Here is a 90,802-nt window from a genome sequence, read left to right on the forward strand (position 1 = left end):
CTACACCGTGCTCAGCGAGGGCGACGACCAGCAGGACCCGATCGCCGACGCCGCCCGTGGCGTGCTCGACGGTCACTTCGTGCTGTCGCGCCGGCTGGCCGAGGAGGGCCATTACCCGGCCATCGACATCGAGGCTTCGATCAGCCGGGTGATGCCGCAGGTCACCAGCCCCGAGCACCTGCGCGATGCCCAGCGTTTCAAGCAGCTGTGGTCGCGTTATCAACAGAGCCGCGACCTGATCAGCGTCGGCGCCTACGTGGCCGGCGGCGATGCCGAGACTGACCTGGCGATCCAGCGCTTCCCGATCATGCGCCAGTTCCTCCGCCAGGCCTTGGACGAGAGCCAGAACCTCGACGACAGCCGCCTGTTGCTGGACGCGGTCGTCAGCGGCAAGGCCGGCTGATGCCCGGCGATTTCCGTAGGGGCCGGCCATGAACCGCCGCGCCGAACGTCTCGCCCCGGTGGTGGACATGGCCCTCAAGGCCGAACGCGAATCCGCGCGCCAGCTCGGGCTGGTGCAGAACCAGCTGCTGCAGGCGCAGCGCAAGCTCGCCGAGCTCGAACGCTATCGCCTGGACTACCAGCAGCAGTGGATTCGCAACGGCCAGCAGGGCGTCACCGGACAGTGGCTGATCAACTACCAGCGCTTCCTCTCGCAGCTGGAAACCGCCGTCGAGCAGCAGAACCGCGCCGTGGAATGGCACCAGGGCAGCGTCGATAAAGCCCGTGCCGCCTGGCAGGAGAAGTACGCCCGCCTGGAAGGCCTGCGCAAGCTGGTGGAACGCTATCGCGAGGAGGCGCGCGCCGCCGCCGACAAGTACGAGCAGAAGCAGCTCGACGAATTCGCCCAGCGTCTGAGGCCTTCGCCGGACTGACTCCGGGTGCGTGCTAGTCTCCAGCCAGCCCATTCGAATGGAATGCCTGCTCCATGCCCGTCCCGCCGTTCCCGCCCGACTTTTCTCGCTACCTGTGCCTGTGGAACCTCACCGCCGAGGGCGAGCCTATCGTCACCCACAGCAGCCACCTGCTGCCGGTTCGCTGGCAGGGCCAGGCGGCGATGATCAAGGTCGCACTGGAGGCGGAAGAACAGGCCGGCTCGCGGGTGATGCGCTGGTGGGGCGGGGAGGGTGCGGCGCGGGTTTATGCCCACGACGGCGACGTGATCCTGCTGGAGCGTGCCGAGGGCACGCGCTCGCTGATGCACATGGCGCTGCACGGCGAGGACGATGAGGCCAGCCGCATCGCCTGCGACGTGGTGCGGTGCCTGCATCGGCCGCGCGGCAAACCGGTGCCGGAGCTGATCGGCCTGCGCGAGTGGTTCCGCGATCTGGCACCCGCCGCCAAACGCTACGGTGGCCTGTTCCCGCGCTGCCTGGTCACCGCCGAGGCGCTGCTGGCCAGCGAACACGACATGACGGTGCTGCATGGCGACGTCCATCACGACAACATCCTCGACTTCGGCCCGCGCGGCTGGCTGGTGATCGACCCCAAGCGCCTCTACGGCGAGCGCCTGTTCGACTACGCCAACCTGCTGTGCAACCCGGACCTGCCGACCTCCCGCGAACGCGGGCGCTTCCTCCGCCAACTGGATGTGATCGTCGAGCATGCTCGCGTGGATCGGCGCCGATTGCTGGAGTGGGTGTTGGCGTTCGCCGGGCTGTCCGCCGCCTGGTTCCTTGACGATGACATGAGCGCCGACAGCGACCTGGCGGTGGCGCACCTGGCGGCGGCGGAGCTGGAGCGCATGCCATGCTGCGCCTGAATCGTGCCTTCCTCAGCGCGCACCCGCGCTTGATCGCCGCCTTTGCCGGCGGCCTGCTGGTGACGCTGGCCTGCTATCGCCTCGAACCGATGATCCGGGTGCTGGTGGGCTGGAACTGCATGGCCTGGCTGTACGTCCTGCTGATCGGCTGGCTGGCCTGGCGCGCCGACCCGCAGGAGGTGCGGCGCCTGGCCGAGATCGAGGACGAGAATGCCGAGGCGGTGCTGGTGCTGATCAGCGTCGCCGCGCTGGCCAGCCTGGTGGCCATCGTCTTCGAGCTGGCCGCTGCCGGTCATGCCGCGGGGGGGGAGAAGCTCGGGCGCTACGCCTTCACCGCCAGCACGGTGCTGGGCTCCTGGTTCCTCATCGGCATGGTGTTCACCATGCACTATGCGCGGATGTTCTACTCCGCCGAGGGCGGTGAGCCGGTGCTGCGTTTTCCGGACGGGGAGAGGAGCCCGGACTACTGGGACTTCCTCTACTTCTCCTTCACCCTGAGCGTGGCGGTGCAGACCTCCGACGTGTCGGTCGCTTCGCGGGCCATGCGCAAGGTGGTGCTGGCGCACTCGGTGATCGGCTTCCTGTTCAACACCGCGATCCTTGGGTTGGCGATCAACCTGGGGGCGGGGCTGATCGGGTAGGGCGCCTCAGAACAGCGGCTTCGACGCCTTGAACATCACCGCCGTATCGCAATAGGTGTTGTGCCCCGAGTACGCGCTGCAATCGCTGCCGGTCAGGCTGCTGCCGCTGTAGGAGAAATTCAGGTCGACGCCCAGCCAGGGCCGGCTGAGGTTCACCGACCAGTCGCCGAAGCCGCTGACGCTGCCGCCACCACTCAGGCTGGCCGGTTCGGCGAGGTTGTAGGTGGAATACTTGAACGACACATCGAAGCCCACGTCCTGCTCCAGCCCCAGGTCGGTGAATAGCGTGGCGGTGCTGCGGCCGTTCTGGTTGCTGTAGGCCGCGCCGAGGCGGCTGCCGAAAACCGAGAGACCGCCGTACAGTGCCTGGCGGTCATAGTCCGGTTGCTCGGGGCGGGCGTAGCGCAGGGTGCCCAGTTCGTAACCCAGCTTGCCGTCGCCCAGCGGATGCTTGAAGCCTGCGTAGCTGTCGATCTCCAGCGGCTTGTCCTGCTCGAGATTCGAGGTCCAGCTGCCGACGTACCAGCCACTGGTGTGGCCGACGTCCACGCCACCCTGGGCGCCGGTCGCCTGGCCGGGCTGGATCAGCCCCTGAGCCAGGCTGCGGGTGGGTGAGTTGGCGAATTTAAGTTCGAATTCGCCCAGCTCGCGCTGCATCACCTGGGCATGCGCGACCGGTATCGTGCAGACAGCGCAGGCCACGATGAGTATGGACTTGTACATGCTCCCCTCCATTGCCTGGGACGGCCCGACGTAGACGCATCGCCAACGGACCGAACGTCAGAAGGGTAACGGCATTTGCCACGCCCGTGGGGACCGGCGGTCCATCTCGCAGGAATTCGACAGCGCCGGATGATGGCGATCCAGTGGCTGCCAAGGTTGCCGCTGTCATGACTTGCTGCTACATCTTCAAACTCGTGCGTGCCATCGACCGATAAGGAGAGTCCTATGGCCATCACTTCCGTTCCCTCCGCTGACGGCCAGGAACTGACCATCGTGGTCCAGGGCCGTTTCGACTTCGGCGCGCACCAGGAATTCCGCAACGCCTACGAGCGCGTCGACACCACGCCCAAGCGCTATGTGGTCGACCTCAAGGGCGCCACCTACCTGGACAGCTCGGCACTGGGCATGCTGCTCCTGCTGCGCGACCACGCCGGCGGCGAGAACGCGCAGATCAGCCTAGAGCACTGCAACGCTGACGTGCGCAAGATCCTCGCCATTTCCAACTTCGAGCAGCTGTTCAAGATCAGCTGAACTCGACTGTCCTTCCTCCGAGAGCGGCCATGGCGGATTTCCTCACGGTCCTGATCGCCGACGACAACGCCGCCGACCGCCTGCTGCTGTCCACCATCGTCAGCCGCCAGGGGCACCGGGTGATCACCGCGTCCAATGGCCTGGAAGCCCTGGCGCTGTTCGCCCAGGAGCGTCCGCAGCTGGTGCTGATGGATGCGCTGATGCCGGTGATGGACGGCTTCGAGGCGGCGCGGCGGATTCGTCGGCAGGCCGGCGAGGAGCTGGTGCCGATCATCTTCCTCACCTCGCTGAGCGAAACCGAGGCGCTGGTGCAGAGCCTGGAGGCGGGCGGCGATGACTTCCTTTCCAAGCCCTACAACCGGGTCATCCTGGAGGCCAAGATCCGCGCCATGGGCCGCCTGCACCACCTGCAGCGGACGGTGCTGGAGCAGCGCGACCTGATCGCCCGGCACAACGAGCACCTGCTCAACGAGCAGCGGGTGGCCAAGGCGGTGTTCGACAAGGTGGCGCACTCGGGCTGTCTGAACGCGGCGAACATCCGCTACCTGCAATCGCCCTTCGCGCTGTTCAACGGCGACCTGCTGCTGGCTGCGTTCAAGCCCTCCGGCGGCATGCACGTGCTGCTCGGCGACTTCACCGGCCATGGCTTGCCGGCGGCCATCGGCGCCATGCCGCTGGCCGAAGTGTTCTACGGCATGACTGCCAAGGGCTACCCGATGGCGGACATCCTTCGCGAGATGAACGCCAAGCTCAAACGCATCCTGCCGCTGGGCGTGTTCTGCTGCGCGGCCATGCTCAACCTGAGCTTCCAGCGCGGCCTGGTGGAGGTGTGGAACGGCGGGCTGCCCAATGGCTACCTGCTGCGCCACGACAAGCGCGAAGCGCTGCCGCTGGTGTCGCGCCACCTGCCGCTGGGCATCCTCGATGCGGCCTCGTTCGACGAGCACTACGAGGTCTATGCCATGGAGGAGGGCGACCGCGTGTTCCTCTTCTCCGATGGAGTGACCGAGGCGCGCAACACCGCCGGCGAGATGTTCGGCGAGCAGCGCCTGCGCGAGGTCTACGAGGGCGAGCCGGAGCCGTCGCGCCTGTTCGATGTCATCCAGTCAGCGCTGGCGCGTTTCCGTGGCGAGGCGCAGGACGACGTCAGCATGCTGGAAGTCGTGCTGGTGCCGGAACATTCGCTGCAGCGGCCGCCACTGGCCTTCTCTGATAACGGCCTGAGCAGCCCGCTGGACTGGTCCGCCAGCTTCGAATTCCGCGCGCCGACCCTGCGGCATTTCAATCCGCTGCCGTTCCTGCTGCAGTTGCTGATGGAAGTGCATGACCTGCGGCCCAAGGGCGGCGCGCTCTACACGGTACTCGCCGAGCTGTATTCCAACGCCCTGGAGCACGGCGTGATGGGCCTGGACTCCTCGCTCAAGTGCGATGCCGCCGGCTTCGCCCGCTACTACCAGCAGCGCAGCCAGCGCCTGGAGGCGCTGCGCGACGGCTTCGTGCGCTTCCACCTCGACCTCGCGCCCCACGGCGAGGGCGGGCGCCTGCTGGTGCGGGTGGAGGACAGTGGTGACGGCTTCGACGTCGGCGCGGTGCTGGCTTCCCAGCGCGCCGCCGGCAGTCTCTGTGGCCGCGGGCTGACGCTGGTGCGGCAGCTGGCCGACCGCTGCCAGTGGTCGGCGGATGGCAAATCGGTGTCCGTGGAGTTCTTCTGGTCGGCTCAGGCATAATCCGGCCTTCGCTTGCCATCCAGCCCCCTGGCGAGCAGTCCTACCGGGAGTGCCGAATGTCCGTGCCGCATCTCGATGACGCCGTGCAGCGCAACCTGCTGGAGATCATGGAAGACGAGTACCCGTTGCTGGTGGAAACCTTCCTGGGCGACTCCGAGGAGCGCCTGAACAGCATTCGCGCGGCCTTCACCGCCGCCGACGGCACCGCGTTGCGCCACGCCGCGCACAGCTTCAAGGGCAGTTGCGGAAACATGGGCGCCGCCGTGCTGAGCGGCTTGTGCAAGCAGCTCGAAGAGGCCGCCCGACACAACGACCTGGCCGCCGCACAGGGGCTGATCGCGAAGGTCGAGCACGAATTCTCCATCGTCCGCACGCTGTTGCTGCCCGGTCGCGCCTGACCTTTCCCCGCCAAACGGGATTAAGAAGCGAATTGGCCCGCCCCTTGCTATCTCCGTGATGGATATTCACATCAACGGAGAACTCCGATGGCTGTCGCCCCGGATATTTTATTGACGCCTACGCCTGATCCCAGGCCCAAGGCGGCGCTCTCCAAGCCTGCGCAGAATTCGCCCGACACCGCCAACGACAAGGGTTCCAGCTTTGCCGACGTCTATGCGCAGGAGCGGCGTCCGGCGGCCGGCGAACGCCCGGACAAGGCGACCAAGCCCAAGACCGATAAGGCCAAGGACGCGTCCGACAAGGACACCCAGGCCAGCGATTCCAAGGACGCCGCTGCCGCCGACAAGCCAGCGGTTGCCGAAGACGGCAAGGCCTTGCCGGCCGACGGCGACGCCAAGGTGGCCGAAGGCGAGGAGAAACCCGAGGCCACCCTCGACCCGCTGCTGATGCTGGGCATGACCGGGCAGTTGCCGGCCCCGGCCAGCGAGGCGCCGCCCCTGGTAATCAGCAGCGGCGTGGGCGAGAAGACCGTGGCCAGCACCGACGGCGATCTGGAAAAGCTCAATGTGCTGCCGGGCGTGACCATGGCCCTCGGCCAGGGCGCCCAGGACCAGGCGCAGCAAGTCCAGCAGACGCAGGTGGCGGGGGAGGTAGCGGCCAAGGCCGGCGACAAGCCGGTGGAGGGCAATGCCAAGGCCGACCTGTCGGCGATGCTCTCGGCCCTGAACCCGGATGCGGCAGCCAAGACCGCCGAGGGCAAGCTGGCCGAAGGCGCCGTGCAGGCCAGCACGGACCTGGGCCAGCAGTTGCCGGAGCTGCAGGTCGAGGCCAAGCCCGAGGCGCCGCGCAACGAGTCTTTCGCCGCGCGGCTGGAGTCGCTGACCCAGGCGCTCAATACGCCGCAGGCCATGACCAGCCGCCCGGTGAACCCGCTGGTGCCGGGGCAGCCGGTGTCGGTGCAGCAGAACGGCTGGACCGACCAGGTGGTGGACCGGGTGATGTGGATGTCGTCGCAGAACCTCAAGTCCGCCGAGATCCAGATGGATCCGGCCGAGCTCGGGCGCCTGGAAGTGCGCATCCACATGAGCGCCGACCAGACCCAGGTGAACTTCGTCAGCGCCAACGCCAACGTGCGCGAAGCGCTGGACAGCCAGCAGCACCGCTTGCGCGAGATGTTCAGCCAGCAGGGCATGGGTCAGCTCGACGTCAACGTCTCCGACCAGTCCGCCCGGGGCTGGCAGCAGCAACAGGGCGGCGACGAGCGGGGTGGTTCGCGGCGTGTCGCCGGTGCCGATGGCGACGACGAGCCGATGATCAGCGGCGTGTCCGAGATCCGCCCGCAGGTGGCGGCGCAGGGCAGGGGGCTGGTGGATTACTACGCGTGATATTGGACGGGCGCTCGCGGCGGATGCTTGCAACCCTGTCGAGGAGCGCGGGGATATTGTAGGAGCGAGCTTGCTCGCGAACCGCCCAGCACCGACGCAGCTGGGTAAATCTGTTCGCGAGCAAGCTCGCTCCTACAGGCAACGCCCCGCCATGCAGGCGGGGCCTGCTCGTTGCCTGCGAATCGTCGCCAATTTTCCTACCCAATCCCCGCGCCTCGGAAATTTCTCTCCGCGCCCCGTGACATCCTCCGTCTAGCCTGTAATATCCGCGGCGGCGCCAGTCTGACAGACCCAAGCTGGCACAGCCCTTGCTCTTACACCGGTATCTGCGCATCGCGCCGGAAAAGTGACGGATATTTGGCATGGCCAAGAAAGATCAGACGCCTCCCTTCCCAGATGGACAGGCCCCCGGCAAGGGCAAGCTGAAGCTCATCATTCTCATCGCCCTGGCATTCCTGCTGGCGGTGGGGCTGTCGGTCGGCGGCACCTGGTTCTTCCTCAGCAAGCAGGCCAAGCCCGCCGCCGAGGCCGAGGCGAAGTCCGAGGAAGGCGCAGCGCCAGGCAAGAAGCAGGCGATCTACGAAATCCTCGCGCCGTCCTTCGTCGTCAACTTCAATCAGAACGGCCGCCAGCGTTACCTTCAGGTGGCGGTGGCGCTCATGGGCCGCGACCAGGCGCAGATGGATGCGCTGCGCGAGCAGATGCCGCTGGTGCGCAACCAGCTGGTGATGCTGTTCTCCAGCCAGAATTTCGATTCGCTGGTGACCCCGGTGGGCAAGGAGATGCTGCGCCAGCAGGCGACCTCCAGCCTCCAGGAACTGGCGAAGAAGGCCACCGGTCAGTTGACCGTGGAGCAAGTGCTTTTCACCAACTTCGTATTGCAGTAGGTACCCGCCATGGCCATGCAGGATCTACTTTCCCAGGACGAGATCGACGCGCTGCTGCACGGCGTCGACGACGGCCTCGTGGAAACCGAGTCCGACGTCGAGCCGGGGGCGATCAAGTCCTACGACCTGACCAGCCAGGACCGCATCGTCCGGGGCCGCATGCCGACCCTGGAGATGATCAACGAGCGCTTCGCCCGTTACACCCGCATCAGCATGTTCAACCTGCTGCGCCGCTCGGCGGATGTCGCCGTGGGCGGCGTGCAGGTGATGAAGTTCGGCGAGTACGTGCATTCGCTGTACGTGCCCACCAGCCTCAACCTGGTGAAGATGAAGCCGCTGCGCGGCACCGGCCTGTTCATCCTCGACGCCAAGCTGGTGTTCAAGCTGGTGGATAACTTCTTCGGCGGCGACGGTCGTCACGCCAAGATCGAGGGCCGCGAGTTCACCCCCACCGAACTGCGGGTGGTGCGCATGGTCATCGAGCAGGCCTTCGTCGACCTCGCCGAAGCCTGGCACGCGGTGATGCCGATCACCTTCGAGTACGTGAACTCCGAGGTGAACCCGGCGATGGCCAACATCGTCAGCCCCAGCGAAGTGGTGGTGGTCTCCACCTTCCACATCGAGCTGGACGGCGGCGGCGGCGACCTGCACATCACCCTGCCGTATTCGATGATCGAGCCAATCCGCGAGATGCTCGATGCCGGCTTCCAGTCCGACGTGGACGACCAGGACGAGCGCTGGATCAACGCCCTGCGCGAAGACATCCTCGACGTCCACGTACCGGTCGGCGCCACCGTCGTGCGCCGCCAGCTCAAGCTGCGGGACATCCTGCACATGCAGCCGGGCGACGTGATCCCGGTGGAGCTGCCCGAACACATGATCATGCGCGCCAACGGCGTGCCTTCCTTCAAGGTCAAGCTGGGTTCGCACAAGGGCAACCTGGCCTTGCAGATTCTCGATCCGCTCGAGCGCCCGCGCTGAGCGAATCCCAAGGGGACCCACCATGGCAGACGAAGACAACGTGACTCCCGAAGAACAGGCCCTGGCCGATGAATGGGCCGCTGCGCTCTCCGAGTCGGGCGACGCCAACCAGGACGACATCGACGCGCTGATGGCTCAGGGCGGCGCCACTCCGGTGGCCCCGGCCGCGCCGCGCGCGCCGATGGAAGAGTTCGGCATGGCGCCCAAGGCGCCGACCATCGCCGGCCTGGAAGGGCCGAACCTGGACGTGATCCTGGATATCCCGGTGACCATTTCCATGGAGGTCGGCAACACCGACATCAGCATCCGCAACCTGCTGCAGCTCAACCAGGGGTCGGTGATCGAGCTCGATCGCCTGGCCGGCGAGCCGCTGGACGTGCTGGTCAACGGCACCCTGATCGCCCACGGCGAGGTGGTGGTGGTGAACGAGAAGTTCGGCATCCGCCTCACCGACGTGATCAGTCCCAGCGAACGCATCAAGAAGCTGCGCTGACATGGCCCGCCTGTCCGCGCTCCTCAGCGCCCTGCCTCTGGCGGGGCTGTCCATGCTGGCGTTCGGCGAGGACGCCAGGGTGCCGGTGTCGACGCCGGCCATCGTCCATGCCAGCTCCGCCCCGAGCCTGATCACCGGCAGCGCCGGCGCGCAGTTGCTGCAACTGCTGCTGGGGCTGGTGCTGGTGGTCGGCCTGATCTTCCTGCTCGCCTGGCTGGTGCGCCGCGTGCAGCAGGTCGGCCCGCGCAGCAACCAGGCGATCCGCCTGGTGTCCAGCCAGGCCCTCGGCCCGCGTGATCGGCTGGTGCTGGTGCAGGTGGGCGAGGAGCAGATCCTGCTCGGCCTGACCCCGGGCCGCATCACCCCGCTGCACGTCATGCGCCAGCCGGTGCATGCCGCCGAATCGGAGCCGGCGCAGCCGGAATTCGCCCAGCGCCTGCTGGAGTTGCTGAACAAGGACAAGGGCCGCCCGCAGTGACCCGTTCGCCGAACCTTTCCGCTCTGCACGGCGCGATCAAGCGCAGCGCGCCGTGGCTCCTGGCTCTGCTGGCGCTGGCCGTGCCGCAGGCCTTCGCCGCCGATCCGACGCAGATCTCGGCGATCACCGTGACCACCAACGCGCAGGGGCAGCAGGAGTACTCGGTCAGCCTGCAGATCCTGCTGATCATGACCGCGCTGAGCTTCATCCCGGCGTTCGTCATGCTGATGACCAGCTTCACCCGGATCATCATCGTCTTCTCCATCCTGCGCCAGGCGCTGGGCCTGCAGAGCACGCCGTCGAACCAGGTGCTGATCGGCCTTGCGCTGTTCCTGACGATGTTCGTGATGGCGCCGGTGTTCGACAAGATCAACAACACCGCGCTGCAGCCCTACCTCAACGAGCAGATTCCCGCGCAGGAGGCGCTCAGCCGCGCCGAGGTGCCGCTCAAGGCCTTCATGCTGGCGCAGACCCGGCAGTCGGACCTGGAGCTGTTCGTGCGCCTGTCCAAGCGCACCGACATCCAGAGCGCCGACGCCACGCCCCTGACCATCCTGGTCCCGGCGTTCGTCACCTCGGAGTTGAAGACTGCGTTCCAGATCGGCTTCATGATCTTCATCCCGTTCCTGATCATCGACCTGGTGGTCTCCAGTGTGCTGATGGCGATGGGCATGATGATGCTGTCGCCGCTGATCATCTCGTTGCCGTTCAAGATCATGCTGTTCGTGCTGGTGGATGGCTGGGCGCTGATCATCGGCACGCTCGCCGGCAGTTTCGGGACGGTGTAGCGATGCTCTCTGCTCTTGTAGGAGCGAGCTTGCTCGCGAACCGGAATGGCACAAAAGCGTCGCGAGCAAGTTCGCTCCTACAGGCTGCTGCGAAAGAGGACCGACCATGACCCCCGAAGTCGCCGTAGACCTGTTTCGCGAAGCGCTCTGGCTGACGGCGATGATCGTCGCCATCCTGATCCTGCCCAGCCTGCTGGTGGGCCTGGTGGTGGCGATGTTCCAGGCCGCCACCCAGATCAACGAGCAGACTCTGAGCTTCCTGCCGCGCCTGCTGGTGGTGCTGCTCACCCTGATCGTGCTGGGGCCCTGGCTGATACGGCAGCTGATGGAGTACACCCAGACGCTGATCAGCAGCATCCCGACGCTGATCGGCTGATGCTGGAGCTCACCAACGCGCAGATCGGCGGCTGGGTCGGGGCCTTCCTGTTCCCGCTGTTCCGCATCGCCGCGCTGCTGATGGTGATGCCGATCTTCGGCACCCAGCTGGTGCCCACCCGCGTGCGCCTCTACCTGGCCATGGCCATCGCCGTGGTGCTGGTGCCGAACCTGCCGCCCATGCCGCAGGTGGACGCGCTGAGCGCGAAGGCCATGTTGCTGATCGGCGAACAGATCCTCATCGGCGCCATGCTCGGCTTCACCCTGCAGCTGATGTTTCACGCCTTCGTCATCGCCGGGCAGATCATCTCCATGCAGATGGGCCTCGGCTTCGCCTCCATGGTCGACCCCACCAACGGTATCTCGGTGCCGGTGCTGGGGCAGTTCTTCACGATGCTGGCGACCCTGCTGTTCCTCGCCATGAACGGCCACCTGGTGGTGTTCGAGGTGCTGGCCGAAAGCTTCGTCACCCTGCCGGTGGGCGAGGGGCTGTCGGGCAACCACCTGATCACCGTCGCCGGCAAGCTCGGCTGGGTGATCGGCGCCGGTCTGCTGCTGGCGCTGCCGGCGGTCACCGCGCTGCTGGTGGTCAACCTGGCCTTCGGCGCCATGACCCGCGCCGCGCCGCAGCTGAACATCTTCTCCATCGGCTTCCCGCTGACCCTGATCATGGGCTTCATCATCGTCTGGATCGGCAGTGCCGACATTCTGTCGCAGTACCAGTCCCTCGCCAGCGAGGGCCTGCAACTGCTCCGTGAACTGGTTCGAGCGAGGTAGCCAGCGATGGCGGAAAGCGAGAGCGGTCAGGACAAGACAGAGGAACCCACAGAGAAACGGCGCCGGGAGGCGCGCGAGAAAGGCCAGCTGCCGCGTTCGCGGGAGCTGAACACCCTCGCCGTGCTCGTCGCCGGCGCCGGCGGCCTGCTGATCTACGGCGCGGGGCTGGCGGACGCGCTGATGCGGCTGATGCGCGGCAGCTTCGAGCTGTCCCGCGAGACGGTGATGAACAGCGACAACATGCTCCGGCTGTTGGCCAGTGCCGCGCAGATCGCCGGCGAAGGCCTCTGGCCGATCCTCGCGCTGCTGCTGGTGGCGGCGCTGGTCGGGCCGGTGGCGCTCGGCGGCTGGCTGTTCTCCAGCGAAGCGCTGGCGCCCAAGTTCAGTCGCCTGAACCCGCTGGAAGGGCTCAAGCGGATGTTCTCGATGAAGTCCCTGCTGGAGCTGTTCAAGGCGCTGATCAAGTTCACCGTGGTGCTCGCCGTGGCGATCCTGGTGTTGCAGTCGGACAAGGACGACCTGCTGGCGATGGCCCACGAGCCCACCGAACAGGCGCTGGTGCATTGCGCCAGGGTGGTCGGCTGGAGCGCCTTCTGGCTGGCCTGCAGCCTGCTGCTGATCGCCGCCGTGGACGTGCCCTACCAGCTCTGGGACAACCGCCAGAAGCTGATGATGACCAAGCAGGAAGTGCGCGACGAGTACAAGGACTCCGAGGGCAAGCCGGAGGTCAAGGCCAAGGTCCGCCAGATGCAGCGCGAGATGGCGCAGCGGCGGATGATGCAGGCGGTGCCGGACGCCGACGTGGTGATCACCAACCCGACGCACTTCGCCGTCGCCCTCAAGTACGACCCGGGCGCAACAGGCGCGCCCAAGCTGCTGGCCAAGGGCAACGACTTCATGGCGCTGAAGATCCGCGAGGTGGCCCAGGAGCACAAGGTCACGGTGCTGGAGTCGCCGGCGCTGGCGCGGGCGGTGTACTACTCCACCGAACTGGACCACGAGATTCCCGCCGGCCTCTACCTCGCCGTCGCCCAGGTGCTGGCCTACGTCTACCAGCTCAAGCAGTTCCGCGCCGGCAAGGGCAAGCGCCCGGGGCCGATGCCGGACCTGCCGATTCCGCCGGATCTGCGGAGGGACGAGTGAGGTCGCGATCAGGGGCAGACTTTGGGTGCAACACCTTCCTAAAGAAAATCAGTTGTTGCACCCCGAGCCCACTGCTGCCTGACTTACTGTGGCACAGGGCAGCTCTGGGCGGCGGTCTGCAATGCCTTGGCATAGTCTACATAAGTCTCAGGATCGTACGGTCTGGCAGTTAATTTGAATCCGGACTTTCCGTCGTAGCCAATTGACTGATCAACTTCCACAGCCCATGTGCGGTGAGTATCTTTTACCAAGAGGTAGAATGAGTGATACCTAAGGTTGCTGGACTCATCTAATCCAGAGAAGAGGTAATTAAGTCCTTTGTACCAGTCGGTTTTTTTTATCGTGGCCCTGAGAATCTCCATTGCCAGCACTTGATCAGCTTCGCTTAGTGCGTACATTTTTCCGAATTTTAATCCTCCCGAATTCTCCATTTCCGTTGTTGGGACGGGCAGTGGTTGGCGACTTATAAGTCGGCGATATTTGCAGTCGAATACCCATTTCCCACTTTTCACATAATCGTCGGCATATATCACTACGCCGTTTCCTAAGTCACTATTATATGTACTTGTCATTAGTTTTATTCCGTAGTTTGCCGTAGTCAGCAGCAAGGGGATGATGATAAGGGCAATCCAGAATCCCCTACTTCGGTAAAAATTCAAAGTGGCCTCCCGGTACTCCAATCGGGGTTTCACCTGAGATCACTGGATTAATAGCCCCCATGGTTTGATAGGTGAAATGGAAATCCTTGTCAGATTCTCTTCGTTCTTCGGCCAGATCAGCCCATTTTTGACACCACTCTTCTCCCGGCGCCGCGTTATTGCTGATCCCGCATAACTTACCCAATTGCCGCTCCTCAAATGTGCCCCACGTGTTCTTATAATCCGATCGGCGAACGTAGGCGCGTACCTTGACCTGCAAATGATTGGCCAGCAGTTGCGCCAAGCTTTCGTTGGTCTGTGGGAAGAATTGGATGCCTTCTTCGATGGGGTAGTCCGGGCGATTGCCCATCCCAGTGCGGCAGGCATAACTGTCGATCCGAGCCGTAGGGGAAAACGCCTGTGGCGAAACCTCGCTGTAGTTCAATACGTCCAGGGACATCTGGTAATCCCCGGCGATCTGATAACCAAACGCAATGCGCTGTGGCACGCCATGGCTGAAGAACGAGAGTTGCTCGATGGGGGATTGGGCCCGGTCCTTGCCACTGTTCAGGTAGTCGATTAACTCCCGGGCATTGGTGACGATTACCACCTGTGCTCCATAGCCTTCGGCAGAGCTGCGTGCCGCGCTGAGCATGGCGTCGTTGTAGGACGGCGTGAACAGCACCAGCGTCCGTGCCAGGGCGGGCTTGCTGCGTTTGAATTCACCTAACTCACGCACGGCCTGGCCGACGAACATCATCTTGTTGCCCGAGCGACTGTCATGCTGGCTGCCGGCAACGGCGATCAATTCGGGAGTCAGTGGCCCTTTGTCGTTGGATTTCGATTTGTCTTCCGAGGCGAGGGACTGAGAATGAGAAATTCCTGTATGGGAACTGGGCGATGGCACCAGGGGCTGGCTTGAATGGTTGGCTGCTCTCATCGGCTCCGCGGGCTTGCTCGATGACAAAGGCCCAAGAGGAGCGATAATTCGATTGGTCCCGTATGGGCAGCCGCAATTGACAATATTCCTGTCGACCGCTATTGGCGTGCCTTCCCAGGTGTAATCGGGATCTCCTTCAACGACGGTCCCTGCTTTTCCACACTTGGGACATACCCCAGTCTTGTCCCCGCGCAGAATAAAACCCCTGCCATCGCAAATGGCGAAATGAGGGATGTAGCTGATAAGCAGCGCGCCAGTGGTTGTTCTGTCTCCACCAAGTGCTTGGCCTTTGCCGTTGATATCGGGGCGGTACATGGTCATCGTTCGGCCTCAATCATCGGGAGGAAGTCGCTTTCGAGGGTCGAGTTCTTCAGGATATTGATGTGCCCGATGTTTTGTCGGCTGTTTATGATTTCGTCGCCGTTATCCAGTCGGCTACCGACCAAGGCAAGATTGGAAAAGGCTTTTCCTGCTCCCGTCTTGATGTAGGCAATTGATCCGTCCGGATATTCGACAGGGTCTCCAATCTGGGCGATTGCGAGCTCTTCACCTGACTCTATGGTGACGGTGAGGCCCGATGTTCCTTTCTTGATTACGCCGCCTTGTTTGCTCTGACTTCCTTCCGAAGCGAGCAGTCGAATGGCTATCACAGGCTTTTCTAGTTGTTCAGCTTGGTTTCGGCGGATGATGTCTACCGCTGCGGCATCGAAAGAATTTATTTGCTCCTCGGAGAAATGAGGCTTGTTCAATTCTTGCAGGTGCTCTGGCGAAATTTCGTTGTTATAAAATGGGGTCGAGGTATTTTTGAGAGTCATGTGCTGGCTTCCTTGATTCTATGATGTGGCGTCCTATTCCCTGATGCAGGGAAAGTACTTTGCCGCATAATTGACTCTAATCAGGAGTTTGTTGGCATGTATGTAGGAATTGGCTGCTTGGCAGGTGCGCTGATTCGGTGCAGGAGAGCGAAGGGAGTTTGCGGGAGGTGGGAAGGGCTATCAGCTACTTATTTTTGGAAGTGCCTACTCTGACGAGGAGAGGGCGCCTTCCATTAATACAAGGGCGTATAACGCTCCGCGTTATACGCCGATCGGCCTTGGTTGCAGATCGCTCCGTGCGCGGCTTGGGCGTCGCTGGCAGGTGTGGCGAATCGGCGTACAACCGCGAACGGTTGTACGCCCTACGGGTCGCTCTGGAACGGGTATTTCCACCCCTTCGAAAAAGTTGGAACGCTTCCTGCTAAAGCTCCTGCAAACGCTCTTTCGGGCGTCAAAAGTTTGATAGGGCGGGCGCAAGATCCGTCGCAGGGCAGGGGAGTCAAGGGTGGACCGCACGCAACTGATCAGCAACGTTCGCAGCAATCTGGCGGGCCTGGGCCGGGGCAATCTCGGGGTGCCGCTGCTGCTGCTGGCCATGCTGGGCATGATGACCCTGCCGATCCCGCCGTTCCTGTTGGACGTGCTGTTCACCTTCAACATCGCCCTGTCCATCGTGGTCCTGCTGGTCTGCGTGTACGCGCTGCGTCCGCTGGACTTCGCCGTGTTCCCGACCATCCTGCTGGTGGCAACCCTGTTGCGCCTGGCGCTGAACGTGGCCTCCACCCGCGTGGTACTGCTCCATGGCCATGACGGCCACGCCGCCGCGGGTAAGGTGATCCAGGCCTTCGGCGAGGTGGTGATCGGCGGCAACTACGTGGTCGGCATCGTGGTCTTCGCGATCCTCATGATCATCAACTTCGTGGTGGTCACCAAGGGCGCCGGGCGTATCTCCGAAGTGAGCGCGCGCTTCACCCTCGACGCCATGCCCGGCAAGCAGATGGCCATCGACGCCGACCTCAACGCCGGCCTGATCGAGCAGGCGGAAGCCAAGAAGCGCCGCGCCGAGGTGGCCCAGGAGGCCGACTTCTACGGCTCCATGGACGGTGCCAGCAAGTTCGTTCGCGGTGACGCCGTCGCCGGCCTGTTGATCCTCTTCATCAACCTCATCGGTGGCGTCGCCATCGGCATGCTCCAGCACTCGATGAGCTTCGGCGATGCCGGCAAGGTCTACGCCCTGCTGACCATCGGTGACGGATTGGTGGCACAGCTGCCGTCGCTGCTGCTGTCCACCGCCGCGGCGATCATGGTGACCCGCGTGTCCAGCGCCGAGGACATGGGCCAGCAGGTGAACCGCCAGATGTTCGCCTCGCCCAAGGCACTGGCCATCTCCGCCGCGATCCTGATCGCCATGGGCCTGGTGCCGGGCATGCCGCACATTTCCTTCGTCGGCCTGGGCGGCCTGGCCGCCGGCGGCGCGTACCTGATCTGGCAGCGCCAGCGCCAGGCGGCGCAGCAGGCCGAGCAGGAAACCCAGCGCCAGCAGGAGCTGCTGCCGGCCCAGCGCGCCCAGGAAACCAAGGAACTGGGCTGGGACGACGTGACCCCGGTGGACATGGTCGGCCTGGAAGTCGGCTATCGCCTGATCCCGCTGGTGGATCGCAACCAGGGTGGCCAGCTGCTGGCGCGGATCAAGGGCGTACGCAAGAAGCTGTCCCAGGACCTGGGCTTCCTGATGCCGTCGGTGCATATTCGCGACAACCTCGACCTGCTGCCCAACGCCTATCGTTTGACGCTGATGGGCGTCAGCGTGGCGGAAGCCGAGATCTACCCGGACCGCGAGCTGGCGATCAACCCAGGCCAGGTGTTCGGCACCCTGAACGGCATCGCCGGCAAGGACCCGGCCTTCGGGCTGGAGGCGGTGTGGATCGAGCCGTCCCAGCGCGACCAGGCGCAGTCCCTGGGCTACACCGTGGTCGATGCCAGCACCGTGGTCGCCACCCACCTGAACCAGGTGCTGCACAAGCACGCCCATGAGCTGCTCGGTCACGAGGAAGTCCAGCAACTGATGCAGCTGCTGGCCAAGACTTCGCCGAAGCTGGCGGAAGAGCTGGTGCCGGGGATGATCTCCCTGTCGACCCTGCTCAAGGTCCTGCAGGCATTGCTGCAGGAACAGGTGCCGGTGCGCGACATCCGCACCATCGCCGAGGCCATCGCCAACGTCGCCGCCAAGAGTCAAGATCCCGCCGCCATGGTGGCGGCAGTTCGCGTCGCGCTGTCCCGCGCAATCGTGCAAACCATTGTGGGACTAGAGCCGGAGCTGCCTGTGATCACTCTGGAACCCAGGTTGGAACAGATATTGCTGAACAGTCTGCAGAAGGCCGGACAGGGCTCCGAAGACGGCATGTTGCTGGAGCCCGGAATGGCGGAAAAGCTGCAACGCTCGATGGTCGAGGCGGCGCAGCGCCAGGAAATGCTCGGCAAGCCGGCGATCCTGCTGGTGGCCGGTCCCGTCCGCGCGATGATGTCCCGATTCGCGCGGATGGCGGTCCCCACCATGCACGTGCTGGCTTACCAGGAAATCCCGGACAACAAACAAGTGACGATCGTCGCCACCGTTGGGCAGAACTGATTGAGGTCGCAGGCCATGCAGGTAAAACGCTTCTTCGCCGCCGATATGCGTCAGGCCATGAAACTGGTCCGTGACGAGCTGGGCCCGGACGCCGCGATCATCGGCAACCGCCGTGTCGCTGGCGGCGTGGAACTGACCGCGGCCCTGGACTACCAGGCCCCGGCAGCGGCCAGCAAGCCGAACCCGGCGCTGGAAGCCGAGCTGCGCAAGACCCAGGCGCGCATCGCCCAGGCCAAGGCCGAGCTGAGCGAGCCGACCCGCATGAGCGAGGCCGTGCGCAAGGACCGTCAAATGTACGGCGTCGAGACGCCGCGCCGCAGCGCCGCCGAGACCCTGGCCGAAGCCATGGCCGCACCAGTTGCGCCGGCCGCCGCCAACGTCGGCCAGCAGGCGCTGGAGGCCATGCGCTTCGAGCTCAACGGCCTGCGTGAACTGATCGAAGTGCAGCTGGGCTCGATTGCCTGGAACCAGCTGCAGAACCAGCGTCCGAAGCAGGCCAACCTGTGGCGCCGCCTGCAGCGCATGGGCCTGCCGGCAGACCTGTCGCGCAGTCTGCTGGAGAAGGTGGCTTCCATCGCCGAGCCGAAGCAGGCCTGGCGCATGCTGCTGGCGCACCTGGCGCGCTCCATCAACACCCCGGAAATCGACCTGCTGGAGCAGGGCGGGGTGGTCGCGCTGGTCGGTCCGGCCGGCATGGGCAAGACCACCACCCTGGCCAAGCTGGCGGCCCGCTATGTGCTGAAGTACGGCGCGCAGAGCATCGCACTGGTGTCCATGGACAGCTTCCGCATTGGTGCCCAGGAGCAGATCAAGACCCTCGGCCGCATCCTCAATGTGCCGGTGACCCTGGTCGATCCGGGCCAGTCGCTGATCCAGGCCATGGCGCCGCTGGCGCGCAAGCGCCTGGTGCTGATCGATACCGCCGGCCTGCCCGCCAATGATCCGGCGCTGCGCATGCAGCTCGAAGCCCTGGCGGCACAGAGCCTGAACGTGAAGAACTATCTGGTGCTGGCCGCGACCAGCCAGGCCCAGGTGCTCAAGGCCGCCTGGCAGAACTATCGTGTATGCGGTCTGGCCGGGTGCATCCTGACCAAGCTGGACGAAGCCGGCAGCCTCGGCGAGGCGCTCGCTCTGGCAATTGGCCAGCGTCTCCCGGTAGCCTATCTGGCGGACGGTCCGAAGATTCCGGATGATCTGCAGATTGCGCGCAGCCATCAGCTGGTCAGCCGCGCGGTGAGCCTGCAGGCGCCGGAAGAGCCGAGCGAGGACGCCATGGCCGACCTGTTCGCCGGCCTGTACCAGCAGCCGGTGCGTCGCGCCAGCTGAACGAATTGAACGGCCCCGTGGTGGGGCGAGGGGTGGCCAGGTGGGCTGCCCGGCGAGGCGGATGCTCTGGCAGACGATCCGCGAACGCCGGAAGCGGTAGAGCACCGCAGCCGGCAAGGCCGCAGCGCCAGGGGGCGCGGCGGCTGAATGACGAGACAAGGTATTGATATGGGCATGCATCCTGTACAGGTAATCGCAGTCACCGGTGGCAAGGGTGGTGTCGGCAAGACCAACGTGTCGGTGAACCTGTCGCTGGCGCTGGCCGACCTCGGCCGCCGCGTCATGCTGCTGGACGCCGACCTGGGCCTGGCCAACGTCGACGTGCTGCTGGGCCTGACGCCCAAGCGCACGCTGGCCGACGTCATCGAAGGCGAGTGCGACCTGCGCGACGTGATCCTCCAGGGTCCCGGCGGCGTTCGCATCGTTCCGGCGGCTTCCGGCACGCAGAGCATGGTGCACCTCACGCCCATGCAGCACGCCGGTCTGATCCAGGCCTTCAGCGACATCAGCGACAACATCGACGTGCTGGTGGTGGACACCGCCGCCGGCATCGGCGACTCGGTGGTGAGCTTCGTCCGCGCCGCCCAGGAAGTGCTGCTGGTCGTCTGCGACGAACCCACCTCGATCACCGACGCCTACGCTTTGATCAAGCTGCTCAACCGCGACTACGGCATGACCCGCTTCCGCGTACTGGCGAACATGGCCCACAGCCCCCAGGAGGGCCGCAACCTGTTCGCCAAGCTGACCAAGGTCACCGACCGCTTCCTCGATGTGGCGCTGCAGTACGTGGGCGCCATTCCGTACGACGAATCGGTGCGCAAGGCGGTGCAGAAGCAGCGTTCGGTGTATGAGGCGTTCCCGCGCAGCAAGGCCTCCCTGGCGTTCCGTGCGGTAGCGCAGAAAGTCGACAGCTGGCCGCTGCCGGCCAACCCGCGTGGGCACCTGGAGTTCTTCGTCGAGCGCCTGGTGCAGCACCCGACCACGGGTTCGGCCGTATGATGACGGCCTCTGGAGCGCGTATGTACAGCAAGGCGCAGGCGCAGAACTCCCAGGACCAACTGATCCAGCGCTACGCGCCGCTGGTCAAACGCATTGCCTACCACCTGCTGGGCCGCCTGCCGGCCAGCGTGCAGGTGGAGGACCTGATGCAGGCCGGCATGATCGGCCTGCTGGAGGCGGCGAAGAAATACGACGCCGGCAAGGGCGCGAGCTTCGAGACCTACGCCGGCATCCGCATCCGCGGCGCCATGCTCGACGAAGTGCGCAAGGGCGACTGGGCCCCGCGCTCGGTGCACCGCAACACCCGCATGGTCAGCGATGCGATCCGCACCGTCGAGGCTCGAACCGGACGTGACGCTAAAGATCAGGAAGTTGCTGCCGAACTCAATATGAGTCTCGAAGAGTATTACGGCATCCTCAGCGACACCCAGGGCAGCCGCCTGTACAGCTTCGACGATCTGCTGCAGGACGGCGAGCAGGGCGGTGGCCTGGCCGAAGACGCTTCGCACCAGGGCAACGAGCCCTCCCACGGCCTGGAAGACGAACGCTTCCAGGCGGCGCTGGCCGACGCCATCACCAAGCTGCCCGAACGCGAGCGGCTGGTGCTGGCCCTGTACTACGACGAGGAGCTCAACCTCAAGGAGATCGGCGAAGTGCTGGGGGTCAGCGAGTCCCGGGTCAGCCAGCTGCACAGCCAATGCGCCGCGCGCTTGCGGGCACGTCTGGCGGAGTGGCGCGCGCACTGAGGTTCGGGTAGTTTCGCGTCGGCTTTTTCGTAGGCTTCAGATTTAGATTTCAGAATTCTTTCGGGCGACGTCCCTTTGACGCCGCCCAAACGGGATGAGCGCACGCCGCTCGATGAATTGACGGCACGCCCGCCAGGACGTGCCTGGTATCGATGGAGGTCGGTTTGGACAAGAATATGAAAATTCTCATCGTGGACGACTTTTCCACGATGAGGCGCATCATCAAGAACCTCCTGCGGGACCTGGGGTTCACCAACACCGCAGAAGCCGACGACGGCACCACTGCGCTGCCGATGCTGCACAGCGGCAACTTCGACTTCCTTGTCACCGACTGGAACATGCCCGGCATGACCGGCATCGACCTGCTGCGCGCGGTCCGCGCCGACGAACGTCTGAAGCACCTGCCGGTACTGATGGTCACCGCCGAGGCCAAGCGCGACCAGATCATCGAAGCGGCCCAGGCCGGGGTCAACGGCTATGTGGTCAAGCCTTTCACCGCTCAGGTGCTGAAAGAAAAGATCGAGAAGATTTTCGAGCGGGTCGGCAGCTGAGGCTGATCAAGAGGGCGTCATGGATTTCAACGAATCCGCGGGTGACTTCGAGTCGACCCTGAAAAAACATGCGCGCGAATTGGTCGACTGCCTTGAACGCGGCGAAGTCCAGACCGCCGTGCAGCTGATCTCCGAGCTCAACCAGACGCGCGATCGCGGGCTCTACCAGGAAGTCGGCAAGCTCACCCGCGAGCTGCACAACGCCATCGTCAACTTCCAGATCGACCCCAGTTCCCGCCACGCCGAGGAAATGTCGCAGATCGCCGACGCCACCGATCGTCTCTCCTATGTGGTGAAGATGACCGAGAAGGCGGCCAACCGCACCATGGACCTGGTGGAAGAGTGCACCCCGGTGGTCATGCACATCGAGACCCAGGCCAAGGAGCTGCAGGAAGACTGGGGGCGTTTCATGCGCCGCGAGCTGGGGCCCGATGCCTTCCGTGAGCTGGCCAAGCGCGTGGAGCAGTTCCTCTACATCAGCGCCCAGGACAGCCGGAAGCTTTCCGCGCACCTCAACGACATCCTCCTGGCGCAGGACTTCCAGGACCTCACCGGGCAGGTGATCAAGCGCGTCACCAAGCTGGTCACCGAGGTCGAGTCGAACCTGGTCAAGCTGGTCTGGATGGCCGGTCAGGTGGACCGCTACGCGGGCATCGAGCATGACTACCAGGGCATGACCGAGGCGGTTGAAAAAGAAAGATCGTCCAAGGGTGAAGGTCCGCAAATCGCTGCCGATACAAGAAAAGACGTCGTGTCCGGTCAGGACGATGTCGACGACCTGTTGTCCAGCCTTGGTTTTTAAGCGTCGCCTGACGCTGTAGAGGGAGCACCCGAATGAGCTTCGACGCCGATGACGAAATCCTCCAGGACTTCCTGGTGGAGGCCGGCGAGATTCTCGAGCTACTGTCCGAGCAACTGGTCGAGCTGGAAAGCCGCCCGGAAGACATGGACCTGCTCAATGCCATCTTCCGCGGGTTCCACACCGTCAAGGGTGGGGCGGGCTTCCTCCAGCTGAACGCGCTGGTGGAGTGCTGCCACATCGCCGAGAACGTGTTCGACATGCTGCGCAAGGGCGAACGCCGCGTAGATGCCGAGCTGATGGACGTGATGCTGCAGGCGCTGGATACCGTCAACGTCATGTTCCAGCAGGTGCGTGACGCGGAAGAGCCGACTCCGGCGACGCCCGAGCTGCTGGCCGCGCTGTCGCGGTTGGCCGACCCGAACGCCGCCCCGGCCGAAGCTCCCGCTCCGGCAGTTGCCGAGCCCTTGGCGGAGGTGGCTCCGGCTGCTCCCGAGACCTACGGCGACATCACCGACGCCGAGTTCGAGCAACTGATGGATGCCCTGGAGCCGGCCGCCGATGCGCCGGCCGCAGCGGTCGGCAGCGGTGGCGACGACATCACCGACGACGAATTCGAGGCGCTGCTCGACCAGCTGCACGGCAAGGGCCAGTTCGGCGGCGCCCAGTCGCCCGCCAGCGCCGCGCCCGCCGTGAGCGAAGCCGCCCCGGCCGCCAGCGCGGGTGACGACATCACCGACGACGAATTCGAAGCGCTGCTCGACCAGTTGCATGGCAAGGGCCAGTTCACTGGCGCGAAGGATGAGTCGGCCGCCGCGCCTGTCGAGAAAGCCACCCCGGTCGAGACAGCCGCGCCGAGCGAGAGGGCCAGCGAGGCTTCCGCAGCCGGCGACGACAACATCACCGACGACGAATTCGAGAAGCTGCTCGACGAGCTGCACGGCAAGGGCCAGTTCACCGGCGCGAAGGAAGAACCGGTCGCCGCCGCCAAGCCGGCCGCCAAGCCGGCCGCCGCGCCGCAGCCGGCCAAGCCCGCTGCCGCACCGGCGAAGGCCACGGCCGCCAAGCCGGCCGAGGCACCGCGTGCGGCTGCTGCCGCCGAGAAGCCGACGAGCGAAGCGGAAACCACGGTGCGCGTGGACACCGCGCGCCTCGACGAAATCATGAACATGGTCGGCGAGCTGGTGCTGGTGCGTAACCGCCTGGTGCGCCTGGGCGCCAACAGCGGCGACGAGGCGATGGCCAAGGCCGTGTCGAACCTCGACGTGGTCACCGCCGACCTGCAGTCGGCGGTCATGAAGACCCGCATGCAGCCGATCAAGAAAGTCTTCGGCCGCTTCCCGCGGCAGGTCCGCGACCTGGCGCGCAACCTGAAGAAAGAGATCAACCTCGAGCTGATCGGCGAAGAGACCGACCTGGACAAGAACCTGGTCGAGGCCCTGGCCGACCCGCTGGTGCACCTGGTGCGCAACGCGGTGGACCACGGCATCGAAGGTCCGGACGAGCGCGAGGCCGCCGGCAAGGCGCGTTCGGGCAAGGTGGTGCTGTCCGCCGAGCAGGAAGGTGACCACATCCTGCTGTCGATCTCCGACGACGGCAAAGGCATGGACCCGGACGTGCTGCGCGCCAAGGCCGTGGAGAAGGGCCTGCTGGACAAGGACGCGGCTGACCGCCTGTCCGAGTCCGAGTGCTACAACCTGATCTTCGCCCCGGGCTTCTCGACCAAGACCGAGATTTCCGACGTCTCCGGCCGCGGTGTCGGCATGGACGTGGTGAAGACCAAGATTTCCCAGCTCAACGGCATCATCAACATCTACTCCGCCAAGGGGCAGGGCTCGAAGATCGTCATCAAGGTCCCGCTGACCCTGGCGATCATGCCGACCCTGATGGTGATGCTGGGCAACCAGGCCTTCGCCTTCCCGCTGGTGAACGTCAACGAGATCTTCCACCTCGACCTGTCGAACACCAACGTGGTCGACGGCCAGGAAGTGGTGATCGTCCGCGACAAGGCGCTGCCGCTGTTCTACCTCAAGCGCTGGCTGGTGCCGGGCGCCGAGTATGAGGAGCAGGGCGAGGGCCACGTGGTGATCCTCTCCGTGGGCACCCAGCGCATCGGCTTCGTGGTCGACCAACTGGTGGGCCAGGAAGAGGTGGTGATCAAACCGCTGGGCAAGATGCTGCAGGGCACGCCGGGCATGGCCGGGGCGACCATCACCGGTGACGGGCGCATCGCCCTGATCCTCGATGTGCCGAGCATGCTCAAGCGCTACGCGCGGCGTATCTGATTCTTGCGCGCGCGGGGACGCCCGCGCGCGCGGCAAGGCTTTATTCAGGAGTGTCTATGGCTGTCAAAGTCCTGGTGGTGGACGATTCGGGATTCTTCCGCCGCCGTGTCTCGGAGATTCTCTCCGCCGATCCGCAGATCCAGGTGGTCGGCACGGCCACCAACGGCCGCGAGGCGATCGATCAGGCGCTGGCGCTCAAGCCCGACGTGATCACCATGGACTACGAGATGCCGTTGATGGACGGCATCACCGCTGTGCGGACCATCATGCAGCGTTGTCCGACCCCGGTGCTGATGTTCTCCTCGCTGACCCACGAGGGCGCGCGGGTGACCCTGGACGCGCTGGATGCCGGCGCGGTCGACTACCTGCCGAAGAACTTCGAGGACATCTCGCGCAACCCGGACAAGGTCCGCCAGCTGCTGTGCGAGAAGGTCCACACCATCGCCAAGAGCAACCGTCGCTTCGCGGCCTATTCCTCGTATTCCGCCAGCGCCTCGGCGCCGGCTTCGACGCCGGCCGGCAGCACCGCGCGCCATGCCGCTCCCGCGTCTTCGGCTGGCGGCCATGCGCCCGCAGCTCCGGCGCCGGTGACTTCCGCCGCCCCAAAGCGTAAGCCCTACCGGTTGGTGGCCATCGGTACTTCCACCGGTGGGCCGGTGGCGCTGCAGCGGGTCCTGACCCAGCTGCCCGCCAACTTCCCCGCGCCGCTGGTGCTGATCCAGCACATGCCGGCGGCCTTCACCAAGGCCTTCGCCGAGCGCCTGGACAAGCTGTGCAAGATCACTGTCAAGGAAGCCGAGGACGGCGACCTGCTGCGCCCCGGCGTGGCACTGCTGGCCCCCGGCGGCAAGCAGATGATGGTCGATGGCCGTGGCGCCGTGCGCATCCTGCCCGGCGATGAGCGGCTGAACTACAAGCCCTGCGTCGACGTGACCTTCGGTTCCGCGTCAAAAGCCTACGGCGACAAGGTGCTGGCGGTGGTCCTCACCGGCATGGGCGCTGATGGCCGCGAAGGCGCGCGGATGCTCAAGCAGGGCGGCAGCCAGGTGTGGGCGCAGGATGAAGCCAGCTGCGTGATCTACGGCATGCCCATGGCGATCGCCAAGGCGGGCCTGGCCGACGCGGTGTACAGCCTGGACGACATCGGCCGCCACCTCACCGAGGCCTGCGGCTGATGGATGTGCTCAGCATTGTCGGCCTGATCCTCGCGCTGGTCGCCATCATCGGTGGCAACTTCCTCGAGGGCGGGCATGTCGGTGCGCTGGCCAACGGCCCGGCGGCCCTGATCGTGATGGGCGGCACCCTGGCCGCAGCCCTGCTGCAGACCCCGGTGGCGGTGCTCAAGCGCTCGGTGCAGATGCTGCGCTGGATCATGCTGCCGCCCAGGGTGGACCTGGTCGGCGGCATCGACCATGTCGTCGGCTGGAGCATGACCGCGCGCAAGGAAGGCCTGCTGGGCCTGGAAAGCGTCGCCGACGCCGAGTCCGACCCCTATGCGCGCAAGGGCCTGCAACTGCTGGTGGACGGCGCCGAGCCGGAAGCCATCCGCAGCATCCTCGAAGTCGACCTGTTCAACCAGGAAACCCGCGACCTGGCGGCGGCCAAGGTGTTCGAGGCCATGGGCGGCTACTCGCCGACCATCGGCATCATCGGCGCGGTGATGGGCCTGATCCACGTGATGGGCAACCTCGCCGACCCCAGCCAGCTGGGCAGCGGCATCGCCGTGGCCTTCGTCGCCACCATCTATGGCGTGGGCCTGGCCAACCTGTTGCTGCTGCCGGTGGGCAACAAGCTGAAAAGCATCGTGCACCGTCAGTCCTGCTACCGCGAGATGCTGATGGAGGGCCTGCTGTCCATCGCCGAGGGTGAAAACCCGCGCTCCATCGAACTGAAGCTGCAAGGCTTCGTCGGCTGAAGGGGAGCGCGCAGATGCCTCGCCGCAGACGTCACGAGGAACACGAGAATCACGAACGCTGGCTGGTGTCCTACGCGGACTTCATCACCCTGCTGTTCGCCTTCTTCGTGGTGATGTACTCGATCTCGTCGATCAACCAGGGCAAGTACAAGATCCTTTCGGAAACCCTGACCGGCGTATTCAACCAGCCGGACCGCGCGGTCCGCCCGATTCCCATCGGCGAAGAGCGACCGCGCACCCAGCAGCCGGACCAGTCGCTGAACGAGCCGATGGACGAGGGCCAGGCCCAGGGCAGCCCGGATACCCTGGAGCAGATCGCCGGCAGCATGCGCGACGCGTTCGGCGAGCTGATCAAGAGCGACCAGGTGAGCGTGCGCGGCAACGAGTTCTGGATCGAGATCACCCTCAATTCCAGCCTGCTGTTCCCCAGCGGCGATGCGATTCCCAATGACACCGCCTTCACCATCGTCGAGAAGGTCGCCAGGATTCTGGCGCCTTACCGCAACCCGGTGCATGTCGAAGGCTTCACCGACAACGTGCCGATCCACAACGCCCAGTACCCGACCAACTGGGAGCTGTCGACGGCCCGCGCCGCGAGCATCGTGCGCATGCTCGCCCAGGACGGGCTGGATGCCGGCCGTTTGGCCGCGGTGGGCTATGGTGAATTCCAACCGGTAGCGGACAATGCGACGGCCGAAGGGCGCGCCCGCAACCGCCGGGTGGTGCTGGTGATCTCCCGCAACCTCGAAGTACGTCGCGCCGTCAGCGGCGTGGGCAGCGGCAAGGCGCAGCCGGACCCGGCGTTGCGACATGCTGGCACGCAACCTGCACCAGTGGTTGCCAGCGAGGCGCCCGGCAGTGGCGCCGTCAAATCTTCGTCAGGGGAGCAGTAGGGGCTGATGACGCTTTTGGCGCGGCCGCGACGCGGCCACATTTTGCGCAGGGCAAGGCGCGAGGAGAGTGGTTTGGTGACTCCAAATGAGCGACGAGCAACGCGGCACTGCGCAAAATGCGGCCCGTCCCGTTGGGTTGCGCGTCAAATCACGCCATGCGTCGTTGCGGAACTTGCCAAGGGAGCGGCCATTGCCTGCGTCCCGCGCCTAGCCTGGCGTGATTTGGCGCGGCAACGCGGCTCGCGCCAAAAGCGTCATCAGCCCCTGATGAGAACCCTGAACCGATCCTGTGCCAGCGGGGAGTCAGCACTATGAAAGTCTGGGCGGTAGCCAACCAGAAAGGTGGCGTCGGCAAGACCACATCCTCCATCGCCCTGGCGGGGCTGTTGGCCGACGCCGGCAAGCGCGTGCTGATCGTCGACCTCGACCCGCACGGCTCGATGACCAGTTACTTCGGCCACGATCCGGACACCCTGGAGCACAGCGTGTTCGACCTGTTCCTGCACCAGGGCAACGTGCCCGAAGGGCTGCCGGAGTCGCTGCTGCTGCCCACCAGCCACGAGAACGTGCGCCTGCTGCCGTCGAGCACCGCGCTGGCCACCCTGGAGCGCCAGTCGCCGGGGCAGAACGGCCTGGGCCTGGTGATCGCCAAGAGCCTGGCGCAACTGTGGAACGAATTCGATTACGCGATCATCGACAGCCCGCCGCTGCTGGGCGTGCTGATGGTCAACGCGATGGCGGCCAGCCAGCACCTGGTGATCCCGGTGCAGACCGAGTTCCTTGCGCTCAAGGGCCTGGAGCGCATGGTCAACACCCTGAAGATGGTCAACCGCTCGCGCAAGCAGGCGCTGCCGTTCACCATCGTGCCGACCCTGTTCGACCGTCGCACCCAGGCTTCGCTCGGCGCGCTGCGGGTGCTGCGCGACACCTATCCCGACACGCTCTGGCAGGCCTTCGTCCCGGTGGACACCAAGCTGCGCGATGCCAGCCGCCATGGCCTCGTGCCGTCGCGCAACGACGCCAACAGCCGGGGCGTGATCGCCTACCGCGCGCTGCTCAAGCATCTGCTGGCGCAGGTGCCGGCGGCGCAGGTGGCCTGAGCATGGCGAGCATGAATTTCCGACGAGAGCGTTCAAGTCTCGTCACCCTGCGGCCGATAGGCTGGAAAGTCCCTTTGCGCGGTCATCAACCATGAGTCGTTCCGCTACCGCCACGCGTCCCCAGCTTGCGCTGCAGTCCTACCTGGATGCGCTGCTGCAGGATGCTTTCGAAGAGTTCGCAGGCGACACCGCTCCGGCGCCCGTCGCCGTGCCCGAAGCTCCGGCGCCGGTCGCCCTGGCCAGCGTCGAGGTCGTCGAGCCCGTCGAGCCGGTCGTCGTCGAGGCCCAGCCGGCCCTGGTGGAGCCGCAGCGCGACAGCGTCAGCCTGGACGAATTCGAAGCCGCGGTGTTCGAGGAACAGGTGCGCGACGCCCGCCTGAGCTTCGTCCGCGAGCCCGTTGCCCCGATGGTCGAGCCCGAGCCCGAACTGACGGTGGCGCCGCCCGACGAGGTGCTGCCGTCGCTGCAGAGCGCGCAGGTCATCGAGCTGCGCCAGCCGGGCAGCGCCGAGCTGCCGGCCGCGCCGCTGGCGCTGCTGGACGACGGTCGCCCGGTGTGGGCCGCCGAACCCTTCGAGTGCCTGCTGTTCGACGTCGCCGGGCTGACCCTGGCGGTGCCGCTGGTCTGCCTGGGCTCGATCTACCCGCTGGCGGGGCACGAGCTGACCCCGCTGTTCGGCCAGCCGGACTGGTTCCTCGGCATTCTGCCGGGCAACCAGGGTGGCAACCTGAAGGTGCTGGACACCGCGCGCTGGGTGATGCCCGAGCGCTACCGCGATGACTATCGCGAAGGCTTGCAGTACGTGATTTCCGTGCAGGGCTACGAGTGGGGGCTGGCGGTGCACCAGGTCAGCCGCTCGATCCGCCTGGACCCGTCCGAGGTGAAGTGGCGCACCCAGCGCCAGCAGCGCCCGTGGCTGGCCGGCACGGTGATCGAACAGATGTGCGCGCTGCTGGATGTCTCGGCACTGGCCGAGCTGATCGCCAGCGGCGCAACGCGGCGCCCTCAGCACTGAGCGTGCGCTGATCCATTTAACGCCAACCCATTTAATGAAAGCCACCACGCCGCTGCCGGCGTGGTTCGACGAAGAGGCGAGGGGATATGAAGAAAACGTCAGCGCAAGGTGCCGAAGATCCGATTCTGCAGTGGGTCACCTTCCGCCTGGACAACGAGACCTACGGCATCAACGTGATGCAGGTCCAGGAAGTGCTGCGCTACACCGAGATCGCGCCGGTGCCCGGTGCCCCGAGCTACGTGCTGGGCATCATCAACCTGCGCGGCAACGTGGTGACCGTGATCGACACCCGCCAGCGCTTCGGCCTGGATCCGGCGCCGGTCTCCGACAACACCCGCATCGTCATCATCGAAGCCGACAAGCAGGTGGTGGGCATCCTGGTCGACAGCGTCGCCGAGGTGGTCTACCTGCGCCAGTCCGAGATCGAGACCGCGCCGAACGTCGGCAACGAGGAATCGGCCAAGTTCATCCAGGGCGTGTGCAACAAGAACGGCGAGCTGCTGATCCTGGTCGAGCTGGACAAGATGATGACCGAGGAAGAGTGGTCGGAGCTGGAGAGCATCTGAAGTGCTGTTGATCGCACTGGTGATCCTGGCGGTGGCCTGTGTGGGCCTTGCGGGGGCTTGCGTGTGGCTGGCCGGGCGTCAGCGCGCCCAGCAGGCGCAGGCGGCGGCTCAGGCCCTGCAGGTCGACGCGCTCGAACAGCGCCTGAAGGAGCTGGGCAAGCGCATCGAGTCCTACCAGCTGATCAATGTCCGCATGGGCGAGGAATTGCGCGACCTGGGCAAGCAGCTTGCGCCGCTGCCCGAGCGCGTGACGCGCATGGAGCAGCGCGATCCCGCCAGCCTGTCCTACAGCCAGGCTGCGCGCCTTGTGGGCATGGGCGCCTCGGCGGCCGACCTGACCCAGAGCTGCGGCCTGTCCCAGGCCGAGGCCGAGCTGGTCGCGCGCCTGCACCAGGGCAAAGAGCGCGAGTAGGCTTGCGACCTTCGCGAGCGCGCGTGCGACTCAGCCGGACGCGCCGCTCGACAAAGGCTCCAGGCCGGTGCAACTTGAGCACCCTTTGTCCGCGCCGATACCGATGAATCCTGCGTGCCGCCTCGCCCTGGGGGGGCTGAGCCTGTGTGGTGTGCGCATGTCGTTGATCTGCTCAGGGTAAGGCACTGACCCGCATGCACCGCCCGCACGTTGATTCGCGCCTTCCCGGCATCGCCTGTCTACTGGTCACCGCCAGCGGCTGGGCCATCAACTGGCCCGCCATGAAGCTGCTCCTGCAGGTCTGGCCACCGCTGTTCTCCCGCGGGCTGGCGGGGGTGATCGCCGCCGTCGTCCTGGCCGTCATCGCTGCGCTGCAAGGACAGCGGCTGATCCCGGAGCGCCAGGCGTGGCCCCGGCTCACGGCGGCCGCCTTCACCAATGTCTTCGCCTGGATGGGCTTTTCCACGCTGGCCATGAAGTGGATCAACGTCAGCGAAGGCGTGCTGCTGGTGTATACGATGCCGATCTGGGTCACGCTGCTGGCCTGGCCGCTGCGCGGCATACGCCCCACGGCGAGCGGCTTTGCCGCGCTGCTGCTGGGGTTGGCCGGCGTCACGGTGCTGTTGAGCGCCCACGGGCTCTCAATCGCCCCGGGGCAAGCGCTCGGTGTCGGCTTTGCGCTGGCCGCCGCGGTGCTGTTCGCGCTGGGTACGGTGCTCAATGGCGGGCCATTCCCGCTGGCGCCGATCGTCTCGACGGCGTGGCAGGTCGGGTTGGGCTGCCTGCCGATGCTGGTGTTCGGCATCGCCTTCGAGCAGCCACGACTGGACGCCCTGGGGCCCGGGCCGCTCGCCTGCATGGTCTACATGACGTTCGTCCCCATGGGCGTCTGCTATCTGACCTGGTTCGCGGCGCTACAGCGCCTTCCCGCGTCCGTGGCGGCAACCGGCATGCTGCTGGTACCCCTGCTGGGCGTGCTGTCCGCCGCCGTCATGCTGGGCGATCCCATCGGCACGCGGGAAATCCTCGCCATGGTCCTGACCCTGGGCGGCGTGGCCTTGGTGTTGAAGCGGCGCTGAGATGACAGTGACCTTGCGCTCAGGGGCGACTCATTTCCGGTAACCCTTTGCTTCGATCAGCACCCGGTCGGAGCGGCAGGCCTTGCGGTCGTCCTGGCGAGCCGGGGCGAAGGTGTCGCCAATCAGGGTGTTGACCGAGTGGGACTCCTTGAGGTCCTTCGGCAGGGCGATGCGTATCTCTTCCAGGTAGTCCCCGCTACAGATCAGCAGGAAGTTGTTGGCGGCCTTCTCGTTGCCGAACTCGCGGTTGACCTCGGCATAGAACCTTTCCTGCGAGATGGCTCCGCCGGCCTGGTCGCGAACGTACTGTCCGGCGGGGGAGTCGTTGAAGGATTTCACCAGGTCGACCGCGAAGCGGAAGTACGCGTCGTCCGCCATCGCCGTCTGGCAGGCGCCATGCTTTTTCCACTCGTAGTGACCGAACTGCGTGCCGTAGTAGAAATTGGGCATCCAGGGGCTGATGTAGTCGACGGTGTTTGCGCTCAGCTTCAGGTCCGGTGCGTTGGCGCAATTGCCGTAGTCCTTGCCGCACTGCGACTTGTTCGGCCATAACCCGTGCAGCGTGAAGTTGGATACGACCAGTTGGCCGCTCTGCATCGCCTTGCACTCGGGCTTGTCGGCGCCGCCGCGATGATGCAGGCAGAACCCGGGCTGCCAGGTGAGGGCGAGAACGTAGCTGTCGTAGGTGTCGGGAATCCGGCACGCCGACGCATTCCCCTCGGCGATCTCCAGCCCCTCGACCGTGCCGCAGGCGGCCGAGACCCAGCGCAGATCGCCCTGGACCTGCAGCCTGACCCACTGGTAGTCGGCCTTGTTGACTTCGTTGATCCTGAAGACCTCGCCGGGCTGGACCTGCAACGAGTCTGGATTGGTCTGCTTCTTGAACGACTGGTAGGCCTCGCACTGCGTCGAGACCGTGAATGTGCCTTGGCTCGCCTCCACCGCGAGAGCCTTGGCACCCAGGCTCAACAGAAATGCGACGAACAGCGCTGCGGTGATGTGCTTCATATCCTCTTCCACGCTCCGGGAGTGATTGGAATGCCACTTGCCGGGTGCACAGTATTCGATTGGAAGGGGAATGCCACTCCTGGCACGCGGTGATGCGCAGCAGCCCCCAGCTCCGAGCCGTTGCCGCCGGTTGCCAGCGGCATGCCGGAAAACAGTGAGCCCCGGGAGGGGCTTCACATTCGGGTGCGGGATCGCGCAAGCATCTTTTCGCCGGGCCCGATCTGGAAATGGACGGTGCTCTTTCGCAATTCACAGGAAGAGCTGCGTTGAGTTGGAATTTCCAAGGAGGGTTCAGACAAAGCCAAGGAGGCGCATGTAGTCCATTTGCTACGCGCGTTTCGGACTTGTCTGATAAGAAAGCCTTCAGAACGCCATTAGATTGGTCCCGTCGAAACTTCCGAGAGGGCCACCGATATGGCCGCCATTTCGCGACGGGCCATGGTGCTGTGTGCGCATCCGGGCCGTCTGCTGGACTACAGCGTGCTGCTCAATCGCCTGGAGTTCTATCACCTGAGCCTGTGCCAGGACCTCGATGAGGTGCGCAAGGCGCTGTCCAGCCAGCTGCGCTACAGCCTGTTCATCCTTGACGACTTCGTGCCCGGCCCCAGCGAGCTGATGAGTTTGAGAACCCTCAGCCAGAGCAACGCTTTCCGCCAGTTCGCGCTGGCCGGGAATTACAGCGCCGAGCAGAAGACCGGCCTGTACCAGTGGGCCTGGCGCAATCGCGTGCCGTTGCTGCAGGTGCTGGACAAGCCGCTTTCGCTGGCGCAGTTGCGCGAAGTCACCAGCAGCATGGTGCTTTACCACAGCGAGGATGAGCAGCCGATTCGCGCGTCCGTGGGCGAGATCCGTGATTACCAGACGCCGGCCGAGGAGCGTTGCGGCTCCGGGTGCCGCTGAGCGGAATCAGTCGGCGCGGCCGTCGGGACCTTCCAGCAGTGGCAGTGCTTCGTCCGCAGGCGCCGCCCCATTCAGTGGGCTCTTGCCCTTCAGGTACCAGGCGAACGCGATGATCTCGGCGATGGTGCGGTAGAGTGCCTCGGGAATCGCCTCGCCCAATTCCAGCCGCGCCAGCAGGCGCACCAGGTCGGCGTTTTCGTAGATCGGCACTTCATGGTGGCGGGCGATGGCGAGGATGGTCTCGGCCAACTCGTCGTCACCCTTGGCGGTGAGGGTCGGGGCCGTTTGCCCGTCGTAGTTGAGGGCGATGACCTGGCGCGGGGTCTTCTTCGGCTTGCTCATGCGGTTTCATCCACCCAGCGCTGTTCCACGGTGGTGCGCTTGCCCTGGGGCGGCTTGCCCTGGCTGCAGGACAGTTCGCCAACGGTGAGGCCGGCGTCGTTCAGGCGCTGGCGCAGGGTGCCCAGTTCTCGGTCGATCAGGCTGGCGGTGCTGGCCCGCTCGGCCCACAGCTGGCTGGCGATGCTGCCGTGGGCGAGGGTGGCCTGGACCTGCAGCGGGCCGAGCGGGTCGAGGTCGAAAGCCAGCTCCACACGCCAGAGCGTGTCGCGCTGCTGTTCGCGCTCGCTGCCCTGGCGCTCTTCCTGCTGGATGCGCACCTGCAGCGGCACCAGGTGGTGCTGCTGGCGCAGGGGGATTTCCATCTGCCAGGTATTGAGCAGGGTGCCGTCGGGCAGCACCTCGTTCTGCGACAGGCTGGACAGCTGGTGGGTCTGCAGGCGCGCCACGGCGGCGGCGGCCAGCTTGAGCAGGGACTCCAGGTCGCCTTCCTCTTCCAGTTGGTGCGCCAGGCGGCTGGGCAGTGGGAAGGTGACCGGTGGCGGGGTGCGCCCGCCAGTCTGGCCGAGCACGCCCAGGGCATTGCGCACGAAGGCCGGTAGCGATTGCGCGAGATTGCTGGCGCCGGCCAGGGCGTTGCCCGGCAGGTTGCCCAGCACCGAGGCGGCGGTGCCGTTCTGTGCCGGCAGGAGCTGGGCGATCAGGCGCAGCAGATTGGCCTTGAGGTCCTGCGGCAGGCCTTCGGAGCCGCGCAGCAGCTGGGCTTCGAGGAATACGCCGCTCTGCTGGATGGCCTGGGCCACGCCCTTGGCGTTGCCGAGCTGGCGGGCGTCGGGGAGGGCGGTGAGCAGCTTGTCCACCGCCTCGCGCAGTTCGGGGCTGAGCGACTGGCCGCGCCCGGTGCCCTGGAGGGCGTGGAACAGGCCTTCCAGCGAGCCTTGGCGAGTCTGCTGGCTGGTCAGTTGCTGGCTGAGGTCGAGCTGGTCCAGACGGCTGGTCAGCGGCAGGAACTGCAGCCCCTGCTGGTCCTGTACCCGCGCACTGAGCAGGCTGCCCAGCGGCAGCGGGCGGGGCGATTCGAGGCTGAGCTGGCGTCCCGCCAGCGGCGTGTTCAGCAGGCTGACCAGCACCTTGTAGATGGCCTGATCCGCCTTGCCCTGGGCGATCAACTGGCTGGCTTCGACCTTGCCCTGCAGCAGGGTGCCCACCGGCAGCAGGTCGAGGTCCAGGCTTTCCAGCGGCGCCTGGCCGGTCATGGCCTGGTTACCCGTGACCTGGGTCAGCAGGGTGGCGGCGAGGTTGGTCTGGGACAGCGCCGACAGTTGCAGCGTGCTGCCCTGGGGCAGGGCCTGTGGGCTCTCCGCACTGACCAGGGTCTGCTGTCCGCTGGCCAGCGTCAGGCGCAGCAGGAGCTGGAAGCTGACCTGGGTGTCGCGCACCGCGACCACCTCGGCCTGGGCCTTTTCACCCGGCGGCAGCAGGTCGCCCAGGCTCTGCGCGAGCTTGAGGGTCAGTTCCGCAGCATTTGGGGCACTGCGCGAGGGGGGCGTGGGCGGGAGCGGGCGGGAGGCGCCAATTTCGCTCGGCATCGGGAACCTGGCTGGGCATGCGGGACGGGTTGACGCCCAGTGTATCGGCGCGTGCTGCGGGCACTTTAGACCGTCCGGCGGCCAGGTGAGGGCCGGGTGCGCTGTTTTGACGTTACACCCTGTCGAAAAACCTGACGTCGGGCGTAGGAACGCCTGTGTATAATGCGCCGCCCGTGGCCGCGCTTGGCGCGCCCGGGCGGTATGGCCGCTTTTTTGCACCACTGACTGTTTTCTGCCCGACGGTTGCCGATGCCCTTGACCCATCCACTTCTCGAAACCGTGGCGCTCGCCTGCGAGCGGGACTGGCGCATGCTGTTCGAGCGTCTCGATTTGCGACTGGGCGCTGGCGAAATGCTACAGATCGTCGGCCCCAACGGTAGCGGCAAGACCAGCCTGCTGCGCCTGCTCAGTGGTCTGATGCAGCCCACCGCCGGCGACGTGCTGCTCAACGGCAAGCCGCTGACCGAGCAACGCGGCGAACTGGCCCGCCTGCTGCTGTGGATCGGCCACGCCGCCGGCATCAAGGGCCTGCTGACCGCCGAAGAGAACCTTGCCTGGCTCTGTGCCCTGCACCAGCCGGCCAGCCACGAGGCCATCTGGCAGGCTCTGGCCGCCGTCGGCCTGCGCGGCTTCGAGGACGTTCCCTGTCACACCCTGTCCGCCGGCCAGCAGCGCCGCGTGGCCCTGGCGCGCCTGTATCTGGACGCGCCGCCGTTGTGGATCCTCGACGAGCCCTTCACCGCCCTCGACAAGCAGGGCGTGGCGCAGCTCGAAGAACACCTGGCCGGCCATTGCGAGCGCGGCGGTCTGGTCGTGCTGACCACCCACCACACCCTCGAGCGGATGCCCGCCGGCTACCGGGCGCTCGACCTGGGCCAGCATGCGCGGGAGGTGGCGGCGCGATGAGCAACGTCTTTACCCTGCTGCTCGCCCGCGAGACCCGCCTGCTGTTCCGCCGTCCGGCGGAGTTGGCTAATCCTTTGGTCTTCTTTGCCATCGTAATTGCGCTGTTCCCATTGGCGGTCGGCCCCGAATCGGAGATGCTCAAGAACCTCTCGCCGGGTCTGGTCTGGGTGGCGGCGCTGCTGGCGGTGCTGCTGTCGCTGGACGGTCTGTTCCGCAGCGATTTCGAGGATGGTTCCCTGGAGCAGTGGGTCCTTTCGCCGCACCCCCTGCCACTTCTGGTACTGGCCAAGGTGCTGGCACACTGGCTGATTTCCGGGCTGGCGCTTGTGCTGCTGTCCCCGCTGTTCGCCCTCATGCTGGGGCTGCCGGCGCGCTGCCTGCCGGACCTGCTGTTGTCGCTGCTGCTGGGTACGCCGGTATTGAGCCTGCTGGGTGCCGTGGGCGCGGCGCTGACGGTGGGGCTCAAGCGCGGCGGCCTGCTGCTGGCGCTGCTGATCCTGCCGTTGTACATACCGGTACTGATCCTTGGCAGCGGCGCGCTGCAGGCGTCCCTGCAAGGGCTGCCGACCGCCGGGCACCTGCTGTGGTTGGCCAGCCTGACGGCGTTAGCATTGACGCTGACGCCCTTTGCCATCGCCGCCGGGCTGAAGATCAGCGTCGGCGAATGAACGATCGCCGGCCTGGGAAGCGGGACCGGCGACAGACGAGAGCTTTGCATTACAGAGCCTGATGATGAACTGGACTTGGTTTCACAAGCTTGGGTCGCCCAAGTGGTTCTACGAGATCAGCGGACGCTGGCTGCCCTGGTTCGCCGTCGCCGCGATCCTGCTGATGAGCGTCGGCATCGTCTGGGGCCTGGCCTTCGCACCGCCGGACTACCAGCAGGGCAACAGCTTCCGCATCATCTATATCCATGTGCCGGCGGCCTTCCTCGCCCAGTCCTGCTACGTCATGCTGGCGGTGGCCGGCGCCATCGGCCTGATCTGGAAGATGAAGATCGCCGACGTCGCCGTGCAGTGCGCCGCGCCCATCGGCGCCTGGATGACCTTCGTCGCGCTGGTCACCGGCGCCATCTGGGGCAAGCCGACCTGGGGCGCCTGGTGGGTGTGGGATGCGCGCCTGACCTCGATGCTGATCCTGCTGTTCCTCTATTTCGGCGTCATCGCCCTCGGCCAGGCGATCACCAACCGCGACAGCGCGGCCAAGGCCTGCGCGGTACTGGCCATCGTCGGCGTGGTGAACATCCCGATCATCAAGTACTCGGTGGACTGGTGGAACACCCTGCACCAGCCGGCCACCTTCACCCTCACCGAGAAGCCGCCGATGCCGCCGGAGATGTGGATTCCGCTGCTGCTGATGGTCGCCGGGTTCTACTGTTTCTTCGCCGTGGTGCTGCTGATGCGCATGCGTCTGGAAGTGCTCAAGCGCGAGGCCCGCGCCAGCTGGGTCAAGGCTGAAGTGGAGCGCGCGCTATGAGTTTCCAGTCCTTCGGTGATTTCCTCGCCATGGGGCAGCATGGCCCTTATGTGTGGTCGGCCTACGCCATCAGCCTGGTGGTGCTGGCGATCAATGTCGCCTCGCCCGTGCTGGCGCGCCGTCGTTACCTGCAAGAAGAGGCGCGTCGTCTGCGCCGGGAGGCCAACAAGTGAATCCGGTTCGCAAGAAGCGCCTGTACATCGTCCTCGCCATCGTCGCCGGCGTGGGCGTGGCCGTCACCCTCGCGCTGTCGGCCCTGCAGCAGAACATCAACCTGTTCTACACCCCGACCCAGATCGCCAACGGCGAAGCCCCGCATGACACCCGCATCCGCGCTGGCGGCATGGTGGAGAAGGGCTCGCTCAAGCGTTCGGCGGACTCGCTGGATGTAGAGTTCGTGGTCACCGACTTCGCCAAGGAAGTCACGGTGAAGTACCGCGGCATCCTCCCGGACCTGTTCCGCGAAGGGCAGGGCATCGTCGCGCTGGGCAAGATCGACGAGAGCGGTGTGCTGACCGCCGACGAAGTGCTGGCCAAGCACGACGAGAAATACATGCCGCCGGAAGTCACCAAGGCGCTCAAGGACAGCGGCAAGCTGGAGCACTACGAAGCCAGCCAGGGCGCCAACGGCGCGACGCAGCAGGGGAGCAACTGATATGGTTCCCGAACTCGGCCACTTCTCGCTGATTCTGGCGCTGTGCATGGCGCTGGTGATGTCCTTCTTCCCGCTGATCGGCGCCTGGCGCGGCGATCGCCAGTGGATGAGCCTGGCGCGCCCGGCCGCCTGGGGGCAGTTCGCCTTCCTGGCGTTCTCCTTCGGTTGCCTGACCTGGGCCTTCCTCCACGACGATTTCTCCGTGGCCTACGTCGCCAGCAACTCCAACAGCGCGTTGCCCTGGTACTACAAGTTCAGCGCCGTATGGGGTGCCCACGAAGGCTCGCTGCTGCTCTGGGCGCTGATCCTCGGCGGCTGGACCTTCGCCGTGTCGATCTTCTCCCGCCAGTTGCCGGAAGTGATGCTGGCCCGGGTGCTGGCGGTGATGGGGATGATCAGCACCGGCTTCCTGCTGTTCCTGATCATCACCTCCAACCCCTTCAGCCGCCTGCTGCCGCAGATGCCGTCCGACGGCAACGACCTCAACCCGTTGCTGCAGGACCCCGGCCTGATCATTCACCCGCCGATGCTCTACATGGGCTATGTGGGCTTCTCGGTGGCCTTCGCCTTCGCCATCGCCGCACTGCTCGGCGGCCGCCTCGACGCGGCCTGGGCGCGCTGGTCGCGGCCCTGGACCCTGGTGGCCTGGACCTTCCTCGGCATCGGCATCGTGCTCGGCTCCTGGTGGGCCTACTACGAGCTGGGCTGGGGCGGCTGGTGGTTCTGGGACCCGGTGGAAAACGCCTCCTTCATGCCCTGGCTGGTGGGCACCGCGCTGATCCACTCGCTGGCGGTGACCGAGAAGCGCGGCGTGTTCAAGAGCTGGACCGTGCTGCTGGCCATCGCGGCCTTCTCCCTCAGCCTGCTGGGTACCTTCCTGGTCCGCTCCGGCGTGCTGACCTCGGTGCACGCCTTCGCCTCGGACCCCGAGCGCGGCGTATTCATCCTCGCCTTCCTGCTGGTGGTGGTCGGCGGCTCGCTGACCCTGTTCGCCCTGCGCGCGCCGGTGGTCAAGAGCCAGGTCGGCTTCGCCCTGTGGTCCCGCGAGACCCTGCTGCTGCTCAACAACCTGGTGCTGGTGGTGACCGCCTCGATGATCCTGCTGGGCACCCTCTATCCGCTGGTGCTCGACGCCATCAGCGGCGCCAAGCTGTCGGTCGGCCCGCCTTACTTCAACGCGCTGTTCGTGCCGCTGATGGCGATCCTGATGCTGGCCCTGGCGGTCGGCGTGCTGGTGCGCTGGAAGGACACCCCGACCCGCTGGCTGCGCGGCATGCTGACGCCGGTGCTGATCGGCACCCTGGTGCTGGGCGCGCTGGGCAGCTTCCTCTACGGCGAGCTGCACTGGGAAGTGCTGGGCGTGTTCCTGCTGGCCGCCTGGGTGGTGCTGGCCGGCGTGCGCGACTTCTTCGACAAGGTCCGCCACAAGGGCTTGATCGTCGGTGCAGCGGGCCTGAACCGCAGCTACTGGGGCATGCAGCTGGCGCACTTCGGTATCGCCGTCTGCGCCATCGGCGTGGTCCTCACCAGCCAGTTCAGCGCCCAGCGCGACCTGCGCATGGCGCCGGGCGAGTCGGTGGAGCTGGCCGGCTATCAGTTCCGCTTCGAGGGCACCCACCACTTCGAAGGCCCGAACTTCACCTCCGACAAGGGCACCATCGTCGTGACCCGCAACGGTTCGGAAGTGGCCACGCTGCACCCGGAGAAGCGCCTGTACAGCGTGCAGAACTCGATGATGACCGAGGCCGGCATCCACGGCAGCCTGACCCGCGACCTCTACGTCGCCCTGGGCGAGCCGCTGGATAACGGCGCCTGGGCAGTGCGGGTGCACATCAAGCCGTTCGTGCGCTTCATCTGGCTGGGCGGCCTGATGATGGCCCTGGGCGGCGTACTGGCGGCGCTCGATCGCCGTTACCGCCTGAAAGTGAAAACGCGTGTACGCGAGGCCCTGGGCCTTGCCGGACAGGGAGCCTGAGTGTGAAGCGTGCGATCCTGCTGTTGCCCCTGGCGATCTTCCTGGTCGTCGCGGTATTCCTCTTCCGTGGCCTGTGGCTGGACCCCAGCGAGCTGCCCTCGGCGCTGATCGGCAAGCCGTTCCCGGCGTTCTCCCTGCCCAGCGTCACCGAGCCGGGCAAGACCTACACCGAGGCCGATCTCAAGGGCAAGCCGGCGCTGGTCAACGTGTGGGGCACCTGGTGCCCGACCTGCCGCTTCGAGCACCCGGTGCTGACTGATCTCGCCGCCAAGGGCGTGGTGATCTACGGCATCAACTACAAGGACGACGCCGTCGCCGCGCAGAAGTGGCTCAACGAACTGCACAACCCCTACCTGCTGAACATCGCCGATGCCACCGGCACCCTGGGCGTTGACCTGGGCGTGTACGGCGCGCCGGAGACTTACATCATCGACAAGGACGGCATCATCCGGCACAAGCTGGTCGGCGCCGTCGACGAGAAGGTCTGGCGCGAACAGCTGGCGCCGATCTACCAGGGGCTGGTGGACGAGGCGCAGGGTAAATGAAGCGACTTCTCGCCGCCGCTGCGCTCGGCCTTGCCCTCACCGGCATCGCCCATGCAGCCATCGACACCTACGAGTTCGCCAACGACGCCGAGCGCCAGCGCTTCCGCGACCTGACCACCGAACTGCGTTGCCCCAAGTGCCAGAACCAGGACATCGCCGACTCCAACGCGCCGATCGCCGCCGACCTGCGCAAGCAGATCTACGCCCAGTTGCAGCAAGGCAAGAGCAACCAGCAGATCGTTGACTACATGGTCGACCGCTACGGCGAGTTCGTGCGCTACAAGCCCGAAGTCAGCGAGCGCACCTGGCTGCTCTGGTTCGGCCCGGCGGCCTTCCTGCTGCTGGGCGTGGGCGTGATCGGCGTCATCGTCGCCCGTCGCCGCCGCCCGGCCGCCGCCACCTCCACCACGCTGTCCGCCGAGGAGCAGGCGCGTCTCGACCAACTGCTGGATAACCAAGACAAATGATCGACTTCTGGCTCGCCGCCGGCCTGCTGTTGCTGGTGGCCCTGGCATTCCTGCTGATCCCTCTGCTGCGCGGCCGTCGCGCCCAGGCCGAGGAAGACCGCACCGCCCTCAACGTCGCCCTGTACCAGGAGCGCCTGGCGGAACTGACCGCCCAGCGTGATGCCGGCACCCTCGACGATGCCCAGCTTGAAGCCGGCCGCGCCGAGGCCGCCCGTGAACTGCTGGCCGATACCGAAGGCGCCTCCGAGGACCGCCGCTCCCGTCTCGGCCGCGCTGCGCCGCTGCTGGTGGTGCTGGTGCTGCCGTTCCTCGCCCTGGGCCTGTACCTGCATTGGGGCGCCAGCGACAAGGTGGCCCTGGCCCGCGAATTCGCTACCGCGCCGCACTCCATGGAAGAAATGACCGCCCGCCTGGAGCGCGCGGTGCAGGCCCAACCGGACTCCGCCGAAGGCTGGTACTTCCTCGGCCGCACCTACATGACCCAGAACCGCGCCGCCGACGCCGCCAAGGCCTTCGAGCAGGCCGCGCGCCTTTCCGGCCGCCAGCCGGAAGTCCTTGGCCAGTGGGCCCAGGCGCTGTACTTCGCCGGCAACAAGTCGCTGAGCCCGGAAGTGCGCGCCCTGGCGGACGAAGCGCTGAAGAAGGACCCGCAGGAAGTCACCACCCTCGGCCTGCTCGGCATCGCCGCCTTCGAGGACGAGAAGTTCGCCGATGCCGTCAATTACTGGGGTCGCCTGGTTGCGATACTCCCGGCCGACGATCCGTCGCGCGAAGCCATCGCCGGCGGCATCGAACGCGCCCGCCAGCGCATGATCGAGAAGGGTGAAACGCCGCCCGCCGCTCCCGCCGCAGCGGCCACAGCCGGTGTGACCCTGAAGGTGAAGGTCGACCTGAGCGCTGCCGTGAAGGGCCAGGTCAAGCCGGACGACAGCGTGTTCGTCTTTGCCCGTGCGGTAAGCGGCCCACCGATGCCGCTGGCGGTGAAGCGCCTGAAGGTCTCAGACCTGCCCAGCGAAGTGGCGCTCAGCGACGCCGATGCGATGATGCCGCAACTCAAGCTCTCGGCCTTCCCGCAGGTGCAGCTGGTGGCGCGGATTTCCCGTGCTGGCAATGCGACTGCCGGGGAATGGATCGGACGCAGTGAAACGTTGTCTACTGCCCAGGCTGGCGAGCAGGCAGTGACCATCGACAGCCCGGACCAGCGCTGAAACAGATAGAAGAGGGTAGGGTGATGAAGGTTAGATTGCTGGCGCTGAGCGCCTTGCTGGTACTGGGTGGCTGCGTGGTGCAACCGCCGCAGCCGGAGGAGCCGTCGGGGCCGACATCGGCTCCGACGCAGCCGGGCGCCACCAAGCCGCCGGTCAAGTCGTCGTCCTCGCCGATCACCCCGCAGCCGAGCAAGCAGCAGCCGACCTCCAAGCGTGCGCCCCAGTTCGCTCCGCCCCCCGGCGGCAAGGGTCGCTGGGATGCCAGCCTGGGCGTCTACGTGATGCAGGGGCAGAAGGACACCTATTACCGCCAGCGTACCTACTACCACTGGGATAACGGTTGGTACTGGAGCGTCGGTCCCCAGGGGCCCTGGACCGAAACCGACAGCACTGGCGTGCCGCCGGGGCTGACGCGCAAGTACAGCGCGCCGTAACGGAGTCGCCGGGACACCCCACAGGGCGAACAACCGTTCGCGGTTGTATGCCGCAACTCATCAAGGGCGCCAAGGCCAGGTTCGAGTGCTTCGGGGCCAAGCTCGAACGGCGGATAACGTCGAACGTTATCCGCCCTACGTTCCAGATCGGGCGTGCGGCTGCTCTTCGTAGGAGCGAGCTTGCTCGCGAACCGCCCAACGCCGATATCGCCGGTTTATCCTGTCCGCGAGCAAGCGCGCTTCTGCATTCGTTGGCGTTCGCACCACGCCCGTCAATCAAACGTCCCCATCTGCGCCCCCACCTCGATCACTTCCACCCGGTTGCGCCCGCTGGCCTTCGCCCGGTACAGCGCCTTGTCCGCCGCCGCGTAAAGCAATTCATAGGTGCCGGGTACGCCGGCATCCAGGCTGGCGATGCCGAAACTGGCAGTCAGGTAGAGCAGGCCGTCCTTCATCGGCAGCGGGGTTTCCTCCAGCAGCTTGCGGACCTTCTCGGCGATGCTGCGCGCCTGCGCCTGGCCGGTGTCGGGCAACAGCAGCAGGAACTCCTCCCCACCCAGTCGCGCCACGCTGTCGCCGTTGCGGGTGTAGTTGCGCAGCAGGTTGGCGGCATGGCGGATCACTTCGTCGCCCAGCGGGTGGCCGTAGCGGTCGTTGATGAACTTGAAATGATCCAGGTCCACCATCAGCAGGCTGACCGGCGCCGGCTGCCGGGACACCCGTGACAGCTCCATGGTCACCAGCTGGTCGAACTGCCGCCGGTTGAACAGCCCGGTCAACGGATCATGCCCGGCGAGGTATTCCAGCTGGCGGTTCTTTTCTTCCAGCTCCAGCCGCTGCTGGCGGAGGAACAGGCGCTGGCGCAGGTTGCGGATGTGGCCATGCCAGAGGATCAGCGACAGGATCAGGCCGATGCCGCAGATGGTCAGCCCACCCATCTGGTTGGACAGGCGCAGCTCCGGGGTGGCCTGGGTCAGCGCCATCGTCACCTCGAAGAGGCCGAGGGCGAATATGTAGAGCGTGATGGCATGGGTGGGGCGCATCAGGATGATCAGGGCGGCGCCCACGGAGCTCATCAGGAAGGGCGTGATGCTGCTGGTGACCTGCTGGTCCGCGCCGGTGATGGCGATGCCGAAGCCGAGCAGGGTGGTGCTGGCCAGCAGGCTCAGGAGCTTCATGTACCACAGTGGCGCCTCGCGCTTGGCACGCGAGGCGAGCCAGGCGAGCAGGCCCAGGGTGCTGAACAGGATGGCGATGGTGGTGTGGATGCGGATGATGTCGAGGCGCCAGCCGTCGTGCTCCGGGCTGGAACCCTGCAGGTTGAGCCAGAACACCAGGATGTGGATGAGATCGAAAACCACGGCGAAGGCCGCGGCGAAATACAGCCGTCGCAGGTTTTCCCGGGCAACCGGCAGCGCCATCGCGTCGTTGACAGCGATGGAGTGCTGCAGCTGCTGGAGCCATGTCCTGGACACGATTTCCGCCCCTCCCTGGCCCGTCAGGGCAGTTGGAGCATAGACAGCAGTGATGGCACTGTCATGGCAGGGCGAAACGAAGTGCTCAGGTTGTTCACTGGCGCACACTGAAGCTACCTTCGAAAAGTCGCTATGGCCGCAACTACCCGTCTCTGATCATTGTCGGATTCGCCTGCTGCGGGCATAGTCCGCCCCCCTGGATGCTGAAGGAATCGGTCATGAACAGAGTGCAACGCCTGCCGGTGGAAGACGGCCTGGATGCCGAGCGGGCCCTGCTGGACGATGCCTTCCATGGCGGCCGGGACAGTGGGCTACTGTTCTGGCGCCCGCTCCAGCAGGCGCTGGTGATGCCACGCCGGCTCAGCCGGCTGGAAGGTTTCGCTATGGCGGAGCAGGCCTGCGCCGGCCTGGGCTGGCCCATCGCGCTGCGTGACACCGGCGGCGAGCCGGTGCCGCAATCGCCGGCCGTGCTCAACGTCGCCCTGGTCTACGCGATTCCGACCACGGACAACGAACAGACGCGCATCGAAACCGCCTATCAGCGCCTGTGCCAGCCACTGTGCGACTGGCTTGCCGCCCTGGGCCTGGACCCAGGATTGGGCGAAGTGGAAGGCGCCTTCTGCGATGGCCGCTACAACGTCAACCTGACCGGGCGAAAACTGGTCGGCACCGCGCAGCGCTGGCGCCGCCGGCCGAGCGACGGGCGCTACGTGGTGCTCGCCCACGGCGCCATCCTGATGGAAAACCAGCGTGAGCCGATGGTCGAGGTGGTCAACGCCTTCTACCAGCATTGCGGGCTCGATGCGCGTTGCCGCGCCGCCAGCCATGTGGCGCTGGACGAGCGTCACGTACAGCCCTGGGAGCAGGTGGAGGCGCTGGCCGGACATTTCCGGCGGCACCTGCTGGCCGAGGGCGTGGCCCTCGATAGCGGATTTGAAAACGCCTGATTTGAACGACGTGGGTGGATCTTCGCTTCGCCCCAACCCTTCCAAGGAGTCTTGATACATGGAACATGGGACGAATTACCTGCAGTCGGCAGTGGTCTTCCTGCTCGCTGCGGTCTTCATGGTGCCGCTGGCCAAGCGCATGCAGCTGGGGGCCGTGCTCGGCTACCTGCTGGCGGGCGTGTTCATCGGCCCCTCGCTGCTGGGGCTGATCGACAACCCGGAAAGCGTCGCCAGCCTGTCCGAGCTGGGTGTGGTACTGCTGCTGTTCATCATCGGCCTGGAGCTTTCGCCCAAGCGCCTGTGGGTGATGCGCAAGCAGGTGTTCGGCGTAGGCCTGGCCCAGGTGCTGCTCACCGCGCTGGCACTCGGCAGCCTCGGCGTGCTGGCGTTCGACCTGCCGGTGAACGCCGCGGTGGTGATCGGTGGCGGCCTGGCCCTGTCGTCCACCGCCTTCGGCCTGCAGATCCTCGCCGAGCGCAAGGAGCTGAACAGCCCCTATGGCCGCCTGGCCTTCGCCATCCTGCTGTTCCAGGACATCGCCGCCATCCCGCTGATCGCCATGATTCCGCTGCTGGGGGCGCGTGCCGATTCGGCGGCGGCCGGCGGCGACCTGGCCCACGTCATGGAAGTGGTCGGCAGCATCGCCGTGGTGGTGATCGGCGGGCGCTTCCTGCTGCGTCCGGTGTTCCGCTCGGTGGCCCGTACCGGCCAGGCCGACCTGTCCACCGCCACCGCGCTGCTGGTGGTGGTGGGCACCGCCTGGCTGATGGAAGAGGCCGGCGTGTCCATGGGCCTGGGCGCCTTCCTTGCCGGCCTGCTGCTGGCGGACTCGGAGTACCGTCACGAGCTGGAAGCGCAGATCGAGCCGTTCAAGGGACTGCTGCTGGGCTTGTTCTTCATCAGCGTCGGCATGAGCGCCGACCTCAGCCTGTTCCAGAGCGAGCCGCTTCGGGTGATCGGCCTGACGCTGCTGCTGGTGGGTATCAAGTTGCCGCTGTTGTTCATCATCGGCCGTCTTGCCGGTGGCCTGGACAAGGTCTCGGCGTTGCGCCTGGGCGTACTGCTGGGGGCCGGCGGCGAGTTCGCCTTCGTGGTGTTCAAGCTGGCGCGGGCCCAGGGCCTGATGGATGCCGACCTGCATGCGCTGCTGGTGCTGGGCATCACCCTGTCGATGGCGATGACGCCGCTGCTGGTGCTGGCCCTGGCGCGCAGCATCAAGCCCAAGCCGGCCACCCTGCGCGAGCCGCCGCCGGAGTACCGCCAACTGCCCGACGACGCACCCCGCGTGGTAATCGCCGGCATGGGCCGGATGGGCCAGGTGGTCGCCCGTATCATGCGCGCCCAGGGCGTGCCCTTCGTGGCGCTGGACACCTCGGTGGACACCATCGAACTGACCCGCAGCTACGGCAACATCCCGATCTTCTACGGTGACCCGCTGCGCCCGGAAATCCTCCGCGCTGCGCAGGTGGAGAAGGCCGAATTCTTCGTGGTGGCTACCGACGATCCGCAGACCAACATCGAGACTGCGCGGCTGGTGCGCAAGCTCTACCCGCACATGAAGATCATCGGCCGGGCGCGCAACCGCCAGCACGTCTACCACCTGCTCGACGCCGACGCCAACCCGGTGCGCGAGACCTTCCACTCCAGCCTGGAAATGAGCCGCCTGCTGCTTACCGGCCTTGGGCTGAACGAGGAACAGGTCGCCGCGCGCATCCGCCGCTTCAGGCGTCACGACGAAGCGGTGCTGATGGCCCAGTACCGCGTCTACGACGACGAGAAGGCGGTGATCCAGACCGCCCGCGAGGCGCGCAAGGAACTGGAAACGCTGTTCGAGGCGGACCACCTGGAAGACCAGGGCATCGGTCACCACTGAGGCGTGGCATTGCCCAGGTGAGGGGACTGACGGAGGCGCTCGGGTGGATGACTCGGAGCGCTTCTGGGCAGAGAGGAGGCTGAGGAAGTTCTGGAGCGGGGCGTAGGGTGATGGCCTGCGACGGCCAGCAGGGCAGTGCCTCCGAACGCGCGCTGGGCGCCCCGCTGGGGCGCTGCCGGCCTGGCGTCGAAGGCTGACTCAGGCCGCCTGCGCCAGCACCGGTTTGCGTTCTGCCGCCACGGCGCGCGGGTTGCGGACGACTGGCCGGCGACGTTCGGGAATGCTGATCGGCTGGCCCGGCGAGCGCAGGGTCAGCACCGCGACCACGCTGGCCAGCACGACGGTGGCCAGGACAACGCTGGCCAGGGCGACATAAAGCAGCAGCTCCACCAGGGAGCCAACCAGCAGCAGGAAGTCCAGTACGATTTGCATGATCCAATCCTCGTTCGAACCGTGGGCGAGTGTCGCGGGTTTCGGGTTCGCCCCTGCGGCCTGGAAGAGGAGGCCGGCGAATCGGGTTCCTGCGAGCTGATGGGAGGAAGATGCCGCCCAGGCCCGGCAAAGAGAACTGAAAGCGCCTGCTGTTCACTATCGACGCCATCGATAGCAGCGCAAGGCCTTGTGCCAGAGCGGCTCCCCGCGTTGCGCGGGGAGCCGGGAACGCCCCTTAGAAGCGTTCGCCCGGCTGCAGATAGCGCCAGTGGCCGACCGGCAGCTTGGCCATGGCCACGCCGCCCAGGCGGATGCGGCGGATCGATTCGACGCGCAACCCGGCCTCCCGGCACAGCTTGCCGATCAGCCCCGGACGCACCTGCTTGCCGGCGATGCGCAAGCGCTTCTCGCTCTGCCAACTGGCTTTCAGCGGCAGGCCCTGGGCCAGTTGCTTCAGGCCGTGGGCATCCAGTTCGCCGCTGACCTCGATCACGTACTCATGCTCGACTCGCGCGGCATCGTCCATCAGCTTGCGGATCACGCCGAAGTTCTGGGTGAACACCAGCAGGCCACTGGCGCCATCCTCGAGCGGGGTGGTCGGGCGCTGCTGGCGGAAGTGCTTGCGCAGCAGGCGCTGCGACGAGGGATCCTCACTCCAGCGCTGGTCCGCCCGCAGCAGCGCCACGGCATCCTCGACGCTGTAGCCGGCGGGCTTGTGCAGCAGCAGGGTGACCGGTGGCAGGGGCTCGGGCATGGCGCCGGGCAGCAGTTCGATGCGCTGGGCGTCGACCTTGAACTGCGGCTCTTCCACCACTGCGCCATCCACTGTCACCCAGCCGCCTTCGATGTACAGCTCGGCTTCGCGGCGCGAGCAGGACAGCAGCTCGGCGAGGCGCTTGGACAGGCGGATGGGTTCGGACATGACGGGAGACCGGGGCAGGAAAAGGGGCACCATTGTAACCGCAAGCCGCCGGAATGATCCGGTCAGACCTACCGACGGACGGGAGCGAAAGAAGGGACGGACAACCCACGCCAACGGCTGCGGGCCTCGTCAGCCTTGGGGACCTTGAGTCAGTAGGCGTTGCCGGTCGGCGGAATCGAGGGGAGTGGGCATTCCAGGGCGGAGCGACGCCCGTGGCCTGCGCCACGGGCGAGGGTGTTTCAGGACGACGGATTGGCGGGCGGCTCCGCCAGGGTTTCGCGTTCACGCACCCAGGACATGAACAGCTCGTAGCCCAGGGCCAGGACCACCGGGCCGACGAACAGGCCGATGATGCCGTTGCTGAGCATGCCGCCCAGGGCGCCGATCAGGATCACGGCCATCGGCACCTTGGCGCCGCGGCCGAACAGCAGTGGCTTGAGCACGTTGTCGCTGAGGCCGCCGATGACGGTCCAGACGGTGAACAGGATGCTCACCAGCAGCGAGTCGCCGGTCATGAACACATAGATGATCGCCGGCAGGGTGATCAGCACGACCGGCAGCTGGGTGATGCCCAGCAGCAGTACGCCCAGGGACAGCAGGCCGGCGCCGGGGATGCCCATGACGATGAAGCCGAGGCCGAGGATCATCGTCTGGATGAACGCCACGCCCACCACGCCCTGGGCCACCGCGCGGATGGTCCCGGTGCACAGCTCGGCCAGACCGGGGCCACGCTCCGGGCCGGAGATGCGGATGGCGATGTCGCAGGCGGTGCGGCTGCCCAGCTTGCCGTAGGCCATGATGACGCCGGCGATGACGAAGGCGGCGAGGAACTGCATCAGCCCCATGCCGACGCCTGCCGCCTGGCCGGCGATCTTCTTCGCCACGCCCTGCAGGTGCGGGGCCAGTTGCTGTGCTACGCCCATGAAGTCGGTGGCGACGCGATTCCAGAACGGATAGACGTACTGTCCGATCACCGGCCATTTCTGCACCGCATCCGGCGGCAGCGGAATGTGCAGGGTGCGGTTCTGGATCGCCTGCACCAGGTCGCGCACGGACTCGGCCATGGACAGGCCGATCACCACCACCGGCACCAGCAGGATCACCAGGCCCAGCACCACGATCAGCGTCGCCGCGCTGTTCGGTCGTTCCCCCAGGACGCGGCTGAACATCTGGTGCAGCGGGTAGAGGGTGATGGCGAGGATCACCGACCACAGCATCAGGTCGAGGAAGGGATGGAAGATCCTGAAGCAGAAGAGGGCCAGCAGCAGAATCAGACCGGCGCGTATGAGCACATCCAGCAGATTGCGGGACAGCAGCTTTTCCGGGGGAGGGGGCAACATCGAGGGGCTCCTTGCAACGGTGGCCGGGGCGGCCAGGTCCTGACTATTGGCGGACTCTGCCCGAGAGCAAGGTGTTGAGGCAATAAAAGAAGTCGGAAATTACGAGGGGTGTGCGCAACAGCAAAACGGGCAGCCTGCCGGAGCCGGCAGGCTTGCCGAAAGGGGGGTTACTTCTTGCCGAGGCTGATGTGGCGGCTCGGTGCGCCGTAGTTCTGACCGGTGACGCCCTTGGCGATCTGCTGGATCTCGCCGCCGGAGTTCAGGAAGGCGGCAATCTGGGCTTCCAGAGCTTCGCTGGTAGCGGTCGCGGCGGGGGCCTTGGGTGCGGATTTCTGGCGGGTGGAGGGCTTGGAGGTCATGTCTGCCATACCTGTCTGCGCAAATTGGCCGCCCATTGTACACGAAATGAGCATCCTTCGGGGCGGTAATGGCATGAATGGTTCCATGCCGTGCCAGCCGTCGCCTGCGTGGCGCCCAGGGTGCTACGCTCGTGGGCCCTGATGCGTGCATCGAGACGCCCATGCCCCTGCTGTCGTCCCGCCAGCGCAACGCCCTGCGCCTGGCCCGTTCGTTCCTCGCCCCGTATCGCTGGCGTGCCCTGGGGGCGCTGGTCGCCCTGCTGTTCACCGCGGCGATCACCCTGTCGCTGGGCCAGGGCATCCGCATGCTGGTGGACCAGGGTTTCGTCACCCAGTCCGAGCCGTTGCTCAACCGCGCCATTGGAATTTTCTTCGTCCTGGTGGCGGGGCTCGCGGTGGGCACCTTCGTGCGTTTCTACCTGGTGTCGTGGATCGGCGAGCGCTTCGTCGCCGATATCCGCCGGCGGGTGTTCGACCACTTGATCGAGCTGCATCCGGGCTTCTACGAGAACAACCGTGCCTCGGAAATCCAGTCGCGCCTGACCGCCGATACCACGCTGCTGCAGACGGTGATCGGCTCGTCGCTGTCGATGGCCCTGCGCAACACGCTGATGCTGATCGGCGGCGTGGCGCTGATGTTCATCACCAACGCCAAGCTGACCAGTATCGTGGTCGCATCGCTGCCGCTGGTGATCGCGCCGATCCTGCTGTTCGGCCGCCGGGTGCGCAGCCTGTCGCGGCAGAGCCAGGACCGCGTCGCCGATGTCGGCAGCTACGTCGGCGAGACCCTGGGGCAGATCAAGACGGTGCAGGCCTACAACCACCAGGCGCAGGATCGCCAGCGCTTCGGCGTCACCGTCGAGCAGGCCTTCGATACCGCGCGGCGGCGCATCATGCAGCGCTCCTGGCTGGTCAGCGTGGTCATCCTGCTGGTATTGGGCGCGGTGGGCGTGATGCTCTGGGTCGGCGGCATGGATGTGATCGCCGGGCGGATCACCGCCGGCGAGCTGGCCGCCTTCGTGTTCTACAGCCTGATCGTCGGCATGGCCTTTGGCACCCTGAGCGAGGTGATCGGCGAGCTGCAGCGTGCCGCAGGCGCGGCCGAGCGCATCGCCGAGCTGCTGCGTGCGCGCAGTGATATCCACACGCCGGGCGGCGACGTGCTGCAACTGCCAGCGCGCGTCAGCGGCAGCCTCTCGCTGGAAGGGGTGCGCTTCGCCTATCCGGCGCGGCCGCAGCAGTGGGCCATCGATGGCATCGACCTGCGCGTCGAGGCGGGGGAGACCCTGGCGCTGGTCGGGCCTTCCGGCGCCGGCAAGTCCACGCTGTTCGACCTGCTGCTGCGTTTCTACGACCCGCAGCAGGGGCGTATCCGCATCGACGGCCAACCCATCGCACAGCTCGACCCCGCTGATCTGCGCCGCAGTTTCGCCCTGGTGTCGCAGAACCCGGCGCTGTTCTTCGGCAGCGTGGAGGAGAACATCCGCTACGGCCGGCCCGACGCTACCGACGCCGAGGTTGAAGCCGCGGCTCGCGCCGCCCATGCGCACGAATTCATCCTTCGCCTGCCGCAGGGCTACCGCACCCATCTGGGCGAGAGCGGCCAGGGGCTTTCCGGCGGCCAGCGCCAGCGGTTGGCGATTGCCCGCGCGCTGCTGGTGGATGCGCCGATCCTGCTGCTGGATGAGGCCACCAGCGCGCTCGACGCGGAAAGCGAACACCTGATCCAGCAAGCCCTGCCGGGGCTGATGAGCGGCCGCACCACGCTGGTGATCGCGCACCGCCTGGCCACGGTGCTGAACGCTGACCGCATCGCGGTGATCGACCACGGCCGGCTGGTGGCGCTGGGTCGGCATGCCGAACTGGTGACCAGCAGCCCGCTGTATGCGCGGCTGGCCGAGCTACAGTTCGGTCAGGCGGAGAACCTGGCGTAGGGCGTAATACGTCGAACGTTGCACGCCCTACGCTCCTGTAGGAGCGAGCTTGCTCGCGAACCGCACGGCACCGAACCCGATCGCGGACGGAGTCCGCTCCTACGAAAAGCGGCAGGCACGACGCAAATTCCCGCGTAGGAGCGGACTCTGTCCGCGATGCTCCTACCCATCTGGAAACCGGCGGCAGCCAATGTGCGCCAATGCGCGTAGAATGCCCGCCCCGTTCACGAGGTAAGCGTCATGGCAGTCATAGGTCGGTTCAATTCGTTGCAGGTGGCCAAGCACACCGATTTCGGTCTCTACCTGGATGGGGAGAGCCACGGCGAAATCCTGCTGCCCAAGCGCTACGTGCCGAAGAACGAACCCACCGAGGTGGGCGACTGGCTCAACGTGTTCATCTACCTGGACAGCGAAGACCGCCTGATCGCCACCACCCAGAAGCCCAAGGTGCAGGTCGGCGGCTTCGCCAGCCTCAAGGTGGTGGAGGTCAACCGCGTCGGCCTGTTCCTCGACTGGGGCCTGCCCAAGGACCTGCTGCTGCCGCATTCGGAAGAGAAGCGCCCGCTGCAGGTCGGCGACTACTGCGTGGTCTACGTCTACCTCGACGAGCGCACCCGCCGCATCACCGCCACCGCCCGCCTGGACCGCTACCTGGACAACGTCCCGGCCAACTACAAGGTCGGTCAGCAGGTCGATCTGCTCGTCGTCGAGCGCACCGACCTCGGCTACAAGGCAATCATCGACGGCAAGCACTGGGGACTGATCCACAAGAACGAGGTCTTCAAGTTCATGCGCAATGGCCTGCGCGAGACCGGCTACATCAAGGAAATGCGCGCCGACGGCAAGATCAGCCTGAGCCTGCAGCCGGCTGGCGCGGGGCTCTCCGACGCCTTGAGCGAGCAGATCCTCACCGCCCTGCGCGAGGCCGGCGGCAAGCTCGCCCTCAGCGACAAGAGCCCGCCGGAGCTGATCGCGCAGCAGTTCGGCGTCAGCAAGGGCAACTTCAAGAAGGCCATCGGCGGCCTGTACAAGCAGGGGTTGATCGTCATCCATGACGATCGCATCGAACTTGGCTGATCAGCGTCCGGCGAACTTGGCGAGGGTGCCGGCCAGTTTCCAGCGGCGGCTCCCGCGTAGCATGGCTAGTTCGCGCTCGGCCCGTTCGGCTCGCTGGAGGGCTTCCTCCAACTGCTGCGACAGCGCATCGCCGTATGGCTGATCGCGCATCAGGAAGTGGCTTCGGGTGACCTTGAAACCATCGAGGATGTTCGGTGGCATGCTCAGTGGAACTGCAAGCCCCGCATGCTCCTGGGCGACGTAGAAACGGTTGATCGCATCGAACTGGACAAACAGGTAGCCGGCATCAAGCAGCAACTGCTCCCACTCGGGGATCCGGTTGAAGGGAGACTCCAGCAGGACGATCCAGGGACGCCAGCGCTGGAAGTCCATCCCTTCCAGCACCTGCATTTCGAAGCCCTCCACATCAATCTTGAGGAAGTGCAGCGGGCGATCCTCCGCCAGGTGCTCGGCACAGATGTCGGCCAGGCGCCGGACCGGAACCTGGTAGGGGACGACCTGCATACCGGCGCGGCGATTCTGCTCGGCAACGGCGGTATCGAGAGTCGAAAGGCCGGTATCGGCGACTTCGTGCAGGGTCAGAACCTCTGCCTGGGCACCCACCGCCATGCACAGGTTGATGTCTTCAGGGCGTTCGGCGACCAAGGCCTGATAGTAGGCTGCGACTGGCTCGATGTTGATGCCGCGCCAGCCCAGTTCGTACAGGGCGCGGGTGACAGAGTCGTGGGTGGGATGGTTGGCGCCTACATCGATGTAGTAGCCAGGCTCGAACAGCTGCAGTGAACGCCAGAGGGTGAGATCTTCGAAGTTCTGCGCATAAGAGATGAAAGCCATCCGTGTTTCTCGTCGTTCTTGCTGTTATTGGATTGATCAGGCGAGTTTCGCAGCCATCGTCGTCGATGGCAATTGCTCAGCCTCGCTTGCCAACCAGTGACTGGGTCACCGCGCAACGCGGTTGCACCGGCGCCAGTGACGCCATGCGCTGCAGGTCCACCGGCCTGCCGGATTCGGCGCGGAGCTGGCGGCGCAGGTCGTCGAAGACCTGATCGTGCTCCTTGCGAAAACGCACCACCGGCCCCTGGCACAGGCGCAGGCCGTGGCGGCGCAGCAGGCGGGTAGCGCTGCTGGCGAAGTTGAAGGCGATGTCGCCGGGCAGATCGAAGTCATCCTTGAACGGCTGGCCGTCGATCTCGCCTTCCAGTTGGAATTTCACCCGCGCATCGCGGCTGGCCGGGTTCTCCACCTGGTAGTTCAGGCGGATGAGGTACTGCTGGCGGTCGATGCCCGGGCGGGACTGAATGATGACCTGGGCGGGTTGGGTCATGGGGTCCTCCTGACGAAAGCTGGCGTCGCGGGCCGTGTGAAAGCCACGGCCTGACGGGACGCTCGATACGCTTGGTTTCGAGTACCTAGTTTCGAGCTTGACGGCGCTTGTCGGTCTGATGTGCATCAAGGAGGGCCGATTCCGGTCGCAGGACGCCGCTCCGCGGCGCGCGGGCGGCGCGGAACGGGAGGCGCCCGCACGTCACATCATGTGACGGAAGCGGTTCCAGGCGTGCTCGACGGATACCAGCCAGGAAGGCATGGCCGAGCCGAAGCCGGCGATCTCCAGGCGTGGGTGATGGCGCACCACCATGTCCAGCAGGGGCTCCTGCTCGGGTTTCACGTCGACGAAGAACACATGCTGGCCAGCGTGCAGGCTGGGCTCGAAGCGACGCGCGTCGCCGCTGGGACGCTGCAGGCCGACGAAGCTGCCTTCCCACAGGCTGAAGCCCAGCAGCACCGCGGCGAGGAACAGCACCGGAATCCAGCCCGCGGCGGTCTGCGTCCAGCCGCTCAGATAGCCCACCAGCAGCACCAACACCGCCAGTGCGGCGCCGATCAGCAGGCCGATTTTGCCCCAGTGCACCACGTCCCGCCTCATCATCGATGGCACCTGATGCAACCGATGGTCCTTCAACTCGGCATCCTGGTCGCTCAGCACGTGCATTTGCTCCATGCTGATGCCGCTTTGCGCCAGTTCCTGTTCGACGGTATCCAGGTCGTCCAGGTTGTCGCTGATGTAGTAATGCCTGTTCATGACGAACCTCCGTCCCCAACCGGTCATCCCCCTGGGTTTGACATCGATTTGCCGTGATTTCCGGCAGATCGCCGCCATTTGCTGAATTTCGTCAGGTTTTAGTCTAGCACCGGCGGGGTGTTCTCCGTGGCGCGGGAGCCCAGTGGTCACGCGGCTTGCACGATGCCCGCGCATGGTCGAGGATGCCGCTTTCCAGACAGGCCAGGGGCGAGAGCGAGATGATCCGCGAGATTCTCAAGATGGGTGACGAGCGCCTGCTGCGCGTGGCGCCGCCGGTGCCCGCGTCGATGTTCGGCAGCGCCGAGCTGCAGACGCTGATCGACGACATGTTCGAGACCATGCACCAGGTGGGCGGCGTTGGCCTGGCCGCGCCGCAGATCGGCGTGGACCTGCAGCTGGTGATCTTCGGTTTCGAGCGCAGCGAGCGCTACCCGGACGCCCCGGCGGTGCCGCCGACCATCCTGCTCAACCCGGTGATCACGCCGCTCGGGGATACGCTGGAGGAGGGCTGGGAGGGTTGCCTGTCGGTGCCTGGGCTGCGCGGCGCGGTGAACCGCTACCGGTCCATCCGCTACCAGGGCGTGGACCCCCAGGGGCAGCCGATCGACCGCAGCGTCGAGGGCTTCCATGCCCGCGTGGTGCAGCACGAGTGCGATCACCTGATCGGCCGGTTGTATCCATCGCGGATCACCGATTTCAGCAAGTTCGGCTTTACCGAGGTGCTGTTCCCGGGGCTCGACCCGAAGGTGGATGACTGACTCCGGGGGAGCGCCATTTGTAGGAGCGAGCTTGCTCGCGAACCCGCTTGACGCCAGCGCTGCCGGAAATTCCGTTCGCGAGCAAGCTCGCTCCTGGAGGCGGGGCGCATCGGGCGGGGTGGGATTCGATAAGCGGATAGCCTCTCCCAAGGCTATCCGCGTGACGAGGGGCGAGCCCTCAGGATGGTTGTTGCGGGGTGCCCAGCAAGGTCTTGCCGGACTTCTTCTGCCGCTTGGCCATGCGCTTTTCGTGTGCGGTTTTCAGTGGCTTCTTCTTGCTTTGCTTCTTCGCGTCGAGACCTTTCATGGCTTGTCCTCCGACGGGACGCCCTCGATCCGAGAGCGGACAGCTACAGCATAGCCTTCGGATGGCGTGCCGCTTCACCGTTCAGCCGGCGGCGAGGCGTTCCAGCTCGCGGCGTACCATTGCGGCGTAGTGGGGCGGAGTCAGGCGATACAGCTCGGTGGCCACCCAGGGCAGCCAGCGCGCGCCCATGGCCTCGCGCTCGGCCAGCAGGCGCCGGGCTTCGGCCTCGGCGCGCTGGGCGTGTTCCTGATGGTAGTCGGCACGGCTCATGGGGCGGGAGTTCAGCTCTTGGCGCAATTCAGGGTCTGCGGGTCGATGGTGATGCTGGCCAGCGGCTTGCCGTCGCTGCCGGTGTATTCGTGGGTAACGCCCAGGTGGTGTTCGCGGAAGCGCTGCAACAGCTCGGTCTGCTGGCAGGTGGTGCTCTCCAGCTGCGTCTTCAGGCCGTTCTCGAACTTGGCCCGGGCGCCCAGGTCCATCTGGTCCATGCGCAGGCTGGAAATCGCGTAGCGGTAATACAGCATCTTCTTCGCCGGGTCGAGCTGCACGCTGTTGAGGGTGGTGACCTTGTCCACCTGGTGCGGCAGGTTGGTGCGGGTGACCTGGTCGAAGTAGTCCACCGAGTCCTTGAGGAACTTGGCTTCGTCGGCGGCCTCGTCGGCCTGTACGGCAAGGCTGGTGAGCAGCAGGAGGGGCAGGGCGAGGCGGGGGATCAGACGAGTCGGCATGCGGTATTCCTGTACGGCGATAGGAGTGGGGCGCGAAGGCGCCAGGGAGTTTATAGGCCATGACGCGGCGTTCTGCCCGTCGCCGCCGGCGGCCCTGCGCGAGGTCCGGGGCCCGCTCGCGGTGCCTGTTCTTTCCGGTTACTCTTGCGGGCCGCAGGAGCCGGGCGTTGGCCCGGTTTCATCCTTCACGCATTTCCGGAGGCGGGCTCGCTGCCGTTGCCATGCTCGAACTGACTCAACTCGATCTCTCCACCGATTCCGCCGCGCAACGCGTGGTCAAGGATGAAACCGTCACCGTCGAATTCGCCGCAGCGCCCGGCGAGTTGATGAGTCTCGAAGGACCGAACCGTTACGCACCCGGCGATGCGATCATCAGCGGCGCTACGGGCGAGCGGTGGGTCGTCTCCCGCGAGCGTTTCGATCCGAAATACCAGCCCGCCGACGCGACGCTCGCGCACGGCGAGCCCGGCGCCTATCGGAACCGCCCGACGGTGGTGCTCGCCAGGCGCATGGACGAGCCGTTCACCATCGTGCGTTCGGCAGGCGGCGACCGTCTCACCGGCGCGGCCGGCGACTGGGTCATGCAGTACGCGCCCGGCGATTACGGTGTGGTCAAGGCGGCGCGTTTCGCGAAGGTCTACCGGCTGGCCGATTGAGCCTTTCCGCGCGCATCGCCCGCGAGCAAGGACACACAACGCAGCGTTCGCGCCGGGTTCGGCGGCGCGCTTGCTGCCTTCGCCGCGCTTCCCATACGCCCGGTGGCGCAACGCGGGGAAGCGCGTTCACGGGCCGATACCCGCGACCCCGTCTGGCATCGAAGGGCACCCAGCGGCTATGGTCTGTCCTGGCGGGCGCTCTGCGCCGCGCTTGTCATTGCAACTTTGCCCGCGCCGCGCAGGTCCACCCTGCAATCATCGATCGGCCGGGCGGCCAGCAGAAGGACGGAGCGGGATGCTATTCATGGACATGCGGGGGCTCAGCCTTGGGCCGTGGAAACTGATCAGCCTGACGGTGAAGGAGTTTCTCGACGACGAGATGCCCACCTATGCTGCTGCGCTGGCCTACCAGGGGCTGTTCTCGCTGTTTCCCTTCCTGCTGTTCCTCATCGCCCTGCTGGGCTTCCTGCACCTGCCGGAGTTTTTTGACTGGCTGCGCGGCCAGGCGGACTACGTATTGCCGGCGCAGGCGCTGGAACAGGTCAACCCAGTCATCGACCAGTTGCAGCAGCGCCAGGGTGGCCTGCTGTCCATCGGTATCATCGTCGCGCTGTGGTCGTCCTCGGCGGCGGTGCGCTCGCTGATGACCGCGCTGAATGCGGCCTACGACGTGCGCGAGGCGCGCCCGGCGTGGAAGCGCGTCCCGCTGTCGGTGCTCTACACCTTCGGCATCGTCGGCATGCTGCTGGTCATCGCCGCGCTGATGATCCTCGGCCCGCAGGTCATGGGTTGGATCGCCGCACGGGTGGGGCTGGAGGACTACGTGGTGCTGCTCTGGAGCGTGCTGCGCTGGCCGGTCATCGTCGTGCTGATGATGATGGCGGTGGCGGTGATCTACTACGTCACGCCCAACGTGAAGCAGAAGTTCCGCCTCATCACCCCCGGCTCGGTGCTCGCGGTGGTGCTGTGGATCTCCGCGTCCCTGGGCTTTGGTTTCTACGTGAAGAACTTCGCCGACTACAACGCCATGTATGGCAGCGTCGGCGCCATCATCGTCCTGCTGTTGTACTTCTACATTTCCTCGGCTGTACTGCTGCTGGGCGCGGAGCTCAATGCGGTGATCGAGCACCATCTGCCCCACGGCCAGAACCCCGGCGATCGGACCTTCGAACAGGCGGCTCCGCTGCCGGACGAGAGCTAGCGGCGGACTTGCTGGCTGGCGAGGACGGGCGGTGCGGCCAGCAAGTTGTTGACCATCGCCAGGGACTGCTCGAACGAGGGGTAGCCGCTGCGGGCAACGTCCAGGCCCGAGTAGGCCCGCTGGTAGCGCAGGGCCTTGCCCGGATTGGCCTTGTCCACCAGGTAGGGTTCGGACCAGACCTTGTACAGCAGCGCCACGGCGTAGGGCTGACCGGCGTCGGCGGCGTGCTCCAGCAGCGGCAGCACTTCGTTCACCTGCGGGCCCTCCTTGATCTTCAGCAGTGCCTTGTAAAAGCTCACCTCGCCGCGCTCATCAAACGGCTGGGCGCGATCGAGCAGGGCGCCTGCCAGTTCGTAATTCTCCAGGTCGCCGGAGGCGATCAGCAGCTTGGCCTGCAGCATGTCGTTCCGGTAGAGCAGGCGCTCGACGTGGCAGCGCTGCCCGCTCATGGGAGCATCGCAAGGCGCGGTGGTTGCGGTGGAGCAGCCGGCGACCAGCGCTGGCAGAAACAGGATGGTCAGAAGCCAAGACGGATGTTGCGAGCCCATGCAGATCCCCCGGGGCGATGCTGGTATGCGAACAAGTGGGCAACAGCATAGCCGCTAGGGGAGGCGATGGAATTCGCCGTGGCGCCGGTTTTGTCAGGCGCCAAACACCGAGCCCATGCTGTCGTCGTCCATCCCGCGCTCCAGCTTGATCTTCAGCGCCAGGTCCGTGCGCGAGTCGGCGAACTTCAGTGCGTCGGTGACGCTGATGCGGCCGTCCTCCACCAGTTTGTAGAGGCTCTGGTCGAAGCTCTGCATGCCGCTTTCCAGGGCGCGCTCCACCGCGCCCTTGAGTTCGGGCAGCTCGTCGCGCTGGATGATGCCGCGGATGTGCGGCGTGCCCAGCATCAGCTCCACCGCAACCGCGCGGCGCTGGCGCGTGCCGGGGACCAGGCGCTGGCCGACCAGTGCCAGCAGGTTCTGCGACAGGTCGGCGAGCACCTGCGGGCGGGCTTCATCGGGGAAGAAGCGGGTGATGCGCTCGATGGCATGGCGGCAGCTGGTGCCGTGCAGGGTGGCCACGCACAGGTGGCCGGTTTCGGCGTAGTGCAGGGCGTTCTGCATGGTCGGCGCATCGCGGATTTCGCCGAGCATGATCACGTCCGGCGCCTCGCGCAGCACATTGCGCAGGGCATCGGCGTAGCTGTGGGTGTCCAGGCCGACCTCGCGCTGGTCGATGATCGATTTCTGGTGCGTGTGGAGGAATTCGATCGGGTCCTCGATGCAGACGATGTGCCCGGAGCGGTGGCGGTTGCGGAAGTCCAGCATGCTCGCCAGGGTGGTGGACTTGCCCGAGCCGGCCGCGCCGACCACCAGGATCAGCCCGCGGTCCTGCATCGCCAGCTTGTCGAGCACCGGCGGCAGGCCGAGGCTCGCCACGTCCGGGATCACCTGCTTGATCAGCCGCACCACCATCGCCACCTCGCCGCGCTGGTAGTAGATGTTGGCGCGGAAGCGGCCGAGCTCCGGCACGCTGATGGCCAGGTTCATCTCCAGGTCGCGTTCGAACTCCGTCACCTGCTCGGGCGTCATCAGCTGCCACGCCAGGATCTTCACTTCGCCATTGGCCAGCACGCGCTCGCCGACCGGCCGGCTGTGCCCCTCGATCTTGATGTGCGGCGGCGCGCCGACGCTGAAGAACATGTCGGAGCCGGCGTTCTGTGGCAGTTGGCTCAGGTAGGTGAAGACCTCGGGGAGGTCGGCGGTGCTGGCATTGCTCATGGGAACGTCCTTCATGCGGCAGTCGGCCCTGCGGGAAGGGCGCGTCTGTATTCAGACTAGCCGGGATGCAGGTTGTAGGGCGCGAGCGTAGGAAAGGTACGAGGAGCGCGTTTTGACCCACCGCAGGGGTGACGCTTGAGGGGGCAGTCGCAGAGCCGGCGGTAAACGGATCGACAGGCTCGATCAGTAAGGTGACGGGTGGTTCCCGCTGAGAGCAGTTGCGTCGGCCCTAGGCAATTTCCGACTGCTGCCGGCAGGCGTTGATCGCTTCGCGCAGCTGCTCGGTATCCAGCGGCTTGTACAGCAGGCGATAGCCGTGGGCGGTCGCCTCGCGAAGGCGCTCCGGCGAAGTGTCTCCGGTGACGATCAGCGCCGGCACCTGGCGCGACAGGTAACTGCGGATGCGCCGGATCGCCTCCTCGCCGGTCTGGCCTTCGCCCAGCCGGTAGTCGGTGAGGATCAGGTGGACAGGCGCCGGGCCGCGATGGCTGGCCTCGATGTGCCGTTGGCAGGCCTGCAGCGCCGTGGTGCCCGGATAGACCCGATGGCCCCAGACTTCCAGCAGGTTGCCCAGGGCGTGCAGCACGTCGCGCTCGTCGTCCACCACCATGATCCCCAGGGCTTCGGTGCCGAGCCCGTCGGGCACTGGATCGGCGGTTGGGCAGGGGGCTTGGGCTTGCACCAGGGGCAGGCGAACGGCGAACAGCGAACCGCGTCCGGGCTGCGATTGCAGGCGCATGCCATGGCCGAGCAGGCGGGCGGTGTGGCGGACGATCGCCAGCCCCAGTCCGAGGCCTTGCTTGCGGTCGCGCTCGGCATTGTGCAACTGGACGAACTCCTCAAAGACCATCTCCTGCTGGCTGGGGTGGATGCCGATGCCGGTGTCCAGCACCTGGATCTCTACTTCCTGGCCGTGGCGGCGGCAGCCCAGCAGCACACCACCGCTTCGGGTGTAGCGGAAGGCGTTGGCCAGCAGGTTGTCCAGCAGTCGCTTGAGCAGCACCGGGTCGCTGTCCACCCACAGCCGGCTGCCGCACACCCGCCAGCGCAGGCTGTGCTCGGCGGCGGTGCCGGCGAACTCCACCTGCAGGTCGGTGAACAGCCGTTGCAGGGCGATGGGCTCGCGGGCCAGTGGCACCACGCCGGCGTCGAGGCGGGAGATGTCCAGCAAGCCGTTGAGCAGGCTGCCCAGGTTGCCGAGCATGGCGCGCAGGCGCGTGGCGATATCCCGCGCCTGGACGGCGTTCACCGGCCCGCGTTCGGCCAGGGAGGCGAGGGCGCCGACGAACAGGCCCAGGGCGTGGATCGGCTGGCGCAGGTCATGGCTGGCGGCAGCGAGGAAGCGGGTCTTGGCGTGGTCGGCGGCCTGGGCGCGGTCGCGCTGCTCGCGCAGGTCCTGTACCAGCTCCGAGTTTTCCTGGCGCAGGCGAACGGTTTCGCACAGGCTGCGGTAGGTCACCCGGCTGTAGTAGAGATTCACCCCGGCCAGACAGGCGATGAAGAAACTGTAGGTAGCGAACTGCTCCCCAGGGTGGCTCAGGCACAGCAACAGCAGTGGCAGGAGCATGGCGGCGAGCGAGCCGACGTAGGCCGGCGGATAGGCCGACAGCGACGGCACCGCGCCGCACACCAGGCCCGTCAGCACGATGCAGGTGAAGGCGAACAGTTGCGGGTCGCCATGGGCGAAACCCGCCCAGCCGATCCAGCCCCACAGCAGGCTGCTGGCCCACGACAGCACGGTGGCCGTCCAAGGCCAATACCTGCCCGGCGTGCCCGCGGGGGCTTGTCGGAAGTACGCTCGTGCCAGGACAATCCGCCCCAGCGTGAGCACGTAGAGCGCGGCCAACCAGACGCCCATCGCCGTCGGCGACAGGGCGGTCCGGAAGATGTACAGCACTGGCAGGGGTATCACCAGGTTGGCGAAAAGCACGGCATAGGACTGGCGGAACAACAGTTCGACCAGTTCGCGTTGCTGAAGGCGGCTGTGCATTTCGATGGCCTCAAGGAGACGAATGATGGAAGGGAAGCGCTTGCGGGTACTGATCGCCGACGACCACGGCATCGTGCGCGACGGGCTGCGCCTGCTGCTCTCGACCCTGGAACAGGTTGAAGTGGTCGGCGAGGCCGGCGATGGCATTCGCCTGCAAACGCTGCTGGCGGAGTGCCCGGCCGACCTGCTCCTGCTGGATTTGAACATGCCGGGGCTCAACCGCCTGCAGGTCATCCACGAACTGCGCCAGCGCCACCCGCGCCTGAAGATCCTGGTGCTCACCGCCAACACCGAGCTGGCCACCGTGCGCTCGGTGCTCGACGCCGGCGTGCAGGGCTACCTGAGCAAGGGCGAGGAAACCGGCGAGCTGCTCGAAGCGATCGACGCCCTGCGGGCCGGGCAGACCTACCTGGCGCGCAGCCTGCGCTTCATCCTCGACGGTCCCCATGTGCGCCCGCGTGACGAAGCCGATCTGCTGGCGGCGGTCCAGCTGACCCGGCGTGAACGGCAGATTCTCACCCTCGCGGCCCAGGGGCGCAGTGCGCGGGAGATCGCCGAGCACTTCAGCATCAGTCCGCTCACCGTGCGCAAGCACCGCGAGAACCTGATGCGCAAACTTGACCTGCACAGCCCCGCGGAACTCGCGGCCTACGCCGTGCGCCTGGGTGTTCCCAGCGCCTGAGCCTTGCCTGTGCGTGCCACGCGTGCGGGGGCGCATGTAGTCGATTCCCTCCAACCTGTAGGAACACAGCCTAACGCCGCCCCGGCGCGGAAAAAATACGGCAACTGCCGTATGTGCGTAGCCGGCCCGCGTCCCTAACCTTCCCGCCACTGGCTCGCCGCTCCCTTGTGAGGCGCCAGACCACTACTTGCGATCAAGGGAAGGATCAGATCATGCTGCTGTCTGCCTACTGGGCCTCGTTCGCCTTGGCGACGCTGGCCTTCGCCTGCATGCCAGGCCCCGCCATCCTCTACATGACCTCGCAGACTCTCGCCCACGGCCGCCGCTCCGGCCTGCATGCGGCGCTGGGCATCCACCTGGGCTGCTACCTGCACATCCTCGCCGCCAGTGCCGGGCTCGTCGCATTGCTGCACCATGCGCCCGCCCTGTACCTGGCGCTGAAGCTCGCCGGCGCGGCCTACCTGATCTGGCTGGGCGGCTCGATGATCCTTGGCCAGCGCCGACTGCTCGAAGGCGCGGAGGAGGCCGGCGAAACGCATCCCAAGGTGCTGCGCGACAGCATCGTGGTGGAGATGCTTAACCCCAAGACCGCGCTGTTCTTCCTGACCTTCCTGCCACAGTTCGTCGACCCCGCCGCCAGCCTGCCGGTTGGCCTGCAGTTCTTCATCCTCGGGGTGATCGTCAACCTGGTGTTCTCCACCGCCGACGTGCTCGCCGTGCTGTTCGCCTCGCTGCTGCTCGGCGTGCTGGGTGAAGGGCGCGGCAAACGCCTGATGCCGCGTGTGTGCGGCTCGATACTGGTAGGGCTGGGGGTAATGCTGGCGGCCCGGGGCGGACCGTTGTGAGGGGCGGCGCCGCGCCCATCGAGGGGCACGGCGCGGGCGGAGCGGATCAGTCTTCGCGGCTGGTCACTTCCACCAGGTGGTAGCCGAACTGGGTCTTCACCGGACCCTGCACGACGTTCAGCGGCGCGCTGAACACGACCTGGTCGAACTCACGGACCATCTGGCCCGGACGGAAGCTGCCCAGGTCGCCGCCGCTGCGGCCGGACGGGCAGGTGGAGTTGTCGCGGGCCACCTGGGCGAAATCGGCGCCGCCTTCGATGGCAGCTTTGAGTTCATTGCACTTGGCTTCGCTGGAAACCAGGATGTGGCGGGCGGATGCACGGGCCATGGGGTAACTCCTGAACAGGCAGTAGGAAAGGGCGAAGCCTAGCCGATTCGCGTGCGGAACCCAATGCCGGGCGTCCAGTGGCGAGGGGACATCCCGTAGGGCGTACAACCGTTCGCGGTTGTACGCCGATACACCAGGACTACCGGTTGGCAAATGGGTCGAGTTCGAAGCGCTGGGTGACAGGTGCCTGGCCAAAGTCCGTGCGGGCCGGAAAGCAAGGTCAAACGGCGTATAACGTCGAACGTTATACGCCTTACGGGCCTGCATCCTGACGAATCGTTGCCAGGCGAAGCTTCTCTTTTAGGAGCGAGCTTGCTCGCGAACCGCCCAGCACCGGAGCCGCCGGTGAATCCGTTCGCGAGCAAGCTCGCTCCTACAGGGTGCAATCCCTTACGCCTGGGCGCCGAACACCTCCGCCAGGTGCCGCTGGTAGCGCTCCACATCACCCGCGATGTCCGGACGCTTCATCACGTCCACGCAGAGGAAGGTCGGCAGCGCACTCATGCCCAGGAACTGGTTGGCCTTGTGGAAGGGGAAGTACACCGCGTCCGCGCCCTTGCCCTCGAAGAAGTCGGTCGGGTCGTCGAAGGCCTGCTGCGGCGCGTTCCAGGTGGCCGAGATCATGTACTGCTTGCCTTGCAGCAGGCCGCCGCTGCCGTACTTCTGCGAGGCATCGGAGCGGGTGCGGCCGTCGTTGGCGTAGAGGCTGCCGTGGCCGGCGGTGAACACCTCGTCCAGATACTGCTTCACGGTCCAGGGCGCGCCCATCCACCAGCCGGGTATCTGGTAGATCACCACGTCGGCCCAGAGGATCTTCTGCACTTCTTCGGCAATGTCGTAGCCGCCGTCGACGAAGGTTTCCTTCACGTCGAAGCCGGCACGGTCGAGGTGCGCGATTGCGGCTTCATGGAGGGTGGCGTTGTAACGGCCGTCGGAGTGGGCGAACTGCTTGCCGCCATTGATCAGCAGGATCCTTTTCATGGAAGGGACTCTCGAAATGACAAATTCTGGATGGCGGCAGGATATCGACGAGAGGGCGGCGGAAAACCCCGTTTCCAGACAAAAGATACGTGCGTGAAAATCACGAATTGTGAGCATTGATTTGCGTCAGGATGGGCAATCTTTCCCGCCCATCCCGGAACCAATCCCCATGTATGCCTTCATCCTCCAGGCTCGTACCCGCCCGGAAAAAGCCGACGCCTTCGAGAACCTGTTCCGCGCCTATCTCGCACCGAGTCGCGCCGAGGACGGCTGCCTCCAGTACCACATGCTGCGCGACGCCAATGACCCGACCCTGTTCACCTTCTTCGAGGTCTGGCAGAGCCGCGAGCACCTGGCCGTGCACACCGCCCTGCCGCACATGCGTGAGTTCCACGAACAGCGCATGGACTACCTGCGCGGCGATTTCGACATCCAGGAAGTCGAGGTGATGGCGCCTCTGGCGGGCTGATCCCTGCTCAGGCGACCACCTTGTTGCGCCCCGCCGCCTTGGCCTTGTAGAGGTTCGCGTCGGCCGCCGCGATCAGCGCCTCGACGCTGTCCGCCGGGGTGTCCGAGGTGCTCGCCACGCCGACGCTGATGGTCACCACGCCGCGCTCGCCCTTGGCGTGGGGCAGGGCGGTTTCCTCCACGGCGCGGCGGATGGATTCGGCCACGCGCTCGGCGGCAACGGTGTCGCAGCCGGGCAGGATGACCACGAACTCCTCGCCGCCATAGCGTGCCGCGCCGTCGTTGTCGCGGCGGCCCTGGCCGATCAGGTGCGCCACGTTGATCAGCGCCAGGTCGCCGCGGGGGTGGCCGTAGTGGTCGTTGTAGGCCTTGAACTGGTCGATATCCAGCATCAGTACCGCCAGGTGGCCGTCGCCGCTGCGGCGGCGGCGCCATTCAAGCTGCGCCTTCTCGTCGAACCAGCGGCGGTTGTGCAGGCTGGTCAGCGGATCGGTGTCGGCCGCGGTGCGCAGGCGCTCCTCCTTGGCGTCGCGGCGGCGCAGGTGGTGGGTCAGGCGGAAGGCGAAGAACAGGGTGGCGGTGTTGAACGTCAGCAGCAGGCCGGTGGTGACCCAGGTGCGTCCAGTCCAGGTGTTCAGGACCGCTTCGCGGCACTGCTCCACCGAGACCACCACCGGGTAGTGGCCAACGCGCCGATAGCCACGCCAATAGGCATCCGAGCCACTGGGTTGCTGGAGGGAGCGCTCCACCTCGCCGCTCTCGACGAAGCTTCGGAACGTTTGTTGCTCATCCGCGTTGTCGCGCGCGGGTGTCGGTGGCCATTGCGCCAGGACGGTACCGTCGAGCAGTCGGATCGACACTACCCCGCGCTTGCCCAGCTCCGGGCCGCGCACGAAGGCATCCATGTGCTGCAACTCCTTGATCGCCGCCACCACGCCGAGGAAGCGCCCCTGGCTGTCCAGCACCGCCCGGCTCAGCGCGGTGCTGGGGGCCGAACCCGGATACCCGGGCGTGAATGGATGGCTCAGGGACAGGCCCGCAGGATTGTCCCGGGGGGCCTGGAAGTACTCGTGCCCGGACTGGTCGCTGTCCGGGGCGCCGGGGTGGTTCAGGTCCGCCAGCAGATGCCCCCTGGCATCGAGCAGCACCAGCGTACCCGACGTCGTCGATCCGGCGGCATGGCCCTGCACCAGATTCCGCAACGCCTGCGGCGTGAGGGGCGGCGCGGTCGGATCGTTGACCCTGTTGGCGAGCGTGCGCAGGGTCTGCGCGTGCACATCCAGGTCGCGGTGGAATTCATGCTCCACCAGCAGCAGGGCGTTCTTGCCGTTGGCCTGGGCGTAGGCCAGGGCGTCCTGCTTCATCTGCAGCATGTGCCAGCCGGCCAGCAGCGAGGCCGCCACCGCCAGCAGCAAGGTAATGAAGAAAACACGGCGCGGGTAGAACACAGCAGCACCTCCCGCCTGGTTCGGACTCTGTTCGGAAAAGGTTCGGTTTGTTTCATTGTCCGACTGGCCGGAGGCCGTGCAATCGAAGTAAAACAATCCCTTGCCGCAAATCAGGCGGTCCCGAGAAATAGTCCAATGTTCAGGCGAAAAAGGCTTCTGACGCGCCCCGGCGCAGCCCCGGATCGCTCGCCAGCGCAGCCAAACGCCAAAGAATCACGCATCATGTACGCCATTTTGCCAAGGGGAATCCCGCATGGGTGCCACGTCGTTCATCCCGCGTAGCCTGCTGCTGTCGCTGGGGCTGCTGTCCGCCACCTTCGCTGTCGCCGCCGACCAGGAGCAACTGGTCGAAGCCATCAACGCCTATCGCGGCGAGGTGCAGTCCTGCGCCGGCAGCGCCTCGCAGGTCCTGCCGCCGCTGGCGGTCGAGCAGCGCCTGGCGATCCCCGCGGGCGTGGGCGACTGGAAGACCGCGCTGAACCAGACCGGCTACCCCATGAGCAGCGTGCGCATGCTCAGCCTCACCGGCCCGCGCGACGTGAGCTCGGCGATGAAGGCGCTGCAGGAAAGCTTCTGCCAGGTGCTGCTCGACCCGCAGTTCGTCGATGTCGGCGTCAGCCGCGCAGGCGACGACTGGCGCATCCTCCTCGGCCGACCGCTGCTGCAAGGCAAGCTCGGCACCTGGGAGGCCGAAGGCCAGCTACTGCTGCAGGCGATCAACACCGCCCGTGGCCAGGCCCGCCAGTGCGGCGGGCAGAACTTCGGCAACGCCCCCGCGCTGGCCTGGAACGCCACCCTGGGCAGCATCGCCGAAGGCCACAGCCGCGACATGGCCAACAACAACTACTTCGACCACAAGGGCCGCGACGGCAGCACGCCGGGCGACCGCGCCGAACTGGGCGGCTACGGCTTCCAGCAGATCGGCGAGAACATCGCCGCCGGCCAGGGCAACGCCCGCAAGGTGGTGGACAGCTGGCTGGCCAGCCCAGGCCATTGCGCCAACCTGATGAACCCGCAGTTCCGCGAACTGGGCGCGGCCTACGCGGCCGACCCGAAGAGCGATGCGGGCATCTACTGGACGGCGATGTTCGGGGCGCCCTAGGGCGCCAGCGCTCAGCGCTGACCGGCGGCACTCCCGCCGTCGGCATCGCCCTGCTGGCGCTGTCCCTTCATTTTCGCCGCAAGAATCGCCGCCTCCACCGCCTTCAGCGTGCCCGCGCCGGCCGGAAATTCCAGCACGCCGCTCTCGGCGAGGGTGGCGACGCGCTCGCCGTCATTCAGCGTGAACTCCAGAAACGCCAGATGCTCCGACCAGGAGCGATAGCGCCGCACCATGAACAGGCTGTGCCGGGAGCGGACCGATTGGATGCTCCTCAGCGGAATCTGCCGATGGCTCCGGAGGCCGCAGAGCACCAACTCCTCGTTGTCGATGAAGGCCGGCCGGCAGCGGGCGAGTCTGCGCCATTCCACGACGAAGCGGCCTCCCAGGGCCAGCAGTACGAGTGGGACGGGCGAGACGACGGCGATCGCGCCGGCCGCCAGCTTCGTCAGGGTGAAGGCGCCGAGGGCGATCAGAATGAGGAGCGTGAAGGTCCGGAAAAAATGAACGTTGTCGAACTCTGCCTGGGGCAGTAAGCGGGCATCCATGCGTCTTTCTCCTGGGCAGTGCATCGTCTTTGCGCCGAAGTTTTTAGCAGACAACGCGGTGACGATGGTGCGAGACGCTACCACAGCGACGGGCGACCCAGGCACCCGGAAAAGAAAAACCGGCGCAAGGGCGCCGGTTTTTTCTGTGTCGCTGCGGTAGTCCGAGGGACTTCCCGTCCGAACCCGTCGCTTAGTGCGCCTGGTTCAGGGTCAGGCGCATGTGACGGTTCACATCCTTGTACAGCAGGTAGCGGAAGCGACCCGGGCCGCCGGAGTAGCAGGCCTGCGGGCAGAAGGCGCGCAGCCACATGAAGTCGCCGGCTTCCACCTCGACCCAGTCCTGGTTCAGGCGATACACCGCCTTGCCTTCCAGCACGTACAGGCCGTGTTCCATGACGTGGGTTTCCGCGAAGGGAATCACGCCGCCCGGCTCGAAGTTCACGATGTTGACGTGCATGTCATGACGCATGTCGCTCATGTCCACGAAGCGGGTGGTGCTCCAGCGGCCTTCGGTATCCGGCATCACCTTCGGCTCGATGTCCTGCTCGTTGGTGACGAAGGCTTCCGGCAGCGGTACGCCGTCGACCTTCTGGTAGTGCTTGCGGATCCAGTGGAAGCGGGTGTGCTGGCCGGAGGTGTTGCGCACCTTGTAGTCCGCGCCCGGCGGAATGAAGGCGTAGCCACCCGGCTGCATGTTGTGGACCTGGCCCTGCAGGGTCAGGGTCAGCTCGCCTTCGACGATGAACAGCACCGCCTCGGCGTTGACGTCCTGCTCGGGCTTGTCGCTGCCGCCGTTGGGGGCCAGCTCGACGATGTACTGGGAGAAGGTCTCGGCGAAGCCGGACAGCGGGCGGGCGATGACCCACATGCGCATGTTGTCCCAGAAGGGCAGGTGGCTGGTGACGATGTCACGCATCACGCCCTTGGGGATCACGGCATAGGCTTCGGTGAACATCGCGCGGTCGGTGAGCAGCTCGGTCTGTGCCGGGTGCCCGCCGTGCGGCGCGTAATAGCTGGTTTTGGCCATGGGGGATTTCCTCATTGTTGTCTTGCTGCCCGGCGCACCGCGCCGGGGCGAACAATTCGTGCAGAGCGGCGCGCTGCCTGAGCGCTGGCCGTCGCTGAGAACCACCATATCCAGCGGCGTGTTCATGCACAAATTAAATGTTGGAATCCGCCGTATTCACTTTTCAAATGCGCAAGCGCGCCGCTCAGCCCTGCGTATCCTGGGCCAGAACCCGTGACAGCACGCGGGCCAGCTCCTTCACCTTCGGGTCCGCCGCCGGGCGATGCAGCAGCGCCACCTCGAACACATCCACCGAGGGCAGGCCGGTATCCTTCGGCAGCACCGCGTGCTCCGCCGTCACCGCCCGCTGCGGCAGCAGGCCGATGCCCATGCCGTCGGCGATGGCCGACTGGATGCCGGAAAGGCTCGAACTGGTGAAACTGATGTGCCAGCGCCGGCCGATGGTTTCCAGCGCGGCGATCATCTCGTCGCGGTACACCCCACGCGGCGGGAAGGTGACGATGGGCAGCGGGTCCAGCTCGATGCAGGGGTTCTTCGCGCTGTCCACCCAGCGCGTCTTCTCCGGCCAGCAGGCCACCGCCTCGCGGGCGTTCTGCCGTTGCTTGAGCAGCACCAGGTCCAGCTCGCCACGGTCGTAGCTGGCGGAAATATCGCGGCTCAGGCCGCTGGTGACTTCCAGCTTCACCTGCGGATAGCGCCGGTTGAAGGCCGCCAACTGCTCGGTGGTGCGGCCGCTGGCGAAGTCATCCGGCACGCCGATGCGCACCGTCAGCGCCACCGTGGCGCCGGACAGCGCCTCGACCATCTCGTCGTTCAGCGCCAGCAGGCGCCGCGCATAACCCAGCAGCGTCTCCCCGGCATCGGTGGGCAGCACGTCGCGGTTGCCGCGTTCCAGCAGGCGATGCCCGGCCATCTCCTCCAGGCGGCGGATCTTCTGGCTGATGGTGGACTGGGTGGAATGCAGGCGCGTGGCGGCCGTGGTGAAGCTGCCGCAGTCAGCCACCGTGACGATGGCGCGGAGCAGGTCGAGGTCGAACAGGCGGGTATTCGATTTTTCACTTTCGCTCATGGCGGTATCGGATTTCTGAATGTCGATCCCGCTTTTAACAGCTCCCCCGTGATCCGGCAACCACCCCTTGCGGGCTTTGATCAGTTGTCGGTGAACTTCGACCAGGGGTCCCCTGATCCCGCACGCCGGTCGCCCTTGCGGCGGTCCGCCTCGAAACGGATGCTCTGGCGGCGGTCGGTGCCGCTGCGGCGGTCCTTCCCGTGGCGGGTATCGACCATGAACTTCGGCTTGGCAGGCGCAGCGGATGCGGCCGGCGGCTCGTCCGGCTCCAGAGGGACCAGGCTGAGTTCATCGAGGTTCAGCTTGTCATCGGTGCTCATTGCGTCACTCCTGTGCATCGCACAGCACTGAGCGTAGATCAGGCTTCGGTGCTCTTGTAGGCGCAAACCCGCGCCATCCGTCATCCGCATGTAGGGCGTACAACCGTTCGCGGTTGTACGCCGTCTCGCCCAGCCCCCGGTTAAGCGCAGCGATTGCCGTTGATTCAATCAACCGTTTGCATGATTGCCTTTACATAACGTGCGGGAATCTGCGCCTGGATTTCCTTTTCACCTTTGATGCGAACGACCAGTGACTCGCCAAGCGACCAGACCACCTGGGCGTCAGTTATGACGCAGTGCTCGTTCAGCTTCAGGCTCTCCGGCGCGTTGTGTTGGCAGTACTCGGCGTCGAGAACAATCTCGCTAGCCTTGTAGCTGCCGAGTCCAAGCCAGCTCATCACACGTTCCGGCATGGTGCTCAGAGCTCCGCTGTAGGCGGCGAAAACCAAGGCGAGGGGAGTGCAGAACGACAGGCTTGTCTTAAAGCTGCCGAAAGCTGCCGGGGTTATGAAACCAACCAGAGTGCTGACGACCAGCATGGTCAGTGTCACGGCAGCAGGCTGAAAAGCGGCGGGGACCCACCCCAACGTCGATGTGTATGACAACACTCCCATGGCCAAGGCGTTTACCAAGAGCAAGGCCAGCGAGCCTGCCCAGAGAAAGTGCAGGAATGACCATTTCGGCAATGCGAATCTGACTTGCAGAATGATGCCGAAGATCAGTGCGATCAGAACCGGGGCAATCAGGTACGGGATGATTGCGGATGTTTTGATGAGCAGGATCAACGCGGCAGAAACAAGAGTGCTGCCAGCGAAAGGCAGCACGAAGCACAGCAGTACCAGCAGCCACGCGTATTTATCCTTCTGCCGTTCAGTGCCGGCTCTGTGACGCAGCAAGCCCTTGTAGCGCTTGTCGTTGGCAAACCAATGGACCAGAACCAGCCCCGGAGCTGTAACACCCACAGTCAACGCAGCAACGAAGGAGAACCCAATCGCCGCCGCAGAAAGCAGTAGCGACGAAAACTGAAACAGATCGAAGCTGGGGTAGAAGTGGTTGCGAGCGAAATAGGTGAGGAACAGCAGAAAGCCAATTACCGGCGGGAGCCATCGTATCAGGTGGCGGACATAGCGCCTGAAATACAGTCCGGCCAATTCGACGTAGCGGTCGAAGGCATCCATTTCCTCGGCTTTAGCCGGCTGCATATCCATAACGCCAGTATCCCTGTCAGGCGAAAGTCAGGATATTAAGCCGCACCTTTGCAGGATGGGTAGACGCAGTCATGAAGCTGCCCGGATGCCGAATCCACTTTCTACAAGAGTCTGGCGCGAGTTTTTGTATGGCTATTGGCTCCGCAGTTGCTGCCGCAGAGCAGAACGCAGTCCGGTGGGGATCTGGCAGCCCCGATCCGCAGCAGAGTCCAGCAAGGTCAGAATGTGCCGAGTTGACTCGGCGTCCGTGGGTTCCTGCGAGCTACCCAGCATATATTCTGCCTCGGCCCGGAACTGCTCCTGCGAAAGCACGACGGCCTTAAGAGCATCGGCCGGAAAGCACAGACTGGTGGCAAGAGAAAACGGATAGTAGGGCTGGGCTGGATCGTTCTTGGTCAGGGATTGGGTGAGAGTCTGTAAGGCCGATTGATGCTCAGGACTCGCGAAGTCAAAGCGAAGATACGCTCTGTTGCATTGACTGAAGTTCACCACCGCTGCTGCCACAAAGCCCTTTTTGGCCCAGGAGCCCAGCAGGGTGCAAGCTTGCTGGCGAGTCTCACCGTCATCACTCGCCATCCCTAGCGTCAGCTGTGCCTGATAGAGCGCAGCGGCTGGGTGTCCGAGTTCGGTAGCTTTTTCGAGATTGTTATTGAGGCTCTTGCGAGTTGCATCCACTTCCATTGAGGAAATTTGGTTGGAACCGGTGAGAAGCTGCTGGGCTCGCTCCATGTCTGAGAGGGCTCGCTGGTAGTACAACTCAGCTTGAGGTGAGACCGTTTCAGCCAAAACCTGAGTGCTGATGAGTCCCGAGATTAACGCGAGCAGGGTCGTGCTCAGTTTGCGCATATCGTCCTTGCCATGCCGTGGAGTTGTGCGAGCACTATACCGACTGGCCACAGCCATTTTGAGATCCACACAGAGTTCTTGAGCGGAGACTCAGCTCGCTGCTTGAGACGAGGGTGGGGACGCTATGTTCCGGTGTGCGTAGCAATGGGCATCACTGTGTTCCATTCCACCGGATTCCACTCCGGAGGCTGGCAATCAGCTCAGGCGAAACTCTGCGGGGAGGTTGCCAGCATCGCGGGTGGATATCCAGGAAGGGGAGTAGGCAGGCCCCTGACCGTCAGAGGCCTGTCGATCGTCAGGCCGCGGAGAGAACTCTGATCGGGCTCGGCTGGGGCTTCTTGAGCGTTTGCAGTAGGAGCGGGTCATCGTCGAGCCAGCCGAGTGCGGCCAGGTTCAGTCGCTCATCGAGCAGTGCGCAGATGGCCAGTGCTGCAAGGGCACGGTCTTCCTTGGCTTCGCGGATCGCGTTCTCAATTTCTTTTCGCAGTTTCATATCGTCATTCCTAAGCGCCGGGGTGGATGGCATGACCCCTCGCAGGGCGTGGGGCAACTCACGGTTCGTTTCGCATAGGTAGGTGGAACTGGGATGTCGGCCCTTCGCGCAGCCGTGCATCCGTTCGATCGACACGTGGAACTCGCCTGGAATCCCTCGGCCGGCGCGTGGCGCGAGGGGAGAGCGGGCGTTTTCCACGGCCAGACGATCTGCTTGCCGGATTAACGGTGTCTTAAGTGGGCTGGCCGGTCTGTAGCTTCGGAAAAGTCCTATCGGTGTTACGCGCTCAAGCGGGGCGACCGGAACGCCGACGCAGGCGCTCGGAGCGACCGGTTTGGCAGGGCGGTGGTCAGCCTTGGGCCTTGAGGCGTCCGGAGGCTTTCAAGAGGTTGATTTCGTTCTGCAGCAGCGGGTCGTCGTCGAACCAACCCTGCGCGGACAGCCCCAGCTTGGATTCGAGCAGCAGACAGATCGCCAGTGCGGCATTGGCGCGGTCTTCGTTGGCTTCGCGAATCGTGTTCTCGATTTCTTTGCGTAGTTTCATCGTCTCGTGCCTGTGGGCGTTGCCCTTGGTTGGGCGGGGGCGGCAGGGGTGCGCGCTTCCCGCAGGGGTTCGGGACAGCGGTGGCAAGCCGGCCGCTGTCGCTGACGGCCTCTTTTATATTCCTATTTGCGTGGCGGAACTTTCCTATGTGGCTGCTCAATAGACTGAGTGGTGGTCTTGTGCGCAATGTCGCGGATAGGGCGTCCTACACCGGGCTGCCGTTCGGCAAACTGGACATTTACCGGCTACCTGTAGGAGCGAGCTTGCTCGCAGAACTGCACTCTGCTGTTGTCGGGCTTGGGTGTTCATGCGCCGCTTCGGCGTGGGTTGAGAGATTTAGTTTCGCCCCCTCGGGCGACCCCCTTTGGCAAACGACCCAAAGGAGGCAAAGGTCTTGCCCCTGCATCCGGCCCCGGCTTCGCCGGGGTTCTCTCGCTCCATCGGAGTTTCAGGGGCACGCGTCGACGGGCCATCCATGGCCCAACGACGCTCTCGCGGCATCCATGCCGCTCAACCCCTGAAACTCCGATTCCACTCGGCCTCCTGAAGGGGCGGGCCGGCGCGTGCGGAGGTTTCTCTGGAAACCGCTTTCGTAGGAGCGGACCTTGTCCGCGAAGGCTCATCACTGCATCCACGTTGCGGGATGAACCCCTGTAGGGCGAATAACGCGCAGCGTTATCCGCCTTTGTAGGAGCGAGCTTGCTCGCGAACCGCCTGACTCCGCTGCATCCGGGAAATCTGTTCGCGAGCAAGCTCGCTCCTACCAAAAGCAGTCCAGCACGAAGCAGCCAGAGTCGCAGGCGCGCGCAGAGTCCCGTCAGGAGGCCGAGTGGAGGTATTGCGCAGAGGGGCGAGCGGCATGGATGCCGCGAGAGGCGTAGAGGGCCAGGGATGGCCCTTGTACGCCGACCCTCGGAGCGATACCGGAAGGAGGGAAGTCTGAGCGAAGCGAAGACCCGGATGTCGGGACGAGCCCTTTTGGTTCCTTTTGGGGCCCCAAAAGGGACTCGCCCGAGGGGGCGAAACAAAAACTCTCAGCACACACCGAAGCGGCGCATACGCACCCACCCCGAAGCAAACAAAATCGCGGGCATGGCCCGCGACCCGTCACCACACGAAACGATGGGTTTCGCTCCTCTCTACACCCTCCTACGAAGACCCCTCCGGCCCGGCACTCAACTCCGGCCACTGCTGATAGGGCACCCAGACCACGCCCTGCCACTTCAACACCGACAAGGTCGTCGGCCCCTGCAGTATTTCCCGGCGCGGCTCGCCAAGATCGGTGTGGTGCAGGTCACGCAGGGCGGGGATGACGTGCAGCGAGAGCCACTGGCGGATGCTGCGGTTTTCCGGGTGGAAGTAGTGGATCAGCGAGGCGTACACCGCCGATTCGCTGAGCAGCAGTTCATCGATGTACTCGCCGCTGCCGTCGAGCATCCAGGCGTGTCGGCACTGGTCCTCGTCCAGGTTGCGCTCCACGCGCTCGACCAGATACGGAAAGCCGATCAGCCGGCCCAGGTCGTGGGCGCAGAACCAGCACTGGTCTTCCAGCAGCACGGCGCGCAGCTGGCGCTTGTGGCGGGTGAAAACGGTGGGGATCAGGACCTCTTCAGACATGGTGCACCTCCAGGAGGGAGGGGGAAGAGGGCGGGTACAGCGAAGCGCCTTCGGGGCGAAGGAAAAGAGGTAAGGGCATATCCATTTCCTCAATGGGTACACCGCTGCTTTCGGGAGCAGTATTGCCGCTACGTGAAGCGTTTCTTAGGCGCTGGCCGCAAAGCTATTGGTGGCGGGGAACTCGGTCAATCGTAGGGCGCATAACTGCGAAGCAGTTATCCGCCGATTTCCTTACCGAAGCGTCGTAGTTGAGACGTGTGGTGCGCTTCCCAAGGACTACCGAGGATAACGTATTGCGTTATTCGCCCTATATGAATCTTATTCTCTGTGTAGAGGCTTGGATTTGATCTAAGACTTTGGTCTGGGCTAATCGCTTGAATTTGATTTGTCTTCGAGAGATCGAGTGGTTGATTTGGGTATCAGGTTTTGGGTGTTGGATTGTATTTTTCTATCATTGACCTCAATTTCTGTAGTGTCTTTTACTAGTCGACCAAGATGCTTTATAAGTTGTACGGATGATTTCTTTAGTTCTTCATCAAGCTCATGAGTGTCGATTTTGTTGGACTCCAGAAAGTCTCTTATCTTTAAGCTTTTTTCGATTATTTCAGTGGCATCTTTTAGGTTGTCTAAATCCTTAGATGAGTCAAATCTATTGAATACGTATTGACTTCCTTGAGTGATGACTATTGTGGCAAGTGCAACTACAAGTGGGTGGGCAGAAATTTTTGCGAAAAGGCTTCCGGATTCGACTTTCTCGATGATTACCTCTTCATCGTCGATAGTCGTTCCTAGGATTTGGCAGCAAATGTCCAGGATTCCGGCAAATGCTTGTATCTTTTGGCCGAATAAAGAAAGGCTTAAGTTTTCTGGTATGTATATCTTAAGTGTTGGTTTGTCTGAGTGGCTATGAAGGTGATTATTTAGAGTTTCTTCAAGTGATCTAATTTCTTTAAGCTTTGCTTGAAGTTTTTGGGCGTTCTGCGTGAGGATGAGAGCAGTATTGAAGCTTGTGGAGTGGAGATAGCCGTCGAAGCTATCTGTGAATTTTTCGACAAGCTGTTCGGCGTCTCTCAAGATTTCTATCTCGGAGTCTGATAGCGATTCGCTAAGGTCTCTTAATGCAGAGTGGGTGATTTTGAATTTCTCTCTCCTGCTGGCGTTATAAGTGAGGTTGTATATTTCAGCTTTTGCGTTTTCCTTTTCATTTATTGTATCTTGGGTGGAGTTTGTTTCTAGAATTTTCTTTAGTGATTCTAATGAGGTTTGTTGTATGTGGCTGATGGCATGTAGTGAGTCCGTAAAACCAGGGTACTGATCTAGTATTCTTGTGGTTTTTTGTATTTCTTGTAAGAGTTTTTCACTGATCATTTATTTTTCCTATAAAAAACCCCGCACGAGGCGGGGCTTTTGTCTTTCTATCACTGCCCCAAAAATCCGTTTCGAGTATCAGCGTTTCTAATGGTCTTGACTTGCGGTCTTGCTACTACCAACAATTTTCATGAAATAATAAAATCCATTCTTTTGAAATCAATTGCTTGGCGTGAATTGTTGTCAAGGAAAATAAAATGAATTTCCATCTAAAATAAAATATAGCGATCGGTGTGCACGGAAAATAAAAACTCTATAGGTGTGCTTAGAGGTTGATTATGATGCTCTCTGAGTTCACTGCTTAGCTTTCTTGCCCCATCTAGGGGGATAGGTCATTTTCTCAATTGCACGCCTGTCGAGAAGAATTTGAGGTGATGTAATTCCCTTCGGTGTCCGAACAGCTTTCATTCGTCCTGTCCGTACTGCCCATTTAATGTGTCCTTTGGGAGCATTTAGAATAATCTCGGCCCCTCGACATGTGCAGTACCTTTGTTCAAAGTCGATAATAATTTTTGCTTGGTCTATTGTTGTGTGAGGCTCGCCATTAATAATTATTTCTTGAACTAGCGAAGGCTTTATTAAAAATTCATTTAGATCTCGGCGGGACATCCAGGTTTTCGCTAGTATCGCTGCAGTCGGGATGTAAGAGTCTAGGTATTTCTTCATTTTTTTGACGTCTGCAGGGCACAAGCGCGAGTGGTTTTTGAAGTGTTCCGGTCGGAAAGGAGTGATAATTAGTTTCTTTATTGTGATGGCCGTGTGACGTGATATTCCCAACATGGATGCTGCATCGATCGTGGTGATTAACTCGCCACGTTTAAAGGAAATACCAAATGGGCAATCATCGCGGGAGATTTTCTTGATCAACTCAGGTGTGATATCTGAGCGGAGGAAGACTCCAACTGGCTCTCCATCAATTCTTCGTCCTGTAATAGCACTAATTTCATGCTGAATTAAGATGTCTGAGGTCTGGTTTTTGGCGGTTTTTAGTAATGCTGAAACTTCTTTTGCAAAAATGTATTTAGAATGAAAACTTTCCACGTCGCTCGCTTCTATAAGATATCGGCCATGACTTCCTTGGTAATGGGCGCGGAGGATGTAAGATCGTACAAGTTGGCAGATTGTTGTGTGGTCCACTCCCAGGTGTTTGCTAGCCTCAATGCTCGTATAAAATGATTTTCCTAGATTGCTCTCAGCTTTGGGAAGTAAGGTGCTGTACTTTCCGTGTGCATTTCCTTGGTTTTTCCTGCTCAAAAGGTGAGTGCTAATGTCATTGATATCAGCCTTTCTCACCGCTATGGTGTGTTTGTCGCCATGCGGAAGGGGGATTCGATATATATTAAGAACTTTTATAGATCGCCTGATTTCAGATCTAGGTCGCTTGAGATTTTGTTCCAGTTGTGTGATGGTTATAAATTCTTTTTCGAATGCCTCAATGCTTTTTACTGAGATTCTACGAGATATCCCGTAGTGCTTAGTCTCTTCTTTTAGGAAATCGGTCTGTGTTATTTCTCGCAGCGCAGCGTCTGTCAGCAACAGCCTATCTGCTGCCTCTTTCAATGTAAGTGAATTCTGCTTGCGTAAATTCTCAAGCTCCATTTCGCGTTGAGATGAAATCTCTTTGTGAACGGATAGTATCGATCTAATCTCCTTGGGCGTGTAGTAATATCTTCTTCTAGGACATGGAAATTTGGGGTGGTCGCGGATTAGCTCCCAGTGGGATTGATTAATTCCAAGATAAGTTTGCAGTTGTCTGGCAGATAAGCCGCATGGTAGTAAGCGCATTCTGCCCTTTGTAATTTCGTTGCTGGAGAAATATTTTTGAAGAGTCTGCAGCATTTCTTGCGAAATGCACGGTTTCATCATGGTGATTATGAAGTCGGTATCAATCCTTACAGTATTGTGAATTCTATAAAGCTTTCTGATGAGCTCCACTACGTTAAGGATCTCGCTCCTACAGACTGACAACGCAATCGCAACAATAATTTGCCGCTCAGAGTTTTTGCGAGATTTCTGTTGCCACCTGAAATGGGTTAACACCTTCGTGAAGGTGTCTATTTTCTCTTGAGATCGTGAGCGAAGAAGTTCAAGTAGTTTAAGACCTAAGGAGTCTTCAATGGCAGAGCAGCGCGGAGAGGTAAATTGATATAAGCACTTACAGCCTCCGTGCTTTCTATTTAGGTGAGTGAACTTTCTTCCGCAACTTGGGCAGCGGAAGAGATACTTTCGATTGTGATAGGGGCAGCTGTTTGCTGGTGCGAAATCGCTGATAACCCTGTCCCACCCATCTTTGACACATTCGCTACAAACCGCAGCTCCGCTTAGGCGAATCAGTTTCGTATTAATGGAAATCCCATTAATGATGATTTGTGTTCCTCTCTCATTGCTTATTGACGAGTGATAGAAAGATGCTCGTATTCTTTCGTCGTACTTTTCCGCGTTTCGACTTAGCAGCTTTGCAAAGTCAGAGTCTTCATACGCTGGGTTAATGCTTGGGCGTGTAATTAAACCCTTGGCTTCCAAGAATAATCGACTATTATAAAAGCCGTTCATCTTGGCTGCCCGCTGTAGGAGGCTAAATGGGCTCTCCTCCTCCATTGGTAATGGTATATAGTGAATCTCAATCATTTCGAGAGCTCTCAATTAATGCATAACACTCTTTCAATGTCATCATGAAAGGGTTTGCTCTTTTGCTCAGGCAAAGTTTCAGTTGCAATGATGAGCATGCATCTTCGAAATCATTTAAGTGTAATTCCGATCGAGAGCGAGACAGACAAGTCGTCATCGCCCTGGATAGAATTTGCCGGAGATATTCAAGGCTCCCCTGCGTTGCGACAAATAATGGCGAGCAAATATTTGCATCAGTAAGATGCGCTCCCCCTTGAGTTATCTCGCCGATTTCATACATTTTTTCATCTAGGAGATTCAGCAGAGTCATATAGTCTGATTCTGGCTTAAGGTCAAAGCTCAAATGCCGTAATTCAGCAAGAAAAGGGAAGCGTCGAGCAAGTCTATCTTCTTTGTATATTATATGCTTACACTCAATCGTGCCTGCGCATATGATCGGGATTGAGAGGGCGTTGATAAGGCTAAGTAACCAGTCAATTACTGAGTTTAGTTGATGTGCGCTTTCCAGCTTTGCAAGAGTCTGAAATTCATCGATGATGATAAGTTCTGTCCTGCAGTTTTTTAATAACTGTATGAGGCGGAGAAAAAGATCGACAGAATCTCCGCGCAAGTCTGCGCACTCTAGAGTGGTAAGCATTGTTTTACAAAAAGATTTTACGGTTACACTTGCAGGAACGCTGCAGTAAAATACAGGGATTATATGCATAATTCCCGATTTATCGGCATGGGTATGCTTTTCAGGGAACTCGTTTTCGATGATTTTGCAAAGCGTAGACTTGCCGGATCCTGATGGTCCAATAAGCACCGCGGAGGTGGGAATCCCTCTAAGACGCGTGCTTTCCATTGCCATTTCTATTTTGGCGTGAGCTTGACTAAAACTATGAAAAAAAGCGATTTGCTTTTCGAACGAGGAAATTTTCTCAGCCGGAGTGTTCATGTGTTTTCTCCATGGATTCGGTCGTGCTTCACCTCAACCGTGATAGGCCTCTGGGGGGTTTTGCTTTGTAGCAAATGCCTATTTGGGTCAATGACAAAATCTGTCTGAACTGATTCAGGGGGTGGCATGGTGACTTGAGACACAGGAGGAAGTGAGCCTTCCTCGTACAAGCGTCCAATTCGTTTGACGTTCTTCTTCCTCGCATACTCTTCTGCTAGCTTGAGATTCAATCTGGCGCGATTGTCTCTAGCAATGTCATAGTTGAAGCTATTTTCCTGCTTTTTTATCTCATCTCGAATTAACTCATGCATGTGCAAAGTTAAATCTTTCTGATATTCGTCAGTCGCCGTAAGAGTGTGTACGTCGTCTGGGTAAGAGGGGTGGGCGATATATGCAGTGCCCAGATCGCTAGGGTCATAATAAAGGATCAACTTATTTGCTTTATGGCGGCGGTTATTTCGGCCATGATTTTGGTTCAGAGTAGCCAGATACTTAACACTAGGGCCGCTCCACTCCAAGCCCAGGAACCCTACGCTGTTGTTATTTGGCGTGACATACTGGATGCTTAAGAAGATTCGTCTTAAGTCAACTTCTGAGTATCTGCTTGGCGGGAATATTGGGTTTATATGTGAATCCCAATAATTGTTCGGTGACGTTCTCAATGAACCGTGTCTATCAATGTGGTAGATGGTTTCTAACCATTCACTAAATATACAACGTACTTCGTCTAAAGTATGGGTTGCCTCATTTTCAGGTACATAAGGTCCTTTATCTGTGATGTTGGAGAAGGTCGTACCTTTCAAATGGTGAATTAGTGCGGTGTTTAGTGTGTGGAACCAGCGTTCTACAAATGGCTTTTGGTTCGGCGCACCAGGCTCACAGAACGTTATCAGTGCGCCCATAAGTCGTAAGCATGCTTTAAGTTTTTCCGCTACAAACTCGGGGCCGTTGTCGGTGAAATAATGTAGTGCTAGGCCGTTTCTCTCATTCTCACTTGAAAGCGAAGATTTTAGAGCCCTGATTGTCTTCTCGATGCTGGGTGGATTGAGTGAGATATCCCAGCCAATTACACGTCGAGATGCGACCTCAAGTGCAATTGTCAGCCAAGGCCTTCCTATAGGGTTGCCGTATGCGTCTACAATATAAAGGTCGAGCAGCTGAGTGTCACACTCCACTCTTAAAAGAAGAGTGCGTAACTCAGGGAACTTCCTGCTCCAATGCTGATTTCGATATGCCGCTGATCGGCCTAATTGATAGTAGTCAGTTTCGAAGGTGTCAAACTCTTGAATGATCCTTCTTAATGTTGATTTGCTCGGGCAATAAATTTGATCGAAAACTTGTCTTTTTCTGTTGGCATCTTCAATGCTGTACTCTATAGCCTCGACGGTTGCGCTAATTGTGCAGGGCGTTGGGCAGAAGAAAAGTAAGTCACAGCAATATCTAATCAATGCCTGAACAATTTCCGGCTGACGTTCTATTCTTAGTTTTCTGCTTCTTATTTTTTGAGGTAAGAGTGAGATTGGGTTTTTTCCGGAAGCAAGATAGGCGCGAGTCCATTTATATATGCTTGAATAGGACGGTTTTTTTGAGTCACCAATCTGCAATGATGTGGCTTTTATAAGGGATTTCGTTTTCTCCACTGATAAATGGCCGCCAAGGCTCTCAAGGCAGATATTTATGTATGTAAGTTTGCGATTTAGCTTTTTTCGTGCCGTTTCTGGAAGTGCATTTATCGCGTTGCATGCTTCTCCGAGGAAGGGCGCTTCTTGAATTTTTTGAAAGTATCCCTTTCTTTGATCGATCGCCAATCGAGTCCGGCTTTGGAAGAATATGCTCCTATTGGATTCTAAGCTCCTGAACTGAACTCGATCATCTTCAATGGCTATGACCTCGCAATTTCCGACTCTATACCGATAGTGCTCGCCAATCTTTATCTCAAGCATCCTCTTGGAGTCAGAATTTCTATCCATAATTTTTGACCCCAAGGTGTGAATTTAAGGTGAACGGACTGAATAGATCGCAAAGTATCTTGCTGTAGAAAACTGAGTGAGCGATACAAGGTGCGGTAAACCCCGCGTCGAGTAAGTCCCCTACGACTAAATTTCGGCTCGATGATTTGTGAAGGAAGTCAATAATTAACTTGGATGCTTCTCCATTTTCTCTATAGGATTTCTGATAGAGCAGTTGGAGGTTGCTTGTTTTAATAGGGTGCCGAAATTGGCTTTCCTTTATGATTTCTAGAGAGTGGCCTAGCGTCGCAAATGTCTCTTGCAGAAGAATCAGGCGATCAAATGTGGGAGTATCTCTAAGTGCAGCATCAGATTTTACTTCGTAGATCACTACGGTGCCGTCGAATAATTTAACGGCGAAATCTGGTGTGTAGTGCTTCTTGCTGTTCTTGAATTTTAAAGTGAATGGCTGGGATACGTAGCTAGACACGGCTGCGGATCGTTCTAGCTCAAGGCAGAGGTCCGCCTCCAAGAGTGTTTCGCACATGACGTACGAGCCATTCTTTTTCGATGGCAGGCTGGTGACGTGCTTCCCATATCTGCCGCGCGTTAGCTTTCTACCTGGAAGCAGTTCAATCCAATCCGATAGTGCATCAGGTATGGCGATCATTGTTTCTCTCGTTTAAGTGGCTTGAGCCTGTTCGAGTCAGAGAGTCCATAACACCTTCAAAAGGCGCTGAATTAATGATTGTTACGCGCCGCGAAACAATTTTTCGACCGTCCACGTCCGTGATTTCGTGGTATTCGCCGGTTTGGTCGTATTGCCTATCGAGACAGGCTGAGCTTCAATTTCTAGAATTACAAGGACGAAAAAGCGAAGTTTTTGAATCTAAAATAGAAGTACATTCAATAGGTTAGGATTTTTGGCTGTTCGAACTGGGACTCGCGTGGTAATCGCTGCGGAGGTGTGGCCGGTGTGACTGACTCGTGGAATAGATGCGTACGCCAGTGCAGAGCAATGGTGTTTGCTAATACTTGGGCTCAATGTGTTACTGCCAGGAATAGGCAGTGTGAGCTTAACGATTGGTTGAATGAAAACTGGAACGCGGAAGGGGAGTGGGGGGAACCAATTAGCAGATCAGGTCGGTTAATAAAGGGAGCTTTGCCCCAGAGGGAGTTGCGTCGCCTCTTGGTCAACGAGTTCCCGCGGCTGAAGGACCTTTTGATCAGTCCCCTGTGGTTGTCGCTAAGCAAATTGTCATCTGACCCCAGTGATCGGAATTTCTGGAATTCTTGCGCTGTAGCCATAGAATTCAATGGAGTTTCATTGATTAGGTTTAAAGGTGCAACCATGGAGCAGCTCGTCGGAGCGGGGGGAGGATGGTGGCGGAATTTAGGATTACTTCTGCTGATCATGCGTAGCGACTGTGAGGAACTTTCAGAACACCGGGAATGGCTGAGGAGTAATTTCTTCACATATATGTGCATTGTGTTTTCGACCTATCCGGCTAAATGGGTGGTTTCCCAGCTTTACAACTGTATTGATAACCTGATGAAGGAACGATTTCTGGGTGCTGATCCTTTGTTCTATTGGCCGAGCAGCCTGGATGAGATGCACAAGGAGCTTGAATGTTATCGCTATGTGTTTGATCGCCTTATTGCGCAGAAGTGGTGGTCGAGGCGAAAAGGAGGGGAGGATCCGTGGCTATTTATATGGCTGTTGTGTGAGGAGAGGAAGATGATGCAGGACCTTTGTGATGACTGTGATTTGAATTACAAAGTTCCTGACAAAATGAGGGTGAAATGGCGTCGAGCTGCAGTAGCCGCACGCGCGTCTTGCGTTGAATTTCGGGTTGAGGGAGTTAGTATGAGGGAGCTTTCTGCCTCTGATAGGCGAATAATAAGTCGATTGAATCAAGAGGCAGATTGGTGATCGTTAGCATCGTTTGAATAGGCGTTAACCATCTCCGGAAATGGTGGCTGGGCTGGTCTTGTGCTGTTTGCGAAGTAGGCGTTGGAAGTGTCGAATTCTCAATAGATATTCTCGCAGCCGTTCCTTGAACGTTGCTTTCTCCTGCCGCAGAACCTCTACCTCAAGTTGCAAAATATCTTGTTCTGCTTTAAGTAGAGACGATTCTTCAGTAAAGCTGTTTCGCTGGTCACGAATTGCCTTCTCTGAGGTGTTTAATTGGCGGGAAAGACTTTTCACTTCTTGTAGAAGTCTTTCATTATCACGATTTAAAGCGCTTAATTCGTCATGTTTTCTCGTCAAGTTATTCTGGAGTGTGCGTACCTCATGACGAAGCTGGGTGACCTCTTGATCATGACGGTGAATCTCCTGTTCCCGTTGTTCTTTCTGAGCAGACCGATAGTGTTCCAGTGATTGTCTCGCATGCTGATTCTTCTCCTCAATCGAATCGATTTGCTTTGCGTGTTCCTCTGCAGCGACTCTTAAGCTCTGCTCCACCGCTACCAAACGACTGCGTTCCATTTCACTCACTAGCAATCTCTCTTGGAGCGCGAGCTCCAGACTGCGTTGCTCCTTGAGCTCAGCGACTAACTCAGTATTCGTACGCTGGAGTTCGTCGATTTTTTCCAGAGCCTGCTGACGTTGATTTCGGTATTCGAATTGTTGGCGTGTCAACAGTTCTCGCTCTGTTGCTATTGACGCTTGCGCATTCTCGCGCACGCGATCCGCTACTGATCCAATCAGTGTTGTTAGCTCTTCTTCCAGCGAAGGGGGCAGACGGCGAGCATCAACCTCGTCTAACTCCCGCAGACACCGGATGATGGTGGATTTAGAGCCGGTATTCCCAAGCTCTATACGCACCGCATCAATGGTCGGATTAAGTCCTCGCGCCAGCAGGGCGTCGCGGGCAATTTTGACTACCGCTCTGTTGATTCCTCCGCGCGCCATGGCTGCACTCCGACGATTTTGTACTGTGTTACGGAGTATGGAGGTACGGTTGAAATGGTGCCGCTGATCGGCCGGAGAAGCTGACGAACTGACATTGGATAAAGTGGAGTTATCTCATGTGAGAACCGTTTTCGACCTGTTTGGGGAAGAAGCGCGGTACGTCGGGATGGGAGAGAGCGGTGACTCAGACAGTTGAGGACTACCTGCAGGCGGGTACCCGCGCTAATACCCAACGAAGCTATCAGCAGGCAATCGAGCACTTTGAAGTGACCTGGGGCGGCTTTTTGCCAGCCACGAGTGAGGCCATTGCTCGGTACCTGGCTGACTTTGGCAGCACACTTTCAGCCAATACCCTCAAACTGCGCTTAGCCGCGCTGGCCCAATGGCACATCAGCCAAGGTTTTCCCGACCCGACTAAGGCTCCCATGGTCCGCCAGGTACTTAGGGGGATCAGGACTCTTCATCCAAGGCCAGAGCGGCAGGCGGAACCTATCCAGTTGGCAGAGTTGGAGCGCTGTAGTGTTTGGTTGGAGGAGCAGACCTTACTGGCAATTTCGGACGGCAACACGGCTCGGCTTTTACGTACCAAGCGTGACCGGGCCATGATGTTGCTGGGATTCTGGCGAGCCTTTCGAAGCGATGAGCTGTGTCGGTTACGGGTGGAGCACATTCAAGCCAAAGCTGGTGAGGGCATGCTGCTTTTTCTCCCCTGGAGCAAATCTGATCGAGAGAGTAAGGGCCAGACCTACCGAGCTCCGGCGTTGAAGCGACTTTGTCCGGTTCAGGCCTATCTCGACTGGATTGAGCTGGCTGGACTGCGAAGTGGGCCCGCCTTCAGGGCAATCGACCGTTGGGGCCACTTGAGTGAGGGGGCGCTTCACGTCAACAGCGTGATCCCGCTGATGCGATCAATCCTCAAGCAAGCAGGGCTGGAGGCTCAGTTGTACAGCAGCCACTCATTGCGGCGCGGCTTCGCCACGTGGGCCATGCACAACGGGTGGGATCAGAAAGCGTTGATGGGCTATGTAGGATGGCGAGATGCAAAGTCAGCTCTACGCTATGTAGATAGTGAGCCGCAGTTTCCGAACCAGCTCGGCGCTAACAACGGGAAGGTCGACGTCGGAGCGCCTTAAGCCAGACGTCACGAGTGAGGTCTGAGCGAGTGAGAACGCCTTACGGATCGAGCCTCGGTGGTAAGCATGTCAACAGTTCGATCAGTGGGCTGTTTGAGGATCCAAGGGGTGATGAGTGAGGCCTCCATATGACCTTGCCTTATGAGCGTACTCGCGCGGTAATCCAAACACGCGAGTTTTTGGAGCAGCTAGAGCGCGACTCCAATCAAAACGAGGCGACGCGGAGCATGGTTACCCAACTGCTTCGGCATTATCCAAGCAGGGGAGAGGTGCTTCTCCAGGGGCGCGTCCAGGAATGGCTCGGCGGCAGATTCGGATTCGAGCCGTTCTTCAGCTCCAAGACAACACGTGACTGAGATGGCTCAGGCCGGGGCAGTCGTAGGAGGTGTTCGGTCAGCGTTTTGCCGTTATTGCGGTGAGGCTATTCTGGATCACCGCCGGCACAGCTCACTGCACGGGGATATAAAGTGGCAACCATGAGCGTCATTCCTACGGATTTACCTACTGAGCGCGAGATTGCGGCAGCCATCGAGTCGAGCCGTCATCTAGCAGCTTTTATCTCGTCGGAAGCGCAAGTTCAGCGTATCGCGATGGTGAGCGAGTCTGGTGAACGGCAGATGCTTGAGGTGCCGACTTTCGCTCTGCGAGCTTTCAGGGAAGTCCTTAGTGAGATGGCCTTGGGCAATTCTGTTAGGGTCGCTCCCATCCGTGCTGAGCTCAATACTCAAGAAGGGGCAGCCCTCCTGGGTGTCTCGAGGCGCTATCTCATGAGGCTGTTGGAAGATGGTGTGATCCCGTCCATGACGAGTGGTGGCCACCGCCGAGTCAGGTTGACAGACCTCCTGGCATATCAGAAGCGCTGTGACGCTAACGGTCGCTCGGCGATGGATGAGCTTGCCGCTCAAGCCCAAGAGCTGGACCTGGGATACGACTGAGGGGGCGCTGCCTGGCTGTGCTCTTCGAAAGCAGCTACTGGGTGGTTCTCCCGACGTAGAGCTGCCTGTGTAGCTGCGCAATCAATCTTCCTGAAGATTGCCGACAATGCGGCGCCGGCTCACTTAAGGCCGTAAACGCGACCAATGGCTGCATCTGAAGCGCAGTGTGCCTCAACCCGATAAGCAGGCTTCAAACCGCCAGAAAACACGCATAGCAGCTCTACCGTGCGTAATTGCATCGCACTTGACCACCCAATTGTATTGCCGCTGACCAGTCAATTGCATTCGTGCTGACCACCGTTTGCATCCGACTTGACCTGTACATGCCAAAGAGGCGACCGGCAGAGAACGGCCAGAAGCAGACTATAGACACCGCTGGTGTTAGCTCCCGGGGCGATTGCTGTTGTATTTGGTGGGAATTCGGGCTAACAAGTAGTATTCGAGTGCAATAGCAATATGCCCATAGCCCGGAGGGAAGCCGATGGTCACTAACGCACCGGCCTCCGCGAGGCGTTCGTCATCCGCTCTATACTGGCCTTGTTTTACCACGCGCACATAGCTTCCAATTCGCGCGCCCAGCCCATGCCCCTCATAACCCTTTTTACCTTTACCCACCCCACTACCTATATAGGTAATCTCACCATCCTTAACGAATGCATATACACCCTGCATATCATAATTTGGTGCTGATCCAATTAGCAGTCATTCCTTTGACCACTTGGGCGCAGGAAATCCTATAAATTCTTCATTCCAGTGGTAATTGAAGAAGTCTCGGGTATGTTCATTTAGGGACTTTATAGATGTAGGCATGGACTACCTCGAAGATATGAATTTTATCGCAGAGCACCCCTCACTCCTGCGCCACTTGATCTAATTGAGTTGACTCTAGAAATGACTATGAGCAAGAGGGAGGGACAAAATCTGCTTCTAGATAACGAATTCATCGCCAATGAGTCTATGGTCGGTTCAAGGGTCGGCGCATTCGTTCGTGAACACCCATTTTTGGCCGACCTCTGCCACCCTCGAATGGCTGCAATGGGTCGGATAGCGACGGTCATACCTCGACCGTCGCTGTAAGTTGTCAGACCTCCGTCTGCTCCGCCATCTCCAATGCGTCATCGACCTCAATGCCCAGGTATCGCACCGTGCTCTCAAGCTTCGTATGGCCGAGCAGGAGCTGAACTGCTCTCAGATTCTTCGTCCTGCGATAGATCAGCGATGCCTTCGTACGTCTCATCGTGTGGGTGCCATACATGGCTGGATCAAGGCCAATAGCTTTTACCCACGCTTTGACGATTCGGGCGTATTGCCGGGTAGAGAGGTGCAGTGAGGCGTGTAGCCGGCTTGGAAAAAGGCAATCCTCGCTATGGAGATGGGCTTGATGTATCCAGGCCTCCAGAGCCACCCGCGTTTGCTCAGTAATCTCAAATTGCACTGGTCGCTGGGTTTTCTGCTGCATCACTATTGCTCGCGATGACACGTGCTCCCCATGCGCAACGTCGCGTACACGAAGCTTGGTCAAATCGCAGGCTCGTAGCTTGCTGTCGATGGCCAGATCGAAGAGAGCTAAATCCCGGGTTTCCTCCGCGATTTGGAGCCTTACCCGAATGGCCCAGATATCTTTGAGTCGGAGCGGGGCTTTCTGCCCGACCAATTTTCCTTTGTTCCAAGGTTGATGGCTGCCGGTCGTAATGGTGTTCATGGCTTGTCCTCCACGTGAGGGAGGACAAGGATGGTCAGCCCGATCCAGGGGCGCTAACCGACCCATAGCTGTCCCTCATGGGAGGCAGCTAGCGGCCGGAAAAAAGCAACATTGCAAAATAGGTGTCAACGCGCGCCTAGCATTTTTTGGAGCGCGCGAACGAGGCCCTCAGAACTGCGCGGCGTCCAGCAGGTACAGCGACTCGCTGCCGGCCTTCACTGAGGCGCTCAGGGAGTGGATACGCGGCAGCAGGCGGGCGAAGTAGAAGCGCGCGGTGCCCAGCTTGCTGGCGTAGAACTCATCCTGGCCTTCCTTGCCCAGCGCAGCACGCGCCATCAGCGCCCACATGTACGCATAGGCGGTGTAGCCGAAGGCGTGCAGGTACTCGACCGACGCGGCGCCGATCTCATTCGGGTTGCCCTTGGCGCGGTCCAGAACCCAGGCGGTCAGCTCGTCCAGGTTCTGCACGGCGGCGTTCAGCGGGCCGGTGAACTCGGAAAGCTCAGCGGAGGCCGAAGCGGTGAAGGCGCGGATCTCGTCGGTGAACAGCTTGGCGTAGGCGCCG

99 protein-coding genes (1 of these 99 running past the window's edge) are annotated in these 90,802 nt (G+C 62.9%); 58 read left to right on the forward strand and 41 right to left on the reverse strand.

Annotation, left to right across the window (positions count from 1 at the left end):
- The 4 genes in view from fliI to ACNFBT_RS11295 are tightly spaced (at most 53 nt apart) and all read left to right on the forward strand, a layout consistent with a single transcriptional unit that may run on beyond the window.
- Positions 1–403: the end of a flagellar protein export ATPase FliI gene (fliI, locus tag ACNFBT_RS11280; protein WP_416749277.1), read on the forward strand. Its footprint begins 953 nt before the window's first position; only the last 403 of its 1,356 coding nucleotides appear in the window; its start codon lies off the left edge, out of view; it ends in the stop codon at positions 401–403.
- Between the two features lie 28 nt (positions 404–431).
- Positions 432–875, forward strand: a complete 444-nt coding sequence (gene fliJ, locus ACNFBT_RS11285) for a flagellar export protein FliJ (protein ID WP_416749278.1) — start codon at positions 432–434, stop codon at positions 873–875.
- Between the two features lie 53 nt (positions 876–928).
- Positions 929–1,762, forward strand: a complete 834-nt coding sequence (locus tag ACNFBT_RS11290) for an aminoglycoside phosphotransferase family protein (RefSeq protein ID WP_416749280.1) — start codon at positions 929–931, stop codon at positions 1,760–1,762.
- Positions 1,750–2,403, forward strand: coding sequence for a DUF1345 domain-containing protein (locus ACNFBT_RS11295; RefSeq protein ID WP_416749282.1), 654 nt, complete (start codon positions 1,750–1,752; stop codon positions 2,401–2,403). Before ACNFBT_RS11290 ends, ACNFBT_RS11295 begins: the two co-directional genes overlap by 13 nt.
- A 6-nt stretch (positions 2,404–2,409) precedes the next feature.
- Here the strand turns inward: ACNFBT_RS11295 and ACNFBT_RS11300 are convergent, their stop codons facing one another.
- Entirely contained in the window at positions 2,410–3,126 is a 717-nt protein-coding gene (locus ACNFBT_RS11300) for a TorF family putative porin (protein WP_416749284.1), read from the reverse strand.
- A 225-nt stretch (positions 3,127–3,351) separates the two neighbouring features.
- Here ACNFBT_RS11300 and ACNFBT_RS11305 point away from each other — a divergent pair, with 225 nt between their 5' ends.
- The 12 genes from ACNFBT_RS11305 to flhB all read left to right on the forward strand — a co-directional run bounded on the left by ACNFBT_RS11305 (position 3,352) and on the right by flhB (position 13,090).
- Positions 3,352–3,657 carry an STAS domain-containing protein gene (locus ACNFBT_RS11305; protein WP_416749286.1) on the forward strand — a complete coding sequence of 102 codons (306 nt, stop codon included), beginning with the start codon at positions 3,352–3,354 and terminating at the stop codon, positions 3,655–3,657.
- A 29-nt stretch (positions 3,658–3,686) separates the two neighbouring features.
- Entirely contained in the window at positions 3,687–5,384 is a 1,698-nt protein-coding gene (locus ACNFBT_RS11310) for an ATP-binding SpoIIE family protein phosphatase (RefSeq protein WP_416749288.1), read from the forward strand.
- A 56-nt stretch (positions 5,385–5,440) separates the two neighbouring features.
- The gene (locus ACNFBT_RS11315; RefSeq protein ID WP_416749290.1) at positions 5,441–5,782 is read left to right on the forward strand and encodes an Hpt domain-containing protein; all 342 of its coding nucleotides are present in this window, start codon (positions 5,441–5,443) and stop codon (positions 5,780–5,782) included.
- An 87-nt stretch (positions 5,783–5,869) separates the two neighbouring features.
- A complete protein-coding gene (locus ACNFBT_RS11320) occupies positions 5,870–7,168 on the forward strand; it encodes a flagellar hook-length control protein FliK (protein WP_416749292.1) in 1,299 nt (432 codons plus the stop codon).
- Between the two features lie 362 nt (positions 7,169–7,530).
- The gene (gene fliL, locus ACNFBT_RS11325; RefSeq protein WP_416749294.1) at positions 7,531–8,055 is read left to right on the forward strand and encodes a flagellar basal body-associated protein FliL; all 525 of its coding nucleotides are present in this window, start codon (positions 7,531–7,533) and stop codon (positions 8,053–8,055) included.
- Between the two features lie 9 nt (positions 8,056–8,064).
- Positions 8,065–9,036: a flagellar motor switch protein FliM gene (gene fliM / locus ACNFBT_RS11330; protein WP_416749296.1), complete on the forward strand. Its 972-nt coding sequence runs from the start codon at positions 8,065–8,067 to the stop codon at positions 9,034–9,036.
- A 22-nt stretch (positions 9,037–9,058) separates the two neighbouring features.
- Complete coding sequence (gene fliN / locus ACNFBT_RS11335; protein ID WP_152222004.1) at positions 9,059–9,529, forward strand: flagellar motor switch protein FliN; 471 nt, start codon at positions 9,059–9,061, stop codon at positions 9,527–9,529.
- Between the two features lies 1 nt (position 9,530).
- The gene (gene fliO / locus ACNFBT_RS11340; protein ID WP_416749299.1) at positions 9,531–10,007 is read left to right on the forward strand and encodes a flagellar biosynthetic protein FliO; all 477 of its coding nucleotides are present in this window, start codon (positions 9,531–9,533) and stop codon (positions 10,005–10,007) included.
- Positions 10,008–10,030: 23 nt separating this feature from the next.
- A complete protein-coding gene (fliP, locus tag ACNFBT_RS11345; protein WP_416749466.1) occupies positions 10,031–10,795 on the forward strand; it encodes a flagellar type III secretion system pore protein FliP in 765 nt (254 codons plus the stop codon).
- 106 nt (positions 10,796–10,901) lie between these two features.
- Positions 10,902–11,171 carry a flagellar biosynthesis protein FliQ gene (gene fliQ / locus ACNFBT_RS11350; RefSeq protein WP_152222009.1) on the forward strand — a complete coding sequence of 90 codons (270 nt, stop codon included), beginning with the start codon at positions 10,902–10,904 and terminating at the stop codon, positions 11,169–11,171.
- Positions 11,171–11,947, forward strand: coding sequence for a flagellar biosynthetic protein FliR (gene fliR, locus ACNFBT_RS11355; protein WP_416749301.1), 777 nt, complete (start codon positions 11,171–11,173; stop codon positions 11,945–11,947). Before fliQ ends, fliR begins: the two co-directional genes overlap by 1 nt.
- A gap of 6 nt (positions 11,948–11,953) precedes the next feature.
- Positions 11,954–13,090 (forward strand): flagellar biosynthesis protein FlhB, encoded by a 1,137-nt coding sequence (gene flhB, locus ACNFBT_RS11360; RefSeq protein ID WP_416749303.1) that lies wholly within the window; start codon positions 11,954–11,956, stop codon positions 13,088–13,090.
- A gap of 83 nt (positions 13,091–13,173) precedes the next feature.
- Here flhB and ACNFBT_RS11365 read toward each other — a convergent pair whose 3' ends face one another.
- The 3 genes from ACNFBT_RS11365 to ACNFBT_RS11375 all read right to left on the reverse strand — a co-directional run bounded on the left by ACNFBT_RS11365 (position 13,174) and on the right by ACNFBT_RS11375 (position 15,483).
- Positions 13,174–13,662, reverse strand: a complete 489-nt coding sequence (locus tag ACNFBT_RS11365) for a hypothetical protein (protein ID WP_416749305.1) — start codon at positions 13,660–13,662, stop codon at positions 13,174–13,176.
- A gap of 67 nt (positions 13,663–13,729) precedes the next feature.
- Entirely contained in the window at positions 13,730–14,989 is a 1,260-nt protein-coding gene (locus tag ACNFBT_RS11370; RefSeq protein WP_416749306.1) for a PAAR domain-containing protein, read from the reverse strand.
- A complete protein-coding gene (locus ACNFBT_RS11375; protein WP_416749308.1) occupies positions 14,986–15,483 on the reverse strand; it encodes a hypothetical protein in 498 nt (165 codons plus the stop codon). Before ACNFBT_RS11375 ends, ACNFBT_RS11370 begins: the two co-directional genes overlap by 4 nt.
- A 505-nt stretch (positions 15,484–15,988) precedes the next feature.
- On the opposite strand from ACNFBT_RS11375, the gene flhA reads away from it, so the two are divergent.
- The 15 genes from flhA to ACNFBT_RS11450 all read left to right on the forward strand — a co-directional run bounded on the left by flhA (position 15,989) and on the right by ACNFBT_RS11450 (position 31,798).
- Complete coding sequence (gene flhA, locus ACNFBT_RS11380) at positions 15,989–18,112, forward strand: flagellar biosynthesis protein FlhA (protein WP_416749310.1); 2,124 nt, start codon at positions 15,989–15,991, stop codon at positions 18,110–18,112.
- Positions 18,113–18,127: 15 nt separating this feature from the next.
- Positions 18,128–19,438: a flagellar biosynthesis protein FlhF gene (gene flhF, locus ACNFBT_RS11385; protein WP_416749312.1), complete on the forward strand. Its 1,311-nt coding sequence runs from the start codon at positions 18,128–18,130 to the stop codon at positions 19,436–19,438.
- 168 nt (positions 19,439–19,606) lie between these two features.
- A complete protein-coding gene (gene fleN, locus ACNFBT_RS11390; protein WP_416749314.1) occupies positions 19,607–20,437 on the forward strand; it encodes a flagellar synthesis regulator FleN in 831 nt (276 codons plus the stop codon).
- Positions 20,434–21,183 (forward strand): RNA polymerase sigma factor FliA, encoded by a 750-nt coding sequence (gene fliA / locus ACNFBT_RS11395; protein WP_416749316.1) that lies wholly within the window; start codon positions 20,434–20,436, stop codon positions 21,181–21,183. The genes fleN and fliA overlap by 4 nt, the downstream gene beginning before the upstream one ends.
- A gap of 176 nt (positions 21,184–21,359) precedes the next feature.
- Positions 21,360–21,734: a chemotaxis response regulator CheY gene (locus tag ACNFBT_RS11400; RefSeq protein WP_085988857.1), complete on the forward strand. Its 375-nt coding sequence runs from the start codon at positions 21,360–21,362 to the stop codon at positions 21,732–21,734.
- A gap of 19 nt (positions 21,735–21,753) precedes the next feature.
- Positions 21,754–22,536, forward strand: a complete 783-nt coding sequence (locus tag ACNFBT_RS11405) for a protein phosphatase CheZ (RefSeq protein ID WP_416749318.1) — start codon at positions 21,754–21,756, stop codon at positions 22,534–22,536.
- A 32-nt stretch (positions 22,537–22,568) separates the two neighbouring features.
- Positions 22,569–24,818 (forward strand): chemotaxis protein CheA, encoded by a 2,250-nt coding sequence (locus tag ACNFBT_RS11410; protein WP_416749320.1) that lies wholly within the window; start codon positions 22,569–22,571, stop codon positions 24,816–24,818.
- A 56-nt stretch (positions 24,819–24,874) separates the two neighbouring features.
- The gene (locus ACNFBT_RS11415) at positions 24,875–25,993 is read left to right on the forward strand and encodes a protein-glutamate methylesterase/protein-glutamine glutaminase (protein WP_416749322.1); all 1,119 of its coding nucleotides are present in this window, start codon (positions 24,875–24,877) and stop codon (positions 25,991–25,993) included.
- Positions 25,993–26,733 (forward strand): flagellar motor protein, encoded by a 741-nt coding sequence (locus tag ACNFBT_RS11420; RefSeq protein WP_416749323.1) that lies wholly within the window; start codon positions 25,993–25,995, stop codon positions 26,731–26,733. Before ACNFBT_RS11415 ends, ACNFBT_RS11420 begins: the two co-directional genes overlap by 1 nt.
- Positions 26,734–26,747: 14 nt before the next feature.
- Complete coding sequence (motD, locus tag ACNFBT_RS11425; RefSeq protein ID WP_416749324.1) at positions 26,748–27,626, forward strand: flagellar motor protein MotD; 879 nt, start codon at positions 26,748–26,750, stop codon at positions 27,624–27,626.
- Positions 27,627–27,937: 311 nt separating this feature from the next.
- Entirely contained in the window at positions 27,938–28,726 is a 789-nt protein-coding gene (locus ACNFBT_RS11430) for a ParA family protein (RefSeq protein ID WP_416749326.1), read from the forward strand.
- Between the two features lie 91 nt (positions 28,727–28,817).
- Positions 28,818–29,741, forward strand: coding sequence for a CheW domain-containing protein (locus tag ACNFBT_RS11435; RefSeq protein WP_416749328.1), 924 nt, complete (start codon positions 28,818–28,820; stop codon positions 29,739–29,741).
- An 86-nt stretch (positions 29,742–29,827) separates the two neighbouring features.
- A complete protein-coding gene (locus ACNFBT_RS11440; protein WP_015476565.1) occupies positions 29,828–30,307 on the forward strand; it encodes a chemotaxis protein CheW in 480 nt (159 codons plus the stop codon).
- Between the two features lies 1 nt (position 30,308).
- Positions 30,309–30,719 (forward strand): DUF2802 domain-containing protein, encoded by a 411-nt coding sequence (locus ACNFBT_RS11445; protein ID WP_416749329.1) that lies wholly within the window; start codon positions 30,309–30,311, stop codon positions 30,717–30,719.
- A gap of 194 nt (positions 30,720–30,913) precedes the next feature.
- A complete protein-coding gene (locus tag ACNFBT_RS11450) occupies positions 30,914–31,798 on the forward strand; it encodes a DMT family transporter (protein WP_416749330.1) in 885 nt (294 codons plus the stop codon).
- 30 nt (positions 31,799–31,828) lie between these two features.
- Here ACNFBT_RS11450 and ACNFBT_RS11455 read toward each other — a convergent pair whose 3' ends face one another.
- Entirely contained in the window at positions 31,829–32,806 is a 978-nt protein-coding gene (locus ACNFBT_RS11455; protein ID WP_416749331.1) for a ribonuclease T2 family protein, read from the reverse strand.
- Positions 32,807–33,220: 414 nt separating this feature from the next.
- Here ACNFBT_RS11455 and ACNFBT_RS11460 point away from each other — a divergent pair, with 414 nt between their 5' ends.
- Positions 33,221–33,706 carry a hypothetical protein gene (locus ACNFBT_RS11460; protein WP_416749333.1) on the forward strand — a complete coding sequence of 162 codons (486 nt, stop codon included), beginning with the start codon at positions 33,221–33,223 and terminating at the stop codon, positions 33,704–33,706.
- Between the two features lie 6 nt (positions 33,707–33,712).
- On the opposite strand, the gene ACNFBT_RS11465 is transcribed toward ACNFBT_RS11460, so the two are convergent.
- Together ACNFBT_RS11465 and ACNFBT_RS11470 are read right to left on the reverse strand one after the other, a co-directional pair.
- Positions 33,713–34,048, reverse strand: a complete 336-nt coding sequence (locus ACNFBT_RS11465; RefSeq protein WP_416749335.1) for an EscU/YscU/HrcU family type III secretion system export apparatus switch protein — start codon at positions 34,046–34,048, stop codon at positions 33,713–33,715.
- Positions 34,045–35,634 (reverse strand): flagellar hook-length control protein FliK, encoded by a 1,590-nt coding sequence (locus ACNFBT_RS11470; RefSeq protein ID WP_416749337.1) that lies wholly within the window; start codon positions 35,632–35,634, stop codon positions 34,045–34,047. Before ACNFBT_RS11470 ends, ACNFBT_RS11465 begins: the two co-directional genes overlap by 4 nt.
- A 249-nt stretch (positions 35,635–35,883) precedes the next feature.
- Here ACNFBT_RS11470 and ccmA point away from each other — a divergent pair, with 249 nt between their 5' ends.
- The 10 genes from ccmA (at position 35,884) to ACNFBT_RS11520 (ending at position 43,300) form a co-directional block, all read left to right on the forward strand.
- The gene (gene ccmA, locus ACNFBT_RS11475) at positions 35,884–36,540 is read left to right on the forward strand and encodes a cytochrome c biogenesis heme-transporting ATPase CcmA (RefSeq protein WP_416749339.1); all 657 of its coding nucleotides are present in this window, start codon (positions 35,884–35,886) and stop codon (positions 36,538–36,540) included.
- Positions 36,537–37,208 (forward strand): heme exporter protein CcmB, encoded by a 672-nt coding sequence (ccmB, locus tag ACNFBT_RS11480; protein ID WP_207888060.1) that lies wholly within the window; start codon positions 36,537–36,539, stop codon positions 37,206–37,208. The genes ccmA and ccmB overlap by 4 nt, the downstream gene beginning before the upstream one ends.
- A gap of 61 nt (positions 37,209–37,269) precedes the next feature.
- Positions 37,270–38,016: a heme ABC transporter permease gene (locus ACNFBT_RS11485; RefSeq protein ID WP_416749341.1), complete on the forward strand. Its 747-nt coding sequence runs from the start codon at positions 37,270–37,272 to the stop codon at positions 38,014–38,016.
- Positions 38,013–38,189 (forward strand): heme exporter protein CcmD, encoded by a 177-nt coding sequence (gene ccmD / locus ACNFBT_RS11490; protein ID WP_416749343.1) that lies wholly within the window; start codon positions 38,013–38,015, stop codon positions 38,187–38,189. Before ACNFBT_RS11485 ends, ccmD begins: the two co-directional genes overlap by 4 nt.
- On the forward strand, positions 38,186–38,671 hold the full coding sequence (gene ccmE / locus ACNFBT_RS11495) for a cytochrome c maturation protein CcmE (protein WP_416749345.1): 486 nt from the start codon (positions 38,186–38,188) through the stop codon (positions 38,669–38,671). Before ccmD ends, ccmE begins: the two co-directional genes overlap by 4 nt.
- Before the next feature lies 1 nt (position 38,672).
- On the forward strand, positions 38,673–40,646 hold the full coding sequence (locus ACNFBT_RS11500; RefSeq protein ID WP_416749347.1) for a heme lyase CcmF/NrfE family subunit: 1,974 nt from the start codon (positions 38,673–38,675) through the stop codon (positions 40,644–40,646).
- Between the two features lie 2 nt (positions 40,647–40,648).
- Positions 40,649–41,191, forward strand: a complete 543-nt coding sequence (gene dsbE, locus ACNFBT_RS11505) for a thiol:disulfide interchange protein DsbE (RefSeq protein ID WP_331317289.1) — start codon at positions 40,649–40,651, stop codon at positions 41,189–41,191.
- Positions 41,188–41,658 carry a cytochrome c maturation protein CcmH gene (gene ccmH, locus ACNFBT_RS11510; RefSeq protein WP_331317291.1) on the forward strand — a complete coding sequence of 157 codons (471 nt, stop codon included), beginning with the start codon at positions 41,188–41,190 and terminating at the stop codon, positions 41,656–41,658. The genes dsbE and ccmH overlap by 4 nt, the downstream gene beginning before the upstream one ends.
- Positions 41,655–42,866, forward strand: a complete 1,212-nt coding sequence (gene ccmI, locus ACNFBT_RS11515) for a c-type cytochrome biogenesis protein CcmI (protein WP_416749350.1) — start codon at positions 41,655–41,657, stop codon at positions 42,864–42,866. The genes ccmH and ccmI overlap by 4 nt, the downstream gene beginning before the upstream one ends.
- Before the next feature lie 23 nt (positions 42,867–42,889).
- Positions 42,890–43,300 (forward strand): hypothetical protein, encoded by a 411-nt coding sequence (locus tag ACNFBT_RS11520; protein ID WP_416749352.1) that lies wholly within the window; start codon positions 42,890–42,892, stop codon positions 43,298–43,300.
- A gap of 272 nt (positions 43,301–43,572) precedes the next feature.
- Here the strand turns inward: ACNFBT_RS11520 and ACNFBT_RS11525 are convergent, their stop codons facing one another.
- Positions 43,573–44,775: a GGDEF domain-containing protein gene (locus tag ACNFBT_RS11525; protein WP_416749354.1), complete on the reverse strand. Its 1,203-nt coding sequence runs from the start codon at positions 44,773–44,775 to the stop codon at positions 43,573–43,575.
- A gap of 218 nt (positions 44,776–44,993) precedes the next feature.
- Here ACNFBT_RS11525 and ACNFBT_RS11530 point away from each other — a divergent pair, with 218 nt between their 5' ends.
- Together ACNFBT_RS11530 and ACNFBT_RS11535 are read left to right on the forward strand one after the other, a co-directional pair.
- A complete protein-coding gene (locus ACNFBT_RS11530; RefSeq protein WP_416749356.1) occupies positions 44,994–45,722 on the forward strand; it encodes a lipoate--protein ligase family protein in 729 nt (242 codons plus the stop codon).
- A gap of 58 nt (positions 45,723–45,780) precedes the next feature.
- Positions 45,781–47,595, forward strand: coding sequence for a monovalent cation:proton antiporter-2 (CPA2) family protein (locus ACNFBT_RS11535; protein ID WP_416749358.1), 1,815 nt, complete (start codon positions 45,781–45,783; stop codon positions 47,593–47,595).
- 198 nt (positions 47,596–47,793) lie between these two features.
- Here the strand turns inward: ACNFBT_RS11535 and ACNFBT_RS11540 are convergent, their stop codons facing one another.
- The 4 genes from ACNFBT_RS11540 to ACNFBT_RS11555 all read right to left on the reverse strand — a co-directional run bounded on the left by ACNFBT_RS11540 (position 47,794) and on the right by ACNFBT_RS11555 (position 50,657).
- A complete protein-coding gene (locus ACNFBT_RS11540; protein WP_416749359.1) occupies positions 47,794–48,027 on the reverse strand; it encodes a hypothetical protein in 234 nt (77 codons plus the stop codon).
- Between the two features lie 235 nt (positions 48,028–48,262).
- A complete protein-coding gene (locus tag ACNFBT_RS11545) occupies positions 48,263–48,949 on the reverse strand; it encodes an RNA pseudouridine synthase (protein ID WP_416749361.1) in 687 nt (228 codons plus the stop codon).
- Positions 48,950–49,188: 239 nt separating this feature from the next.
- Positions 49,189–50,289 (reverse strand): AI-2E family transporter, encoded by a 1,101-nt coding sequence (locus ACNFBT_RS11550; protein WP_416749363.1) that lies wholly within the window; start codon positions 50,287–50,289, stop codon positions 49,189–49,191.
- A 167-nt stretch (positions 50,290–50,456) separates the two neighbouring features.
- The gene (locus ACNFBT_RS11555; RefSeq protein ID WP_416749365.1) at positions 50,457–50,657 is read right to left on the reverse strand and encodes a hypothetical protein; all 201 of its coding nucleotides are present in this window, start codon (positions 50,655–50,657) and stop codon (positions 50,457–50,459) included.
- A gap of 152 nt (positions 50,658–50,809) precedes the next feature.
- On the opposite strand from ACNFBT_RS11555, the gene ACNFBT_RS11560 reads away from it, so the two are divergent.
- Complete coding sequence (locus ACNFBT_RS11560) at positions 50,810–52,582, forward strand: ABC transporter transmembrane domain-containing protein (RefSeq protein ID WP_416749367.1); 1,773 nt, start codon at positions 50,810–50,812, stop codon at positions 52,580–52,582.
- Positions 52,583–52,822: 240 nt separating this feature from the next.
- The gene (locus ACNFBT_RS11565) at positions 52,823–53,659 is read left to right on the forward strand and encodes a S1 RNA-binding domain-containing protein (RefSeq protein WP_416749369.1); all 837 of its coding nucleotides are present in this window, start codon (positions 52,823–52,825) and stop codon (positions 53,657–53,659) included.
- On the opposite strand, the gene ACNFBT_RS11570 is transcribed toward ACNFBT_RS11565, so the two are convergent.
- The 3 genes from ACNFBT_RS11570 to ACNFBT_RS11580 form a co-directional block, all read right to left on the reverse strand.
- The gene (locus ACNFBT_RS11570) at positions 53,660–54,493 is read right to left on the reverse strand and encodes an FkbM family methyltransferase (protein WP_416749371.1); all 834 of its coding nucleotides are present in this window, start codon (positions 54,491–54,493) and stop codon (positions 53,660–53,662) included.
- A gap of 76 nt (positions 54,494–54,569) precedes the next feature.
- Positions 54,570–54,983 carry a DUF5064 family protein gene (locus ACNFBT_RS11575; protein ID WP_416749373.1) on the reverse strand — a complete coding sequence of 138 codons (414 nt, stop codon included), beginning with the start codon at positions 54,981–54,983 and terminating at the stop codon, positions 54,570–54,572.
- A 201-nt stretch (positions 54,984–55,184) separates the two neighbouring features.
- Positions 55,185–55,739 carry a magnesium transporter gene (locus ACNFBT_RS11580; RefSeq protein WP_416749375.1) on the reverse strand — a complete coding sequence of 185 codons (555 nt, stop codon included), beginning with the start codon at positions 55,737–55,739 and terminating at the stop codon, positions 55,185–55,187.
- 218 nt (positions 55,740–55,957) lie between these two features.
- Here ACNFBT_RS11580 and def point away from each other — a divergent pair, with 218 nt between their 5' ends.
- Complete coding sequence (gene def, locus ACNFBT_RS11585; protein ID WP_416749377.1) at positions 55,958–56,497, forward strand: peptide deformylase; 540 nt, start codon at positions 55,958–55,960, stop codon at positions 56,495–56,497.
- A gap of 178 nt (positions 56,498–56,675) precedes the next feature.
- Here def and ACNFBT_RS11590 read toward each other — a convergent pair whose 3' ends face one another.
- From ACNFBT_RS11590 to ACNFBT_RS11600, 3 genes are all read right to left on the reverse strand, one after another.
- Entirely contained in the window at positions 56,676–56,804 is a 129-nt protein-coding gene (locus ACNFBT_RS11590) for a hypothetical protein (RefSeq protein ID WP_256676115.1), read from the reverse strand.
- A gap of 81 nt (positions 56,805–56,885) precedes the next feature.
- Positions 56,886–57,074: a hypothetical protein gene (locus tag ACNFBT_RS11595; protein WP_416749379.1), complete on the reverse strand. Its 189-nt coding sequence runs from the start codon at positions 57,072–57,074 to the stop codon at positions 56,886–56,888.
- Positions 57,075–57,085: 11 nt separating this feature from the next.
- Positions 57,086–57,532: a hypothetical protein gene (locus tag ACNFBT_RS11600; protein WP_416749381.1), complete on the reverse strand. Its 447-nt coding sequence runs from the start codon at positions 57,530–57,532 to the stop codon at positions 57,086–57,088.
- Positions 57,533–57,753: 221 nt separating this feature from the next.
- On the opposite strand from ACNFBT_RS11600, the gene ACNFBT_RS11605 reads away from it, so the two are divergent.
- Together ACNFBT_RS11605 and ACNFBT_RS11610 are read left to right on the forward strand one after the other, a co-directional pair.
- A complete protein-coding gene (locus ACNFBT_RS11605; RefSeq protein ID WP_416749383.1) occupies positions 57,754–58,188 on the forward strand; it encodes a PGDYG domain-containing protein in 435 nt (144 codons plus the stop codon).
- Positions 58,189–58,483: 295 nt separating this feature from the next.
- The gene (locus ACNFBT_RS11610; RefSeq protein WP_416749385.1) at positions 58,484–59,389 is read left to right on the forward strand and encodes a YihY/virulence factor BrkB family protein; all 906 of its coding nucleotides are present in this window, start codon (positions 58,484–58,486) and stop codon (positions 59,387–59,389) included.
- Here ACNFBT_RS11610 and ACNFBT_RS11615 read toward each other — a convergent pair.
- From ACNFBT_RS11615 to ACNFBT_RS11625, 3 genes are all read right to left on the reverse strand, one after another.
- A complete protein-coding gene (locus tag ACNFBT_RS11615) occupies positions 59,386–59,937 on the reverse strand; it encodes a hypothetical protein (protein ID WP_416749387.1) in 552 nt (183 codons plus the stop codon). The two genes, ACNFBT_RS11610 and ACNFBT_RS11615, sit on opposite strands and share 4 nt — an antisense overlap.
- A 93-nt stretch (positions 59,938–60,030) precedes the next feature.
- On the reverse strand, positions 60,031–61,155 hold the full coding sequence (locus ACNFBT_RS11620) for a PilT/PilU family type 4a pilus ATPase (RefSeq protein WP_416749389.1): 1,125 nt from the start codon (positions 61,153–61,155) through the stop codon (positions 60,031–60,033).
- 229 nt (positions 61,156–61,384) lie between these two features.
- A complete protein-coding gene (locus ACNFBT_RS11625) occupies positions 61,385–63,145 on the reverse strand; it encodes an ATP-binding protein (RefSeq protein WP_416749390.1) in 1,761 nt (586 codons plus the stop codon).
- Positions 63,146–63,170: 25 nt separating this feature from the next.
- On the opposite strand from ACNFBT_RS11625, the gene ACNFBT_RS11630 reads away from it, so the two are divergent.
- Together ACNFBT_RS11630 and ACNFBT_RS11635 are read left to right on the forward strand one after the other, a co-directional pair.
- Positions 63,171–63,827, forward strand: coding sequence for a response regulator (locus tag ACNFBT_RS11630; protein ID WP_416749392.1), 657 nt, complete (start codon positions 63,171–63,173; stop codon positions 63,825–63,827).
- A gap of 212 nt (positions 63,828–64,039) precedes the next feature.
- Positions 64,040–64,672, forward strand: a complete 633-nt coding sequence (locus tag ACNFBT_RS11635) for a LysE family translocator (RefSeq protein ID WP_416749394.1) — start codon at positions 64,040–64,042, stop codon at positions 64,670–64,672.
- 46 nt (positions 64,673–64,718) lie between these two features.
- Here ACNFBT_RS11635 and ACNFBT_RS11640 read toward each other — a convergent pair whose 3' ends face one another.
- Both ACNFBT_RS11640 and ACNFBT_RS11645 read right to left on the reverse strand, forming a co-directional pair.
- Entirely contained in the window at positions 64,719–65,000 is a 282-nt protein-coding gene (locus tag ACNFBT_RS11640; RefSeq protein ID WP_152222096.1) for a peptidylprolyl isomerase, read from the reverse strand.
- Positions 65,001–65,390: 390 nt separating this feature from the next.
- Positions 65,391–65,981: an NAD(P)H-dependent oxidoreductase gene (locus tag ACNFBT_RS11645; RefSeq protein WP_416749396.1), complete on the reverse strand. Its 591-nt coding sequence runs from the start codon at positions 65,979–65,981 to the stop codon at positions 65,391–65,393.
- 169 nt (positions 65,982–66,150) lie between these two features.
- On the opposite strand from ACNFBT_RS11645, the gene ACNFBT_RS11650 reads away from it, so the two are divergent.
- On the forward strand, positions 66,151–66,450 hold the full coding sequence (locus tag ACNFBT_RS11650; RefSeq protein WP_416749398.1) for a putative quinol monooxygenase: 300 nt from the start codon (positions 66,151–66,153) through the stop codon (positions 66,448–66,450).
- Positions 66,451–66,457: 7 nt separating this feature from the next.
- On the opposite strand, the gene ACNFBT_RS11655 is transcribed toward ACNFBT_RS11650, so the two are convergent.
- Positions 66,458–67,897, reverse strand: a complete 1,440-nt coding sequence (locus ACNFBT_RS11655) for a diguanylate cyclase (protein ID WP_416749400.1) — start codon at positions 67,895–67,897, stop codon at positions 66,458–66,460.
- A 253-nt stretch (positions 67,898–68,150) separates the two neighbouring features.
- Here ACNFBT_RS11655 and ACNFBT_RS11660 point away from each other — a divergent pair, with 253 nt between their 5' ends.
- Entirely contained in the window at positions 68,151–68,999 is an 849-nt protein-coding gene (locus ACNFBT_RS11660; protein ID WP_416749402.1) for a CAP domain-containing protein, read from the forward strand.
- An 11-nt stretch (positions 69,000–69,010) separates the two neighbouring features.
- Here ACNFBT_RS11660 and ACNFBT_RS11665 read toward each other — a convergent pair whose 3' ends face one another.
- Both ACNFBT_RS11665 and ACNFBT_RS11670 read right to left on the reverse strand, forming a co-directional pair.
- The gene (locus ACNFBT_RS11665; protein WP_416749404.1) at positions 69,011–69,544 is read right to left on the reverse strand and encodes a hypothetical protein; all 534 of its coding nucleotides are present in this window, start codon (positions 69,542–69,544) and stop codon (positions 69,011–69,013) included.
- Positions 69,545–69,734: 190 nt separating this feature from the next.
- A complete protein-coding gene (locus ACNFBT_RS11670) occupies positions 69,735–70,571 on the reverse strand; it encodes a bifunctional allantoicase/(S)-ureidoglycine aminohydrolase (protein ID WP_152222109.1) in 837 nt (278 codons plus the stop codon).
- Between ACNFBT_RS11670 and ACNFBT_RS11675 the strand changes: the two genes are divergently transcribed.
- Complete coding sequence (locus ACNFBT_RS11675) at positions 70,570–70,788, forward strand: hypothetical protein (protein WP_416749406.1); 219 nt, start codon at positions 70,570–70,572, stop codon at positions 70,786–70,788. The genes ACNFBT_RS11670 and ACNFBT_RS11675 overlap by 2 nt on opposite strands.
- Here the strand turns inward: ACNFBT_RS11675 and ACNFBT_RS11680 are convergent.
- From ACNFBT_RS11680 to ACNFBT_RS11735, 12 genes are all read right to left on the reverse strand, one after another.
- Positions 70,756–71,640, reverse strand: coding sequence for a LysR family transcriptional regulator (locus tag ACNFBT_RS11680; protein WP_416749408.1), 885 nt, complete (start codon positions 71,638–71,640; stop codon positions 70,756–70,758). The genes ACNFBT_RS11675 and ACNFBT_RS11680 overlap by 33 nt on opposite strands.
- Positions 71,641–71,720: 80 nt before the next feature.
- Complete coding sequence (locus ACNFBT_RS11685; RefSeq protein ID WP_416749409.1) at positions 71,721–71,960, reverse strand: hypothetical protein; 240 nt, start codon at positions 71,958–71,960, stop codon at positions 71,721–71,723.
- A gap of 164 nt (positions 71,961–72,124) precedes the next feature.
- Entirely contained in the window at positions 72,125–73,168 is a 1,044-nt protein-coding gene (locus tag ACNFBT_RS11690) for a hypothetical protein (protein ID WP_416749411.1), read from the reverse strand.
- A gap of 132 nt (positions 73,169–73,300) precedes the next feature.
- Positions 73,301–74,014: a hypothetical protein gene (locus tag ACNFBT_RS11695; RefSeq protein ID WP_416749413.1), complete on the reverse strand. Its 714-nt coding sequence runs from the start codon at positions 74,012–74,014 to the stop codon at positions 73,301–73,303.
- Between the two features lie 295 nt (positions 74,015–74,309).
- The gene (locus ACNFBT_RS11700) at positions 74,310–74,507 is read right to left on the reverse strand and encodes a hypothetical protein (RefSeq protein ID WP_152222116.1); all 198 of its coding nucleotides are present in this window, start codon (positions 74,505–74,507) and stop codon (positions 74,310–74,312) included.
- 349 nt (positions 74,508–74,856) lie between these two features.
- On the reverse strand, positions 74,857–75,051 hold the full coding sequence (locus ACNFBT_RS11705) for a hypothetical protein (protein ID WP_416749415.1): 195 nt from the start codon (positions 75,049–75,051) through the stop codon (positions 74,857–74,859).
- A 1,149-nt stretch (positions 75,052–76,200) separates the two neighbouring features.
- Positions 76,201–76,668 carry a Bro-N domain-containing protein gene (locus ACNFBT_RS11710; protein WP_416749417.1) on the reverse strand — a complete coding sequence of 156 codons (468 nt, stop codon included), beginning with the start codon at positions 76,666–76,668 and terminating at the stop codon, positions 76,201–76,203.
- 366 nt (positions 76,669–77,034) lie between these two features.
- The gene (locus ACNFBT_RS11715) at positions 77,035–78,036 is read right to left on the reverse strand and encodes a hypothetical protein (protein ID WP_416749419.1); all 1,002 of its coding nucleotides are present in this window, start codon (positions 78,034–78,036) and stop codon (positions 77,035–77,037) included.
- Between the two features lie 294 nt (positions 78,037–78,330).
- Positions 78,331–80,664: a hypothetical protein gene (locus ACNFBT_RS11720; protein WP_416749421.1), complete on the reverse strand. Its 2,334-nt coding sequence runs from the start codon at positions 80,662–80,664 to the stop codon at positions 78,331–78,333.
- Entirely contained in the window at positions 80,657–81,601 is a 945-nt protein-coding gene (locus ACNFBT_RS11725; RefSeq protein WP_416749422.1) for a TniB family NTP-binding protein, read from the reverse strand. The genes ACNFBT_RS11720 and ACNFBT_RS11725 overlap by 8 nt, the downstream gene beginning before the upstream one ends.
- Positions 81,598–83,409, reverse strand: coding sequence for a transposase (locus tag ACNFBT_RS11730; protein ID WP_416749424.1), 1,812 nt, complete (start codon positions 83,407–83,409; stop codon positions 81,598–81,600). Before ACNFBT_RS11730 ends, ACNFBT_RS11725 begins: the two co-directional genes overlap by 4 nt.
- 154 nt (positions 83,410–83,563) lie before the next feature.
- Positions 83,564–84,220, reverse strand: a complete 657-nt coding sequence (locus ACNFBT_RS11735) for a hypothetical protein (RefSeq protein WP_416749426.1) — start codon at positions 84,218–84,220, stop codon at positions 83,564–83,566.
- Positions 84,221–84,901: 681 nt separating this feature from the next.
- Between ACNFBT_RS11735 and ACNFBT_RS11740 the strand changes: the two genes are divergently transcribed.
- Complete coding sequence (locus ACNFBT_RS11740; RefSeq protein ID WP_416749428.1) at positions 84,902–85,483, forward strand: hypothetical protein; 582 nt, start codon at positions 84,902–84,904, stop codon at positions 85,481–85,483.
- Between the two features lie 24 nt (positions 85,484–85,507).
- Here ACNFBT_RS11740 and ACNFBT_RS11745 read toward each other — a convergent pair whose 3' ends face one another.
- Positions 85,508–86,467 (reverse strand): DNA-binding protein, encoded by a 960-nt coding sequence (locus ACNFBT_RS11745; protein ID WP_416749429.1) that lies wholly within the window; start codon positions 86,465–86,467, stop codon positions 85,508–85,510.
- Between the two features lie 179 nt (positions 86,468–86,646).
- Between ACNFBT_RS11745 and ACNFBT_RS11750 the strand changes: the two genes are divergently transcribed.
- From ACNFBT_RS11750 to ACNFBT_RS11760, 3 genes are all read left to right on the forward strand, one after another.
- On the forward strand, positions 86,647–87,600 hold the full coding sequence (locus ACNFBT_RS11750; RefSeq protein WP_416749431.1) for a site-specific integrase: 954 nt from the start codon (positions 86,647–86,649) through the stop codon (positions 87,598–87,600).
- 128 nt (positions 87,601–87,728) lie between these two features.
- On the forward strand, positions 87,729–87,956 hold the full coding sequence (locus ACNFBT_RS11755) for a BPSL0761 family protein (protein ID WP_416749433.1): 228 nt from the start codon (positions 87,729–87,731) through the stop codon (positions 87,954–87,956).
- Between the two features lie 120 nt (positions 87,957–88,076).
- Positions 88,077–88,535: a helix-turn-helix domain-containing protein gene (locus tag ACNFBT_RS11760; RefSeq protein ID WP_416749435.1), complete on the forward strand. Its 459-nt coding sequence runs from the start codon at positions 88,077–88,079 to the stop codon at positions 88,533–88,535.
- A 1,081-nt stretch (positions 88,536–89,616) separates the two neighbouring features.
- Here the strand turns inward: ACNFBT_RS11760 and ACNFBT_RS11765 are convergent.
- Complete coding sequence (locus ACNFBT_RS11765; protein WP_012272656.1) at positions 89,617–90,237, reverse strand: tyrosine-type recombinase/integrase; 621 nt, start codon at positions 90,235–90,237, stop codon at positions 89,617–89,619.
- 168 nt (positions 90,238–90,405) lie between these two features.
- Positions 90,406–90,802, reverse strand: a 397-nt coding sequence (locus ACNFBT_RS11770; RefSeq protein ID WP_416749437.1) for an acyl-CoA dehydrogenase C-terminal domain-containing protein, incomplete at its 5' end; no start/stop codon positions are given.

Source organism: Pseudomonas sp. NY15181 (assembly GCF_048068055.1).
Taxonomy (GTDB): Bacteria; Pseudomonadota; Gammaproteobacteria; order Pseudomonadales; family Pseudomonadaceae; genus Pseudomonas.

Bases quoted from the DNA above. Each gene is read 5' to 3' on its own strand.
- ACNFBT_RS11645 (WP_416749396.1), bottom strand. From the start codon at position 65,981: ATGAAAAGGATCCTGCTGATCAATGGCGGCAAGCAGTTCGCCCACTCC.
- ACNFBT_RS11765 (WP_012272656.1), bottom strand. From the start codon at position 90,237: ATGAACACCATTACGACCGGCAGCCATCAACCTTGGAACAAAGGAAAA.
- ACNFBT_RS11470 (WP_416749337.1), bottom strand. From the start codon at position 35,634: ATGCCGAGCGAAATTGGCGCCTCCCGCCCGCTCCCGCCCACGCCCCCC.
- ACNFBT_RS11520 (WP_416749352.1), top strand. From the start codon at position 42,890: ATGAAGGTTAGATTGCTGGCGCTGAGCGCCTTGCTGGTACTGGGTGGC.
- ACNFBT_RS11720 (WP_416749421.1), bottom strand. From the start codon at position 80,664: ATGATTGAGATTCACTATATACCATTACCAATGGAGGAGGAGAGCCCA.
- flhB (WP_416749303.1), top strand. From the start codon at position 11,954: ATGGCGGAAAGCGAGAGCGGTCAGGACAAGACAGAGGAACCCACAGAG.
- ACNFBT_RS11555 (WP_416749365.1), bottom strand. From the start codon at position 50,657: ATGGCAGACATGACCTCCAAGCCCTCCACCCGCCAGAAATCCGCACCC.
- ACNFBT_RS11550 (WP_416749363.1), bottom strand. From the start codon at position 50,289: ATGTTGCCCCCTCCCCCGGAAAAGCTGCTGTCCCGCAATCTGCTGGAT.
- ACNFBT_RS11705 (WP_416749415.1), bottom strand. From the start codon at position 75,051: ATGAAACTACGCAAAGAAATCGAGAACACGATTCGCGAAGCCAACGAA.
- ccmB (WP_207888060.1), top strand. From the start codon at position 36,537: ATGAGCAACGTCTTTACCCTGCTGCTCGCCCGCGAGACCCGCCTGCTG.
- ccmH (WP_331317291.1), top strand. From the start codon at position 41,188: ATGAAGCGACTTCTCGCCGCCGCTGCGCTCGGCCTTGCCCTCACCGGC.
- ACNFBT_RS11440 (WP_015476565.1), top strand. From the start codon at position 29,828: ATGAAGAAAACGTCAGCGCAAGGTGCCGAAGATCCGATTCTGCAGTGG.
- fliL (WP_416749294.1), top strand. From the start codon at position 7,531: ATGGCCAAGAAAGATCAGACGCCTCCCTTCCCAGATGGACAGGCCCCC.
- ACNFBT_RS11420 (WP_416749323.1), top strand. From the start codon at position 25,993: ATGGATGTGCTCAGCATTGTCGGCCTGATCCTCGCGCTGGTCGCCATC.
- ACNFBT_RS11660 (WP_416749402.1), top strand. From the start codon at position 68,151: ATGGGTGCCACGTCGTTCATCCCGCGTAGCCTGCTGCTGTCGCTGGGG.
- ACNFBT_RS11625 (WP_416749390.1), bottom strand. From the start codon at position 63,145: ATGCACAGCCGCCTTCAGCAACGCGAACTGGTCGAACTGTTGTTCCGC.
- def (WP_416749377.1), top strand. From the start codon at position 55,958: ATGATCCGCGAGATTCTCAAGATGGGTGACGAGCGCCTGCTGCGCGTG.
- ACNFBT_RS11530 (WP_416749356.1), top strand. From the start codon at position 44,994: ATGAACAGAGTGCAACGCCTGCCGGTGGAAGACGGCCTGGATGCCGAG.
- ACNFBT_RS11435 (WP_416749328.1), top strand. From the start codon at position 28,818: ATGAGTCGTTCCGCTACCGCCACGCGTCCCCAGCTTGCGCTGCAGTCC.
- ACNFBT_RS11375 (WP_416749308.1), bottom strand. From the start codon at position 15,483: ATGACTCTCAAAAATACCTCGACCCCATTTTATAACAACGAAATTTCG.
- fliM (WP_416749296.1), top strand. From the start codon at position 8,065: ATGGCCATGCAGGATCTACTTTCCCAGGACGAGATCGACGCGCTGCTG.
- motD (WP_416749324.1), top strand. From the start codon at position 26,748: ATGCCTCGCCGCAGACGTCACGAGGAACACGAGAATCACGAACGCTGG.
- ACNFBT_RS11300 (WP_416749284.1), bottom strand. From the start codon at position 3,126: ATGTACAAGTCCATACTCATCGTGGCCTGCGCTGTCTGCACGATACCG.
- fleN (WP_416749314.1), top strand. From the start codon at position 19,607: ATGGGCATGCATCCTGTACAGGTAATCGCAGTCACCGGTGGCAAGGGT.
- ACNFBT_RS11700 (WP_152222116.1), bottom strand. From the start codon at position 74,507: ATGAAACTGCGAAAAGAAATTGAGAACGCGATCCGCGAAGCCAAGGAA.
- ACNFBT_RS11535 (WP_416749358.1), top strand. From the start codon at position 45,781: ATGGAACATGGGACGAATTACCTGCAGTCGGCAGTGGTCTTCCTGCTC.
- ACNFBT_RS11740 (WP_416749428.1), top strand. From the start codon at position 84,902: ATGGAGCAGCTCGTCGGAGCGGGGGGAGGATGGTGGCGGAATTTAGGA.
- ACNFBT_RS11715 (WP_416749419.1), bottom strand. From the start codon at position 78,036: ATGATCAGTGAAAAACTCTTACAAGAAATACAAAAAACCACAAGAATA.
- ACNFBT_RS11290 (WP_416749280.1), top strand. From the start codon at position 929: ATGCCCGTCCCGCCGTTCCCGCCCGACTTTTCTCGCTACCTGTGCCTG.
- ACNFBT_RS11595 (WP_416749379.1), bottom strand. From the start codon at position 57,074: ATGAGCCGTGCCGACTACCATCAGGAACACGCCCAGCGCGCCGAGGCC.
- ccmI (WP_416749350.1), top strand. From the start codon at position 41,655: ATGATCGACTTCTGGCTCGCCGCCGGCCTGCTGTTGCTGGTGGCCCTG.
- ACNFBT_RS11650 (WP_416749398.1), top strand. From the start codon at position 66,151: ATGTATGCCTTCATCCTCCAGGCTCGTACCCGCCCGGAAAAAGCCGAC.
- ACNFBT_RS11320 (WP_416749292.1), top strand. From the start codon at position 5,870: ATGGCTGTCGCCCCGGATATTTTATTGACGCCTACGCCTGATCCCAGG.
- ACNFBT_RS11680 (WP_416749408.1), bottom strand. From the start codon at position 71,640: ATGAGCGAAAGTGAAAAATCGAATACCCGCCTGTTCGACCTCGACCTG.
- ACNFBT_RS11760 (WP_416749435.1), top strand. From the start codon at position 88,077: ATGAGCGTCATTCCTACGGATTTACCTACTGAGCGCGAGATTGCGGCA.
- ACNFBT_RS11640 (WP_152222096.1), bottom strand. From the start codon at position 65,000: ATGGCCCGTGCATCCGCCCGCCACATCCTGGTTTCCAGCGAAGCCAAG.
- ACNFBT_RS11315 (WP_416749290.1), top strand. From the start codon at position 5,441: ATGTCCGTGCCGCATCTCGATGACGCCGTGCAGCGCAACCTGCTGGAG.
- ACNFBT_RS11450 (WP_416749330.1), top strand. From the start codon at position 30,914: ATGCACCGCCCGCACGTTGATTCGCGCCTTCCCGGCATCGCCTGTCTA.
- ACNFBT_RS11615 (WP_416749387.1), bottom strand. From the start codon at position 59,937: ATGGGCTCGCAACATCCGTCTTGGCTTCTGACCATCCTGTTTCTGCCA.
- ACNFBT_RS11630 (WP_416749392.1), top strand. From the start codon at position 63,171: ATGGAAGGGAAGCGCTTGCGGGTACTGATCGCCGACGACCACGGCATC.
- ACNFBT_RS11455 (WP_416749331.1), bottom strand. From the start codon at position 32,806: ATGAAGCACATCACCGCAGCGCTGTTCGTCGCATTTCTGTTGAGCCTG.
- fliN (WP_152222004.1), top strand. From the start codon at position 9,059: ATGGCAGACGAAGACAACGTGACTCCCGAAGAACAGGCCCTGGCCGAT.
- ACNFBT_RS11580 (WP_416749375.1), bottom strand. From the start codon at position 55,739: ATGAACAGGCATTACTACATCAGCGACAACCTGGACGACCTGGATACC.
- ACNFBT_RS11400 (WP_085988857.1), top strand. From the start codon at position 21,360: ATGAAAATTCTCATCGTGGACGACTTTTCCACGATGAGGCGCATCATC.
- ACNFBT_RS11635 (WP_416749394.1), top strand. From the start codon at position 64,040: ATGCTGCTGTCTGCCTACTGGGCCTCGTTCGCCTTGGCGACGCTGGCC.
- ACNFBT_RS11310 (WP_416749288.1), top strand. From the start codon at position 3,687: ATGGCGGATTTCCTCACGGTCCTGATCGCCGACGACAACGCCGCCGAC.
- ACNFBT_RS11545 (WP_416749361.1), bottom strand. From the start codon at position 48,949: ATGTCCGAACCCATCCGCCTGTCCAAGCGCCTCGCCGAGCTGCTGTCC.
- ACNFBT_RS11500 (WP_416749347.1), top strand. From the start codon at position 38,673: ATGGTTCCCGAACTCGGCCACTTCTCGCTGATTCTGGCGCTGTGCATG.
- ACNFBT_RS11620 (WP_416749389.1), bottom strand. From the start codon at position 61,155: ATGAGCAATGCCAGCACCGCCGACCTCCCCGAGGTCTTCACCTACCTG.
- ACNFBT_RS11430 (WP_416749326.1), top strand. From the start codon at position 27,938: ATGAAAGTCTGGGCGGTAGCCAACCAGAAAGGTGGCGTCGGCAAGACC.
- fliA (WP_416749316.1), top strand. From the start codon at position 20,434: ATGATGACGGCCTCTGGAGCGCGTATGTACAGCAAGGCGCAGGCGCAG.
- ACNFBT_RS11590 (WP_256676115.1), bottom strand. From the start codon at position 56,804: ATGAAAGGTCTCGACGCGAAGAAGCAAAGCAAGAAGAAGCCACTGAAA.
- ACNFBT_RS11695 (WP_416749413.1), bottom strand. From the start codon at position 74,014: ATGCGCAAACTGAGCACGACCCTGCTCGCGTTAATCTCGGGACTCATC.
- fliR (WP_416749301.1), top strand. From the start codon at position 11,171: ATGCTGGAGCTCACCAACGCGCAGATCGGCGGCTGGGTCGGGGCCTTC.
- ACNFBT_RS11735 (WP_416749426.1), bottom strand. From the start codon at position 84,220: ATGATCGCCATACCTGATGCACTATCGGATTGGATTGAACTGCTTCCA.
- ACNFBT_RS11685 (WP_416749409.1), bottom strand. From the start codon at position 71,960: ATGAGCACCGATGACAAGCTGAACCTCGATGAACTCAGCCTGGTCCCT.
- ACNFBT_RS11575 (WP_416749373.1), bottom strand. From the start codon at position 54,983: ATGACCCAACCCGCCCAGGTCATCATTCAGTCCCGCCCGGGCATCGAC.
- ACNFBT_RS11610 (WP_416749385.1), top strand. From the start codon at position 58,484: ATGCTATTCATGGACATGCGGGGGCTCAGCCTTGGGCCGTGGAAACTG.
- ccmA (WP_416749339.1), top strand. From the start codon at position 35,884: ATGCCCTTGACCCATCCACTTCTCGAAACCGTGGCGCTCGCCTGCGAG.
- ACNFBT_RS11565 (WP_416749369.1), top strand. From the start codon at position 52,823: ATGGCAGTCATAGGTCGGTTCAATTCGTTGCAGGTGGCCAAGCACACC.
- ACNFBT_RS11460 (WP_416749333.1), top strand. From the start codon at position 33,221: ATGGCCGCCATTTCGCGACGGGCCATGGTGCTGTGTGCGCATCCGGGC.
- ACNFBT_RS11690 (WP_416749411.1), bottom strand. From the start codon at position 73,168: ATGGATATGCAGCCGGCTAAAGCCGAGGAAATGGATGCCTTCGACCGC.
- fliJ (WP_416749278.1), top strand. From the start codon at position 432: ATGAACCGCCGCGCCGAACGTCTCGCCCCGGTGGTGGACATGGCCCTC.
- ACNFBT_RS11600 (WP_416749381.1), bottom strand. From the start codon at position 57,532: ATGCCGACTCGTCTGATCCCCCGCCTCGCCCTGCCCCTCCTGCTGCTC.
- ACNFBT_RS11665 (WP_416749404.1), bottom strand. From the start codon at position 69,544: ATGGATGCCCGCTTACTGCCCCAGGCAGAGTTCGACAACGTTCATTTT.
- ACNFBT_RS11540 (WP_416749359.1), bottom strand. From the start codon at position 48,027: ATGCAAATCGTACTGGACTTCCTGCTGCTGGTTGGCTCCCTGGTGGAG.
- ACNFBT_RS11605 (WP_416749383.1), top strand. From the start codon at position 57,754: ATGCTCGAACTGACTCAACTCGATCTCTCCACCGATTCCGCCGCGCAA.
- ACNFBT_RS11755 (WP_416749433.1), top strand. From the start codon at position 87,729: ATGACCTTGCCTTATGAGCGTACTCGCGCGGTAATCCAAACACGCGAG.
- ACNFBT_RS11405 (WP_416749318.1), top strand. From the start codon at position 21,754: ATGGATTTCAACGAATCCGCGGGTGACTTCGAGTCGACCCTGAAAAAA.
- ACNFBT_RS11295 (WP_416749282.1), top strand. From the start codon at position 1,750: ATGCTGCGCCTGAATCGTGCCTTCCTCAGCGCGCACCCGCGCTTGATC.
- ACNFBT_RS11305 (WP_416749286.1), top strand. From the start codon at position 3,352: ATGGCCATCACTTCCGTTCCCTCCGCTGACGGCCAGGAACTGACCATC.
- ACNFBT_RS11415 (WP_416749322.1), top strand. From the start codon at position 24,875: ATGGCTGTCAAAGTCCTGGTGGTGGACGATTCGGGATTCTTCCGCCGC.
- ACNFBT_RS11465 (WP_416749335.1), bottom strand. From the start codon at position 34,048: ATGAGCAAGCCGAAGAAGACCCCGCGCCAGGTCATCGCCCTCAACTAC.
- ACNFBT_RS11370 (WP_416749306.1), bottom strand. From the start codon at position 14,989: ATGACCATGTACCGCCCCGATATCAACGGCAAAGGCCAAGCACTTGGT.
- fliQ (WP_152222009.1), top strand. From the start codon at position 10,902: ATGACCCCCGAAGTCGCCGTAGACCTGTTTCGCGAAGCGCTCTGGCTG.
- ccmD (WP_416749343.1), top strand. From the start codon at position 38,013: ATGAGTTTCCAGTCCTTCGGTGATTTCCTCGCCATGGGGCAGCATGGC.
- ACNFBT_RS11560 (WP_416749367.1), top strand. From the start codon at position 50,810: ATGCCCCTGCTGTCGTCCCGCCAGCGCAACGCCCTGCGCCTGGCCCGT.
- ACNFBT_RS11710 (WP_416749417.1), bottom strand. From the start codon at position 76,668: ATGTCTGAAGAGGTCCTGATCCCCACCGTTTTCACCCGCCACAAGCGC.
- ACNFBT_RS11365 (WP_416749305.1), bottom strand. From the start codon at position 13,662: ATGACAAGTACATATAATAGTGACTTAGGAAACGGCGTAGTGATATAT.
- ACNFBT_RS11675 (WP_416749406.1), top strand. From the start codon at position 70,570: ATGGGGGATTTCCTCATTGTTGTCTTGCTGCCCGGCGCACCGCGCCGG.
- ACNFBT_RS11725 (WP_416749422.1), bottom strand. From the start codon at position 81,601: ATGAACACTCCGGCTGAGAAAATTTCCTCGTTCGAAAAGCAAATCGCT.
- flhF (WP_416749312.1), top strand. From the start codon at position 18,128: ATGCAGGTAAAACGCTTCTTCGCCGCCGATATGCGTCAGGCCATGAAA.
- ACNFBT_RS11745 (WP_416749429.1), bottom strand. From the start codon at position 86,467: ATGGCGCGCGGAGGAATCAACAGAGCGGTAGTCAAAATTGCCCGCGAC.
- ACNFBT_RS11410 (WP_416749320.1), top strand. From the start codon at position 22,569: ATGAGCTTCGACGCCGATGACGAAATCCTCCAGGACTTCCTGGTGGAG.
- ACNFBT_RS11485 (WP_416749341.1), top strand. From the start codon at position 37,270: ATGATGAACTGGACTTGGTTTCACAAGCTTGGGTCGCCCAAGTGGTTC.
- fliO (WP_416749299.1), top strand. From the start codon at position 9,531: ATGGCCCGCCTGTCCGCGCTCCTCAGCGCCCTGCCTCTGGCGGGGCTG.
- ACNFBT_RS11670 (WP_152222109.1), bottom strand. From the start codon at position 70,571: ATGGCCAAAACCAGCTATTACGCGCCGCACGGCGGGCACCCGGCACAG.
- ACNFBT_RS11570 (WP_416749371.1), bottom strand. From the start codon at position 54,493: ATGGCTTTCATCTCTTATGCGCAGAACTTCGAAGATCTCACCCTCTGG.